The sequence below is a fragment of the Azospirillum sp. B510 genome (assembly GCF_000010725.1).
Lineage (GTDB): Bacteria > Pseudomonadota > Alphaproteobacteria > Azospirillales > Azospirillaceae > Azospirillum > Azospirillum lipoferum_B.
The window spans coordinates 567,501-682,843 of record NC_013855.1 but is presented as its reverse complement, the minus strand read 5'-3'; the positions used below and the strand labels follow the sequence as shown (position 1 = coordinate 682,843).

The window sequence follows — 115,343 nt, the reverse complement described above, 5'->3', positions numbered from 1 at the left end:
ACCACCAGCGAGTCCAACAAGGCGTCGATGCAGCTGTTGAGCGAGCGTTACCAGTCCCAGACCGGCGTGAACATCGACGAGGAGATCGCCCAGCTCCAACAGCTCCAGACCTCCTACCAGGCTTCGGCACGGGTCATGCAAGTGGCTAATTCGATGTTTGACGCGCTGGAGGCTGTGGTCCGATGAGCTCGATAACGGGAGTCAGCAGCTACTCGAAATATCTGAGCCTTGTCCGGAACCTGTCCGGGGGCCAGAACGACATCAACCGGCTGTCCGAACAGCTGACCACGGGCAAGAAGTCGACCGATCTCAACGCCTATGGTCCGGAGGTGCAGAAGCTCCTGGACCTGCGGGCGGAGATGGCGAACAAGAACAACTACATCCAGAACATCAACACCGCGGCGCCGCGCGTGCAGGCGACGGACAAGGTGCTGACGTCGATGGAGTCGATCATCTCCAGCTGGACCTCCAGCACGACCTTCCCCTTCCAGCCCGGCCCCGCCAGCGTCACCTCGCCGATCAACAGCAATCCCGACGGGATGAAGGTGTCGATCGATTCCAACAAGTCGACTCTGACGATCGGCGCCAACTACACGGTCACCGCCGTTCCGTCGCAGCAGGGCCCCAACGGCACCTTCGACGTGACGGTGACCGACGGGCTGGGCGGCAAGACCACCCGCGCCATCAATCTGGGCACCACCCCGCCCAACGACGGCAAGGGCTACAACTTCACCATGGCCGGCGGGCCGGGAGAGGGGGCGATCCTGAAGCTGAGCTTCGATACGCTGAAGGCGTCGTCGAGCAGCAGCTTCACCGTCTCCTTCCCGCAGGCCGATCAGGTGAAGGGCCGCGCCGAAGGCGCCATGCGCGACATCCAGTCCCTGCTCAACCAGCGTTTCGGCGACCGTTACCTGTTCTCGGGCTCGCGCTTCGCGACGGAGCCGGTCACCGACCTGATGGCGACGACCCAGACCAGCAAGATCACGCTGAATGGCGCCGTGGTGAACGCCGACGATTATTTCGAGGTGACGGTTTCCGGCAAGACCTTCGGCTATCAGATCCAGGCCAGCGATCCGAAGACGCTGACCTTCGTCGCCCAGACCCTGACCAGCCAGATCAACGCGGCGAGCCCGCCGCTGCCGATGACGGTGTCGACCTCCAACGGCATCATTTCGCTGATCGGCCAGCAGCCGGGGCAGAAGTTCGACCTGTCGGCCCGCGTCGTCAACTCCGCCACGGTGGAGAACAGCGTCACCTCGCCGACGACCACGCAGACGCCGACGACCACCCTGCCGCAGGTCGACAGCTTCACCCTGAACGGCGCCGCGGTGGACATCGGCGATACCTTCGAATTCACCGTCGCGGTCGGCGATCCCAACGACCCCTACAACCAGAACTACTACACGAAGAACCCGACCGAGCCGAAGGACCTGCCCCCCTATCAGACCTATACCGTGCGCTACACGGTCAGCGACACCGACTATGCCGCCGGCGTCACCAATGTCGGGCAGGTGGCCGACAAGCTGCGCCAGACCTTCGGCACCTTGAACCCGGCGCCGCCGGTCACCATCAACGCCGCCGGCAGCGGTCCGGGCATCGCGCTGACCAGCACGGCCAACGCCGATCCGAACCACCCCAACCGCAGCACCCTGTTCTCGACCAGCGCCAAGGTGACGAACGGGTCGTTGCAAAACACCATGTCCGTCGCCACGCTGCCGCCCCAGCAGGACAGCCAGGTCAACTCCCCCTATACCGATCCACCCGACCTGCCCTTCTATGACGCCGAATATCTCACCAAGGGCAAGAACGCCGACGCCTACCGCAAGTCGCAGGTGACCATCGACGACAATCTGAACCTGACCTATGGCGTCAGCGCCGATGAAAAGGGCTTCCAGAGTCTGGTCAAGGCGATGCAGATGGTGCGGACGGCGGCGTCCAATCCCGGAAAATGGACCGAATACAGCACCAAGGCGCGCGAATTGCTGACCCAGGCGACCGATCAGATCCGCTCGATCCATGCCAAGGTCGCGTCCGACAGCGCCACGCTGGACAACACCAAGAGCGCCCACACCGATTCCATCGCCACCCTGACCGACCGTGTCGCCAAGATCGAAGGCATCGACGAGACCGAGGTCGCGGCCCGGCTGAGCAGCGCCATGAACATCCAGCAGGCGACCTATACCGTCGCCGGCCAGACACAGAAGCTGTCGCTGCTGAATTACCTGGCGTGACGCCAACCGGGAGCCGGGGGTGCCGGAAAAGCCCCCACGGCTCCCGACGCATGATCGATCGGAACGGAACAACGCGATCCGTGCCCAGTGCCGAAGACGGGATGTCCGCCATCCGGATGCGGGCCCGCCGGTCTTTGATGGCGGACCGATCAGGTCAGGTCTTGTTTTCCTTGATCTCGGCAAGGAAGCGCTGAACCGTCACGCTCAGCCCCTCGGCCATCCGGGACAGGTCGCTGACGGATTTCCGGACGGTGTGCGCGCCCTCCCCGGTGTCGCCGGACGCCTGACTGACCAGACCGATGGCCTTGGTCACCTCGTTGCTGCCGCTCGCCGCGTTCTGCACGCTGGAGGCGATCTCGTGGGTCGCCGCATTCTGCTGACTGACGGCGCCGGCGATCGCCGTCGATATCTCGCCAACCTGGCCGAGTGTCCGCGCGATCCCCTCGATGGCGGTGACCGCGGCGCGGGTCGCCTGCTGAATCTGGGTCACCTGTTCGCCGATCTCCTCGGTGGCCTTGCCCGTCTGCCCGGCCAGGGACTTCACCTCGCTCGCCACCACGGCGAAGCCCGTGCCGGCCTCGCCGGCACGGGCCGCCTCGATGGTGGCGTTCAAGGCCAGCAGGTTGGTTTGCGAGGCGATCGAGTTGATCAGCTGGACGACGTCACCGATGCGTTGGGCGGCATCGCTGAGGGTGCGCACAGTTCCCTCGGTCGCCCTCGCCTCGGCCATCGCCTGTTCCGATACCTTGACCGACTCGTCGACACGGCGCGTGATCTCGCCGATGGATGTGGCCAACTCCTCCGACGCGGCGGCCACGGTCTGGACACTCGAAGAGGTTTCCTCGGCCGCGGCGGCGACGGCACTGGCCTGCCGGCTGGCTTCATCCGCCCCGGCGATCATGGTCGTGGCGATTTCCTCGACCTTCCTCGCGTCGGTCGCAAGGCCGCCGACCTGTTGTGCCACCGCCTTTTCGAAAGCCGCGGTTATGGCGTCCATGAGGAGAGCGCGATAGGTGTTAGGTAAACAACGCTAAAGTAGAATGAATAGAGAATATGATCTTCAGGCGACACGGCGTTGGCGCTCGAGATTGAGCGGCCGTCGTCCAACTGGGGCGGATGCAACCCGCTCCCACAGGAAATCGCCTGACAGGCTGATATGCTCCCAGCTGCCGGTGATGTGTGGGCCAGCAGTTCATCGGAAACCGCCTTTCTCTTTGCGCGACGGTGCGCGATGGCGTCGGGCATGTAGGTGGAATTCCAATAGACGATGGCGGCGATGAGAAGATTGAGTCCCGAAGCCCGGTATTCCTGGGCTTCCGCACCACGGTCGGCAATCCGGCCCTGCCGGAATGTGCAGATCGCTTGGGCCAGGGCGTGACGCTGCTCACCCTTGTTCAGCCCGGCATGGCAACGCCGTCTCAGCGCCACCCTCTGTGCCAATGAGAGTGAGACACCGTGCCCCCTGAAGTTTAAGCTTGAGGGGGTAGGAAACTGATTTCGTGGTTATGCCCAACAAGATGCCCCTGTCCGCCCCTGTATCGGAGGCGGTTCCCGACGCCGGTGAGACGCCGCGGGTTGTTGCCGCGCCTGTGGCAGTCCCCCCGGAGATGTCGGCGCGCCCCAAACGTCGCACTTTCACGGCGGCGGAGAAGCTGCGGATCCTCGCCGAGACGGATCGGGCGGCGGACACCGGTGGGATCGCCGCGATCCTGCGGCGGGAAGGTCTGTATTCGTCGGCCCTGACCGACTGGCGCCGGCAACGCGATGCCGGTGCCTTCGAGGCGCTGAAGCCGCTCAAGCGCGGGCCGAAGGCGGCTCCCGCCAACCCGCTGGAGGCGGAGTTGGCCAAGGCCCGCCAGGACATCGCCCGCCTCCAGCGCCGCCTGGAGCGGGCCGAGGCGGTCATCGACGTCCAAAAAAAATTCTCGGACCTGCTGGGGATGGCCTTGCCTCCCGCCGACAGCGACGAGACGCCGCGATGAGCGCGATCGCCTCGGGCACGCCAGTCCGCAAACGACGAACGACATCTACAAGCACCTGTTCAACTTCGAGTATCGCAAGCTTTATCTGCGCAACCATAAGGAGTTGGCAGACAAGCTGGATCCCCTTCGGCGCCGAGCGCTGACCGAAGGAGCAGTAAAATGGCTCTGACCGCCGTCCACGTCAATCCGCCGGCAGACGCCTACCTCGGCGGTTTGCGGGCTGTGATCGCTTCCATCTCCCCTGCTCTCCTCGACCGGGATCGCTGGGGGTTCCAGACGCTAAAAGAGGCTTATGGCATTGACGAGACATCACACCTTTATAGTAGAAGCGACTCGAGGGCAAAGGGGATTTCCATCCGGCCGAGCGCAGATCAAATCTTATCCGACGTTTTTCTGCGTGGAATTGGTTATGATTTCACCATCGTTCCTGAACCCTTTCGGACTGAACTGAAGGCTTTCTTTGCTTGGCGACTAGCCCGGCCCCAGCATCGTTCCCGTGAGCCACACTGCCGTACGGTTCGGCTCATTGCCTTCTGCCATCAGCTTTCTGCCAATCCCACGGCCTTGCCCCGGCTGATTGACTACGGACATCCTATAGAGTTTGGAGCGGGAAATGGAAGCTCTCCGCTTCGGAATATTATGGAACTTTGGTTGAACGAAGTTGAGTTTAGCACGACAATTGACACTCCGGAAATCATTGCACGTGATGAAAGCGGTTCTCGCGTTATCATTCGACATAACTACCGCTGCCAAAACAGCATGTCCGCCAACGAGCTGACCTTTATCTTGGTGCTGCTGCGGGAGCGGATGAAGCTTCTGGAGCGGCGTGATCTTATTCTTATGCGGGATCTCTACCCCGAAGAGGAGATTGCCGAGGCCCCGCGAAGAGAATCCTACATTCATTTTTACGGATTCCGGTTGGATTGGCTACGCCATGCCGCTCGCCATTTCATTCTCAGCAAGATCAATCACCAGGAACTTCGCCCAACATCATTGCCGGGGTTCATTTCACGCCTTCAATTGCTTGAAACCTGCTTACGCGAAGAGCATGCCGATCCTCAAATCGAGCACGTTACCGAGTCCTTTATTAGGGAGCGCTTCCTGAATTAGGGGAATACCCGCAAGTGCGTCGGCAAGAACTGGTACGCCGACGTCTGCAATCTCGTTCGCTACGCCTCCTGTTACTTGGCCGACCGCGGTTGGCCAAACCTCATGCTGGACAAGCGCGATCTCCGCCGTGTCGAAGGCATGTGGCCTGGAGGACGTGGCTATCAGTTAAAGGTGACGGAGCGCACCATACCCGATGATATTATCGAGCAGATGTTCCAGAAGCTCGACAGTCTCGACCCCGTCCTGAAGCGCCTTCTCATTCTTGGCCGCTACACCGGCATGCGGAGTGCAGATCTTCACGCCCTCGACTTCGACTGCCTGAGAGCCTGACCCGAAAAGAATTGAGTGATTTCAGTCTCTTGTGATTCGATCGATGTTGCGAAGCATGACGAATGACAAGACAATGTGGACTGAAATCACCCGAGCGCAGTATCAGCGAAAAGGATTGAGGTATTCAAGCGACACGACGGACGCGGAGTGGGCGGTGCTCGAACCACTCCTCCCGGCGGCTCGACGCTTGGGACGGCCGCGAACGGTCAACGTGCGCGAGATCGTGAACGGCATCCTCTTTCTGGCGACCTCCGGGTGCCAGTGGCGGCAACTGCCGAAGGATTTCCCGCCGATGACGACGGTCCAGCGCTATTTCTACCGCTGGCGCGACGATGGGACCTGGGAGACGATCAATCACGCCTTGGTGGCGATGGTTCGGGAAAGCATGGGACGGGAGGCCAGCCCGACAGCGGGGGTGATCGACAGCCAGTCGGTCAAGACGACGGAAGCAGGTGGCCCCCGTGGCTACGACGCGGGCAAGTGCATCAAGGGGCGCAAGCGGCATGTGTTGACCGACACCAATGGCTTGCTGGTCGCCGCCATCGTTCATGCCGCCGACATCCAGGACCGTGATGGCGCCCCGGCGCTCCTCGCCTCCGTTCGCACGCTCTTCCCCTGGCTTCGCCACGTCTTCGCGGACGGCGGCTACGCTGGACCCAAGCTGGAAACCGCTTTGGCTCAGATCGGGACATGGACTCTGGAGATCGTCAAGCGGTCCGACGCCGCCAAAGGCTTTGAACTGCTGCCTCGGCGGTGGGTCGTTGAGCGTACAATCGCTTGGCTTAACCGCAATCGCCGCCTCGCCAAGGACTTCGAGGCCACCGTCGAGAGTGCCGTCGCATGGGTCTTCATCGCCAGCGTCAAACTGCTCTCAAGACGGGTGGCTCGAACATAGACACAGCTTTGCCGATTCCGAGTCGGACTCTGAGAGTCGGACTCGGAATCGGCATAGCTGTGTCCATGTCCTGGCTACCCGCCTTGAGAGCAGTTTGACACTTGCGATGAAGAACCAGGCGATGGTGCGCTCGACGACCCAGCGCCGGGGCAGCAGTTCAAAGCCTTTGGCGGCGTCGGACCGCTTGACGATCTCCAGGGTCCATGTCCCGATCCGGGCCAATATAACCATCCCGACCTGCGCGAACACATCCGGCAGGTCCGCGAGACCAAGGGGGCTGGAGGCGCAACCGCACGGGCCATGAACCGAACCGAGAGCAGCAAGGACCGCATCATCGACGGGCTGCGCACCAAGATCGAGCGGCTGGAGGAGGAACTGACGGCCATCCGTGGCGATGCCAAGCAACTCCGCGGTGCCCTGGAACGGGCGCTGGGAGAGGCGCAATACTGGAAGGAACAGGCGGCCAGGCTGGGGCAAGGTCGATCATAACGGTTTCGGGAAAGGTCCTAACTATGCAAAAGAGCTTTAAAGAGCATTTAGCAGCATCCGGCGCGGTCAGACAGATCGACGGCAGCAACCTGTACAGACGTCGGAGCAGTTCAAGCCTATGGTATTGGAATCATGCGCAAAGTTTCCGGGCGTCTGCATTGGTTCTATGGCAAGCCTATGGGGCCGTGGATCGAACCCTCACTGGGGAAGCTCTCGGCCTTGGAGATGGACACCAATTGTCAGCCTCCCTGCCGCGCGTGTTTGCGCTACTCTGCGGGCAATCCATTGAGCTGCTCCTGAAGGCGACAGCGAAGGCGCCGAACCTCAAAATCATGACTCACCACCGCCTCAACGAACTGCGAGAGCATATAGGGGTGGATGTAAACGAGCATCAGTCCGCCTTATTGGATGCTCTGACTGAGTATATTTATTGGCATGGTCGATATCCGACCACAAAAGAGGAAAAACAGAAGAAAAGACCCTGGAAGTCTGGCAAAATTCCCTTGATAAATTAAGCAAAATAAAAATAAAATCAGGAAATCTTTCCAATTTCCACACCAAAGAGCGAGAGATAAATAGAGAAAATTATGATGTATTATGGTCATTGCTCGCCCCATATCTCTGGGTCGCCCACGAGAAAGCACCCGAGTCCATGTATCTCGGGCAATGAGGTCGCGCATAGGCGATAGAACCACTCCAATCGCTCAGGGGCGCTCATTCAGTCCCCTACCAAACACGTCGTGGACATGTCCGTCATGATATGATGATAGGAAACCTGCGACTCTCAGCCAAACCACTACGGATAAATGGAAAATATATGAACCTTATTTTCCAGTGTCTTAACCGCGATCCCGCTCCGTCACCCCATTCCTAAAACTAGATATTGTGGGTAGGTCGAAGACTGGATCCAATTCGGTCGCATCCTTGCCTAGGAAGTTCTCCGCAGGCTCGCGCTCAGCACCCAGCGCCTGTGCACGAGAACAACCAAAAAGGGACTCTTGCTACGCGGCGCCCAACCCTCTAAACGTAATCTACGTCGCGTGGTGAGAAAACCCTCGGCTCACGCGCCACCGTAAGGTGGTTGAGTAAACCGCTTCAGCGGGGAAGTAGATGTCCGGTGTCGTGAGGTCCCGGACCGCGACAATGAAAATGGTCCCTGCATCAGCGGGGACTTTTTCATTTTATGGTATTGTCCTTTGGCAGATGCGGCGATCCTGCGCAAGGCGCTCGACGACGCACGCCCGCTGTTCGTCCGCGGTTCCGACCGGTGGCAGACACTTCCGTGGTAAGGCCGGGGCGGCATGTCCGTCCCGGCCCTTTTTCCTTTGCGGTCAGGGCAGGTCCCGGTCGCGGCATCCCGTCGCATAAAAGAGAAAGGCGGCCCCGCGGTATCGCCGCCGGGCCGCCCATGAGTAGGTTCGGGAGGAAACGCAACCAAAGTTGCAAGCAAAGGTATATTATTGAGATGGTTAACGACGGATGAAAGAGCGCCGGGAATCGACCCCTACCACTTTTTTGCGAAAGATCGCCTCCCGCCACCTCGCCCCTATGGCGCGGTCTCCGGCTTTCCGCCGAAAGGGCGGGGTGGCGCGACCCCGCCCCGACGCGCTATGACAGTCGCCCTTTCGCATCGCCACCAGCCCGCAGGGTCCCTGCCCCATGCTGTCCATCAGCCAGCGCATCGCCGACGAACTCTCGGTCCGCGAGTCCCAGGTCGCCTCCGCCATCGCCATGCTCGACGAGGGATCGACCGTTCCCTTCATCGCACGCTACCGCAAGGAGGCGACCGGCGGCCTGGACGACACCCAGCTCCGCACCCTGGAGGAGCGTCTGGGCTACCTGCGCGAGCTGGAGGACCGCCGCGCCAGCATCCTGTCGACCATCCAGGACCAGGGCAAGCTGACGCCGGAACTGGAGTTGCGGATCAAGCAGGCCGACACCAAGACCCGGCTTGAGGATCTCTATCTCCCCTACAAGCAGAAGCGCCGCACCAAGGCCCAGATCGCCCGCGAAGCCGGGCTGGAGCCGCTGGCCGACGCGCTGCTGGCCGACCCGAGGACGCAGCCGGACGCCGAGGCGGCCGCCTTCGTCAACGCCGACAAGGGCGTCGCCGACGTCAAGGCGGCCCTGGACGGCGCCCGCCATATCCTGGTGGAGCGTTTCGGCGAGGATGCCGAGCTGGTCGGCCGCCTGCGCACGGCGATGGCCGACAAGGGCGTCGTCACTTCCAAGGTGATCGAGGAGAAGAAGGCGGAGGGCGCCAAATTCTCCGACTATTTCGACTTCTCGGAAAACTGGTCGAAGCTGCCGTCCCACCGGGCGCTGGCCCTGTTCCGCGGCCGGGCCCAGGGCGTGCTCGACATCCGCCTGGATCTGCCGGTCGAGGAGGGCCAGCCCCATCCGGCGGAAGGAACCATCGCCGCCCATACCGGCATCCGCGACCAGGGCCGCCCGGCCGACAAATGGCTGTCCGACGTGGCGCGCTGGACCTGGAAGCTGAAGATCGGCCCGCACATCGAGACCGACCTGATGGGAAGCTTGCGCGAACGGGCGGAGGACGAGGCGATCCGCGTCTTCGCCCGCAACCTGCATGATCTGCTGCTGGCGGCCCCCGCCGGCCCGCGCACCACCATCGGGCTCGACCCCGGCATCCGCACCGGCGTCAAGGTGGCGGTGGTCGACGCCACCGGCAAGCTGGTGGAAACGACGACCATCTATCCGCACCCGCCGCGCAATGACTGGGATGGTTCCCTCGCCGTGCTGGCGGCGCTGGCGGCTCGACACAGGGTGGAGCTGATCTCCATCGGCAACGGCACCGCCTCGCGCGAGACAGACAAGCTGGCCGCCGATCTGATGAAGCGCCATCCCGAGCTTTCCCTCACCAAGCTGGTGGTGAGCGAGGCCGGCGCCTCGGTCTATTCCGCCTCGGAAACCGCGGCGCACGAATTCCCCAACCTCGACGTCAGCCTGCGTGGTGCGGTTTCCATCGCCCGCCGCCTGCAGGACCCGCTGGCCGAGCTGGTGAAGATCGAGCCGAAGTCGATCGGCGTCGGGCAGTACCAGCATGACGTCGCCGGCGGCAAGCTGGCGCGCTCGCTGGATGCGGTGGTCGAGGATTGCGTGAACGCCGTCGGCGTCGATCTGAATACCGCGTCGATCCCGCTGCTGACCCGCGTGTCGGGCCTGAACGAGACCATCGCCCGCAACATCGTCGAGCATCGCGACCGCAACGGCGCCTTCCGCTCGCGCAAGCAGCTGCTCGACGTCGCGCGGCTCGGCCCGAAGACCTTCGAACAGGCCGCCGGCTTCCTGCGCATCCGCGACGGCGAAAATCCGCTCGACGGTTCCGCCGTCCACCCGGAAGCCTATCCGGTGGTCCAGCGCATCGTGAAGACGACCGGCCGCGATCTCGGCAGCGTCATCGGCGACGCCCGCTTCCTGCGCGGCCTGAGCGCGGAGGCGTTCACCGACGAGCGCTTCGGCGTGCCGACCGTCGAGGACATCATCAAGGAGTTGGAGAAGCCCGGCCGCGACCCCCGTCCGGAATTCAAGACCGCCACCTTCAAGGAAGGGGTGGAGGAGCTGAAGCATCTTCAGCCGGGGATGATGCTGGAGGGCGTGGTGACCAACGTCACCGCCTTCGGCGCCTTCGTCGACATCGGCGTCCACCAGGACGGGCTGGTGCACATCTCCCAGCTCGCCAACAGCTTCGTCAAGGATCCCCACACGGTGGTGAAGGCCGGCGACGTGGTGAAGGTGAAGGTGCTGGAGGTCGACATCCCGCGCAAGCGCGTCGCGCTGACCATGCGCATGGGCGAGGAGGCGCCGCGTCCGCCCCGCCGCGAAGAGCGCCGGGAGGACATGCGGGGACCGGCGCGTCCGCCGCAGCAGCAGGACCGTCGTCCGGCGGCCCCCGCGCCGAAGGCGGCTCCGAAGCCGGCCAAGGCGCCGGAGCCCGTCAACAACGCCTTCGCCGAGGCGTTCGCCCGGGCGCAGGCGGGCAAGAAGAAGTAAGGGCCGGGGGGCCGTGGCTCCCCATCCGGTCCCTCTCCCACCAGGAATGGGGAGGGGTCAGGGCGGGGGCACGGCGTCCGACATCAGGCGGACACCCAGCCCGCCGATGGCGGCGGCGGCGACACGGTCGACCCAGCTGAGCTGCGTCAACAGCCCGAACGGCACCGCCGTCCGCCTGCGCTGGCGCTCGTCCGGCGGCTCCCCTTGCCTGGCCGCCTCACCGAAGGCGTCTGGACAGGCGCAACCACACGGGTAGACTGCCCGCCCAGCACACAATCGGGAGGGGGATGCTCATGCCTGGGGTTGTCCGCGGTTCCATCTGGTCCGGTCGCCTCGGCGGCCTCGCCATGGCCGCCTGTCTGCTCGGCTCCCTGCCGGCGCTGGCGCTCGACGGCATCGTCGAGAAGAAGCTGTTCGAGATGCCGTCCTACACCACCACCGGCGGCGGGACGATCAAGAATGTCCGTATCGGCTGGGAAAGCTACGGCAAGCTGAACGAGGCCAAGGACAACGCCATCCTCATCACCCATTTCTTCAGTGGCAGCAGCCATGCCGCCGGGAAATACAAGGCCGATGACGCCGCCCCCGGCTATTGGGACAGCATCATCGGTCCCGGCAAGCCGCTGGACACCGACAAATACTTCATCCTCAGCTCCGACACGCTGGTGAACCTGTCGCCGAAGGATCCCAACGTCATCACCACCGGCCCGGCCAGCATCAACCCGGACACCGGCAAGCCCTATGGCATGAGCTTCCCCATCGTCACCATCCAGGACTTCGTCAATGTCCAGAAGGCACTGGTCGACAGCCTGGGCATCAAGACGCTGCAAGCGGTGATGGGCGGCTCGATGGGCTCGCTCCAGGCCTTCGAATGGGGGGCCGACCATCCGGAAATGGTGAAGCGCGTCATCGCCGCCATCGGCGGGCCGGAGGCCGACCCCTTCCTGATCGGCTGGCTGAATCTGTGGGCGGCGCCGATCAAGCTCGATCCCAACTGGAACAACGGCGATTATTACGGCAAGGCGGAGCCGAAAGCCGGCCTGACCGAGGCGCTGAAGCTGGTCACCCTGCAAGCCCGCCATTGGAAATGGGCCGACGCCGCCTTCGGCCGGAAATGGGCGGAGGAAGGCAAGGATCCGAAGGCTTCGATGGCGAACCAGTACGCCATCGAAGCCTGGCTGGACAAGGCGGCCGCCGGCCGCGCCGCGGTCAGCGACGCCAACCATTTCCTCTATCTGGTGAAGGCCAACCAGACCTTCGTCACCGGCAACGGCGCCTCGCTGGAGGATGGGCTGGCGAAGATCAAGGCCCCGGTGCTGCTGATCCCGTCGGCCGACGACCTCGTCTTCCCGCCCGACCGCAACATGCGCCCGCTGAAGGACCGGCTGGAGAAGCAGGGCAATCCGGTGGATTACACCGAATCGATCACCTCGACCCTCGGCCATCTCGACGGCGTGGCGAACATCGCCAAGGCCGGCGACACCATCGCGCAGTTCCTGGCGAAGTGAAGCTTGCGGGGGGGATGCCCTTGCCGCCCCCTATTCCGTCACCGGGCCGCCGCGGAAATTCAGCAGGCTCGGCGCCTTGTCGATGATCTCTTCCAGGATCAGCGACGCCGTCTCCAGATCGCGCTCCAACTCCGGCCCAAGCTTGCCGGCATAGTTGGGGCGCTTCAGCTTTTCGGCGGCGTCGTGCAGGCTGCGCAGTTCCGCGACGAAGATCTCGCGGGCGCCCATCGGCAGAATCGGATTGGCCGACAGGACGAAGAAGAAGCGCATGCTGGCGCGCACCAGCAGGGCGAGCATCACCATGTCGAGCTTTTCGAACTGGTCGCGCAGATCGTCGGAACGCGCATCGACCAGATTGCGCATGCGCTGCTCGATCAGGATGACCAGGGCCTGGAACTCGCCGACCTTGTCGCGGAAATCGCGATAGGCGCCGAAGCTGTGCTTGCTGGCCTCATGCTCGGCCAATTGGGCCAGCTTGGACGCCTCGCGGCACTGGCGCTCCAGCGCGCCCAGCAGTTCCTTGACCTCGGCTCTGGTATATTGGCGCTTGCTCATCGGGATCGGCGGTGGTTCGGGACGGCGGGTTAGTCGATGCGGCAAGCTATAGCACAACCCGCAGGCTGCAACCTATGCCGCTTGCGGCGTCCTGATCCGACTCCGCGTCTCCGCCGCCTGCAATGGCCCGCCGTCAATGGTCCGCCTTCACCGGGCCACCCGGCCGGCGCACCAGCGGCATGAACAGCAGCGCGCCGAAAAACACCGCGGCCATCAGCAGCATGGCGTCGTTGAAGGTCAGGATCAGCGCCTCGCGCTGGACCAGCCCGACCAGCCGGGCCATCGCCGCGGCGGTCGGATCGGCGACCAGACCGTCGAAACGCTGGCTCAGGCCATCGACCATGTCCTGAACCTCCGGCCGGGCGAGGTTCAGATTGTCGCCGAGCCGGTTCAGATGCAGGGCGTTGCGGTCGGTCAGCACCGTGTTGATCGCGGCCAGACCGATGGCGCCGCCCAGGTTGCGCATCAGGTTGTAGAGGCCGGACGCGTTCTTCAGCTTGTCGGGCGGCAGGGTGCCGAGCGCCACGCTGTTGATCGGGATGAAGCACAGCATCAGCGACATGCCGCGCACCGCCTGCGGCAGGAACAGCTCCCAGAAGCCGGTGTCGGCGGTGAAGTGGCTGTTCAACCAGACGCCGGTCCCGAACAGGATCAGCCCGAGCGCCAGCATGACGCGCAGATCCATCCGCTTGGATAACGCACCGGCGATGGGGGCCGACATGAACTGGAAGGCGCCGGTCACGAACATGATCTCGCCGATCTGTAGGCTGTTGAAGCCGCGCACGCGGGCGAGGAACAGCGGTTGCAGATAGACCGACCCGTAAAGCCCGATGCCGAGGATGAAACTGTAGAGCGACCCGATGGCGAAGTTGCGGTCGGCGAAGGCGCGCAGCTCGACGATCGGGTTGCGGTAGGACAGCACCCGCCAGAAGAAGCCGACGGCGGAAACCGCCGCCACCACGGCCAGCGCGAAGATCGCCTCGTCGTCGAACCAATCGTTGCGCGGCCCCTCCTCCACCACATATTCCAGGCTGCCCAGGAAGGCGGCCATCAGCGTCAGCCCCAGGAAATCGAAGCCCTTGCGCAGCTCCGGATTCGGCCGGTCGACATCGACCAGGAACCAGACCAGCGAGGTCACCAGGATGCCGGGGACGACATTGGCCAGGAACAACCAGTGCCAGGACATGTGCTGGGTCAGATAGCCGCCCAGCGTCGGACCGATGGTCGGCGCCATGGTGGCGACCAGCCCCATCATCACCGACACCCCGGCCCGCTTCTCCGGCGGGAAGATCATGAAGCTGGTGGCGAAGACCGTCGGGATCATGGCGCCGCCGATGAAGCCCTGGAGCGCCCGCCAGACGATCATCGATTCGATGCCGCCGGCGAAGGCGCAGGCGACGCTGGTCAGGGTGAAACCGGCGGCGGCCAGGGTGAACAGAACGCGGGTCGACAGGATCCGCGACAGGATGCCCGACAGCGGGATCATCACGACCTCCGCGATCAGGTAGGAGGTCTGCACCCACGAGATCTCGTCGGCGCTGGCCGCCAGGCCCGCCTGGATTTCCGACAGGGAACTGGAGACGATCTGGATGTCGAGGATCGCCATGAACATGCCGACGACCATCGCGAAGAAGCCGGCGATGTCGCGGGGCGTGAGCGGGCGCATGCCCTGGGCCGGTGTCGCCATGGAACCGCTGCCTTCCGTCAAGGCCGGGTTGCCGCGCCCAAGGGCGCTTTCGGCCAGGATAGTCCGTCTTTGAAAGTATTGGCGGGAACGCCGCCCCGAAGGGGGGAGGAAGGGGCGGCGCCCCCGCCGGACGGTGCCCGCCTACTTGGCGGCGACCGCCTGCTTGTCGGTCAGGGCGCCGAACACGCCACCGGCCATATGCGGCTTATCGTCGGCGCCGCGGGTGTCGACCTCGGCCACCACCGACAGGCCGGGGCGCAGCAGGCCGGACAGCGCGTTGTCGCGTGGCAGGGCGATGCGGACCGGCACCCGCTGCACGATCTTGGTGAAGTTGCCGGTCGCGTTTTCCGGTGGCAACAGCGAGAATTTGGACCCCGACGCCGGCGCGAAGCTTGCGACCATGCCGTCGAGGCGACGGTCGGGGAAGGCGTCGACCGAGATGCTGACATGCTGGCCGGGGCGCATGCGCGACAGCTGGGTCTCCTTGAAATTGGCGACCACATAGACATCCGGCAGCGGCACCAGCGACAGCAATTGCACGCCCGGACGGGCATATTGCCCGACCTGGACGCCGCGGTTGCCGACCACGCCGTCGACCGGCGCATGGATGATCGTGTTGTCCAGATCGTTGCGCGCGGTCTGCAAGGTCGCCTGGGACTGGGCCAGATGGGCCTCCGTCTCGGTCCGGGTGGCGCGCAGGACGTTGATCTGCTCGTTCTCCGACGCCAGCGCCGCCCGCGACTTCAGCACCTGGGCCACCGCCTTGCGCAGGTCGGCGTCGGCGGTTTCCAGCTTCTGGCGGCTGGTCCAGCTGTCACTGGCCAGCGACCGGCTGCGGTCATATTCCTGCTGCGCCCGACGCTGTTCGGCCTCGGCGCTCGCCAGGGTGGCCGCCGCCTGGTCGATCATCGTGCGCTGAAGCTCCAGCTTGCTGTCCAGCGTGCCCAGCGCCGCCTTCTGCGCGGTCACCGCGGCCTCGGTCTCCGCCAGCTTGGCGCGGAAATCCTGATCGTCCAGGATCGCCAGCACGTCGCCCGCCCGCACCAGCTGGTTTTCCGCGACCTTCACGTCGCGGACATAGGCGGAGATCTTCGGGCTGACGACGGTGATGTCGCTTTGAACATAGGCGTTGTCGGTCGATTCCAGGAACCGGCCCTCCGTCCACCATTGCTCACCGGCGATGGCGCCACCCGCCAGAACGGCCAGCGCAACGCCCGACAGCACGATCTTCCGCACGCCATTCGCCATTGTCCCTATCCCCGATCCGGAACGGTCCGACACATGTCCCGATCGGCCACCGTTGCCGGCGCCGTCACGAGAAGAGAACTGAACCGTTCAGTTTAGTCTTGCCGGAAGATGGAGGATGGCCTATCTGTTGTCAAGACCGAACTGAACGGTTTAGTTTTCGGAAATGGGTGACGGGGAGCTTGTCGGGCGATGCGGAACGCGGTACGGGCCAGGAACATGGATGCAGGCGAGACACGCATGACCACGTTGGTTGCCCCCACCCCCGAAGCGGGATCGAAGCCGGCCCAGATCATGGACGCCGCCGGCGCCCTGTTCCTCGAGCATGGCTACAGCGCCGTCAGTATGGACGCGATCGCCAAGAAGGCGAATGTTTCCAAGGCGACGCTGTACGCCCATTTCGGCAGCAAGGAGGAACTGTTCCGGGCGATGATCGCCTGCGAGTGCGCCAATTCGGTCATGATAAGCGTGTGGGACGAGGCGACGAAACTGCCGGTGGCCGATGGGCTGCGCCTGTTCGGCCGGACCTTCGTCCGCTTCATCACATCGCCGAAGGCGCTAGGGCTCTACCGCATGGTGCTGGGTGAGGTGCATCGCCTGCCCGAGCTGGCGCAGGCCTTCCATGAGAGCGGTCCGGCCCTGACCTTCCAGCGCGCCCATCAGTTCATGGCTCAGGCGGCAGGCAATGGCGAACTGGCGATCACCGATTTCGAACTCGCCACCCATCAGTTCTTCGGCCTTTTGAAGGCCAACATGCACATGAAGCTGTTGCTGTGCCTGAGCGAGCGGCCGAGCGACGCTGATCTGGAACGATTCGTCGACGCCGCCGTAGAGCTGTTCGTCAAAGGCTATGCGCCGGAGCGACGGTGAGAAAAGGGCCGCGATAGAAGGCCTTAGCGATCCTCAATTGGCGCAGGCGGCAACCAAGGCCACTATAAACGGGAATCCTGATATAGAATCCACCCCTTCGGCTTGTCACCGGCCAAGGCTTCGTATAGCGTTCCGACGACATACCAGCGTAATGGTGCGTGGCGGATTTGCGGATGGATTTCGAGGCGACCTTCATCGCGCAGGTCATTACCGCTGTCGGATTCACCGTCGGTCTGTGCATTGTGGTGGCCTCGGGCCGCTATCCCCGTCATATCCGCTATTCTCTACGGGCCTATTCCTGCGGGAAAATCCTGGTCGGCACCGCCTTCCTCATAGCGGCCCTGCGCGCGGGTGATTGGCCCGAGTTGCTGATCCCGCTTGCGAACGGGGTGGGGATCGCCGGATTGGCCATGAACTACTCCAGCGTGCGCCATCTTCAGAACAGACCGATCTGGTGCTTCACGCCGATGGCGGCGGGTGTCGCCGTCGGTCTGCTGACTCTGCTGCTGCTGCTCGCCGGTGGCGGCCTCACCTCCGTCCGCACACTGGTCAGCCTGGCGGCCGTCGGGGTGATGGCGGTGATCGCCTTCGAAGTGGTGGTGCGTTTCGAGGGGCGCGGTGTTCCCCATTATGTCACCGGACTGCTTTGCGTCGTCCTTTCCATCGTCTATCTGGCCCGCATGGTCGTCGGGATCACGCGGGGCGATGAAGCGACCGGTTATTTGATGATCGATGACCGGATGGAGCGGATCGCCTTCCTGCTGACACTGCTGGGCACCGTCATCGGCGCGATCAACTACGTCCTGATGGCGAGCGACGAGTTCAACCGCGAACTGTCCAAGCTCGCCCATACCGACGGCCTGACCGGTTCCCTCAACCGCCGCCGGCTGTTCGAACTGGGAGAGGTCGAATTCCGTCGGTCCCGTCGGCATGGCCGGGCTCTCACCGTGCTGACTCTCGACATCGACCGTTTCAAGTCGATCAACGACCGTGCCGGCCATCCCTTCGGCGACCGGGTGATCCAGGCGGTGGCCGACTGCTGCGCCGGACAGATCCGGCACGAGGATGTCATGGGCCGGATCGGCGGAGAGGAATTCGCGATCCTGCTGCCGGGGATCGGGGAGGAGGCCGGACGGCTGCTGGCCGAACGGCTGCGCGCGACCATCGAACGGCAGTTGGCCCCGCTCGGCACGGAAGGCGGCGTGACGGTGACCTGTAGCATCGGCGGCGTCAGCCTGACACGGGAGCATGGCGAATTCTCCGACCTGATCGCCCAATCCGACTGCGCGCTCTACGATGCCAAGAACGCGGGGCGCAATCAGGTCCGGTTCTTCGCTCCCGCGCTCGTCGAGGCGGTTGCCGTCTGACAGGCGGAACGAGAGGTGCCGGTTCGAAAAAGCGGCGGCGACACCGGCCGGCTTTACCCACGGGGCCGCTTGCCGCATTATCCGCGCCGGTCCCTTCCGGCCCCCGTCTTCTCCGGCAACTTATCGGCACAAGGTCGTGGTTCTTTCCCATCTCGGCTCCGGCGGCCTGGAGCCGCAACGCTCGCAGCTCACGCTCGGCGCCAAATTCAGGCTCATCAACTGGGGATTGGTCCTGCTGATCTGCACGATCACCGGGGTCGGCGTCGGGCTTCTCTATTCGGCCGCCGGGGGCCACTGGAAGCCCTGGGCCCAGCCGCAGCTGGTGCGCGCCATTCCCGGCCTGGTCCTGATGCTCGGCATCGCGCTGATCGACATCCGCCACCTGATGAAGTCGGCCTATGTCATCTTCTTCATGGTGCTCTGCCTGCTGATCGCGGTGGAGATGATGGGCCGCATCGGCATGGGCGCCCAGCGCTGGATCGATCTCGGCTTCTTCCAGCTGCAACCGTCGGAGCTGATGAAACCGGCGCTGACGCTGGCGCTCGCCCGCTATTTCCACGGGGTGACGCTGGATCAGATCGGCCGGCCGCTTCTGCTGATCCCGCCGCTTCTGCTGGTCTTCACGCCCGTCGCCTTCGTGCTGCTGCAACCGAATCTCGGCACCTCGCTGCTGCTGATCATGGGCAGCGGCGCCATCTTCTTCGCCGCCGGGGTGCGGGTGTGGAAATTCCTGCTGGTGATCGGCGGCGGGCTCAGCGCCATTCCCATCGCCTGGGAATTCCTGCACGACTACCAGAAGCAGCGCGTCTACACCTTCCTCGACCCGGAGACCGATCCGCTCGGCGCCGGCTACAACATCCTGCAATCGAAGATCGCGCTGGGGTCCGGCGGACTGTTCGGCAAGGGCTTCATGTCCGGCTCGCAGAGCCAGCTGATGTTCCTGCCGGAAAAGCACACCGACTTCATCTTCGTCGTCCTGGCCGAGGAGTTCGGCATGGTCGGCGCCGCCACCCTGCTGGCGCTCTATGTGCTGCTGTTCATCTATGGCTGGGTGATCGCGCTGAACAGCCGCAGCCAGTTCGGCCGGCTGGTCGCGGTCGGCATGACCGCGCAGTTCTTCCTCTATGTCTTCGTCAATGTGGCGATGGTGATGGGGCTGATCCCGGTCGTCGGCATCCCGCTGCCGCTGGTGTCCTATGGCGGGTCGGCGATGATGACGCTGATGATCGGTGTCGGCCTGCTGCTCAGCATGTCGGTCCATCGCGACGTCCGCATCCCCAAGAGCGGCGTCACCGACGTCTGACGGCGTTTCTTCCCCGCCGCGATGATCGGCCCGTCCTGATCGGCCCGTCCTGATCGGAGAGGGTACGTCCCCCGCGCCGTTGTCCGCCTGCCCCACCCTCGCGATATCGGGGTGGGGGCCTACCGAAATCGCGGTCGGGTCCGGGCGCGGAACGGGAGGAACGGCCATGCCGAAAGACGCCACGAAACAGGGCGGACGACTGAGGCTTCTCACTGGCGCGGGCCTTGCCGCGCTTCTGGCGGGCGCCTTGGCCGCCGGTGGCCGACCCGCCCTGGCCGATGCGCTGTTCAGCCATATCGGCGGCAGCTTCAGCGAAAGCTCGGGAGCCTTCGACAGCTCGCGCTGGCAGCGGTCGGACGGCTGGAAGGCGGGCGCGCATATGGGCTGCGGCTGGAACCGCGCCAATGTAACTTTCGGGAAAGGCCGCCTCGCCCTGATGGTGGACGACACGCCCGCCGGCGGCGACCGCTATTCCTGCGGCGAATATTCGACCCACCGCTTCTATGGCCATGGCGCCTATACGGTATCGCTGAAGGCGGTGAAGGCCGACGGGGTGATGACCACGGTCTCCCATTACACCGGACCGCCCTTCGGTGATCCATGGGACGAGATCACGCTGGGGATCGCCGGCAAGGACACCACCAAGCTGGAGATCAGCTACGTCGCCAACGGCACCGGCCATCGCGACATGGTGATCGATCTCGGCTTCGACGCCGCCAAGGATTTCCACAGCTATGGCTTCGACTGGAAGCCGGACGGCATCGTCTGGACCGTCGACGGCGAACCGGTGCATCGCGTGTCCGGCAAACCGGAGGAGCTGCCGCGCATGCCGGGCCGGCTGATGCTGCGCTTCTGGAACGCCGCCGGCGACACCCAGTGGCTGCACCGCTTCACCTACCCCGACCATCCCCTGACGGCCGAGGTCACCGCCGTCACCTTCCGCGAGGCCCGGACCAATCTCAGCACCAATCTGGGTGATTAAGGAGCGGGGCTCACTCCAGCGCTTCGGCGCCCAGGTAGGATTCGACGACGCGGGGGTCGGCGACGACCTCCGCCGGGACGCCGTCGGCGATCTTCTCGCCATGATCCAGCACGACGACACGGTCGGAGAGCGCCATCACCGCGCGCATCACATGCTCGATCATCAGGATCGTCAGCCCCTCGCGCCGGTTCAGGTCGCGCAGGACCTCGACCATGCGGTCGACCTCGGTGGGGCGGAGTCCCGCCAGCACCTCGTCCAGCAGCAGCAGGGTTGGACGGGTGGCCAGCGCGCGGGCGACCTCCAGCCGCTTGCGGTCGGGCAAGGTCAGGCTACGGGCCGGGCGGTTGGCCTGATCGGCGAGCTCCAGCCGCTCCAGCACGACGCGGGCCTGGATCCGCGCCGCCTCCACCGAACGCTCGCGGGCCAGCGCGCCGACGACGACATTGTCCTCCACCGTCAGCTGGCCGAAGGGCTTGACGATCTGGAAGGTGCGGCCGATCCCGGCGGCACAGACCAGATTGGGCTTCAGCCCGGTCAGGTTGCGGCCCTTCAGCGTCACCCGCCCCTCGTCGGGCGGGAAAACCCCGGCGATCAGGTTGAAGGTGGTGGTCTTGCCGGCGCCGTTCGGGCCGATCAGGGCGAGAATGCACCCCTCGGGGACCGAGAAACCGACCTCCGACACCGCCTTCAGTCCGCGGAACCGCTTCGACAGGCGCTCGATCTCAAGCAAGGCGGTCATCTCAGGCGCCCTCCCCCGGCTGACGGACAAGACGCAGGCGGCGGGCCAGCCAGGGCCACACCCCCTCTGGCCGGAACACCACGATCGCCACCAGCGCCGCGCCATAGAACAGCTGTTTCAGGCCGGGCAGGTCCAGCCCGCCGGCCTCGATCAGGAAGGTCAGCGCCTCGCCCAGCGGGGTCAGGATGAAGGCCCCGAGGATCGGGCCGACCAGGGTGCCGATGCCGCCGACGATGGCCGGCAGGATGATCTCGATGGAGCGGCCCATGGAGAAGACCTGCTCCGGGAACAAATTGTTGAAGTAGAAGGCCTGGAACACTCCGCCCAGCGCCGTCAGGGCCGACGACACCGCCACCGCCGCCATCCGGGCGCGGAACAGGTCGACGCCCGACGCCTCCGCCGCATCCGGCTCCTCGCGAACCGCCAGCCATTGATAGCCAAGGCGGCTGTGCAGCAGGGCGCGCGACAGCAAAAGCGCCCCGACGACCAGCGCCAGCGCCACGTAATAGAACAGCACCGGCGAGCCGCGCAGGTTCAGCGGATCGCTCGCCCCCGCCTCCACCGGCAGGAAGAAGCCGCCGGAGCCGCCGACCCAGGTGATGTGGTCGAAGCCGATGCGCGCCACCTCGGCGAAGGCGATGGTCAGCAGGGCGAAATGCACGCCCTTCACCCCGAAGCGGAAGCCGAGGAAACCGATGACGCAGCCGGCCGCCACCGCGACCAGCATCGCCAGAAGCATGCCGGCCCAGGGACCGATGCCGAAATGGACGAACAGGGCGGCGCTGACATAGGCGCCCAGCCCGACATACAGCGCATGGCCCAGCGACAGCAGGCCGGAAAAGCCCATCATCACGTTCCAGGCCTGCCCGACATAGGCGAACCACAGCACGGTGGTCAGCACCGACAGCAGATAACGGTCGGCGACGAAGGGCGCCACCGCCAGACCCAGCGCCGCCAGCGCCAGCAGCGCCAGCCCGCGCCCGGTCACGCCCGAGGACGACAATGCCGAGAGCCCGCTCATGACCGTTTCCCCAACAGCCCTTGCGGGCGCAGCAGCAGCACCACGATCAGAACCCCGTAGCTGAACAGGGATTTCAGGGAGGGCGTCAGCAGGAAGCCGGCCAGCGCCTCCGACATGCCGATCAGCACACCGCCCAGCAGCGCGCCGGGCAGGCTGCCAAGCCCGCCGACAATGACGATGATGAAGCTGAGCAGCGTGTATTCCGGCGCCAGTTGCGGCCGGGCGTCGACCAGCAGCGTCATCAGCGCGCCCGCCACCCCGACCACCGCGGCGCCGATGCCGAAGGTCAGCGCATAGAGCCCGTCGATGTTCAGCCCGACGACGCGGGCGCCCAGCGGATTGTCGGCGCAGGCGCGGATCGCCTTGCCGGTGCGGCTGAAGCGGAAGAAGGCGAACAGCGCCGCCGCCACGACGATGGCCGCCGCCCCGGCGCGCAGCCGCACCGCATCCAGCAGCATCGGCCCGATCTCCACCGTGTCGAAGCTGTAGGGCACCTGGACGTTGCGGGCGTCCGGTCCGAACAGCATCAGCATGGCGTTGACCAGGACGGTGGCGACACCCAGCAGCAGGATGAACTGCATGTGCTCCGGCCGCTCGACGAACTTGTTGACCAGCCCGCGCTGGAGCAGCCAGCCGCAGGCGAACAGCAGAGCCGCCATGATCGGCGCCGACAGCAGCGGGTCCAGCCCGATCCAGCCGCCCAGCAGCACGGCGCCATACATGCCGGCGACCATCATTTCGCCATGGGCGAAGTTGACGACCCGCACCACGCCGAAGATGACCGAAAGCCCTAGGGCCGCCAGCCCATAGACCAGGCCGGTCAGCAGGCCGGAGGCCGCGATGTTGAGGTAATAGTCGATCGGCATGGGCGGCGGATTGTCCGAACGGTTGGGCTCTGCGGGTTAGCAGTCCCCGGAGGCCCAGGCAAGGCCGAATGCCGCCGGCGGCGCGATTCGTCCTTTGCCGTCATGGCCCGCCGGCCAGCCGGGGCCTATCATGCTGGGCCGCGATGCGCTCCGCCATCTCGTCCAGCCGGCGGTCGAGCGCCGTCGTCAGGCAGGAGCGCGCGGCGGCGGCGACCGCCGGATCGCCCTCAGTCCCGCTGCGGACCCAGCACAGGGCGGCGATCCGCTCATGGAAGCGCCGCTCGTCCTGGATCAGTTCATAGGCCGCGGCGGAGCGGGCGGCCGGATCGGCGATGCCGCCCAGGAAGCGGTCCTGCATGGCGCGGGCACGGCCATCGATCAGGGCGAGATCCGGAACGTCGCAGATCATCCGCCGCAGCGGCGCCGTGACCGTGGCGCAGCGCGGGTCGGGGATCGGGGCCGGCGGTGGCTCCGGCGGCGCGATGACGGCGACAGGCACCGAAGGGACAGGGCGCGGCGGGGACGGCGGGGCCGTCGCGACCGGCGGCAAGGGCGCAGCCACCGGCACCGCTTTCGCCGGCCGCTGCGTGGCGACATTGGCGGCGACATTGACGGCGATGGTGTCGGCGATGGTGTTGGCGCCCAGCGACTCCCGCACCACCCGCACCGGGGTGCCGACCTCCGTGGCGGCGAAGACGGTTTCTATGTCCGCGGGCAGCATGCGGAAGCAGCCGCCGCTCGCCCGTGTCCCGATCGACTCCGGGTCGTTGGTGCCATGGATGGCGATGGCCGGCCAGCCGAGATCGAGCGCGAATTTTCCCAACGGGTTGTGCGGTCCCGGCGGCACCGCCCGCGGCAGGGCCGGGTTGTCCCGTCGCTGGTTGGCGGTCGGCCGCCAGGTGGGATCGCGGCGCTTGCGCCGGATGCTGCTGCCGCCGACGGGAATCGGAACCCCCGGACGGCCGATGGCGACCGGAAAGCTGCGGGTCGCGCCATCGGACCCGGTCAGGTAAAGGCGGCGGTCGGCGAGGCTTATGGCGATCGAGGGCGAATCGGAGGCGACCGCGCCAGACTGGCCCGCGCCGGCGTCTGCGGCGCCGGTGAGGGCGAGCAAGCCCCAGAAAAGACACCGTACCAGGAGGACGGTGAAGGCTGTTGTCGGTCGGGAGGCGCCGACGCGGCCGCGTCCTCCCCCCATGATCGTGGAGCCGTGCATGCGGAAAGTTGACCGCGTGTCCCCTAAAACAGGGTAAACAGCATGGGACGACGGTCTCCGGGAAAATGGCGGCCGCCCCGACAGCGAGGACGTGCATCATGGACCAGATCGAGCAGACATTGGCCGTCGCGACGGAACATCACCGCGCCGGCCGCACCGCGGAGGCCGAACGGCTGTACCGCGACGTGCTGGATGCCTCGCCCGGCCATCCCGACGCCCTGCATCTGTTGGGGGTCATCGCCCTGCAATCCGGACGGCCGGAGGAGGCCGCGGACCGGATCGCCCAGGCCGTGGCCGGCGATGACGGCTCCGCCCTGTTCCACGCCAATCTGGGCCATGCCCTGCACGCCTCCGGCCGCCACCGCGAGGCGGCGCTGAGCTTCGCCCGCGCGGTGACCCTGCTGACCAACGAGGGCGAAGGCTGGGGCAATGTCGGCGCCCTGGCCAACCTGATCCGCCGCTATGACGACGAGATCCGCGCCGCCGCCGCCGCGGAGGTCGATGCCCGCTATTCCATGGGCGACGTGATGCGGCGCCAGTCGCTGCTGTTCCTGCTGAGCGGCGACATCGCCCATTACCGGACCCTGGTGACCACCGCGCTGGAGGATCCGCTGCGCTTCTCCGTGCCGTCCATGCATTACGCCTATTGGGGCATCGCCATGCGGCTGTTCCAGGGCGATGCGCGGACGGGGGACGTCGGCGCCTTCACCCGGGACGAGTTCCGGCGCTTCTACCGCCTGCTGGTGGAGGAGACGGCGCGCCGCTACGGCCTGGACGCCCACATTCGACGCTCCACCCCCCGCACCGCGGTCGGTCGGGTGGCGCTGATCACCAACCAGATGCTGGGCGAGGGGCACCAGCCGACGGCCGACGCCTTCGATTACGCCCGCCGGCTCCAGGACGACCATGGCCGCCAGGTGCTGATCGTCAACCCCAACGCCATGGCGGTGGAGGGTGAGAACGGCTTCGTTCCCGAATACAGCTACAATGTCACCGAGGAGTATGTGGGCGAGCAGACCATCACCGCCCACGGCGCCATGGTGCGCATGGTCTCCTTCCCGCAGCCGCGCTTCGACGAGGAGAAGCTGACCGCCATCGTCGATGCGGTGGAGCGCTTCGACCCCGACGTGATCATCGCCTTCGGCGGGTCGAACACGGTGGCCGACCTGTTCGCCCGCAGCCGGCCCGTGGTGTTCCTGCCGACCTCCAGCGGCCTGCCGCCGTCGCTCGCCACGCTCCTGCTCGGCTATGCGCCGGAGGACAGCGCGGACGGCTGGCCGGAGGAGGCGCGGGCACGGTTCCGCCCCTTCTCCTTCGGCTGGTCCCTGCCCGATGCCGGCCCGGCCCGCAGCCGCGCCGATTTCGGCCTGCCGGCGGATGGCCCTCTCTATGTCGTCGTCGGCAACCGGCTGGATCAGGAGGTCGGTCCTGACTTCATCGACACGCTCGACCGCCTTCTCGACCACGTTCCGGACGGGCGGATCGCCTTCGCCGGCGCGGTGTCGGAGCTGCCCGGCCGGATCGCGGCCGCCCGCAACGCGGCGCGGATGCTGGCGCTGGGCGATGTCGATGGCATTCGCGGGCTCTATGGCGTCGCCACCGTCTATCTGAACCCGCCGCGCCAGGGTGGCGGCGGCAGCGCCGCCTTCGCGCTGGCCGATGGGCTGCCGGTGGTGACCTATGCCCAGGGCGACGTCGCCGGCGTCGTCGGCGCGGCGATGACCGTCGCCGACGAGACCGCCTTCGTCGAACGCGCCGCGGCGCTTGGGCAGGACAGCGCCGCGCGGGCGCAAGCGTCGCAGGCGGCCCGCACCCGCTTCGCCGACACGGCCGACCGGGCGCGGTCGGTGGAAAAGCTGCTGGACTATGCGCTGGAGGCGCAGGGACTGTTCTGAGACAGCGTCAACGCGGCTTCCAAACGGCACCGCCCGGCCCGGCATGAGGAGACTCTTCATGCGGGAGCCGGGCGGTGGCGGTTCAGCCGACAGGCTGCGGTGGCCTTGTCAGCCCGTCACTCATCGTAGGTTCCCGCCCCGATGATGTAGCGTCCGTCGCGGGTGACGTAGGAATGCTTGTGCTCGACCTTGTTGGTCTGGCGGTTCAGCCAGACATAGTCGATGACGGCGTTCGGCTTGTCCTTGGTCTCCGAGATCATCGCCTGGACGATGGGCTTGCCTTCCGCATCCTTCAACTGGGCGGCGTCGGAGCCGGCCAGCTTCGGGTTGGCGCCGGAGGCGACGTAACGGCCGTCGGTGTCGAAGACGAACACATACAGCTCGCCGCGGCGGAAGCTGCCCTTGGGATCCTGGAAGGCCTTGGTCGCCTCGTCCGGCCCCCTGGCCTTCAGATAGGCGACGGCCTCGGCGACCAGCGACTTGGCCTGTTCCGGCGTGGCGTGATCGGCGGCGACGGCGGGAACGGTCAGCAGGGCCGCCGCGACGGCGACCAGGGATGCGGTTCCGCGAATGGTTCTGCGAATCATGGATGACCACCTTGGATGGTAAAATTTGGTAGAAAAAGACCTATGATCCGGCAGGGGGTCAGTCCTCATGCACGGTTTCCAGCCAGGAGCGGATCGACCACAAAGCCTCCTGTCCCAGAGCATCCCCGAACTTCGGCATATAGGTCACACCGTTGCGGATCGAGCCGTTGGTGACCCGCTCCTTGAACCACTCGTCGCCGGCGTCGCCCTTCTCCAGATAGCGCAGGTCGGGAGCGATGCCGCCGGACACCGCGCCCAGCCCATGGCAGCGGGCGCAGTTCTGGTTGAAGGCCGACGCGCCGATCTCGATGGCGCGCTGATTGCCGCGGAAGGGATTGCTGTCCCGCCATTTGTCCCCCAGCTTTTCCAGCCCGGTGGTGTCGACCGGCTGCGGAACGACATCGCCATGGGCGAAAACCAGACCGGGAAGCGCTACGGCACCGATCAAACCAATCGCGGCCGCAAGCCGAACAATCCATGCATTCATGAGAAAGACGTTCCCTCTGTTTCTAGCCGACCGGCGGCTTTTGCTTCGCATGGTCTGAATTTATCAGCAGATGGACACACGAATAATTGGACTATGGTAGCAGATTGCCGGATATGTGCCGAATATGACTGCCTGAATCACCGAAACGGGATGGGGCGGACGGGATCACTCCGGCCCGCCCCATCCCGTTCGGCCAAGTCCGCGGTCAGGCCTTCGGCAGCTTAAAGACCCAGAGCGAGCCGCCCTGGTTGATATCCTTCACCAGCTTGGCGACATCGCCGCCCCACAGCGGCACCGCGCCACCCCAGCCGGAGACGACGGCGACATATTGTTCGCCATCCATCTTCCAGGTGACCGGGCTGCCGACCACGCCGGAGCCGGTCTGGAACTTCCACACCTCCTGGCCGGACTTGGCGTCGAAGGCCTTCAGATAGCCTTCCGGCGTGCCGGTGAAGACGAGGTTGCCGGCGGTGGTCAGCACGCCGCCCCACAGCGGCGCCGGGTTCTTGTATTCCCAGACGATCTTGCCGGTCTTCGGATCGACGGCGCGGAGCGCGCCGATGTAATCGTCATACAGCGGCTTGATGGTGAAGCCGGCGCCGAGATAGGCCGCCCCCTTCTTGTAGGTGATCGGCTCGTTCCAGATGTCCATGCCCCACTCGTTGGCCGGGACATAGAACAGCTCGGTCTGCGGGTTGTAGGCCATCGGCATCCAGTTCTTGGCGCCGAGGAAGGCGGGAGCCGCGAAGACCGATTTACCCTTGCCTTCGCCGCCGCCCTCGGTCGGGGCGCCGGGGCGGTTGTCGTCGTTGTAGATCGGACGGCCGCTCTCGATGTCGATGCCCTTGGCCCAGGTGATCTTGGTGACGAAGGGCGAGGCGTTGATCAGCTTACCGGTGTTGCGGTCGATGACATAGAAGAAGCCGTTGCGGTCGGCCTTGCCGCCGGCCTTGATGACCTTGCCGTCCTTGTTCAGGTCGAAGGACACGAACTCGTTCACGCCGTCGAAGTCCCAGCCGTCATGCGGCGTGGTCTGGTAATGCCACTTGATCTCGCCATTGTCCGGATTGATGGCGAGGGTCGAGGAGGTATAGAGGTTGTCGCCCGGACGCAGATGCGAGTTCCACGGCGCCGGGTTGCCAGTGCCGAAGAACAGCGTCTTGGTCTCCGGATCATAGGTGCCGCCAAGCCAGGTGGCGCCGCCGCCGGTCTTGTACATGTCGCCCGGCCAGCTGGCGTTGGTCTTGCCGGTGACGGTCGAGTCCTTGCCGTTCAGCGTGCCCATGTTGCCTTCGATGGTCGGGCGCTGCCAGACCAGTTCGCCGGTTTCGGCATCGCGGGCCTCCACCATGCCGACCACGCCGAACTCGCCACCGGAATTGCCGGTGATGATCTTGCCATCGATGATCAGCGGGGCGGCGGTGTTGGAATAGCCTTCCTTGTATTCCTGAAGCTTCTTGTTCCACACCACCTTGCCGGTCTCGCGGTTCAGCGCGACGAGGCGGGCGTCCAGCGTGGCGAAATAGATCTTGTCCTTGTAGATCGCGGCACCGCGGTTGACCACGTCGCAGCAGGGCATGATGCCGTCGGGCAGACGGTGGTTGTATTCCCACTTCTTGTGACCGGTGCGGGCATCGACCGCATAGAGGCGGGAATAGGAGCCGGTGACGTAGATGGTGCCGTCATAGATGATGGGCTGGGCTTCCTGCCCGCGCTGCTTCTCGCCACCAAAGGAGAAGGACCAGACCGGCACCAGCTTCTTCACGGTGTCGGCATTCAGGTCGGTCAGCGGGCTGAAGCGCTGGGCCTGCGGCCCCATGCCATAGGTCAGGACCGCTTCGGTGTTGGTGGCGCTCTTCAGCAGATCGTCGCTGGACGGGCCATCTGCGGCCAGGACGCCGGTGGCGCCGAACGCGGTCAGCGAGGCTGCCAGGGCGAGACGTGTTACCAGGCGCTTCATGTGCGGTTGCCTCCCATTACTGATGATGACGGCACCGCCCGGACAAGACCCGTCCGTTGCCGCCGGACGGGCGGGTCCGGCGGCGGGAAACGGGATCGGGGCGGTTCTTTCGAGCTCTTGGCGGTCGAAGAGACCGCATCGCTGACGATATCGGCAGTGTAGGCGGATGATCTGCCGGGTAAATTGTCTGATAGTAGCAGGCGCAAGCGTCACGCCGCCGACGGATCAATTGACCCGCGGCAGGCTGGCCTGCTCGATCTTGGGCCAGAGATGGGCGACCGAGCGGCGATACTCTTCCCGCAACACGTCAAGCACTTGGAACCGCTCGGGAATCGGCAGCTCCAGCGCCTCCGCCATATCCAGGCCGGACGAGACGGCGTGGCGCAAGCCGCCGTCCAGCCAGGTCAGCCAATCGCGAGTCTGGGCAACACAGGCCTTGTCGGCGCGGATGTGCCCATGGTTGGGAACCAGCAGCCGGATGTCGAGCGCATCGACGGCGTCCAGTTCCTTCAGCCAGTCGGCGACGGTGGCGTGGGGTGTCGTCGGGGTTCGGTCGCAGAAGACCACCCCGCCGGCGAACAGCACGCCGGTGGTCTCGTCCAGGATCATCAGGTCGGCGGCGGTGTGCCCGCTCAGCGGGATCAGCCGCAGGCGGTGGTCGCCGAATCTGACGGTCGAGCCATGGACAGCCTCGGTCGGCACCGTCACCTCGGTCCCGCGCATCCAGTCGCCGACCAGCCGGTACATGTTCTCGGCGATGCCGCTTCCTTCCTCCTGGATGCCGGCGATGGTGCCGGGCAGCGCGGCGATCGGCACGTCGGCGAAAGCCTGGGAGCCCAGCCAATAGTCGGGATGCAGATTGCTGATGAAGACCTTCCGCACCGGCTTGTCGGTGACCTTGCGGATGGCGGCGCGCATCTCCTCGCCATAGCGGCGGGAGGGACCGGTCTGGATGACGATCACCCCGTCGGCGGTGACGATGAAGCCGGAATTCAGGATGTTGCCGCCGTTGGCGCGGGTGAAATGCTTGGTCGATCCCTCGAAGACATAGGTATCGGGGGCGATCCGCCTCGGCTTCAGGTCGTAGGTCAGCCGCCCCATGGTTTGCGTCGTGGTTTGCGCCGTGGTTTGCGTCCCGGCCTGGGCCATGGTCTGGGTCACGGCCGGCGGGGCCGCAAGGAAGGTCAGTATGGCGGCGACGCCGACGGTCAGCGCCAGCCGGCGCAATAGCGGCATCCTCATTGCCCGACACTCCAAGGCTGATCGACGGGCTTCAGCGACATCGCCGGCCTCATCGCCGGCAGGGCGCCGGCCGGCGGCATCGGGATGGTCGCCCGGATATCGCCCCCCTGGTTGTCCCGGCCGCGCAGCACCAGCGCGCTGGCGTCGGGCGGCGGACGCAGGTCCAGCGAATAGACCGGGTTTTCCGACACCGGCTCCAGACTGTCGATCCGCGCCAGGGCGGAGGAGGCGCCGCTTGGCGTCTGAGCCTCCACCTCCAGCGTCTCGATGAAATAGGCGGGGATGCCGTCGACGAGGCCGGTGTCGTTGGGGTGGCGGATGCGCAGGCGCAGCCGCGCCACCCCGTCACTGTCCGACGGCCACAGCCGGGCCTGCACCTCGCCGACATGGTCGGCCCAATCCTTCTGGGCGTAGGACGCCGGCGGCGCGCTGCAACCGCCGCCGGCCGCATCGACCAGCACGCCGGAGACATGCCACACCCCGTCGGCGGTCCGCGCGGCCCCGCGTACGGCGGTGGCCTGCTGAATCTTGATCCGGGTGGCGATGTAGGGCGCGGCTGTGCCGGGATGATAGCGCAGCACCAGCGGAAAGGGGTTGAGATCGGCGATGGCCACCATCTCCACCACCCGCCCCAGCGCCGTGGCATCGACGGAGAGCGGCACCGCGCGCGTGTCCTCCGCCGACGCGGGGGCGGTGACCTTGACCGCGTTGTCGAACACGACCGGCGCCCCGGCGAAATACTGGTCGCGCAGCGTCTCCCACATCACGGACTTCAGCGGATCGGCGGGGGACGGCGCGGCGAGGGCGGGGACAGCCAGCAGCATCATTGCCGCGCCAACATGCCCGCCGAGAAGACACCCACCGAGCAACGCCTGTCGCATGACCATCTCCCGAACAGCTGTTTTCCCCTCTGCCCCCAGCGGGGAAATTCTCGATCGTCCTCACTCCACCAGCGGCGGCGAGCTATGGGTGACGCCATAGGCGGCGAAGATCCTTCCCATCGTCCCATCCTCGGTCAGGGCCGCCACCGCATCGCCGACGCTGTAGGCGAGATCGCGGGAATTCTCCTTGGTCGCCATGCCGATGCTCCAGTTGGACGTCATCATGCCCGGCAAGGCCACGGTGGTGACCGGGAACCGCTCCGCCTGCGGCCCCAGCGCCGCCTGCACCTGGCTGAGCGGCGCCAGCACCGCGGCGGCCTCGCCCGAGGTCAGCTTGCCGATGGCGGCTTCGGGCGTCGGGCAATGGATGATGCGGCCGCGCAGCCGGCCCCCTTGCAGGCTAAGCAGGAAGAAGTCGGGAACGCTGTCGATCTCCACCGCGATGGGTTCGTCCGGCAGGGTCGCCAGCACGGCGGACCGCACCCGCTGCGGGTCGCGGGCGAGCGCGAACACCTCCTGATGATAGGGGCCGAACAGCACCGCTTCCGGATTCATCAGGCCGAAGCGCTTGTCATAGGGGATGTGCATCATGATGTCGGCAAGCTCGCCGCCGAACAGGCTGCCGCGCCACACCGCGACGCGCAGGTCGTCCGACACGGTTTCCCCGGGAATCTGCTCGTAGATGTCGGGCTTGACGCCCAGCTTCTCCGCGATCGCCCGCGCAAGATCGACATCGATGCCGACCAGCCTGCCATCGCGTTGGAAGGAGAAGGGCGGAAAGTCGCGATAGACCGCGACACGCAGCCGGCCACGCTCCATCACCTCGTCCAGCGGCCGGGCGGAGGAGGCGGTCGGAACGGTCAATGTGGACGCCATCGCCCCGGCCGCACAGCTGGCGGCGAGTCCGGACAGGAAGCGGCGGCGGGAGATGGGCGCCATGGCAGGTTCCGGCAATGGTGGAGGCTTCATGAAACGGGTGGCCAGGATAGCAATCCATCAGCAACACGAATAATTGGACTTTCGTACAGGTTGGCCGTCCAACCAACGGATCATGCGGTCCGGCCCCATTCCCCCTTTTCCCCCCTCCCCCTGTCCATGCTTCCATAGTCGCATTCCGCAACGGAAATTCACCGGATAGGCTGCACACCAAACTGTTGGCACCCCAACGGAAGAACCAACGGCAGAAATGGCCGGAACCCGATGACCACGCTCCGCCTGCCCCGTCTTCTCCGCGGCCTCTCGCTGGCGGCGCTCGGCGCCGCCTTGCTGGCCTGCACCGGCGCCTCCGCCCAGTCGGTGACGGAGATCCGCATCGGCTTCCTGTCGCAAACGCCGGAACCGCCGCCCTCCGTCGCCAATCCAGACGAGCCGGCGGCGGATGACGGACTAGCCGGGGCCACGCTCGCCATCGCCGACAACAACACGACCGGCAAGTTCCTCAAGCAATCCTTCGTGCTCGACAGCGTCGCGGTGGCGCCGGACGGCGATGCCGCCGCCGCCCTGCGCGACCTGGCCGGACGCGGCGACCGCTTCATCATCATCGACGCGCCCGGCGCCACGGTGGAGGCGCTGTCGAAGCTGCCGGAGGCGCGCACCCTGCTGCTGCTGAACGCCACCGCGCCGGATGATGTCCTGCGCGGCGCCGCCTGCACCCCGAACCTCCTGCATGTGGCGCCCAGCCGGGCGATGCTGGCCGACGCGCTCGGCCAATATCTGGTGAAGAAGCGCTGGCCGCGCTGGTTCCTGGTCACCGGCCGCCGCCCGGAGGACAAGCTTTATGCCGACGCCGTCCGCCGCGCCGCCAAGCGTTTCGGCGCCCAGATCGTCGCCGAGAAGAGCTGGACCGCCGAGAGCGACGTCAACCGCACCGCGGAATCGGAAATCCCGGTCTTCACCCAGACCAAGGCCTATGACGTGCTGATCGTCGCCGACGAGGTCGGGGAGTTCGGCGACTATCTCTCCTACCGCACCGCCGATCCGCGTCCGGTCGCCGGCACCCAGGGCCTCGTTCCCACCGTCTGGCACCGCACCCACGAACAATGGGGGGCGGCACAGCTGCAATCCCGCTTCAAGACCTCGGCCAAGCGGCCGATGACCGCGCGCGACCACAATGACTGGACCGCCGTCCGTGTCGTGGGGGAGGCCGCGGCGCGCGCGCGAACCGCCGACCCCGACCGCCTGATCACCGTCATCCAGTCGCCCGACTTCACGATGTCCGCCTTCCGCGGCGCTCCGCTCAGCCTGCGGCCATGGGACGGCCAGCTGCGCCAGCCGGTGCTGCTCGCCGCCGACCGCTCGCTGGTGTCGGTGTCGCCGCAGGAGGGATTCCTGCATCCACGCACCGAATTGGACAGCCTGGGCTACGACCAACCGGAAACGCTCTGCAAGACGCGAGGAAAAACCACGCCATGACCGCCGCCCGCCTCACCGGTATTTCCGTCGCCGCCCTGGCCGCCACGCTTCTGGCATCGGTGGCCTCGGCCCAGACCATCTATGTGTCCAACGAGAAGGACAACACGCTGTCGGTGATCGACGGCAAGACGATGACGGTCACCGACACCATCAAGGTCGGCAAGCGCCCGCGCGGCATCACCCTGTCGAAGGACGGCACCCAGCTGTTCATCTGCGCCAGCGACGACCATGCGGTGCAGGTGCTCGATCTCGCCAGCAAGAAGATCGTCCACAATCTGCCGTCCGGCGAGGATCCGGAACAGTTCGCCCTCAGCCCCGACGGCAAGAGCCTGTTCATCGCCAACGAGGACAGCAACATCGTCACCGTGGTCGACGTGCCGACCCGCAAGGTCGCCTTCCAGGTCGATGTCGGGGTCGAGCCGGAGGGGATGGACGTCAGCCCGGACGGCCGCTGGGGCGTCAACACCTCCGAGACGACCAGCATGGTCCACTGGATCGACATGGAGAAGCGCGCGGTCGTCGACAACACGCTGGTCGGCCCCCGCCCACGCTATGCCCAATTCACCAAGGACGGCGCGCAATTGTGGGTGTCGTCCGAGATCGGCGGCACCGTCAGCGTCATCGACACCGCCAGCCGACAGGTGAGGAAGGTCGTCGATTTCCACATCAAGGGCGTCGCCAAGGACCGCATCCAGCCGGTGGGCGTCAAGCTGACCGATGACGGCCGCTATGCCTTCGTGGCGCTCGGCCCGGCTAACCATGTCGCGGTGGTGGACGCCAAGACCTTCGAGGTGAAGGATTATCTGCTGGTCGGCCGCCGCGTCTGGCAACTGGCCCTGACGCCGGACCAGAAGACGCTCTACACCACCAATGGGGTCAGCGGCGACGTGTCGGTGATCGATGTCGACAGTCTGAAGGTGACCAAGACGGTCAAGGTCGGCCGCTATCCCTGGGGCGTCGCGGTCAAGGGGTGAGTCACGGGGGGGCTGGGAGGCTTTGGGGCGGAAAGGAACGGTGGAATGACGGTGCCGGCACTGGAGGTCGAGGGGCTGCGCCACAGCTATGGCGGCAACCGCCCGGCGCTGGAGGATGTCGGCTTCCGCGTGATGCCCGGCGCCTTCACCTGCCTGCTCGGCCCCAATGGGGCGGGGAAGAGCACGCTGTTCGCGCTCGCCACCGGCCTGCTGCGGCCGACCGCCGGGCGGGTGCGCATCCATGGTCACGACATGGTGCGGGCGCCGGGAAAGGCGCTGGCCCGGCTGGGCGTGGTGTTCCAGCAGCCGACCCTCGACCTCGACCTGACGGTGTCGCAGAATCTGCGCTATTTCGCCGCCCTGCACGGCGTCGGCCGCCAGGAGGCCGACCGGCGGATCGAGACGGAACTGACCCGCCTGTCCCTGTTCGAGCGGCGGGGGGAAAAGATCCGCGCCCTGAACGGCGGCCATCGCCGGCGGGTGGAGATCGCCCGCGCCCTGCTTCACCGCCCTACCCTGATGCTGCTGGACGAGCCCACCGTCGGGCTGGACATTCCGGCCCGCCGCACCCTGATCGGCCATGTCCATGCCCTGTGCGCCGAGGACGGCATCGCCGTGCTGTGGGCGACCCACCTGATCGACGAGATCGACCCCGCCACCGACCATGTGGTGGTCCTTCACCGCGGCCGGGTGCGCGCCAGCGGACCGGTCGCCGCGGTCAATGCCGAAACCGGCTGCGCCACCGTGGCGGAGAGTTTCGACCGGCTGACCGCCGGCCGTCCGGCCGCCGATGCGGAGGCCGCGGCATGAATGGCGGGCACCTGAAGGTATGGTGGACCGCTTTCTGCGGCATCGTCGCGCGCGAGGTGCTGCGCTTCATCCATCAGCGCGAACGCTTCCTCGGCGCGCTGGTGCGGCCGCTGGTGTGGCTGTTCGTCTTCGCCGCCGGGTTCCGCGCGGCGCTCGGCATCGCCATCATCCCGCCTTACGAGACCTACATCCCTTACGAGGTCTACATCGTGCCGGGGCTGATCGGCATGATCCAGCTGTTCAACGGCATGCAGGGCTCGCTGTCGATGGTCTATGACCGCGAGATGGGCAGCATGCGCATCCTGCTGACCAGTCCGCTGCCCCGCGCCTTCCTGCTGGTCGCGCGGCTGTTGGGCGGGGTGGTGGTGTCGGTTCTCCAGGTGGCGGCCTTCCTGCTGATCGTCAGGCTCTATGGCATCGATCTTCCGGTCTGGGCGCCTTTGACCGTGCTCCCGGCCCTGCTGCTCAACGGGCTGATGCTGGGGGCGCTCGGCATGGTCCTGGCTTCCACCATCCGCCAGTTGGAGAATTTCGCCGGGGTGATGAATTTCGTCGTCTTTCCCCTCTTCTTCCTGTCCTCCGCCCTCTATCCGCTCTACCGCATGGAGGAGGCGGGCCCGCTGTTGTGGTGGCTGTGCAGCGTCAATCCCTTCACCCATGGGGTGGAATTGATCCGTTTCGCGCTCCATGGGCAAATCGACGGGCTGGCGCTGGCCGCGGTGACCGGCGCCACCCTGCTGTTCGCCGCGCTGGCGGTGCGCGGCTATTCACCGGCGCGCGGCATGGGATCGCGGGGACCCTCGGCGGCGGGGTGAGGCGCGGCAATCCCGCGCTCGCGCTCCAGCAGGTCCCGCTTGCGCTCTATACCCCAACGATAGCCGGACAGGCCGCCGTCGGAGCGCACCACCCGATGACAGGGAATCGCGACGGCAAGCGGGTTGGCGCCGCAGGCCCGCGCCACCGCCCGCACCGCCGCCGGCTCGCCGATGGCGGTGGCGATCTCGGCATAGCTGGCGGTCCGGCCGGCCGGAATGGCGCGCAACGCCTGCCACACGCGCTGCTGAAAGGCGGTGCCGCCGATGTCCAGCGGCAGCGTCAGCCCGGTCCCCGGCGCCTCGACGAACCCCACCACCTGCGCCACCGTCGCCTCGAAGGCGGCATCGCCGCCGATCAGCTCGGCTTTGGGAAAGCGGTCCTGTAGATCGCGCAGCAGGATATCGGGATCATCGCCGAGCAGGATCGCACACACCCCGCGCTCCGTCGCCGCCACCAGAATCGAACCGAGCGCGCAGCCGCCGACCGCGAAGCGGATCGTCTGGCCCACCCCGCCCTTGCGGTAGCTGGTGGGCGTCATTCCCAGCCGCGCCCCGGCGGTTTCATAGAAGCGTCCGGAGGAGCCATAGCCGGCCTCATAGATCGCCTCGGTCACGCTGCCGGCCTGCCGCAACGCGTCGGCGACGCGGGCGGCGCGCTGGGCTTCAACATAGGCGCGCGGGGTGACCCCGGTCACCTGCTTGAAGATGCGGTGGAAGTGGTGCGGGCTCATCCCCGCCGCAGCGGCGAGATCCTCCAATCGCGGGGCGTCCTCCGCCTCTTCGATCAGACGGCAAGCGCGGGCGACGGCCTCGGCCCGCCGATCACCCTGGCTCGGCCCGTCGGGCCGGCAGCGTTTGCAGGGGCGGAAGCCCGCCCGCTCCGCCTCGGCGTTGGTAGCATAGAAGACGACATTCGCCGGCCGCGCCGGCCGCGCGGCGCAGCTTGGCCGGCAATAGACGCCGGTGCTGCGAACCGCGTAGACGAACAGCCCATCGGCGGCGGGATCGCGGCGGCGCAACGCCTCCCAGCGATCCCGTTCGGCCTCGATGATGTTGGACTCCGTGATGTCGTCGCGTGCGCTTGCCATCTCTCCCTCTCCTTGCATGAACCTTAACAGGTTCCATGGCGCGATGAGGGTGCACTCTGACCCGCTTGACCGGCCGTCACACTCCGCCGCTTGCTTTCAAATTCGATCCTCCCCGGCGGAAAGGACAGATCGAGCCCCTCGGATGGCATATCGATACCGGGATATGGTTGGATCACCGGTGGTTTCGGCTTGCCGGAGCGGCCGCGGTGACGGGCATCACGGCCCGCCGCTTTCCCCGGCCGCCCCTGGCTCTCCCGCGTCGGGCTCCGCCAAGTCGGGCTCCGCCATGTCGGGCCCCGCCATGTCAGGCGATGTCGTAGACGAAGCGGTCCTCGCCATCGACGGCGACATGGACGCGGGTGATCGGCTCGCCGTCGCCCATGCGGGCGAGGATGCGCGACGACATCTCCGGCAGAAGCGTGCGGTTCAGGATGGTCTCGATGTTGCGGGCGCCGCTGGAGACCTCCCGGCAACGGTCGACGATGCCCTGGACCAGATCGTCGGAATAGGAGAAGGCCGCCTTGTAATTCCGCGCCACCCGCCGGGCGATGCGGTTCAGTTGCAGCACGACGATCTTCTTCAGATTCTCGTCGGACAGCTGGAAATAGGGAATGACGGTGCAGCGGCCGAGAAAGGCCGGCTTGAAGCTCTTCTGCAACTCCGGATGCAGCGCCTCCAGCAGCCCGTCGGCGTCCGGCGCGGTCTCCGGGTCGGCGCACAGCTTGTGGATCAGGTCGGTGCCGGCGTTCGACGTCATGATGATGACGGTGTTCTTGAAGTCGATGTCGCGGCCTTCGCCGTCCTTGATCGTGCCCTTGTCGAACAGCTGGAAGAAGATGTCCTGCACGCCGGGATGGGCCTTCTCCAGCTCGTCCAGCAGCACGACGCTGTAGGGCCGGCGCCGCACCGCCTCGGTCAGCACGCCGCCCTCGCCGAAGCCGACATAGCCGGGAGGAGAGCCCAGCAGAAGCGAGACCTTATGCTCCTCCTTGTATTCGGTCATGTTGATGGTGGTGACGTTCTGCTCGCCGCCATAGATCAGCTCGGCCAGCGTCAGCGCCGTCTCGGTCTTGCCGACGCCGGACGTGCCGACCATCAGGAAGACGCCGATCGGCTTGCGCGGGTCGGTCAGCTTGGCCCGGCTGGTCCACATCGCCTGGGCGATGGCGTCCAGCGCATGGTCCTGGCCGATGATCCGCTCCTTCATGCGGTCGGCCAGCGACAGGATGGTCCTGATCTCGTTCGACACCATGCGGCCGACCGGGACGCCGGTCCAGTTGGCGACCACCTCGGCCACCGCCTGCCCGTCCACCGCCACCTTGACCAGCGGATCCTCGCCCTGCACCGCCGAAAGCTCGGCGGTCAGCGCCGAAAGCCGGGCGGTCAGCGCCTCGGCGTCGAGCGGCTCGGCGTCGAGCGGCTCGGCGCCAGGCGGCTCGGCCGTGGCGGCGCCCTCGGCGCCCCGCGCCTGCGCCTTCGCCCGCTCGTGCGCGGCGACCAGCTGATCGCGCGTGCCGTTGATCGTCTTGACCAGCTCCAGCTCCCTGGTCCAGCGCGCCTCCAGCGCCGCCAGATCGGCCTCGGTGGCGGCGATCCTGTCCTTCAGCGCCGCCACCTGCTCGGCATGGTCGATGCCGATGGCCTGCTCGCGCTCCAGGATCGCCAGCTCGGTCCCGGTCAGCTGGATGGTGCGGCGGCGGTCCTCGATGGCCGGCGGGGTGGCGGTCTGGCTCATCGCCACGCGGGCGCAGGCGGTGTCGAGCAGGCTGACCGCCTTGTCGGGAAGCTGGCGCGCCGGGATGTAGCGGCTCGACAGCCGGACCGCTTCGATCAGCCCCTCGGTCACGATGCGGACCTTGTGGTGCTTCTCCAGCGTCGCGGTCAGGCCCCGCATCATGTCGACGGCGACCGGCTCAGCCGGCTCCTCCACCTTCACCACCTGGAAGCGGCGGGTCAGCGCCGGGTCCTTCTCGAAATATTTCTTGTACTCGGCCCAGGTGGTGGCGGCGACGGTGCGCATCTCGCCACGCGCCAGCGCCGGCTTCAGCAGGTTGGCGGCGTCGTTCTGCCCGGCCTGCCCGCCGGCGCCGATCAGGGTGTGCGCCTCGTCGATGAACAGGATGATCGGCTGGCTCGACCCCTTCACCTCGTCGATCACGCCCTTCAGCCGGTTCTCGAACTCGCCCTTCATGCCGGCGCCGGCCTGGAGCAGCCCGAGGTCGAGCGACAGCAGGCGGACGTTGCGCAGGTCGGGCGGCACGTCGCCCGCGGCGATGCGCAGCGCGAAGCCCTCCACCACCGCCGTCTTGCCGACGCCGGCCTCGCCGGTCAGGATCGGGTTGTTCTGGCGGCGGCGGGTCAGCACGTCGATGATCTGGCGGATCTCGGCGTCGCGGCCGAGCACCGGGTCGATCCCGCCGGCCTTCGCCCGCTCGGTCAGGTCGATGGTGTACTGGTCGAGGTTGGGGGTCGCCCCGCCGGCCTTCGCGGCACCGCCCGCGGCGCCACCGCCTCCGGCCGCGGCCGCGGCGGCCGCGGCGCCGGTCCGCGCCTCCGCCGTGTCGGCGACGATCCCGGGCAGGTCGCGGCGCAGCGCCTCGGCGCTGATCCTGGCGAACTGGCCCGACATGTCGCGGGCCTGGGCCGACAGCGAGTCGTCCGACAGCAGCGCGGCCAGCAGATGGCCGGAGCGGATCGCCCCCTCGCCATATTGCAGGGAGGCCAGGACCCAGGCCTCGCGCATCAGCTGGACGAGGGCGGGCGAAAGGGCCGGCGCCCGGCTGTTGCCGGTCTTCAGCTTGTCCAGAACCCGCGTCAGGTCGGCCGACAGACGCCCGGCGTCGATCTCGTAGACACGCAGGATGGCGCAAACGTCACCGTCGGCGGCGCCGATCAGCTGGAGAAGCCAGTGCTCGATCTCGCAATTGTAATGCGTGCGCGACAGCGTCTGACCCGCAGCAGCCTCCAGAGACCGCCGGCAAACCGGATGCAGACGCGAAATCAGGCCCTGAAGATCGACAGACACCATGGATTCATTCCTTCTCGCCTCGTTGATCGTCTCAACCGACTGGGTCGCTCCACTCGTATCCGGTGTCGTCTCCCCATCGGGAGGGTTCGGGTGCCGAATTGGCGCGCCCGCGTTTATCCGACCGGAACAATGCCGAGGCCGATGGCGATGGCGATGGCGATGAGCGGCGCACGCCATCCGTCACCGTCCCGGTCCCCTCCGATGCCATGCCGTACGGCTCATAGCCGGTGTCGTCACCGAAGCGGCTCGGCGATTCCTCGGCAACCGAACTCGGCCTCGTCCTGTTCAGGGTGTCGAGGAAGCGGTGTGCCCCCTCCGGCGAGCCGGGCGGAAGATCGGCCGGGCTGCGCCTCTGCATCTCCCCCAGGATCGAGCGTCCGGTGGAGCTCTCGGACAGACGGTCGAGCGAGGATTCAGGCAGGGTCGACCAGCCGGCGCTCCGGAACCGGGTTACGGCGCGGCGCTGCTCCCAAATCTCCGACTGCGAACGCTGGAAGGACGACAGGATCGGATCGCTCCTGTCGCTGGCGACCGCAGCCTCGGTCGGGGCGTCCATGCTGGCGCGGTTCCAATAGGCCGAGCGGTAGTTGTACTGAATGGGGCGGTCGCCCCCCCACACCGAGATGCGGTCCGCCTGCTGTCCGAGGGGCCGCGACCGCCAACGCGACTTGACGGCGCCGGCCAGCTTGCCGGGAGCCTTGACGATATCGTCCGACAGCTTGGCCAGTTTTCCCGGCACCGCGGCGACCTTCTCGAGCCCGCTTTTTCCTGCGTCGCGAAGGTTGTAATAGGCCAGCCATTTCAGTTTCTGACGCCCGATGTCGCTGGTGAGCAGATGGCGTCCCTGGAAGGCGTCGGTTATCCCGTATTTATAGGTGCTTCTTGCAAACCTTTTGCCATAGAAGCTGGCATCCTGCGACTGCTTTCTCGTGGCGCGCCAATATCGTGGCAGGTTATCGACCGGAGACGTCAGAATCTCGCCAATGGTTGGTTCATCATATTGCCTGCGTCTCAGCGCACGAATGTTTGATTGCTTCTCATAGGCCTCGCGCAGTTTCTTCGTTTTTTCGCCGGCCTGACGGGATGCATCGTTGAAAAGGTCACCGGTGCGCTCGAAGAAGCCGGCACGGGTCTGGGAAGCCTCGTCGAAGAAGCCCTGCGCCTCCATGTCCTGGCGCAGGCGGCTGAACTCCGACAATTGTTCGCTCAGGTCCGAACTGCTTGACGAGGAACTCAGCCGCAGTTGTTCGCTCATGTGCGAGCCGCTGGACGACGAACTCAACCGCCTGGACAGCCGGTCGAGAGTCTCCGGCGGAAGATCGAGCCTGTCGCCGCCGGCGAACAGCCGCTGCGACAAGCGCTGGCGGGCCTCGTTGCTCGCGTCGCCAAGCGATTCCCGCATCCAAGGCGCCAGTTGACCATCGTTCATCAGATACTGGTCGGCATTCCGCTTGATGGCGTTGCCGATGGACGGCCGGATCGCCGGGAGCTGGCCATCGGCCGTCCTGCCAAAGCGCCCGCGCCACGCGTCGGTATAGTCCTTGAAGGACTTCCGGACATCCGCCGGCATGCCGCGGATCGCCTTCTCCAGCGACTTCAGGACGCCCTTGTCGCCATTTCCGGCGAAACGGCCGGACAGGCCCTCCAGCGGCGCATCATAGAGATCGTCGGTCTTGGGAAACAGCTTGCGGTAGGTGAGCCGCGGATTCTTGATCGCCAGCTCGATGCGGGTGCGCAGGGGCAGCCGATTGCTCCTGGTCATCGTCTTCGCCGACCATTTCTGGCCGGCGCGCGTGGCGTCGTCCATCGTGGTGTCGGCCAGCGTTTCCGCGAGATCCTTCACCCCGAAGCGCGCCACCTCATCGGGAGTCATGTCCGCCCGATTGCGCCAGCCCGAGGTGAAAAGCGCGCTGATCTCGTTGTCGAGCGACGTTTTCGCGGTTGTGGTGCCGGCTTTGCTGGCCACCGTCTTGGCGCCGCCGACACCCAGCTTGCCGGCGGCCGAACGCGCCAGCCCGGCGAGAGCCGCGAAACCCACGCCGATCTCCACCGGAATGAAGCCGGTGGTCACCACGCCGCCGTGGATCGTCAGACTGCCCATCACCGCCGCCGGGAAGCCATGGACAAGCACGGTTGGCGCCCCGGTCGCGATGGCGTCGGGCGGCCCGTTGCACAGGCAGGGATTGCCCACCATCGCCTGCGGCATCCCACCGACAATCACGTTCACGGCGCCCGGCGGCATGACCGGGCCCCCGACATGGGGGATGATGCCCGTGAACATCGGGCAAACATGCATATCGCCGACGCGCGCGGCGGGGCCACCGATCACCATGACGATCCTCCTCCGGTTTCGGTCTGGCCGGTTCAGTTGATGGTGACGAAGGGCGCCAGGGTCGAGGCGTTGACGGCGGCCATCGTGTCGACCGACACCGCCAGGGTCTCGCAGATCACCCCCATGCTGCTGATGTTCGTGGCCATGGTGGACACGTCGAGCGCGGCGATGATCTGGGTGCTGAGCGAGGTCAGGACGATCACGCCGCCGGACGCCAGGCTCACCGCTCCGTCGCCGTTCAGCGCGATGCTGTCGGCGGACAGGGTTATGCCGCTCTCGGTCATGCTGATGGTCGTGTCGCCGACCGTGAAGGTGATGGAATTCGGGGTGATCTCGATTCCGGCCGTCTTGGCGGCGTCGGTGTCGGCCGCGCAGCCCAGACTGACCGACTTCGTCGCCACGGCGTTGAGGCTGTCGCTGCCGATGGTGACGGTCGGGGCGGCGGCCTCCACCTGTCCTTGCGAACTCAGCACCACCCGGGCCCCGCCACTGACCAGCACGGTGCCGGCGGCGGCGGCCGGCGGCGCGCTGTCGGGCCCCTGCCCGACCGCCTCGGTGATCGGTACGGTGTCGTCGTCCTTGCCCGACCTGCCCGTTCCGTTCCTCATCCCGGCCCGCCTCTCGTCCCGACACTCGTCCCGACGCTCGTCCCGACGCTCGTCCATGCGCCGCTTCCGGCGGTCCTTGCCGGTCCCTTCGTCGCCATTGGCCGTGATGGCGATCATGCCGGCGCTTTGCAGGATGCGCTCCCCGGCCCGAAGATGAACCGAGTTGTCGGAACCAAGCTCGAGGAAACTGGTCTTGCCGCCACGCGTGAAGACGCTGCCCCCCGCCTCGCCCGACAGGCTGCTCCTGGTGGCTCCGCTGTGTTGGGCAAGCGTCTCCACCCCTTCGGCCGCCGCCGCCCAGGCGGCGTTGCGCGACAGGTCGCGCAGGCGCTCCAAGGCGATGGCCGCCTCCTGCAAGGCCCGCATCATGTCGGACGTCGATGCCGAGGGGTCGGCGGTACCCGCCTGGAAACGGTCGAGCGCCTGCAAAGCGTCGGCGGTCGCCCGTCTGTCCAGCTCCATCCGCTGAAGCTTCAGCCGCGCCCTCTCATACTGGAAGGCGGTGCTGAGGACGCCGGAATAGTGCATCACCTCGGCGGCGATGATGAAGGGCAGCGCATTGTCCCCGCTGGGAAAGACGGGGGCCAAGGTGTCCATGGCGGCCAGCGCCTGGGAGACCAGCATGCTGTCGCGGGCGTCGGATGAATCGGACGAGGACAGCACCGTGTCGCTGGCCTCGACGAAGGTGTCGTAGCTTCCCTGGAGGCTGGGTGGGAACCGCGTGACCGGCGCGTCGGTCCGACGCTTGCCGCGCGCCTGCTCGAAGGTCCGGCGGGTGGAGTCGGCGTCGGTCCGCGCCCGCGCCGCCCGCGCCCCGGCCTCGGCCCAGGACAGCTTGGCATCGACGAACATCTCGGCGGCATTGATCTCGGCGGCGAGCGAGCCCGTCGCGCCGACCCGGCGCGGAGGAACCGCCGCCAGCAGCGCCTCGCCCGCCGCGCCATACGCCGTCTTGGCGGCCGCGATCTCCGCCGACTTCGGCACCACCGTGTCGGGCACGAGGTCGATGGCGGCGCGCAGCAAGCGTTGGCCCGCCTGCCGGTAGGTCTCGATCACATCCGGGGGAAAGACGCCGTCCGGCAGGTTCGACGGCATCCGACGGGCATCCAGCGCCTCGCGATGGGCGGCGCGCAGGGTCTCGTGATCGATGGCGGCCTGGTCCGCCAGCGCCTCCATCACCCCGGCGGCGGCTTCGGCGTAGGCGTAGGCGGCCTCCCGCTCCGCCAGGAAGACGGTGGCGTCGGCACCTTTGACCCGACGGTAGTCGTCCATGACCGCCATCCGGGAAGCGCCCTCTGATTCCAATTGCGCCAGCATGGCCGTCTGCCGCTGGATGATGCCCTGCGCTTGCGCCTGCCCGTCCAGCCCGGCGGCGGCGGCCTTGGCCGCGTCCACCGCGGTGCCGGTGGTGACGTCGGCGCTGTCGATCGCCGTCTGCAACGCCACCAGGGCCTCGGTGTAAAGCGGATAGGTCACCGGGCTGCCGGGGTCGTCGAACAGGGCGAGTTCCTCCGACGTCAGTCCGGCGGCCTCCTCTTCGCGCGTTCCGGTGACGGTCGCGGCGGCGTCGCGCGCCGCCTCAAAGGCGAGGCGCGCCTCTTCCAGCGCCTCGCGGGCCTTGTCGGTCTTCGCCTGCTGGTCCGACTGGATCGTCTGGAATTCGTTCAGTCCCTGGGTGACGTCGGCGGCCATTCCCTCCACCCCCAGCACATGCAGATCGGGCTTGGCGCCACGCGCCGCGCTGGAAAAGGGCGAGGCGCCGGCCAACACGGAATTCTTGCGGCCCGACAGATGGACATAGTCGCCGGACACCGCCGCGAAGGGCGCCACCACGTTCATGCCATAGGCCGGATAGGCATGCAGGCTGGCCTTGGTCTGCATCACGATGCCGGAATCGGGATAGTCGGGCGCCCCCATGCGGATCGAGCTGTCCTTGTGCGGCGTCGACAGACGGATCCGTTCGCCGTCCGCCTCGTCCTCGAAGGCGATCTGGTTGCCGCCACCGGTGCGGATGACATTGCTGGTGTTGTTGCTCTGGTCGATCGGACTGACCAGCCGGGCGTTCGGCACCACCCCCGCGATCACCGGCCGGTCAGGGTCGCCGTTGAGAAAGGCCAGGACCACCTCGGTTCCGGGCCGCAACGGCAAATGCACGCCATAGCCCTGGCCACCATGCGGCTGGGCCATGCGCACGCGGGCGAAGGGCGCCGGGTTCTCCGCCGGATCGTCGATCAGAAGCCGGACCTTGTAACGGCCCTGTTCATCCAGCTTGGCATAGGTCGGGTCGCTTTCCGGTTCGATGACGCCGGCGAGCAACCCGTCCATCCGGGGCTTGGGCGTGCGGCGTTCCGGCCGGACATTGCGGCCGGACAGGGCGGCGGTGAAGCGCACGATCATGCGGTCCTCGCCCTGGCCGCCGCCGAGCGGCCGGGTGTAATCGCACTCCACCAAGGTGACCGCCAGCCACAGACCATCCATGCCGGGATGTCCGTCGATCTGGATCAGGGTGCCCGCGTCGATCACCGCCTCGGCGCACACACCGGTGAACAGCCGCTCCGCCGCCGTCAGCGCGTCGGAACGGGCCTTCAGCAGCAGGGCGGCCTCGTCGAGGCTCTCGAAATTGGCCGCATATTCCACGATCTGGGTGCCGTCGCCCCCGTCCAGCGTGATGGCGCGCGACCAGTCGGCGTCCGGCGTGTCGGCGTTATAGTCGCGCAGCACATAACGGCTCGGCAACCGGGTGCGGCGCGAGCGGATCTCCGTGATGCCGAGCTTCTCCCCGGCGCCGTTGAAGGGCAGCACCGGCACGGCGCCGCGCTTCCACAGAGGATCGCCATCGGTGAAGACCAGAATGTCGCGCCCTTCGGCATGCTCGAAGAAGAATCCGATTCCCCAATGCTCGGCCAGCCTGGTCAGGAAATCGAGGTCGCTCTCGTTGAACTGCAAAGCGAAGCTGCGCTTGGGGTAATTACCGGTCAGCCGGAAGACGAAATCGAGATCGCGCTGGAATCCGGCCCGCGTCAGCACGGCCGCGAGTGTGTCGGGAACGCTGGAATCGGCGTGCAGATGCATGCCGGACTGATGGGCCAGCTTGGCGACGCGCGGCTGGACGCGCAGCTCGTAGATCATCGACGCGCCGCTGGCGCGGGCGGCGTCGGTGATCTCCGTCACGATGCCGTACAGCGTGCGGCGGCCCGGCACCGCGCCGCCGGCCGGGGCCGCGCCCTGCCGCATCACGATGTTCAGCTCCTCGGCGTGGGGGGTCTCCACCACGATCTCGATCGCGCGGCCCAGCAGAAGATCGGCGTTGATCGAGCCGAGATTGGGCGTGGCCAGGGTCAGCATCAGATCGGTCAGACGCGACAGCCCGCTGACCTCGGTGAAACGCGTCACCTCGATCGCCGGATCGTCGAGGATCCCCTCGGCGAACACGGTGACCGTCGTTGGTTGCGGGAGCACGGCAAGGTCCACCATCGCAAATCCCCTGATGCCCTGGTTTGGAGAATGGCTGCTCCTGTGTGGCCGTCGCCGAGCCAAAGTTCCGGCGGCGACGAAATGACCGGATGACGGGAACCAATCGGCGCGATCGATCCACAGAAAGACGGCGCGCCCCGCAACCGCGGCGGAACGCCGATCTGCGGTCGTCAGGCGTTCGTCATGGGGGAGAATATCGCGGCATGCGGCTGCTACTGATGCTCGACGGGCGCCCGCCCCAGGGACTTGCCGGAGAGGCCGTGTTCGGTATGGCCGGCGGCACCATCGGACGGGCCAGCTCGTGCGACTGGGTGCTGCGGGATCCGGCGCGCCTGATCTCCGCCCGGCATGCCGTGGTGACGTTCGAGAATGGACGCTTCTTCCTGGTGGATACCAGTTCCAACGGCATCCTTTACAACAATGTGCGGCCGGTCGGTCGCAGCAACCGGGTTCAGCTGTCCTCCGGCGACCGGCTGGCCATCGGCCCCTTCCGGATCCTCGCCCGGTTGGAGGATGACGGAACGGCCGAGCTGCCCGAAACGGCACTGGCAGCCTGGAGCCCCACCGCGGCCGATCCCGGCCTGGGGGATGCTCCCGGTCCGGGAAGCATCCAGAGGATCGATCCGCTGGAAGCGCTGTCACCCCCATCCGACGATCCGGCCCCGGCAACCGGCGGCGCCATTCCGGACGATTTCGACCCGCTGGCCGACATCCTGAGGGCCGAAACGCCGCTGCCCCGACGGCAGGCCGTGCTCCAGCCCCTCGCCGTTCCCCCGGCCCGGCCTGGGAACACGGTCCCGGCCCCGCCGAATCCCCACCCCCTCCCGCAGGCGGTCACGCCGGCCGCCCCATCGCCGGCAGACGGCCTTGCCGGTGCCGAACGCCTCATCCCGTCCCCCGACGGGATCGGCTTTGGCGGACGGGCGATCCTCCCGGAAGCCCGGCGGGCGGCCCCCGTCACCGTCCTGGACGCCGTCCAGGCATCGGCCCTTGCCGGCTTCTGGCGCGGGTTGAATGTCGGACCTCCGCCCGACGCCCGCCAAGCGGCGATGGCGGAGGCGCTGGGAATGGCACTGGCCGCCGTGCTCGACCACGGAGCGGGCGGCGACTGGCGGCTGGCGCTGCGCGATGGAGACCCGGTGGCGCTGCGGCGGATCGTCGGCCCGCGGGAGCGGACCGATTCTTCAACTCCCACCATTCTGCCCACGGGACGGACGTGACCCTCATGGCCTCCATCACACCTTCGAGATCGGCGCTGCTCCTGTTCCTGCTGATGACGGCGGCCTGCGGCTCGACCAAACCGCCGCCGCCAACCCGGATCACCGCGACCATCGCCGCATCGGACCAGATCAATCCCAACGCGCTCGGGCAACCATCGCCACTGGTCGTGCGCGTGTACGAGTTGAAGAACCTCGACCAGTTCATCGCCGCCGACTTCTTCACGCTCTACGACAGCGACCAGCTGGCGCTGGCACAGTCGCTGGTGGCAAGGCGGGAGCTGTCGGTCAAACCGGGAGAGACGGTCAAGGTCGAAGGCGGGGCCAGCGGCAGCGAGGCCACGAAGTTCGTCGGCGTTTTCGCAGCCTATCGCGAAGGGCAGGCCGCCACCTGGCGGGCCAGCGTCCCGATCGTGGCCAGTGCGGTCAACCTGCCGCTGTTCAAGCTCGACGTCAATTCGGTGAGCCTGAAGGAAGACCCGCCTCCGATGCCTGAAACCGGTGGGACCTGGTGGTGGCCGTTCTGACGCCGGTCGATTGAACGAGCCGATCGACCGCGCCGATCGAACAGAAGGATAAAACCCATGTGGACCAGCAAGCCGATCTGGCTCGAAGCGATGTTCATCCGGCCTCAACATTTCCAGCAGGCCGACCGCCACACCGCATGGCACATCGACAGCCGGGTGCGAGCCGCCGCCCCGCATGCCTGGGGCTGGGCCGCGCTGGCGATCGACCGGACCCTGCTGCGCCAGGGGCAGTTCGCGCTGACCGACGGACGCGGCATCCTGCCCGACGGCACCCCCTTCGACCTCTCGCCGGCCGGCGCCCTGCCTCCGGCGCGGGAGGTTCCGGGCGATCTCGCCGAGCGGCTGGTCCATCTGGCCCTGCCGGCTCCCCAACGCGGGCAATCGGAGGTCGCGCTGGACAACCGCGCCGGCCGTTACCGTGCCACGGAGGTCGAGGTGGACGATACCGCCAGCCCCAACGGCGTCACCGCCGCGATCAAGGTCGGCGCCCCCGCTTTCCGCCTGGTCTTCGAAGGCGAGAGCATGGACGGGCTGATCGGCCTCGGTTGCGCCCGCGTTGAAAGGGTCCGCGAAAGCCGGGAGGTGGTTCTGTCGGCCCAATACATACCGCCGACCCTCGCCGTCGATGTCGACCGCCGGCTGACCGAGATGCTCGGGGAGGTGGTATCCCTGCTGCAAAGCCGGGGAAACGCGCTGGCGGAGCGGTTGAATCCCGACAACTGGCAAAGCAATGCCGGCTTTCTCGATTTCGCCCTGCTGCAAACGGTGAACCGCCACGAGCCGTTGCTGGCGGGCATGGCCGGGGCGGATGGGCTGCACCCGCTCGATCTGCACCGGGCCCTCCTCGAACTGGCCGGCGACCTCGCCACCTTCAAAACGGGGCGGCACCGGCCGCCGCCCTTTCCACGCTACCGCCACCAGGATCTGGAAAGCAGTTTCACGCCGCTGATGGCGGAGATCCGCAGCGCCCTGACCATGGTCACCGATCAGCCGGTGGTGGCCATTCCCTTGGAGGCCAGGCGTTTCGGCATTCACATCGGGCAGCCCGCCGACCGGACCCTGTTCCGCGACGCGCAGTTCGTGCTGGCGGTGAACGCCGCGGTGCCGCCCGACACCATCCGGAACCTGTTTCCCTCGCACGTCAAGGTCGGCCCGGTGGAAGACATCCGAAGTCTGGTGAATCTCCAGCTGCCCGGCATCGGCCTGACGCCGCTGGCGGTCGCTCCGCGCCAGTTGCCCTTCCATCGCGGCTTCACCTATTTCGAGCTGGACCGCAACGCCGCCTCCTGGCCCAAGCTCCTCAGTTCCGCCGCCATCGCACTGCATGTCAGCGGTGACTTCCCGGCTCTCGAGATGGAGTTCTGGGCCATTCGGAACGCCGCGTCATGAGCCAGTTCATCGACGAGGACGACGCCCCGACCACACCGCGGCCGATCCAGGTTCCACCGCCGCCGCGTCCGGCGGTGCCGGGCCGACCGCAGCCCCCAACGCCGGCATCGCCACGCATCGCCGCGCCACAGCGTCCGGCCGCCCCCCAGGCGCTCCTCCAACGGCGGCCTCCGGCGGCCGACCCGACGGCGATGCCCGCGCGCGGCCGTGACGGCGGCACCAACGCGTTGCTGACGGCGGCCGGACCGCTGCTGACGATGGTCACGCAAGTCGCCTTTTCCAGCGAGCATGCCGACGCCGACGCCTTGCAGCGCGGATTCCTGGCCGCCTTCACCCGCTTCGAAACCGAAGCCGCCGCCGCCGGATATCGCGAAGACACCGTGACCACGGCGAAATACGTGCTGGCCGCCCTGGTGGACGAGATGGTGCTCGATACCGGATGGGGTTTCGAAAGCGTGTGGGGAAGCCGCAGCCTGCTGTCCCTCCTGTTCAGGGAGACCTGGGGGGGTGAGAAGGTGTTCACCATCCTCGACCGGCTGAAGGCCGAACCGGACCGCAACATCGACGCGCTGGAACTGATCGGCCGCTGCCTGGCGTTCGGTTTCCAGGGCAAATACCGGCGGCTGGACGGTGGCCTCTACCAGCTCGAGGATCTGCGAAGCGAGCTTGACCGCTTGTGCCGCAGCCTGCGTCCCGCCGTCGACCCGCGGCTCGCCTCCACCGTGGCTCCGGTGAAAGCCGCGACCCGGCTGCGCCGGTTCCTGCCGGGCTGGGTGGTGTTCGTCCTGGTCGCGGTGCTGCTCGCCGGCGCCTTCCTGTCCGCGAAGGGCAAGCTGAACCAGAGGGCCGAAGCCGCCCTCGCCAGCCTCGCCCGCGTGGCCGGCGCCGGAACCGCCGCCGGAGCCGCCGCCGTGCCCGCCCGCGCACCGGCCTTCCTTCCGGCCGCCCCGAATCCCAGCCCGCTGACCGCCCGATGATCTATTTCTACGAATTCTTCACGAGATACATCGGCTGGCGCTGGCTGGTCCGCATCCTGGTGATCGTCCTTCTGGTCGGCGCCTACTGGTTTCTGGCGCCGCTGCTGGAGATCGACGGCGCCCACCCGTTGGCCGAGCCGTGGGCGCGCATCGGGCTTCCGCTGGGACTGGTGGCGCTCTATCTGGTGATCCGCCTCTATCCGAGCGCAAGGCTGAGCTGGGAGAAGCGCCAGCTTGCGCGGCGCGGGATCACCGCCACCGACAGCATGAACAGCATGGCGGTGCTGGAACGGCTGGCCGTGATGGAGCGGTTCGAGGCGGTGGCCGAGGCGCTCGGGCCGCAGGCCCAGCCCGGCGCCACCTCGGCCGATGCCTACACCACCCCCTGGTATCTGATGCTGGGTCCGCAGGGCGGCGGCCGGACCACGCTGCTTGGCCGCGCCGAACTGGATTTCCCGCTGCACCAGCCCGCCGCCGGGGGTGACGACCAGCCCTGCGACATCTGGGTGTCGCGGAACGCCGTGGTGGTCGATGCGGCCGGGCGGCTGGCCCTTCAGGATTCCGCGCCGGAGCAGGACGAGGCGGGATGGCGGACCCTTTTGCAGATGCTGACCCGCCAACGTCCAAGACGGCCGGTCAACGCCGTCCTGCTGGCCGTGCCGGTGGACGCGCTGCTGGCCGACGACGGCCGGCGGCGCCAACTGGCGGAGACGCTGCGCCGTCGGGTCCAGGAGGCATCGAGCCAGTTCGGCATCCGCATGCCGGTGTATCTGATCATCACCCGCTGCGACCTCGTCGCCGGATTTTCCGAGTTCTTCGAAACCCGCGACGTTGACGAGCGCGAGCAGATCTGGGGGTTCTCCCTGCCGCTGGAGCGCACGGCGGCGGGCGAGGCCGTGATCCGCCGGATCGAAACGGAAGCGGCGCTGCTGAGCGAGCGGATCGATGCACAGGTCCCGCCCCGCCTGCAACACGAACGCGACGCCGCCCGTCGCCGTCTGATCGCCAATTTCGCCGTCCAGTTCCGCCTCGCGCAGCAGGCGCTGGCACGCTTCGCCGCGGAATTCCTGCGCGGCGATCACGCGGGCGCCGCGCCGCCGCTGCGCGGCGTCTTCCTGACCAGCGCCACGCGGGAGGGGTTCGATCCGGCTCTGCTGTTCGGACTGGTGGCGGAACCCTTCACCCTCGATCCGGCGCGGGTGCCGGCACCGCTGCACCCCGAGCGCAGCTTCTTCATGGCGAACCTGTTCGCCGGCGCCATCCTCCCCGAAGCCAACCTCGCGGGCACCAATCGGGCGGTCGAAGCCGGGCTGGCCAGCCGGCACATGCTTCAGTATGGCGCCGCCGGCCTGATCCTGGCGGTGGCGGGCGGACTATGGGCGCAGGCCTACGAGCGTCACATGGGACGTCTGGACCTGCTCGACGGCGCGGTCCAGAAGGTGGCCCTGGCGCTCGGGCAGGCGCGCAACCAACCGGATCTGACGGTGGTCTTCGCGCCCCTGGCCGATCTTCAGACCGCCTCCACCGGCTATCGGACCGCAGGGGCGCTGCCCACCCTGTTCGACCTCGGGATGACGCCGGATGCGGCGATCGCCCGCGACCTCGACACGATCCAAAGCGCCTTGCTTCGCCGCGAGTTCCAGCCGCGCGCCGCCGAGCTGGCCCGCCAATCCCTGGCCGCGGCGCTGAGCGCCAACGATCAGCGCGCGGTGCATCATGCTTTGCGCGTCTATCTGATGCTGTGCACGCCGGCCCGGGCCGACGCGGCGCTCCTGCGAGGCTGGGCCGCGCAGATCGGCCAGGCGAAATTCGCCCTGTTTCCCGAGCAGAACCAAATTTTCCAACATCACATGGCGGATCTTCTCGAGGTTGGGCTCGATCCGCTCGCCCCGGAGGAGGTGACGGTCGGACAGGCCCGCCGGATGCTGCTGCGGTCGACACCCGCGGCGCAGGTCTACGAGGAACTGAAACGGGTGGCGGGCACCGCCGGACTGCGCGACTTCCGCCTGCCGCCGGCGACCCTGCCCCCCTCCGGCGCCGCGGCGGCGGGTGTCGTCAGCATGGGATCGGACGTGCTGGAAACGGCGACGGTCATTCCCGGCTTCTACACAAGCGAAGGCTTCTATCAGGTCTTCCTGAAACAGCTTCCCAACCTCAGCAACGGATCGGTCGAGGATGACTGGATGTTCGACGCCTCCAGCATCATGGCCGTGTCGGCCACCAATGCCGACCTGATCAACCAGGTGACCGACCTCTATGTCCGCGATTATGTCGGAGCATGGCAGAAGCTGCTGAAATCGATCGAGTTCTATGGATTCATGTCGCTGACCGAGGCGACGCAGACGCTGGACTATCTGTCGGCCGCCGACAGCCCGATCCGCAACATCCTGGTTTCGCTTCGCAACAACGTCGACCTGCCGGTGCCCGCCCCGCCGCAGCCGGCGGCCGGCGCCGCGACCGCTCCGCCGGTGCGCCGCGCCGGTCTGACGGATCGCCTGCTGAACGCCGGAAGCACCCTCGCGGCGGCGCAGCTCCAACCCGAACCGGCCGCCGCTCCGCCGGCACCGCCGCCGCTGCCGCCTCAATTGACCGGCGCCAATTGGCCGGGCGCGCGTATCGCCGCCCCCTTCCGCTCCCTGACCGATCTGGTCGTCGAAAACGGCTCGCGGACCGCTGGAATCGAAGGGGTGCTGGGGGTGGTGTCCAGTCTCGCCGCCACCGCCAAATCGGTCGTGCTGTCCAGTGATCCGCCACGGGCCGCCTACCAGATGGCGCTGGCCCGCCTCGGTGTCCGGCCGGGACAACAGGCCGACGCCATCACCCTCGTCCGTATGGCCGCCGACCGCCAGCCCGAACCGGTGCGGCAATGGCTGACCCGCCTCGCCGGGGAAACCTGGGCCGCCGTGATGAACGAGGCGCGGGCGTCGGTCGCCCAGTCCTGGGAGCAGGAGGTCATGCCGGAATGGCGGCGCAGCATGCGCGACCGCTATCCGCTGTTCCGCGAGGGCGGCGCCGAGATTCCCCTGAAGGACTTCTCCACCTTCTTCGGTCCGACCGGGATCATCGACAAGTTCGTGCAGGACCGGCTGGCCGCCTTCATCGACATGTCGGGCGCCCGCTGGACAAACCGGCAGGTGGATGGCGAGTCGATCGAGCTGTCGCCCGCTGCCCTGCGTCAATTGCAGCAGGCGGCGGTTATCCGCCAGGCGTTCTTCGCACAGGGTAGCGGCACGGCGCCGTCGGTGCGCTTCAGCCTTCGCCCGACCATGCTGGACAGCCGGGCCACCCAGCTGCAACTGGTCAGCGGTGGCGAGACCATCACCTATCGTCACGAACCGCCGCGTGCACGCAAGCTGCAATGGCCGGGGGAGGCCGGGTTTGGCCCGCTGCGGATCAGCGTCACCGATGTCGAGAACCGGAGCTGGTCGCTGGAGAAGGACGGCATATGGTCGCTCTACCGCCTGCTCGACGAGGCGCGCATCCGCCCGGCGGCGAGCGGTGACCGTTACCAGATGGACCTCACACTGAACGGTCTGACCGCCAGCTTCGAATTGATCGCCGAAACCGCCGGCCCCAACCCGCTGGACCCCCGGCTGCTGCGCGATCTTCGTCTGCCGGAGCATCTGCAATGACATCCCCTGAACCCCCCGCACTGTCCTTACCCTCCCTGTGGCCGAGCGCCGGCCTGACCCGTCAGGGGGTCGGCCGCTCGGTCAACGAGGATGCGATCCTGTCGCGGCCGGACCTCGGGCTATGGGCGGTGGCGGACGGAATCGGCGGGCAGGCCGCCGGGGATGTCGCCAGCCGCGCGGTCATCGGCGCGCTGGCCGGAGCGCTGGAGTCCGCCGGTCCGCAACAGTCGCTGGACGCCGCCGCCGCCGTTGTCCGGGGGGCGCTGACGACCGTCAACCGCGAGCTGCTGGACAAGGCGGCCCAGCTCGGAACCCGGTCGGTCATCGCCACCACCATCGCCATGCTGCTGGTGCGCGGCGATGAGGCCCTGTGCCTGTGGGCCGGCGACAGCCGGATCTATCTGCTGCGCGACGTCCATCTCTATCGGCTGACCCGCGACCATACGGTGGCCGCCGACCGGATGATGGCCGGACTGCCGCCCTCTCCCGATCCAAGGGCGGCCCAGAGCCTGACCCGCGCGGTCGGCGCGCGGGACGCGTTGACGCTCGATCTGGCGGTGTTGGGGACCAGACCGGGCGACCTGTTCCTCGTCTGCACCGACGGCGTGTGGCAGGCCATTCCGCCCGAGGGACTGGCCGGGAGCTTCGAGGCCGACCCGGACGCCACCGTCCGCCTGCTGGCCGAACGGGCTCTGGCCGGCGGAACGCGCGACGACCTTTCAGCCGTCGTGACGCGGGTCTGCCCATGAACGCGTCCCCACCCCCCTCCATCACCCCAGCCGCCGAGCCCGTCGGCATCCTGGCCGACGGCGAGGAGGACCTCACCCTTTTCGCCTTCGACGACGCGACCACGCGCGAAACAGGTCCGGCCGCGATCTCCCCGATGGCCGCCCCTCCGGATGCCGCATCATCCGCCGCCCCGCCCCCGGCGCCGCTGGCCGGCCGTTACCTGATCGGCGATCTCATCGGACGGGGCGGCTTGTGCGATGTCTTCGCGGCCAGCGACACCCTGGCCGTCCCCTATGCTCCGGCGCTGGTGGTCAAGCGGCTCCGGGTGGAGCACCGGAGCAACGCGGAGGCCGTGCGCGAGTTGAAGGCCCAGGCGGAGCTTCTCGCCCGGCTGTCGCACCCCAACATCGTCCGCTTCGTCGCCGCCGGACACGAGCAGGGCGACCCCTGGCTGGTGATGGAACGCATCACCGGCGCTTCACTCGGCCAGCGGCTGCGCCAGTCGGCCGGTTCCGGGCTGGGGGGAGAGGCGGTCGCAACGCTGCTGTCCGACCTGATCGCGGCGTTGCGCCACATCCATGGAAAGGGACTGGTCCATGGCGATCTGAAGCCGGGAAACATCCTGATCGGGGACGACGGTCACGCCTTCCTGCTTGACCCACTGCCACCCGCCCAAAGCGAAGCCCAGCCGATCACGCCGCTGTACGCCAGCCCGGAACGCGCGGCCGGCCGCCAGCCGGCCATCGCCGACGATGTCTATGCCCTGGCGCTCGTCGCCTACGAGGCGATGACGGGACGGCACCCGTTCGGCCGCATCCCACCGGCCGAGGCGCTGACGGCCCGGCGACGCCTTCCCGCCCGCCCGGCGGAGCTGGACCGCGCCCAGTGGCGCTTCCTCTCCCGTCTGTTGACCGGCAACACCCGCTGGACCACGGCGGTGACCGAATTCACGCGGCTGACCCGTCCGGCCCGGCAGCGGGCCGACCGCCGGGACAAGCGTTGGAGCCGCCTCCCGATCGCCGCCCTCCTGCTGCTGGCCGTGCTGGGCGGCGCCAGCGCGATAAAACTTCTCTTCTAAGGAACCAACCGGCCGCAGCTGACACTCAAGGATACGAAGACGATCCAATGATGTCATCCCGAACACTTACGGAGAAAAGACCATGGCGACCGGTGCCTATATGAAAGTGATCGGCAAGAACCAGGGCGCGATCAGCGACCGTGCCTTTTCGGCCGAGAGCGTCGGCAGCACGATCTTTCAGGAAGCGCATCAGGATTGTATTTACGTCCTGGCCTCCAGCATGGAAGTCGCCGTGCCGACCGATCCGCAATCCGGCCAGCCGACCGGCGTGCGTGGTCACAAGCCCTTCACCATCACCAAATATTTCGACCGCGCCTCGCCGCTGCTCTGGCAGGCCGCCTGCACCGGCGAGGTGCTGGAAATCTCGCTCAGCTTCTACCGAACCTCCGCGCGCGGCGGGCTGGAGCAGTATTACAGCATCAAGTTCACCGACGCCGTGATCGTGGACATGAAGGGCTATTTCCAGAATATCCTGATGGACGAGTTCAAGGGCCTCGGCCATCACGAGGATGTGTCCTTCGTCTACCGCGCGGTGGAATGGACGCATGAGATGGCCGGAACCACGGGCTCCGACGACTGGCGGCGGCCGACCTACAGCTGATCCGGCGCTTCGAACACCACCCTTCGACGATGGCGCTCGAAGCCTTTCTTCTATGCGGAGAAGGGCTTCTTGCGCGTGAGGCCTCGGGAACGGACCAACCCGGAAAACAGGGAGCGTACGATGGAGTTTCAAAAGGAGCAGGCCGGCGGCGCGCTGATCATGCGCCCGATCGGCCGCATCACCAGCGGCAATGCCAATGATTTCGAACTGCTCCTCAACAACCAGCTCGACGCGGGAAACACCCGCATCATTCTCGATCTGTCGAAGCTGGAGACGATCAGCAGCGCCGGCCTGCGGGTGGTGCTGATCATCGGCAAGCGGCTGGGTGCGAAGCAAGGCCGCCTGGTGCTGTCGGCGATGCGTCCGGCGGTCCTGGAAGTGTTCCAGATCAGCGGCTTCCTGGCGCTGTTCCAGGTCTACCCCAACAACAGCCAGGCGACGATGGCGCTGGAACAGGGCCGGTAGTCCTACCACGGGCCCCGGGTTCCGTCGGGAGCGGCGCCGCGTGGACCGAGCGCAAAGGTCACCGTCCGCTCGCCCCTGGTCCCGTCCCCGACCCAACTCGACCAGCCGAGCCGGATTTCGCCCACCTCCAGGCGGAAGGGCGGCACCGCCGCCTCCGCCAGGGACAGCATGATATCGACCTCGCAGGGCAGCGGCAGGAGGAGATGGATCAAGGCGCAAAGCGCCTTGTGCGCATCGCCGTCGGGCAGGAAGCGGGGAAACGCCTCCCGATCGAGAGGCCCGACATGAACACGGATCTTTCCGGCGCCATCCTCCATCCGGTCTCCGATGATGAAGTCGCGTCCAAGACAGCACAGACCGGTGCCCAGCCCGTTGCGCTGCCAATCGGGCAGGACGACGGTACGCTGGACCAGTTCCTCCACCACCATCGGCAAGCCGTCGAAATAGCCGCTCAACACCTGCCCGATGATGTTGGCCGAACGGTTGCGCAGACGCAGCAGGCCGACATAACGCAGCAGACGGCCGGGATCGATGCGCGGCGCGAGCTGCGCCTGGGCATTGCCGATCCCCCCCAGGGCAAACAGCCTCGCGGCCAGAACCGCGGCCCCGTCATGCTGGCCGCCGGCATAGGCCCGATACTTCTGCCAACTACGGAACATCAGCGACAGGAGCCGGTGGTTGAACAGATCCAGGAAGTCGCGCAGCCGCGTGTCATCGGCGGCAGCCCACAGGATCCGCTCGGTATAACCCGCCGGCAAGGGGGATGATGAGCCGTAGAGGCCGAGAAAGGCGCAGGCCAGCGTCGCCCGGCGGTCGGGAGCGAAGGCCTGCGTCCCGTCATCGGGTTTCCGCGCGACATCCACCAAATCCAGCCCGCTGATGTCCGAAGCGGGAAAGCCGAGGCTGGGCGTTCCACGGAAACGGATCGCCTCGGATGCCGCCGGCCCCAGTTCTCCGACCGGGGCGGAGCGCGGATCGGACGCCCGTTGAAGCTGCATCACCAGCTGGAAGAAGGACCAGCCCTGCGGAGGAGGGGAGCTCACGGCGCGGCCCCGCCGCCGACCCGGACCGGCCAGTCGCATCGCCAGTTGCTGTCGCCGCCGCACAGGCGGAGCTTGTGGAAGCTGTTGATGTTGGACGCCTCGCCGAAAAAGGCGTTCAGCACCGAGCCCAGCAGAAAAGCCTCCCCCGAACCGCCCAGCCTGGCCTCGTCAACGATCAGCGAGATCTCGGTGCCACGCAGAAGATAGCCGGCGGGCATCCTCAAATCCGAGGGCTTCGCCTCGATGCCGCGCAACGCCTCCAGCCGCAGTTCGAGGCGCCGCCGCGCCCTCTGGTCCTGGAGGGCGACGAAATCCAGGCTCCCAATCAGCGTGCGCAGGGCGGCGATATCGGTCAGGCTGCCCGCGCTCACCGCCAGATTGGCGATCAATCGCCACAGCAGTTGGACGTCGAGCGGCGGAAGCGCCTGCGGGCTGACCGGCGAGATATTGCGGAAACGGGCATAGGTGGGAGAGGTGGCGGTAGCCCGATTGACGCCCCCCACCGGCACCATCTCGGCCAGCGTCGCGTTGCTGCAGGTCATGGCGACGGAGACGATTTCCGGCCGGCGCTCCACCGCGTGCCGGGTCTCGTCGACCAGGGCGAGAAAGGTGTCGATGCCATCCCGCGCCACCGCCGGCTTGCGCCGGACATGGTAATAGGTCGAGGAACGCCGGCCATCGTCAATGGCATGCAGGAAGGATTCGAAGGCCGAATAATCCACCCGCTCACCACGGTCGCGGACCCAGCCGGTGACATGGTCGATGGAGAAGATGCCGTAATGCTGCGGTCGCGCGGCCGCCGGCAGCAGCCGGTATTCGGTCTTGGCCTGCGAGATGTCCAGCGGCGTGGCCTCCAGGGGAAACAGGTTGACGACCGGCACGCAGTTGATGCGCAGATTGGCCGTGACCAGCCTCGCCGTTTCGTCCGCCGGACCGTCGAGTTCGAACCTGATGGTCCAGTCGCCGCGCGGCTGCGGTCCGGCTTGGGCCAGCCCGACCAGATCGAAGAACAGGAATTTTTCCGGGAACAGCAGATATTCCTGAAGCAGGATATGCCCGTGGAAACTCTGCGGCGACTGCGGCAGCAGCTGCTCCCCCCTGGTGAAGCCGACCGGACGGAGGGCGGAGGCGGGCAAGTGAAGGGTGCGGCCGTCCGGCAGCGACACCGACACACGGCGCAGCCGGCGGGTCAACCGGTAGAGCAGTTGGCGGCCGACACCGCTGTCCCGCTCGAAATTCAGATGGAAGCGCAGGGGATCGAGGCGCAGCGTGTCCAGGCGTGCCCCATTGATCGGGGTCAGCACGGCGCTGAGCCGGCTCTGGTCCCCCATCGATTCCATCGATGCCTGGGCAAGACGGACCGGATGGATGTCGCCCGCATGCGGATTGCGGAAGACGCAAGATGTTCCATCGACCGGCTCGGACTGGAAGGCGCATCCTGGAGGAAGGCTTTGCGTCTCGCTGACCGCACCGGCCTGAGGTTCCAGCTCGAGGATGGTCATCGCCGGGAAGGGCCGCAGCAGGTTCGGCCAGAGCAGCGACACCAGCGAATGCGAAAGTTCCGGCAGTTCATCGTCCAGCTTCTGGCGGATGCGGGCGGTCAGGAAACAAAACGCCTCGATCAGCCGCTCGACGTCGGGATCGCTGGCGTCCCGCGCCAGGAAGGGGGCCAGGGTCGGATTCTCCTGCGCGAACTCCGCACCGAGATCACGCAGGTAGGCCAGTTCATCCTGATAATAGCGGGAAAAGCTCATGGCGCGTCCTTCAGCGTTTGACCCGGACGAAACCGTCGTCGCTCAAGGTCGTCTCGAAGCCGATCCGTTCGCCGTCCTGACCCCGGAGGCGGGCGGAAATCTGGAAACGCAGACTCAAGGGGTTGTGCGGATCATGGTCTGGACGGACAAGAACCTGGACCAGCCTCGGCTCGAAGCGGTCGATCTGCGCCTTGATCGCACGGGCGATCACCGGCATCGATTCCGGCCCCTTGATGAGCGCGTCGTTGAAGTCGGGAAGACCATAGTCGGGGCGCGTCATGCAGCTTCCCTGGCGCGCGTTGAACACGGCGCTGAGGTTGGCCAGAATCGATGCGGACAGCTGGACGGGATCCATCCGCACCGGCGGCACGGTCCGTCCGTCCTCCAGGCGCTCGAACAGGGTTCTGGCGTAAAGCGGCATGGCGGGGTCCATGGGAAAGCCCCTCTCCCGCCCCGGCGGGGACGGGAGAGGGTGGGTGACGACGGGATCAGACCTTGTCGAGCTTGCCGGTCAGATTCAGGGTGAAATCCGCCCCCATATGCTTGAAGTGCGGCTGGACCTTCAGGTTGACGCGATACCAGCCGACATCCCCCTCGACCTCCTCCACCACGATCTTGGCGCGGCGCAGCGGACGGCGGCTGCGGACCTCGGCGGTCGGATTGTCCTGGTCGGAGACATAATCGCGGATCCAGTTGTTCAACTCGGTTTCCAGCTCTCCGCGCTGCTTCCAGCTTCCGATGTTCTCGCGCTGGAGCACTTTGATGTAGTGGGCAAGCCGGTTGATGATGAAGAGATACGGAAGCTGGGTGCCAAGCTTGTAGTTCAGTTCAGCCTCCTTGCCTTCCTTGGAACTGCCGAAGCTCTTGGGCTTCTGCACCGAGTTGGCCGAGAAGAAGGCGGCGTTGTCGCTGCCCTTGCGCATGGTCAGGGCGATGAAGCCCTGTTCCGCCAATTCATACTCGCGGCGGTCGGAGATCAGGATCTCCGTCGGAATCTTGGTTTCGGTCTGCCCCATCGCGTCGAAGCGGTGAAGCGGCAGATCCTCGACCACGCCACCGCTCTGCGGCCCGATGATATTCGGACACCAGCGGTATTTGGCGAAGCTTTCCGACAGGCGGGTCGCGAAGGCGAAGGCGGCGTTGCCCCAGCAGTAATCCTTGGAATCGGTGGACGCCGATTCCTGGTAGTTGAAGGATTTGATGGGGGTGCTCTGGGGGCCGTAGGGCAGGCGCAGCAGGAAGCGCGGCAGGGTCAGGCCGAAATAGCGGGAATCCTCGGACTCCCGGAAGGAGTTCCACTTGGCGTAGCTCGGGCTGTCGAAGATCGACTGGAGATCCTTCAGATTCGGCAGCGCCTCATAGCTGTCATTGCCGAAGAACTGCGGACCGGCGGCACCGATCACCGGCGTGTGGGACATGGCGCCGACAGCGGCCATGTTCTGCATCAGCTTCACGTCCGCGGCGTTGGGGCTGTATTCGAAGTTGGTGATCACCGCGCCGATCGGCTGGCCGCCGAACTGGCCGTACTCCGACACATAGACCTGCTTGTAGAGGCCGGACTTGGCGATCTCGGGCGCGTCCTCGAAATCCTCGCGAAGCTCGTCCTTGGTGGCGGACAGCACCTCGATCTTGATGTTCTCGCGGAAGTCGGTGCGGTCGACCAGAAACTTCAGGCCGCGCCATGCCGTTTCCAGCTTCTGGAAACCGTCGTCATGCAGGATCGTGTCGATCTGCCGGCCGAGCTTGGCGTCGATCTCCGCGATCATCTGATCGACGATGGCGTTGTTCACCTTCTCGTCCTTGCGGGTCGGCTTCATCAGCTCCGACACGAAGGCTTCGATGCCGCGCTTGGCAAGGTCATAGCCCTCGTCAACCGGGCGCAGACGGGTCTGTTCCATGATCTGGTCGAGCAGCGACGGTTCGTCCGTCGTGGTCGGGGCCGCCGTGGATTGTCGTTCGGTATCGGTCGCCATGGGACTCTCTCAAAACAAGGGGCGGGGCAGCGTGGCGAAAGGGGGATCAGCCGGTCGCGCCGGGTCCGTCGGGCAGCAGGCCGAGTTCGGACAGAAGCCGGCCGCGCGCGCCGCTATCCTCCAGCGTCGCCTGGATGGTCTTGCGGAAGGCCGGCACATTGCCAAGCGGCCCCTTCAACGCCAGCAGAGCGCTGCGCAGTTCCAGCAGGGCCTTCATTTCCGGCACCTGTTCGACGATGCGCTCCGGCTCGAAGTCACGGACGGACTCGAACTTCAGATGAACCGGAAGCGGCTCCGCCGCGTCCTCCTCCAGCTTGTTGGGCACCTGGGTCGACAGCGCCAGTTGATGGCTGCGCATCACGTCCTGGAAATTGTCCTTGTTGACGCCGGCAAGCGGGCGCTCCTCGATCGGGGTGTCGTCGGACCGTTGCGTGAAGTCGCCGATGACCAGCATCTTCAGCGGCAACTCCACGTCCTGCTTGGTGTCGCCGGTCGCCGGGCGGAACCGGATGTTGATGCGCTCCTTCGGAGCGACGGATGAATCGAGAGCCATGGATCTGTTCCCTTTCTTGACTTACGTGACGTCGATGAAGTCCAAGGCCCGGTCCATGGCCAGCCAGCCAAGCCGGGCCTGTACCGCCGCGATGCGGTCGGCGCGGGTCCTTCCGCCTTCCGCCGTCGCCGGCAGGGCGCGGTAACATTCAAGGACCAGCGCGCACAGATCGGCGCAGAGGACCGGCTCCCAATCCTCCAGCCCGCGCCGTTCGGCCAGCGCCTCCAGCTTGCCGGCGATGTCCAGCGCGGCCCGCGTGAAGCCGGCCTCAAGACACAGACGGGCGAGCGCCAGATCCCCGAGGAAGGCGCCGCGTCCGGCCCGCTCCACCGGACGGGAGGCGCTGAACAGGGCCACCCCCTCCTTCGCGCGCCCCTGGGCCACGGCATCCCGTGCCTCGCGCAGCGCCTTGGCCCAGGGATGATCGACCACCCCGCCCCCAGCCGTCCCGCCTGGCGCCGCCAGAATGTCGGAGGCCACCCATCCGCGGGTCACATCGTCGAGGAACGGCGACCCATCGGCATAGCGCAGGTCGCCCAGTCCGGGCAGACGACGCAGAAGAGTGGCCAGAGCGCCGCGCAGCGCATGGGCCGACGGCGTGAATTTCCCGCCCGCCCCCTCCAGCGCCAGAGCGGCCAGCCGCTGCCCTTCGAACCAATAGGGAAAGGTGTCGAGGCTCTCCTCGATGTCGTGGAACAGGTCGACGAACCGGCCGGCGCCCAACCACTCCCGGCAACGCTCGATCCTCTCGGCGGAGGGTGACCGCAGCGGCGTCGTTCCCGCCGGTGCTGGGGGAAGACCGTTCACAGGCAGCCAGACCGCGGCCCGCATCAGCTCGACCGCGCGAGGATCGGACGGATCGGCCCGACGCACGGCGTTGGCGAGCGTCCGCAGGCCGGCGGCGGTCTGGTCGATCGCCCGGTCGATCTGCGCCGGGGTCGCCCCCGCCGACACCGCCGCCGGCACTGGTGCGGGTGCGGGTAATGGTGGTGGCGATGCCGGCGGAACCGGCGGCGCTTCGCTGGAGGCAGGCTGGACGGATGCGGTCTGACCGGACGTCGAAGACGTCGGGGGAGAAGGCGCCGGCGGTGCAAGGTCGACCGCCGGGGGGGCAAGCAGCGCCGACGCCTCCGTGGCCCGTGCGCCAAGCCGGCGGATCGCCTCCCCCAACTCCGGCCGGCTGTTCTCCAGACGGCTGAGCAGCGCCTCGTTCAGGCGGCCCAGCGCATCGGCGCTGGCCAGCACGGCGGCGGCGTTGCCGGGGGTGGCCGGATGCTCCGCCACCACGGGGCCGAGCCGTTCCCCCAACCAGTTCACCGCGTTGACCCGCGCGGCCTCCCGCTTCTTCGGCGGATGGAGATCGTCCCAGAACGCCTCAACCATGCCCGCCAGGATCATCAGCCCGTCGGCCAGACCGGCATAGGATTCGGTGCGCAGCAGGCCATAGGCGAGATAGGAGCCGACCAGCAGATCCTTCGACTTGGTTTCGGTGATGGTCAGCGCATGGCGCACCACCTCCCTCCAGTCGACCGCGTTCGGTCCGCCGCTGTCGAGTTTGGCCACCTCGGACTGGAGCCTGTCGAATTCCGGCTCATAGCGGGCGCTGGGAAGCGCCGGGCCGGAAACAGGTCTGGCCCCAAGCGATGCGCGGTCAGACATCGCGCCACTCCCGCGGCGGATGCGCCTTGAAACGCTGGACTGTCTTGCGCCCGATGAGGATCATGGTGTCTCTTGCGTCGCCCGTTGGTCAATTGGTGGAGCCTTCGCGTCAGAAGGTTCCCAAGGGAGAGCCCCGGTTGGTCGATTTCCCGACGAAATCCCTCGACGGTGGCGGGCCGGCCAAACCGACGGTGCGGCGTCCGCGCCTGCGGGTTCTTCCCGACCTGCGGCAGGAGGAGCCGGCGGAATGCGCGGCCGTGGTTCTGGCGCTGGCTCTGTGGTGGTTCGGACGCCGGGAATCGGTGGCCCGGCTGCGCCGGCTCTGCCAGGTGTCGCGGCACGGGGCCTCCGCCCTCGATCTGGCCCGCGCGGCGGAAAGCTGCGGTCTGACCGTGCTGCCAGTGCGGGTTTCGGCGGCCGGCGCCCTGGCTTTGCCGCCGCCGGTGGTGGCGCTCGTCGAGGACTCGCACTTCGTCCTGATCACCAGGGCCAGCCATTGCGGCGTCTCCATCGCCGATCCGGCCACCGGTCCGCGCCGGCTCGACCGTGAGGAATTTTCCCGCCTTTTCTCCGGCGTGGCGCTCGCCCTGACGCCCGGCCCGGAATTCCGCCCTGGTGGAGAGCCCGTCTGGCGGTTCGATGCCACGCTGTGGAAACGTCACGCCCTGTTCATCGCGGCCACCGTCCCATTTCAGGCGGGAGCGGTCGTTCTGACCGCCTTGTCCCTGTCGGGGGCGGCCGCCGACGACGGCACCCTGCTGAAAGCGGCGGGAGGCGCGGCGGTGCTTTGGGGCGTCGCCGGCGGCTTGGACGGTCTGCTCGGGGACCGATGGCAACGGCGCGACGCGGTCCGGCTCGGCGCCACCCGGCTGGGCCGCCGTCTTGCCATGGCGGTGGAGACATGGTCACGCCATCATCCGGCCGCCCTTGCCGCGGGCATCGGCGAAGCGTCGTCCGAGTCCGCGGAGGCGATCGCCGACACCCGCCGGACAGGCCGGCTCGCCCTGGCCTGCTTCGGCGTGCTCCTGACCGCCCTCCAGACCCCCGCGCCCGATGGGCCGGCGCTCGCCGGGTTGGCGGCGGCGGTGCTGTCTGGAGGGGCACTGATCCGTCATGCCATCGCCCTGGCGGCGGCGCCCCACCGCAACGGCAAGGCGGCGGCGGAGCGCGACCACCGGCAGCTTCTGCTCAATGCGCTTCCCCGGCTCGGCATCGATGGAGCCGGGCAGGCGGAACGCCTGCTCGACCGCGTCGCCACGCTCGCCGTGACGGCCGACCGGCACGCAGGGGCGGCGTGGCGCTGGGAGACCGCCGGACGATGTCTGACCGTCGCACTGGCCGGCGCGGGGACATTGGCAGGTTTGGCGCTGGGAGCGGTTCCGACCGCGGGGTTGCCGGCATTCCTGGCCGCCCTGCCCTTGCTGGCCGGCTGGCTGATCGAACCGCCCCGGCGCCGGCGCTTCCGGCCTGCCGATGCGACGCCGGAAGCGCCGCAGGAGGGGCCAACCGATACCAACGCCCCGCGATGGGGCGTCCTGTCCGTCGAGAGCCTGTCCTACGCCCGTCCCGGCAGCGGCTTCACAATGCAGGACATCGATCTGAGGATGGCGGGCGGCGAGCGGATCGCGCTGGTCGGAGCGTCGGGCAGCGGCAAGACCACGTTCCTCGAACTGCTCGCCGGATTGCTAGCGCCGACCGAAGGTCACGTGACTCTGGATGGCTCGCCGGTTCCGGATCTGCCGATCGAGCGCCGCGCCGGCCTGATCGGTTATGTGGCCCAGGACATCCGCTTCCTCGACGCCTCGGTCCGCAGCAATCTGGCCGGTCTGGACGACGGGGTTCCCGAAGACAGCCTGACCGACGCCGCGCAGCGGGTCGGCGTGCATGAACGGATCGCCCGCCGCCGCACCGGCTACCAGACGTCTTTGGCCAGGGACGGCGATTGCTTCAGCGCGGGTGAGCGCACCCTGCTCGATCTTGCCCGCGTTCTCGCTCTCCGCCCCACCCTGCTCCTGCTGGACCAACCGACCGCGACCCTCGCTTCGGCGACCGCGCGGACGGCTTGGGAGGCCGTGCTCGCTTGCGGGGCCAGCGTGGTCGTATCGACGCACAGCCCGGAGGTTGCCGCGGACTGCGACCGCTGCGTTCTGCTCGACCGGGGACGGATCACCGCGATCGGTCCACACGAGGAGCTGATACGGACCGTGCCGCTCTATCGCACGCTGATGGGGCAAGGATGACGCGGCCATGATGCAATTGGACCTGACGGCCGGCCGCGCATTGTGGATGGTTCGGCAGTGCGCTGATCTCTCCGCCGGAATTCCCGTCGGTAACCGCAAGGTTCGGGTGCCGCTGGGCCGCATCGCCTGTGGGATTATGCCATCGGTGGACGGGACGACCCTCGCACCGGGGGTGGAACTGACGGCCCGCCTCGCCGGGGGCTCGCCCGACCCTGTCCGGCTCGTCGGCACGGAAGCGGCGGCGGCCCTTACCCCCGAGGCGGCGGACGGATGGGCGACGGCGTTCGGCAGCGCCCTGGCCGCGCTGGTGACGATGGCGCCGCGTGCCGACAAGGCGCTGGCGCCGGGCCAAAGGCGCAGATTGGAGGCCCCGGACGTTCTGGTCAGCCGCCGCGGGGTATGCTGGCTGGAGCCCGACATCCCCGGATTGGCGGGGTTCGGTGTCGGGATGGCGCGCGGCCCGCTGGCGATCACGCCCGACGCCTGGGCGCAGGCGACGGTCGGTGGAACGGCGAGAGCTGCCGCCGCCCGTTTCCTCTGGGCGAACGGGGCGCTCCTGGACGCGCTGCTGGCGACCCAGGAGGCCTGGGTGGCCGCCCTGCCGATGCTGGCGGCCTTGGCGGAGGTGGACCGGCATCAGGCCGAGCGCAACCGGCGGACACGCGCCGATGTTCTGCTGCGGGCGGCCGAACGGCAGGCACTGGCTCTGCCCTTGCCGGCCACGCCCCCTTCGGGCGACGAGCCGGCCTTGACGGTCATGGCGGCCATCGCCCATCGGCTGGGGCTGCCCCTGAAAGCACCGCAACGGCGGCGGCGGAGCATCTCCGATCAACCCTACACGCCATGGGAGGTGGCGGCCGCGTCGCATTTCCGAATGCGACGGGTGGCCAAGGGAGAACGGCTCCGTCCTTCCGGCAAGGCTCCTCTGGTGGCGATCCACGATGGCATGCCCCGTCTGGTCACGCGGATGCGCGACATGCCGGCGGATGACGGCGTCCTGCTGGTTCCCGTCCGTCCGCTCCCCGGCGTGCAAGCGACGCCGCTCGCCCTGCTGCGCGCCGGGACGAAGGGCGGGGTGGCGCTGCGGCTGGCTCTGCTCGACCGCCTGTTGCGCCTGCCGACGGCGCGGCTTCAGGCTCACGACGGCGACCGCTGGGTCGGCTGGATGAAAAGGCTGGAAGGGCTGGGCGGACAGCCGGCCGTCGCCGGCGCTCTCGGCGTCGCCGCGATACTGCTGGCGGCCAGTCTCGCCACGCTCGCCGCTCTGGTCGGCTGGCGGGCCGCCATGCTGACCGTCGGGTTGGCGGCGTTGACGGCGCCGCGCTGGCGGCGGGCGGCGCAAACGGGCCTGCCGGGGAAGGATGACGGAGATGACCTCGCCGTCGACGATCCCGCCACCCTGGCCATGCTGGAGCGGCTGCCGAAAATCCAGACGATGGCCGCGGCACCCTGGCTGCTGCTGACATGGTATCGGAACCGCCAGGGTGGGCACGGCCTCGGTGCCCTGCCCTGCCCGACCTTGCGCAACGCCGCGTCCGCCGCGGCGCTGGGGGCGGCTCCACTGCTCGGCGCGGCGCTGGCCGGCGGGCCGGGCGCCTGGACCGGAGCCGGCGCGATGACGCTCGGCACCCTGACCGGAGGCATGGTGTTGGGGCATGGGCTGGCGATGGCCGGGGCCCTGCGGCGCGACACGGTGCCCGGTGTTCCCGGAGGCGTGTTCGACCTCGACGGAAAAGGGCCGCCGGAATACTGCGATCCCGGTGGCCTGACCGGTCACGTCGCGGTAGTCGATCTGGCGGCAAGGCTGGTTGACGAGGAACGCTGGCTGTTCACCGGCCTGTCACTGACCGTGGCACCCGGCGAGTTCATCGCTCTTGCCGGTCCGCCCGGATGCGGCAAGAGCACCCTGCTGGCTCTGCTGCGCGGCCTGCGCCGCCCAACCGCCGGCGCGGTGTTTCTCGACGGCCATGATCTGAGCACCCTGGACCCGGCGATCCTCGCCCGCGACATCGCGGTCGTCGGACAGCGTGACCGGCTCCGCCCCAGCACGATCCGCAACATGCTGACCGGCCAGCGTGCCGTCGACGACGACGCCTTGTGGAGCGGGCTGAAAGCGGTGGGCATGCGCGACACGATCGCCGCGCTGCCCGCCGGCCTCGACACGCGGCTGGCGCTTGGTCACGGCGCACTCTCTCATGGGGAGGCGCAAAGGCTGCTGTTGGCGCGCGCCTTCCTGGCTCCGGCAGCCATCCTGCTGCTGGACGAACCGACATCGATGCTGGACGCCGCCGCCGAAGCGATAGTGGCTGAAACACTGCGCCGCCTGCCGGTAACCCGGATCGTCGCGACCCATCGGCCGGCATTGATCCGGGCGGCGGACCGGATCATCGACCTCGGCGCGCATTCCTCAAGAATGGCATGAGGTGGTCCTGCCGGTATCGCCCGCGTGGCCGTATGAACGCAGCGGTCGGAAGCCTTCCGACCACATATCAGACGAACTCATCCAGCGCGGCATCCCACCGGATCACAATGGGGTGGGTGAAGAACAGGCTGCTGCCGTCCAGCAGGACGAGACAGCCCTCGATATCGGGGGAACCGGCGATCTCCACCTGATTGGAACCCGCCTGCCGCTGAACACCCGCGATGAGACGAAGCACCCACGCGCCCTCGGAGGACGGGCCGACACGCCCCAGATCCACCTCCTTGACGGAGAAGGCGGCATGCAGGGATCCGGCACCATGCGAAAACCGCAGTCTTCCCTCCTCCCCCTCCACCGGCCGGACACCGGTCTCCGGCGACCGGCCGGCGCCATCGGCGCGTCCGCTCCCCGAGAGCGGCGAAGGCGACGCATCGGCCTCGTCCAACCCGGCGGTCGGGTCATAATCGTCGGGTGACGGACTGAAACCGCCTAGGGCAACGCCAAGTTCAGCCTCGTCCATCCGGGTCATCTGACGAAACGCTTCGCGCACGCTGCCCATGGCACGGGCCAGGGGACCGCGTGCCGAATCCGCCGCGATGGCGTCGAAGATACGGGTGGTCGCTTCCGGGCTTGGTTCGCATTGCTGGATGGCATCCGCCAGATCGAGAAATTCCACATCCAGACGGATCGCTTCGATCAGAAGCACACGCGCGCGGTGATGCTGGGCCAAAGCCCACAACAACCGCAGCCGTTCCTCCCGGTTCAAATCACCGTCGATGAGCCTGTCGATGCCTGCAGCAAGTTCATCAGACATGCTTCACGCTCCGTCCACGTCCGCCGACGAACCGTCCAACATCGGTTGGATGTGGGGTTGGATGCCCGGACGGGAAACATCTCACCTTCCTCATTTCGTGGCCTCGGCATCGGAGAAAGTTCCCGCCAATCGAAGACGCAGATGGGCCCGGGCGCGGGAAACCCGGCTGCGCACCGTGCCCACCGGAATCCCCAGGATCTGGGCGGCATCCTGATAGGAAACCCCTTCCATGCAGACAAGAACAAGCACCTCACGCATCTCGCGGTCCAGCAGCAAAAGCTCGCGATCGAGGAATTTGATGGTTGAACGCCGTTCGGCCGCCGCCGCCGGGGTGTCGACACTGCTTTCGACGCTGTCCAGAACCTCGTCGGATACGAACTCGTACCTTTTGTTCAGCGATCGGGTCGAAAAATTCCGGATGAGATTCATGGCGATTCCAAACAGCCAGGTCGTCGCGCTGGCCTCGCCGCGGAAATTGTGAAGCGACCGCCAAGCCTCGATGAATGTCTGCTGCGCGATGTCCTCCGCATCGCTGGGGTTTTTTATGTGTTTACGGATGAAATGGAACAGGCGGCGATGCTGTGCCAGGATCAATGTTCGGAATTCATGTTCGTCCATGGCACGGCTCTCCTGTTGAAAGGAGCGGGGTGTGGAGGGGATGCGGCATATTTCCGGCATGAGCGCCCCTTCCGGAAACGGCAGCGCGCGCGACGGATCCGCGCTGCGCGGCAGCCGGCTGAATTCGAGCGGTGCCAGGCGGGAATAACCGACCATTTCGCTTTCCAAGCCAATCGCGCATGGTTGCTCTGGCCCTATGCTCTTTGCGATTGCAGCATTTTCTTTCCTCTTTGGAATTGTCTCCAGAACTCGCAGTCATGGCGCTACGGCAACTTCCAGTTTCTTAAATTTCGAGGAGAATTTGTTTGGCTGATCGACTTGTCTTCTGCGCCAGGCAGCGTAACAATGCTTCCGATCGTGGATCTGATCGAAAATGCTTTATCGTTGAATAATACGATCGAATGTGCGAACCGTTATCCTAAAGGATCATCGGTGCAGTTTCTTCAAAGCCGTGTGGAGGGGTTGGGTATGGTCATGGCCCCGGACGAAGACGGTCCCCCCTTGCCGGATCCGCCGGCGCAAGATGGTCCGTTGCATGAATCCCTGGAGTTCCCAACGCCGCCGGCCGGTTCCCCACTGTCAGGGCGTCGAACCGTTTTTCCGCCCCGGATGCTGTCGGATCCGACCGTTCTGAGAGCTTTGCGTTTCATCGAGAACAACCGGACTGGCCCGCTGACGGTCACGGCCATCGCGGAACAGGCGGGAGTGAGCCTGCACCATTTCCAGCGCCGCTTCGCGGCCGTGATGGGTGAGACGATCGGCAACCATATCCGGCGTCTGCGGCTGGAGGGCGCGGCCACCCGGTTGATGTTCAGTCCCGAAACGATCCTGTCGATCGCCGTTTCGTCCGGCTATGGCAGTGCCGAGGCCTTCGCCCATGCCTTCCAACGCCAATTCCAAGTGTCTCCCACCGATTACCGGGCGCAGGCGAGGGCCGCGATCCCGCCGGTGGGACAGGAGGATCACGAGCGTGCCCTTGCCGTCTCGACCGGCTGGCGGGAAAGCACGGACCTGCTGGTGGTGCGCTTCTACGGTTCCCACGCGGGAGTTGCCGACTATTGGAGGCTTTTCGCGCAACAACTCGCGGCGGCCGGTCTCGACCCCCACGCGCAGCGGGCCGTCGGCATGTCCCTCGACAATCCCAAGATCACGGAGCGCGGATTTATCCGCTACGACTGCGCGATCGAGGCGCCGCGTGTCTTGCCGGCGCCACTCAAACAGGCACCGTTCTGGCGCATGACGCTTGCGCCGACGCGGGTGGCGAGGCTACGTCACGAGGAGTCCTATGACTCCGTCTTTTCCGCCTACCGGGCTCTGACCGGGGCCTGGCTCCCGTCGAGACAGGAACAGTTTGGCGAGGGTCCGGCGCTGGAACGTTACGATTTTCCCCCTTACACCATGCCGTCGGGCAGACCGGTCCCGATCACCATCGAACTCACCATCGTTTGACGCCGCGCCGTCGGCGCGCTGATCCGGCCCCGCTTCCTCACGGATCCCATCCCTCACAGTTCCCAATTCCTCACAGGTCGATGTGATCCGGAACCTGGAGATTGGGCGGAAGGCCGATCGGCGACGGGGAGATGCGCAAGGGCGCGGCAGCCTGGGAAGGAAAGAGAACCCTTGCATGCTCCCGCGCCGTCCGGGAGCGTTGGACGGTGCGGAGACGCTCCCGATTCCGGAGACCGCTCAGCTCTTGGCGATCTCGCCCAGCACATCCTTGGCGAGGCTGCGGATGTGCCGTTCCATGGCGGCCCTGGCCTCAGCCGGATCTCCGGTTTCCAGCGCGGCGATGACGTCGAGATGCTCGTCGCAGTCGGGACGGATGCGCGACGGCAGGCCGGACAGCTCGAACAGGCGCGTCGTCACCCGCAGGTCGCGGATGATCTGCGCCAGCACCGCGTTGCCGGACGCCTCGGCGATCAGGGTGTGCAGTTCCTCGTCGGCGGCCCAATGGTCCTCGAAACGGATCTTGGGCTCGTCGCGCAGCCGCAGCATCTCGGCCTTCATCCCCTGTAGCCGGACCGGATCGATCCGCGACGCGGCGGCGGCGATGGCCTCCCCCTCCAGGATCTCGCGCAGGCGCATGCTCTGGAAATATTCGCGGTTGGAGACCTCGCGCACCCGGTAGGGACGGTTGAACTCTTTACGGATCAGCCCTTCGCTCGCCAGACGCACCAGCGCCTCGCGGATCGGCGTGCGCGAAATGCTGAGCGCCGTGGCCAGCCGGTCTTCGACGATCACCTCGCCGCTGGGGATGCGGCGGTCGAGAATCATCCCCAGGATGGTGCGATAGGCCATGCCCGCCAGATTCACGCCGGCGACGGCCGGCGTCGCGGCTTTCGGGTCTTCCGCTTTTGGAGCGTCCATGTCCATGCTCATACCAAATCCTGCCACCTGACGCTGATCTTTCCCTAACAAAGCAGACGAACCGTCGTCCTGCAAAGATTCTGATCGGCCTGACCGGCGGGATGGGGGGTGAGGCCGCGCCCGGGCAAGGATCAGTGCTGCAAAATCTTGGCGAGGAACTGGGCGGCGCGCTCCGACCGCTGGGTCTCGAAGAACTCGGTCTTGCCGCAGTCTTCGATGATGCTGCCATGGTCCATGAAGATCACCCGGTGGGCGACCTTGCGGGCGAAGCCCATCTCGTGGGTGACGCAAACCATCGTCATGCCCTCGTTCGCCAACTCGACCATCACGTCGAGCACCTCGTTGATCATCTCGGGATCGAGCGCCGAGGTCGGTTCGTCGAACAGGATGGCGATGGGATCCATCGCCAGGGCGCGGGCGATGGCGACGCGCTGCTGCTGGCCGCCGGACAGTTGGCCGGGGAACTTGTGGGCCTGGGTGGCCAGCCCGACCCGCGCCAGCAGCGCCTCGCCCTTGGCCTCGGCCTCTTCCGTCCGCCGGCCCAGAACCTTGCGCTGCGACAGGGTCAGGTTCTGCATGATGGTCAAATGGGGGAACAGCTCGAAATTCTGGAACACCATGCCGACGCGGGCGCGCAACGCCGACATGTCGGTGCCCCGCGCGCCGACCTCGATGCCGTCCACCCGGATGCGGCCCGACTGGAAGGGCTCCAGCCCGTTGACACACTTGATCAGCGTCGACTTGCCCGATCCGGAGGGGCCGCAGACCACCACCACCTCGCCCTTCCGCACGGTGGCCGTGCAGTCCTTCAGAACCTGGAAGGTGCCGTAGCTCTTGCTGACATTCTCGATGGCGATCATGAGGAATTCTCTTGGCGATGGGCGGCGCCGCTGCGGCGTCCGGCCGTGGATGAGGGACGTTGGACGGATGAGGGCGCTCAGCCGAACCGGTCGATCAGGAAGGGCGTCGGGTCGATGTCGGTGCGGCCGTCGAGCAGCAGGTCGGCGGTCATGCGGGCGACGACCGGCGCCAGGGTGAAGCCGTTCGAGGTCACCGTGTTGAAGAAGCCCGGCAGTCCCGGCACCGGGCCGAGGATCGGCGCGCCGTCGATGTTGATGTTCATCGCCGCCCAGGCACGGACCACATGCAGCCCGGCGATCTGCGGCAGCACATGGCGGGCGACCCACAGATTGCCCTCGATGCTGGAGCGCGACACCATGTTGAAACGGCGAGCCGGGTCGAAGACGGCGGTCCAGGCGCCGCCGATGATCAGCCCGCCGGTGACCGCCTGCTTCAGGCTGAGATGGCGGTCGGCATGGGCGACGAGCTGGCTGACCAGCTTGGGCGCCGGCTCGGTCACGATCATCTGCAACGGCGCGCTGTGCACCGGCACGTCGATGCCGACCAGCCGCCCGGTCTCGCGCGCCCATGGGCCGCTGGCGTTGACGATCCGCCCGGCGCGGATGCGGCAGCGCGAGGTCTCCACCCGCCAGCCGCCGCCCTCCACCGCGGGGACCGCGGCGATGCCCGTGACGTTGACCCCGCGCAGGAAACGGGCGCCCTGGCGGCGCGCCTGCTCCAGAACGGCGTAGGTCGCGCGCAACGGATTGATCTTGCCCTCCTGCGGCGCGTATTCGGCGCCGATCAACTCCTCCGACAGGGCGGGAGCGAGGCGGCGCAGTTCGGCGGCGTCGACGATGGCGTTCTCGACGCCGTATTGCCGCTCCAGCGCCGCTTTGGCCCGCAGGAACTCCATGCCGGCCGGGCTGTCGGCCACCATCAGGCCGCCGGTGACGGCCAGTTCGAAATCGGCATCGCAGGCTCGCTCCAGCTCCCGCCACAGCGCGACGGAGCGCGGGCCGAGCGTCAGCGTCGCCGCCGCCGGTCCGCCGCCCGCCTCGGCCCTGGCCCCGAAGTCGAAGGAGAGGAGCTGGACGTGCAGGCTGCCGGCATTCGCCCCGGAGGCCTGGAGGTTGACGTCGCCGCGCTCCACCACCAGCACGTCGCGACCGGCCTGGGTCAGATAATAGGCGAGGCAGGAGCCGACCACGCCGCCGCCGACGATCAGGATCTCGGCCTCCTGGTCGGGCAGCGGTCCGTCCTCCAGCGGGCGGGCGAGGTTGGGAGTGATGGCGCGTTGGTGGCCTCCCCATTCCGGTTTCTCGAAGGCGAAGGCCCCGGCCGGCGTCGGTTTGGCCGGCAGGCGCGGGGCGAGATACTGGTCGGCGGTCCGCAACCGGCCGGTGGCCTGCTCCAGCAGCAGGGCGGCGGTCGCGGCGCAGTACCGGCCCTGGCAGCGGCCCATGCCGAGCCGGGTGGTGCGCTTCAGCGCCGCCAGACTGTCATGACCGGCGGCGATCTCGGCACGGACCCGACCGAAGGTGACCTCCTCGCAGCGGCACAGCATCGCCTCGTCGGGCACGGCGTCGAGCCGAACCGGCGGCGCGCGGTAGATCGACCAGAGCGCCGCCTGGAAATCCTCGGCCCGCCGCAGATCGTCCAGCGCCCGCCGGCCTTCCCCCGGATCGCTGTCGGGCAGGCCAAGCTGGGCGGCGGCGGCGATCCCGGCCAGCGTTCCGCGCGCCTGCGCAACCTTCGACCCGCCGAGATCGACGCCGTCGCCGACCGCGAAGACTCCCGGCAGGCTGGTCGCCCCGTCCACCGCGGTCTCGGTGGCGAGATAGCCGAGATGGCGATCGACCAGCCGGTGAGCGCAGCCGAGCGCGCGGGCGATCTCGGTCGAGGGGATGAAGCCGTAGCCCAGGCACAGCGCATCGGCGGCGACGGTGAGGGACTCATCCAGCCGGGGAGCGCCGTCGGCGTCGAGCGGGGCGTGGCGCACATGCTCCAGCCGGCCGTCCCCCTCGGCCGAGATGATGCCGTGTCCCCACAGCACCGGCACCCCGGCGCGCCGCAGCCTCAGCAGAGTGCGGGCGCCGTCGCCGATCAGGCCGGGGGCGGCGCGCAGCGCGGCCAGCATCTGCCGCCATTGGACGGGTGACGGACGCGGCGCGCTTTCCAGCACGGCGGCCACCTCGACGCCGCCCTCCACCAGTTCGCAGGCCAGTTGCAGGTTGAGCGGGCCGTTGCCGGCGATCACCACCCGGCGGCCGGGCGCCACGCGATAGGCGCGCGCCAGGGTCTGGCCGGCACCGGTCGTCATCACACCGGGCAGCGTCCAGCCCGCGAAGGGCGCCGGCCGCTCATAGGCGCCGCCGGCGAGCACCAGCCGGCGCGGCCGGTAGACGATCTCGCGCCCGGCGACGACCGCGACGACCTCGTCGGGGGCATGGGCGCCATGCTGGCTCATCTGCGCAACCTCCAGAACGACGCCCGCCGCGCCATCGCCGCCGAGGCCAATCCGGCCGGCTATTTCCTTTGACCCCGGCCGATGCCGGGACCGCCCCTTGAAGGAGCAAGGAGAGTTTCATGCCGCAGTTCGATACCGTGATCCGCCATGGCACGCTGGCCACCGCCTCCGAAATGTTCGCCGCCGACCTCGGCGTGATCGGTGGCCGCATCGCCGCCATCGGCACCGGGCTGGGGCCGGGTGCCCGCGAGATCGACGCGGCCGGCAAGCTGGTGCTGCCCGGCGGCGTCGACGGTCATTGCCACCTCGACCAGCCGACCAGCGACGGCTCGCAGTCGGCCGACGATTTCGAGACCGGCACGCGTTCCGCGGCCTGTGGCGGCACCACGACGGTGATTCCCTTCGCCTGCCAGTTCAAGGGCCAGTCGCTGCGCGACGCGGTGACCGACTATCACCGCAGGGCCGACGGCAAGGCGGTGATCGACTACGCCTTCCACCTCATCGTCAGCGACCCGACCGACCAGCTTCTCGGCCAGGATCTGCCGGCGCTGATCCATGACGGCTACACGTCGTTCAAGATCTACATGACCTACGACGACATGAAGCTGAACGACCGGCAGGTGCTGGAACTGCTCAGCGTCGCCCGGCGCGACGGCGCCATGGCGATGATCCATGCCGAGAACGCCGACTTCATCGGCTGGCTTACCGACAAGCTGCTGGCCGCCGGTCATAGCGCGCCGCGCCATCACGCCGATTCCCGGCCGATGCTGGTCGAACGCGAGGCGACCCACCGCGCCATCGCCATGGCCGAGCTGGCCGACGTGCCGATCCTGATCGTCCATGTCTCGGGCCGCGAAGCCATCGAGCAGATCCATTGGGCGCAGGGCCGCGGCATGCGCATCTACGCCGAGACCTGTCCGCAATACATGGTGCTGACCGAGCATGACCTGCACGGCCACGGCATGGAGGGGGCGAAGTGCATCTGCTCCCCGCCGCCGCGCGACAAGGCCAACCAGGCGGTGATCTGGGACGCTCTGGCCGGCGGAATTTTCCACATCGTGTCGTCCGACCATGCGCCCTTCCGCTACCAGGACCCCAAGGGCAAGATGCTGCACGGCGCGAACACGCCCTTCAACTGGATCCCCAACGGCGTGCCGGGCATCGAGACGCGGTTGCCGATCCTGTTCTCCGAAGGGGTGAAGAAGGGCCGCATCAGCCTACAGCGCTTCGTCGAACTGTCGTCGACCAACCCCGCCAAGATGTATGGCCTGCACCCGCGCAAGGGTAGCCTCGCCATCGGTGCCGACGCCGACATCGTGATCTACGACCCCGACCGCAAGGTGACCATCACCAACGCCCTGCTGCATCACAATGTCGACTACACGCCCTATGAGGGGCTGGAGGTGACCGGCTGGCCGGAGACGGTACTGTCGCGCGGCGAGGTGGTGGTGGAGAAGGGCGCCTGCGTGGCCCGGCCCGGCCGCGGCGCCTTCCTGCGTTGCGACACGCCGGATCTGGCGCGGCCGAAGGTCGTCACCGGTTGAAACGACCTGTCCCCCACCCCGAACCCGAGACGCAAGGATCACACAGCATGGACGCCCTGACCATCACCGCCGGCCCTTTCACCTTCGGCGCCCGTTTCGAGACGGCCGCCGCCCCGAAGACCTGCGCCAAGTTCCGCAGCCTGCTGCCCTATGAGGGACAGATCGTCCATGTCCGCTGGAGCGGCGAAGGCGTGTGGATCCCGCTGGGCGAAACCGATTTCGGCCTTGGCTACGAGAACCACACCAGCCACCCGGCGCCGGGCCAGTTCATCCTCTATCCCGGCGGCATCAGCGAGACCGAGATCCTGCTGGCCTATGGCGGCGTCCAGTTCTCGAGCAAGATGGGCCAACTCGCCGGCAACCACTTCATCACCATCACCGAGGGGCTGGAGAATCTGGCGGAACTCGGCAAGCGCACCCTATGGCAGGGCGCGCAGCCCATCCGCTTCGACCTGGCCCGCTGATGCCGAGGAGGCGGCCACTCCAGCCCCTCCACCGGGGTTAACGGAATGACGGCCAGGTTCCGTTGATCGGCCACAACAGCTTTGCTCAGCGGAGCCATGTCCGTCATGACGGGTCGTCTTTTCCGGACTGATCAAGGCGGCGCGCGCCTTCGGTCTCCGCCGCCGGCACATCGTCCGCCACGTCATCCCGCCCGAGGCGCCCCCCGGCCTGATCGGTGGCATGACGGTCTGGGTGATCGCGATGATCAACGCCTCGGCGATGGCGGGCGCGGTCGGCGGCGCCGGGGGCTTGGATAAGCGGAAACAGGCAAGTCGCGTCACTCATGGCTTCAATGGCCAACACATTGGCTTGCAGGCGATTCAGGGCCGGTTCGGGCAAACTGCGCGCGGCGTTCGAACGGAACTTCGCGATCACCGCCGCCTCATCCATTGGACGCTCCCGACAACCGAGCGGATGAGACAGCCGCGGCCCCTCGAACCAGCGCCCACGCGCCAGAACCCGCACCTGCCCGGCGGGCCGGCGCTTCTCCCCGCTCATCACCCCGTCGATCCCGTGATCGACGATCGCGGTCACACGGGCGGCCAGCGCGGCACGGGCATCATCGGCAAGCGCATCACGACCATACCAGTCCACAGGCGGCAGCTCCAACGCGACGCAGGCAAGACAGAAGGGCAGACTGAACTGCGCATCGACCATGTCGCGGGGAGCCGCATCCATGAAGTCGCGCGCCATGCCGGCCGAGGTCAGCACCTCGATCGCCTCGATCTCGCCGGCCGCCAGTCCATGGGCGCCGCGCAGGGTCTCGAAGGACTCCAGCGCCGTATGCATCCAGCGGCAGGCCGGATAGGGTTTGAAACTGGCATGGCGCGTCCACCAGATCTCTCCCAACCCGTCGCAGAGGATGTCCGGATCGAAACGGTCCGAGCCGATCATCCGCCAGAAGCCGGTCGGCCCGTCGAGCACATCCGTGGCGCCGACCAGACCCGCCTTGGCGTAGCCGACGGCCCGCAGGCCGGCCTCGGCGGCCGGAGCGTTGAAGTCCTTGAAGGAGACCAGCGGGCGGGATTCCCAATTGTAGCGCCGCAGACTGGGCAGCGGCGCCAGCGTGCCGGCGAAACCAAAGGCGTTGGCGAGATCGTCGGCGCCAAACCCGAGAAGGCGCCCATAGACGGCCGCCGCCGCCAGCGACTGGTGCTGGCAAACGCCGTACACCTGCCGGAACCGCTCATAGCTTGGCTGGATCGACAGGATGATCCTGGCGTTGATCTCATAGGCGGCGGCAAGCGCCGCGAGCAGCGCAGTCCCGTCGGCGCCGGACACCGCAATGCCGCTCAACGCGGCGGCGACCAGCGTCGCTCCCGGATGTCCCATCCCCTTGCCGTCGACCTCGAAGCCGTCGTCATGGTCGAGCGCGTTCATCGCCACGGAATTGACGAAGGCCGCCCCGGCCGGCGCGAGCGAGAGGCCGGTGCCCAGCACCGGGCAAGGGCCGTCGGCGCATTCAGCTCTTAGGGCGGCCAGCATGCGCCGGGTCAGGTCAGTGCCCGCACCGGCGAGTCCGCAACCGAGCGTGTCGAGCAGATGCAGCCTGATCTTGGCGACAATGTCGGGCGGGATGTCCGAAAGTCGCAGACCCGCCGCGAACCCGGCCAGGCGCCGCGTCAGCGAGGTCGGGGTCATGACGACCGCGTCAACGCTTCGTAGAGGGTGCAAAGCCGCTCGGTCACCGGCCGTCCGGCTCCGCCAAAGGGACGTCCGTCCAATCGCGATACCGGCGTGATGCCGCCGAAGGTGCCGGTGACGAAGGCCTCCTCGCTGGCATAGGCCTCGGCCAGGGTGAAATCGGCCTGCCGCAGCGGAATCCCGTGTGCCGCGCAAAGGTCGAGCACCTTCTGCCGGGTGATCCCGTTGAAGCAGTAGCGCCCGGTCGAGGTCAGCACCGTCCCGCCCGACACGAAGAACAGGTTGGTGGAGTTGCAACTCGACACGAAGCCGTGTGGGTCGAGCATCAGCGCCTCCTGCGCGCCGGCGGCGATAGCGGGAAGCAGGGCCTGGATGAGGTTGAGCCGGCTGTGCGAATTGAGCCGCATGTCGAACATGTCCGGCGGGCTGCAACGCACCGGCGTGGTGGCGAGCGCCAGCCCGTCGCGCTTCACCTGCGGGTCGGGCAGCTTGTGCTCGGCGACGATGGCGATGGTCGGGCGGCCCAGCGCGTTGCGCGGATCCTGATGGATGGTCGTCTTCTCGCCGCGCGTGACCATCAGGCGGATATGGACGCCGTCGGTCATGCCGTTGGCGTCGATGGTCTGTTGCAGCGCCTCGCGCACTCCATCGCGCGACAGGCCGATGTCGAGCGCGATGGCCTTCGCCCCCGCCTCCAGCCGCCCGAGATGATCGTCGAGGAAGACGAAGCGCCCATCGACATAGCGGATGCCTTCCCATACCCCGTCGCCCAGCCCGAAGCCGGCGTCGAAGATGGAAACGGTGGCTTGCGCGCGCGGAACCAGCCGGCCGTTCAGCCAGATCAGCACCCCGTCGTTGCGGTGGTCGTCCTGCGGCGTCTGCGCGCCTTTGCCGGTGAGTCGCATGGGAGAACCGTCAGAATCGGAAAGCGGTGAAACGGTCGAGGAAACGCCGCGTGCGTTCCTCGCGCGGGGATTTCAGCACCTGGTCGGGCGGGCCGTCCTCCAGGATGCGGCCTTCGTGCAGGAACAGGATGCGGGTGGCGAAGTGATAGGCGAAGCCCAGCTCATGCGTCACCAGCAGCATGGTCCGCCCGTCCTCCGACAGGTCGTTGATGACGCCGAGCACCTCCCCCACCAGCTCCGGATCGAGCGACGAGGTCGGCTCGTCGAACAGCAACACCTCCGGGTCCATCGCCAGGGCACGGGCGATGGCGACACGCTGCTGCTGGCCGCCGGACAGGCGGGCCGGATGGGCGTCGGCCTTCCCGCCGAGACCGACCCGCTCCAGATGCCGCTGCGCCGTCGCCCGCGCCTCTGCCTTCGAGCGGCCGAGCACCGACAGCGGCCCTTCCATCACATTCTCCAGCGCGGTCATGTGGGGGAACAGGTTGAACTGCTGGAAGACCATGCCGACACGCGCCCGCAGGCGGTTCAGCTCGGCCTCGCGATACCGGGTGCCGCCGTTGGCCGCCGGCCTGCCCACCGCCTCCCCGTCGAGGATCAGGCGGCCCCTGGTCGGCATCTCCAACACGTTCAGGCAGCGCAGGAGCGTGCTCTTGCCGGATCCGCTGGAACCGAGGATCGCGATGCGTTCGCCCCGGCGAACCGAAAGGTCGATGCCCTTCAGCACCTCGGTGGAGCCGAAGCTCTTGTGCAGGTCCTCGACCCGCAACACGACGTCGTCGGCCGTCGTCATGCCCGGCCCGCCGCGAAGCGCCGTTCCAGCGCATAGGATGCCAGCGTGAAGGGATAGATCAGCAGGAAATAGATCATGGCCACGACGGTGAAGGTTTCCATGGGAATGTAGTTCTGGCTGCTGAACAGCCGCGCCGTATACATCAGCTCATGCACGGTGATGATCGAGGCGACCGAGGTGTTCTTCGCGAGTTCGACCGCGCGGTTGGTGAAGGCCGGGACCATGCGCCGCACCGCCAGGGGCAGGATGATGCGGCGCAGCAGCCGCACCCGCCCCATGCCGAGCGCCCGGCCCGCCTCCCACTGCCCGGCCGGAACCGACTGGATGCCGCCGCGGTAGATCTCGGCGTAATAGGCCGAGGCGTTCAGGCTCAGGGCCAGCGCGGCGGCGGCGAAGGCCGGCAGCTGGATGCCGCTCAGCACCGGCAGCGCGTAGTAGAACCAGATGAGCTGGACCAGGACCGGCGTGTTGCGGAACAGCTCGACGAATCCGCGCGCCGGCCAGGCGACCCAGCGACGCGGCGAGATACGGGCGAGCCCCACGAGCAGGCCGCCGGACAGGCCGGCGGCAAGCGCCACCGCCCACAGCGCCAGCGTCAGGCCACAGGCTTCCAAAAGCAGGTCGATGTTGGCGAAGACCTCGCCGAACTGAAGCTCCGGCATCGTGATCGTCGGCATCGTCATCGCGCTCCCGCCCGGCGGCCGCGCGCCTCCAGCCACTCGGCGAGCTGGCTGGCGGAGAACAGGACGATGAAGAAAAGTCCGGCGACCACCGTGTAGACCTCAAGAGGGCGGTAGGTCTGGGTGACGATCACCATGGCGCTGTAGATCGTCTCGTGGAAAGCCAGCGCCGCGGCCAGCGTCGTGGTCTTCACCAGTTCGAAGCTGCGTTCGACGAAGGGCGCCGCCATCCGGCGGGCGGCCTGGGGCAGGATGATCCGCCGCATCAGCCGCGCCCGCCCCATGCCGAGCGCCCGGCCGGCCTCCCACTGGCCCCGTTCGACCGACAGGATGCCGCCACGGAACACCTCTGCGAAGAAGGCGGCGGACTGGATGCCCAGCGCCGCCAGGGCGGCGGCGAAAGGCGGCAGGGTCAGCCCGAACGCCATCGGCAGGCCGTAGAAGAACCAGAAGAAATGCACCAGCGGCGGGGTGTTGCGGTAGAATTCGGTGAAGGCCAGCGCCGGCCAGGACAGCGACCGCCGGCCCGACAGGCGCATCGCCGCCAGCACGCCGCCGATCGCCACGCCGGCCACTATGCCGCAGAACGACAACAGCAACGTCTGCCCCAGCCCGGCCAGCAGGATGTCGGCGTTGCGGGCGACGGCGAAGAAATCCCAGACATAGCCCATGAGGCGTTCCCGCGCTCCCGTTCCCGCGCTTGAAGGCCGCCCCCGGACCGGCCGGGGGCGGATGACCGGTTCAGCTGCGGGACCATTGCTCGCGCAAGAGCGCCGGAGCGTCCTTGGGGTCGATCCCGCGGAAGGCGAGGAACTCCTCGTAAATCTTCTGGATCCGGCCCGATTCATAAAGCGACTGGATGGCGACGCCAACCCAGTCGCGCCACGACTTGTCCACGTCGCGACGCACGCCGGCACTGGTCGAGGCGGCACGGATCGGGTCGGGCAACAGCACGGTTCCGCGCTTCACACGGCTGCGCAGCATGACCAGCGCCGGATGGAACAGCGAGACCGCGTCGACGCGGCCGGAGACGAAAGCGGCCCCCACCTCGTCGATGTTGGGAAAACGCTCCAGCTTCGCATTGGTCAGGCGGACGGTCAGTTCACGGTCCGGCGAGGTGCCGAGCACGACGCCGATGCGCACATCGGGCTTGTCGAGGTCGTTCCAGCTCTTCGCGGCCAGACCGTCGCGGGCCAGGACGCCCAGCGCATAGTAGAACATCGGCTGGACCGGGAAATCGACGGCGAGCGCACGCTGGGGAGTGGCGTCCATGGCGAACAGCACGTCGAACTGGCCCGCCTGGAGCCCGGCGACCGCGGTTCCCCAGGTCGTCTCGACGGCGACCGGCTTGACGCCAAGCTCCTCGGCCAGGGCGACACCGGCGCCCCAGCCGATGCCCTTCCATTCTCCCGACCGCTGGTCCTTGAAGAACCACGGCTCGCCGGGCGGCGCGCCGATCCGCAGTTCGCCACGGTTGCGAACCTGCTGGAGGGTATCGGCAGGCTGTTGAGCCGCCGCCGGCCCCGAGGCGGCCGCGACGAGCGAGGCCCCAGCCCCCGCGCCGGTCAGCATGATCGCACCGAGCGCACCGCGCCGCTGAATCCTGATTTCGTCCATGTGCTGCACTCCCTTTTTCCAAGTGTTATCAATGACATTGTTGTTTCGCAACATAAAACCGTATGTGTCTTGTCATTTTAGAAAATAAACAATTTTATATTGTTCTATTTGCCGCCGCGAAAGCGCCGGACCGTCAGGCAAGGTCGATGGCCGTGGCCCCTTCAGTTCTCCTTTGTCCGCGACCTTGTCGCCCCCTGAAGCAAGACAGTTCCCAAGCGATCTGAACTTTGAACGGGCAGCGCAGGCCATCGCCGCGCCGCAGCGGTCAGCCGGAACATCCCCATTATTAACCTTTATGAACTGTAATATTTTATTTATTTGTCGATCTTGACAGTAGATAAAAAGCCGCCTTACCTTTTGCCCGCCAGCGCGCAATCCAGCACCGGCGATCCGGCCCGCCAATCCGCCATTTCCCTCGAAAACCGGAGACCGACCTTGACCGCCCGCCTCTCCCGCCGCGCCGCCCTGACCGGCCTCGCCCTCGCCACGGCGGCCCTCGGCCTGCCGACTGTCCCCCGCGCTGCCGAAAAGGTCGGCGAAATCCGCCTCGACTACGCCTATTACAACCCGGTCAGCCTGATCCTGAAGGAAAAGGGCTTCCTGGAGGAGGAGCTGAAGAAGGACGGCATCGCGGTCCGCTGGGTGCTCAGCCTGGGCTCCAACAAGGCGCTGGAATTCCTCAACGCCGGCAGTCTCGATTTCGGTTCCACCGCCGGGGCGGCGGCGTTGATCGCGCGGATCAACGGCAACCCGATCAAGTCGGTCTACGTCTATTCCAAGCCGGAATGGACGGCGCTGGTCACCGGCCCGAACAGCCCGATCACTTCCGTCGCCGACCTGAAAGGCAAGCGGATCGCCGTCACCCGCGGCACCGATCCGCACATCTTCCTGGTTCGCGCCCTGGCCGAAGCCAAGTTGACCGACAAGGACGTGAAGCTGGTGCTGCTCCAGCATCAGGACGGCCGGCTGGCGCTGGAAAAGGGCGACGTCGATGCCTGGGCCGGGCTCGACCCGCTGATGGCGCAGGCCGAACTCGACAACGGCGCCAGACTGTTCCACCGCAACGCCGCCGCCAACAGTTGGGGCGTGCTGAATGTCCGAGAGAGCTTCGCCAAGGATCACCCGGAATTGGTCGGCCGCGTGCTGCGCGCCTACGAAAAGGCCCGCGCCCACGCGCTCGCCAACCCGCAGGAGCTGAAAGCCACCATCGCGGCCGCCGCCAAGCTGTCGGAGGCGGTGGCGACCCGCCAGCTCGAACGGACCGACCTCAGCCATTCTCTCATCGGCGAGGCACAGGCCGCGACCATCCTGGAGGCCGGGTTGGCCTTGCAGCAGGCCGGCGTCCTGGCGGCCGACGTCGATGTGAAGGCCAACGTCGCCGCGCTGATCGACCCGTCCTTCGCCAAAGCCGCCATCCCGTAAGGAGGATCGCCGGTGAGCCTTTCCGAACCGGCGATCGCCGCCGACACGGCCTTCCGGGCGGCGGGTCCGTCCGTGCGGGAAAAGCTGCGTCTTGAGCTGGACAAATGGCTGCTTGGACTGGCCTTGCCGCTGGCTCTGGCGCTCGGCTGGGAGTTGGCCGTCGCCAGGGGATGGGGCAACGGACGATTGTTGCCACCGCCCAGCCGTATCCTGTCCACCCTGTGGGTGCTGGCGAAATCGGGCGATCTGAGCGTCCATATCCTGGCCACGCTGGGGCGGGTCGGGCTCGGGTTCCTGTCCGGCGTGCTGGCGGGAACCCTGCTGGGGGCGCTGACCGGCTATCTGACGGTGGCGCGACGGCTGTTCGATCCCACCTTGCAGGCGCTGCGGGCGATCCCCTCCATCGCCTGGGTGCCGCTGTTCATCCTGTGGTTCGGCATCTTCGAGACATCGAAGATCATCCTGATCGCGGTCGGAGTCTTCTTCCCGATCTATCTGGCGCTGTCGGGCGCCATCCAGGGCGTGGATCGCAAGCTGGTCGAGGTCGGGCGCATCTTCCGCATGTCGGGGGTCGAGCTGGTGTGGCGCATCCTGCTGCCGGCGACCCTGCCCAGCTACCTGCTGGCGCTGCGGGCCGGGCTGGGGCTCGGCTGGATGTTCGTCGTCGCCGCCGAGTTCATGGGCGCCAGCGAGGGGCTGGGGTTTCTGCTGACCGATGGGCAGATGACCGGCCAGCCGCAGACCATTCTCGCGTCCATCCTCGCCTTCGCGGTGCTTGGCAAGCTGTCCGACGGGTTGCTGGCCGCCCTGTCGCGCCCCCTGCTGCGCTGGCAGGATTCCTTCAAGCCGGACGTCTGACGCCATGCTGCGCATCGATACCCTCAGCAAGCGCTATCCCAACGGCCTGCTGGCGCTCGACCGCCTGAGCCTGGAGGTGGCTCCCGGCGAAATCCTCGGCATCGTCGGCGGATCGGGCTGCGGCAAGAGCACGCTGCTGCGCCTGATCAGCGGCCTGGAACGGCCGAGCGGCGGATCGGTAAGGCTGAACGGCGAACCCGTCGAAGGCCCGCGCGACGAGATCGGCTTCGTCTTCCAGGAGCCGCGCCTGATGCCCTGGCTGTCGATCCGCGACAATGTCGGCTTCGGCATTCGCCACCTGCCGCGGGCGGAGCGGGAGGCCCGCGTGGACGAGGCCTTGCGCCGGGTCGGCCTCGGTGAGTTCGCCAAGGCCTGGCCGCGGGAGCTGTCCGGCGGCATGGCGCAGCGCGCGGCGTTGGCCCGCGCGCTGGTCGGCCGACCGTCGGTCCTGCTGCTCGACGAGCCCTTCTCGGCGCTCGACGCCCTGACACGCTATGATTTGCAGGATCATCTGCTCGACCTCTGGGGCTACGACCGTCCGACGATGATCCTGGTCACCCATGACATCGAAGAGGCGCTGGTGTTGTCCGACCGTGTGGTGGTGATGCGGCCGCGCCCCGGCCGGATCCTTGGCGTGACCCGACCGACCCTGGACCGCCCGCGCGAACGCACCGACCCGCTGTTCGAGGAGTGGAAGCACCGGCTGTTGCGCGACCTCGGCCGCGCCACCCGCCCGCACGGCAATGGCGACGAGGCGTTCCCAGCCGCCGCGATCTGATCGACCACGTCACCTCGGACGATTGATCGTCACGGGGAAGGGGACCAATACGGCCGCTGATGCACAGCGCCGGCCTTAGGCTATAGACGGAGACCACGGACATGGTAAGGCAACTGCACCTCGGCGCCTTCATGCGGCCGGTGTCGATCCATACCGGGGCCTGGCGCTATCCCGGCGCCTTCCCCGACGCGAACTTCAACTTCGCCCACCTCAAGCGCTTCATCCGCGCCCTGGAGGCGGCGAAGTTCGACGCCTTCTTCATGGCCGACCATCTGGCGCTGCTCAACATGCCGATCGAGGCGCTGAAGCGCAGCCACACCGCGACCTCGTTCGAGCCGTTCACCCTGCTGTCGGCATTGGCGGCTTCAACTGAGCGGATCGGACTGGTCGCCACCGCCTCCACCACCTTCGAAGAACCCTTCCACATCGCCCGCCGCTTCGCCTCGCTCGACCACATCTCCGGTGGGCGGGCGGGCTGGAACATCGTCACCACCGCCAACCCGGACGCCGCCTTGAATTTCGGCCGGACCGAGCATATGGAGCATGCCGAGCGCTACCGTCGCGCCCGTGAATTCTATGATGTGGTCACCGGCCTGTGGGACAGCTGGGCCGACGACGCCTTCGTCCGCGACCAGGAGAGCGGGCTGTTCTTCGACCCGGACAAGCTGCATGTCCTCGACCACAAGGGAGATCATTTTTCGGTACGCGGCCCGCTGCACATCGCGCGGCCGGTCCAGGGCTGGCCGGTGATCGTCCAGGCCGGCGCCTCGGACGCGGGACGTCAGCTGGCGGCGGAAACGGCGGAGGTGGTGTTCACCGTCTCCTCCACGCTGGCCGACGGACAGCGGATCTACGCCGACATCAAGGGCCGGGCGGAACGGGCCGGGCGGTCCAGCGACAGTGTCAAGATCCTGCCGGGCGCCCTGGTGGTGGTCGGCGAGACGGTGGAGGAGGCGAAGGCCAAGCGCGCCCGGCTAGACAGTCTGGTTCATGAGGCGAGCGCCTTCGCCTCGCTGTCGATCGCGCTCGGCACCGACGTCTCCGCTTTCGATCCGGACGGCCCGCTGCCGGAGGTTCCGGAAACCAACGCCAGCCGCAGCGGGCGCCAGCGCGCCATCGACCTCGCCCAGCGCGAAGGGCTGACCGTCCGCCAACTGGCGCAGCGCCTGGGCGGCTATGCCGGCTTCGCCTTCGTCGGCACACCGGTCTCGATCGCCGATGAGATGCAGCAATGGCTGGAGGAGGAGGGGTCGGATGGCTTCAACATCATGTTCCCCTTCCTGCCGGAAGGGCTCGACGATTTCACCCGTCTGGTGGTTCCCGAACTCCAGCGCCGCGGTATCTTCCGCCGGGAGTATGAGGGAACCACCCTGCGCGATCATCTCGGGCTGAAGCGGCCGGAGAACCGCTTCTTCGCCCGGCGGAGTTAGGCCGGGACACGGACCGCCGCGGCGGGAACGGGGAACTGCGCCAGTTCGGCCAGGTGTGGAATTGGCTGGAGGCGATAATTTTACAATATCTTATGTTTATATGAAATATATCACGTAGAGATTTTCCTTTGCTGATTGACAAACCTACTTTTCTAATAGGAAATTTGACACCTTCCCAGCCCGTCACCAACGAAATCACACAGGGACCAGTCCACCATGGCCATTCGCCAGCCCGCCAAGGTCGGCAAGCTGCTCGCCGGAGAACAGCCGAGCGGGGATGATCTGGACGTGTTGAAGGCGCAAGGTGTGCGCAGCGTCGTCAACCTGCGGGAGGACGGCGAGCGCGACAGGCCGTCGATCCCGGCGGAGGAAGGCCGGCAAGCGGAGGCCCTCGGCTTGTCCTTCGTCCATCTTCCGGTCACCGTCCCGGAACTTTCTCCGGAGCTGGTCGAACAGTTCCGCCGGACGGTCGATGCCCTGCCCGGCCCGGTCTATGTCCACTGCGGATTGGGACAGCGGGCGGTCACGCTGGCGCTGATCGTGGACGCCCAGGATACGGGGGCCAGCGCCGAAGACGCGATCCGTGACGCGGAGCGCCAGGGCTTCGAAATCACGCCCGAGGTCAAGACTTTCATTCGGACGCAGCTCGACCGCGATTGACGGCCGGCCGCCAGGAACCATCGGAATTCGAAGGGAAGCAGCCTATGAAACGGCTCATTGGAATGCTGGTCGGCGCCGCCGCCCTGATCGGGCTTGCGACACCGTTCGCCGCCGCAGCGGCGGAGAAACAGGTCCGCATCGGCTATCAGAAATACGGCACCCTGATCATCCTGAAGGAACAGGGCCTGCTGGAGAAGAGGCTGGAGCCGCTGGGCTACAACGTGGTCTGGACCGAGTTCCCCGGCGGTCCGCAGTTGCTGGAAGCGCTGAATGTCGGCGCGCTCGATTTCGGCACCACCGGCGAGGCGCCGCCGATCTTCGCGCAGGCGGCCGGCGCTCCCCTGCTCTATGTCGGCTACGAGCCGGCCTCGCCCAAGGGGGAGGCGCTCCTGGTGCCAAAGGACAGCACGATCCGGTCCGTCGCCCAGTTGAAAGGCCGCAAGGTCGCGCTGAACAAGGGCTCCAACGTTCACTACCTGCTGGTCAAGGCGCTGGAAAGGGCCGGGCTGTCGGTCGCCGATATCGAGCCGGTCTATCTGCCGCCGGCCGACGCCCGCGCCGCCTTCGAGCGGGGTGCGGTGGACGCCTGGGCGATCTGGGATCCGTTCTACGCCGCGGCCTCCGTCGCCACCGGCGCGCGCACGCTGACGGATGGAACCGGAACCGACGGAACCGGAACCGACGGAACCGGACCCGACGGCGCCGGGAGCGACGGGGCGGGGCTGGTCAAGAACCATCAGTTCTTCCTCGCCGCCAAGCCGTTCGCCGCCGCCAACCAGCCGGCGATCGACGCCATCCTTGCCGGGTTGGCGGAGATCGACGACTGGGCGGGCAAGAACGTCAGGGCGGTCGCCGAACAGCTCGGCCCCAAGGTCGGCATTCCGGTTCCCGTGCTGGAGATCGCCGCCAGCCGTCAGGGCTATGGTCTGCGTCCGATCGACGCCGAGGTGATCGCCGAACAGCAGCGCATCGCCGACACCTTCTTCGCGCTGAAGCTGATCCCCAAGAAGATCGACGTGTCCACCGCCGTCCCCGGGAGCAAGTCATGACCACCAATTCCGAAGCCGCCTCGGAAGCCAACATTCTGTGGTTCATTCCGACCCACGGCGACGGCCGCCATCTCGGCACTTCGGTCGGCGCGCGCGAGACCGACCGGCACTATCTGCGCCAGATCGCGCAGGCCGCCGACAGCCTGGGCTATTACGGGGTGCTGCTGCCGACCGGCCGGTCCTGCGAGGACAGTTGGGTGGTCGCCTCCTCCCTGGTCCCGGTGACCGAACGGCTGCGTTTCCTGGTCGCCGTCCGGCCGGGGCTGCAATCGCCGACGCTGGCCGCCCGCATGGCGGCCACGCTCGACCGCCTCTCCGACGGGCGTCTGCTGATCAACGTCGTCACCGGCGGCGACCCGGTGGAGAACAAGGGCGACGGCATCTTCCTGTCGCACGGCGAACGCTACGAGGTGACGCGCGAGTTCCTCGATGTCTGGAAAGGGCTGTTCGGGAACGAGCCGGTCGATTACCAGGGCAAGCACATCCGGATCGAGGACGGCCGCCTGTTCTACCCGCCGGTTCAGGCTGGCGGACCACCCCTCTTCTTCGGCGGATCGTCCGACGCCGCCAACGCGGTCGCCGCGACCTATGTGGACAAGTACCTGACCTGGGGAGAGCCGCCGGCGCAGGTCGCGGCGAAGCTCGCCGACGTCCGCTGTCAAGCGGAGGCAAGAGGTCGGAAGGTTACCTTCGGGATTCGTCTGCACGTCATCGTGCGCGAGACCACCGAACAGGCGTGGAAGGCGGCCGACGACCTGATCCGTCATGTCGACGATACCACCATCGCGGCGGCCCAGGCGGTCTATGCCCGCATGGATTCGGTCGGGCAGCGGCGGATGTCCGAACTGCACGGTGGACGCCGCGACAAGCTGGAGGTCGCCCCCAATCTGTGGGCCGGCGTCGGGCTGGTGCGCGGCGGCGCCGGCACCGCCCTGGTCGGCGACCCGGAGACGGTGGCGGCCCGCATGCGCGAATACATCGACCTCGGCATCGACACCTTCATCCTGTCCGGCTATCCGCATCTGGAAGAGGCCTACCGCTTCGCGGAGCTGGTCTTCCCGCTGCTGCCGCTGGCCACCACGACCGGCCGTCCGCGAAGCAGGGTCGCAAATGGCGGTCCGTTCGGGGAAAGCATCGCCAACAACCTGCCGCCAGCGCTTCGGCAATCCGCACAGTGAGGGGCAGCGCGAGGTCGGATGCAGGTTTCCGGCCCGAACTGCCACAACGGATCGGGTGGAGACTGGCGCCCTGGCCTCCGCGCCACTGCTTCCGCTCGCTCCTTGGGAAGCGGCGGCACGGTTCAACTGGCTGCCGACACGGGTGTCCGAGATGGAACGGATCTCCGTGCCGAGCCTCCTCCGGATTGGAGGACAGCTCAGTTGAGCTCCTGCTGGGAACGGAAGGTGGACATGACGACGACACGGCGCTTTTTCATGGACGAGTTCAAGCGGGGACATGTCGAACACCCCATGCACCGTCACGGTTACGGTCTTCGTGCCCAGCGTCCCCGAGCCTTCCGGGTCCGCACCAGCGACAGCAACCACGCCCTGCCGATCGCTTGAATCCGCCCAGCTTGCCGGTCACCCGCAAGTTCGCCTGAAGTCCATCGCTTCCAGGCAAAGCCTGCCTTCAGGCCGAATTCCGCACCAAAGTCGTGTGGAGATCGCTGGCGGAAGGATAACGCGTCATCCATGTGAAAGTTGTCATAACAGCGCTGCGAAATCTACACTCTCACCTGCATAAGATAGCGAGCAATTAGCATTAGCTGCACTGCAACATTCCAAGACAAGCCATGCCGAAACGGCGGGTGTCGATGGGAGATTCCGGTGCGATGTTTACGGTACAAAAAGCGGCGGTCGAATGACACCGCCCGACCACAGGGTTTCGAGAAGGCCATATTATGCAGACCAAGCATTCCGTCGCCCGCAGTGCGACAGCCGCCATCATCGCACTGGCTGCCCTGGTCGCCGCCGCCGCCGCCGGTGCCTCGTCCTCCGCCGAGCGCGCAGCGGTCCCGATGGCGTCCATCGACTTCCAGGCCATCACCGATACGGCCAATCGCGACCCGCTTCTCTTCAACTGATCCGGCCTGATCGCGCCGTCCGCCGACATGGAGATCGAGGTACGGCGTCGCCATGTCGATCCGTCGGATCAGGTGGTGGCGCGTTCAACGATGCCAAAGCCGACGTCGACGACCTTCCGGGCGACCGGATGGCCGGCCAAGCGGGTCAGCAGGGCTTCGGCGGCCAAGCGGCCGATGGCGAAGCGATCAATGCGCACGGTGCTCAGCGGCGGTGACATGTAGGCGGCGAAATCCAGGTCGCCGAAGCCGACCACGGCGATATCCCCCGGCACCGCCAGGCCGCGGGCCTGGGCCTCAAGCACCACGCCGTGCGCCATCGCATCGGAACTGCACTGGATGGCGCCCCGCCGGAACCCATTCGCAAGCAGTTCACCCAGGGCTTCCCGTCCCATGGCCATGGTGCTGGGAGCCGGTGTGGAAATGCAGGCGACGTCGCTGATCCCATGGCCGGCCAGGGTCGCGATGAATTCCCTGCTGCGCAGCGTCGCACGCTCATCGTCGGCGCCGATCGTGGCAAACTGCCGGTATCCCTTGCCATACAGATAGTTGGCGACCCCTTGGCCAACCGCCTTGTGCGAGAAGCCGACGGCCATGTCCACCGCCTTGTGCGACAGGTCCCAGGTTTCGACAATCGGGATCTTGGCGGCCCGTAACTGCCGGCGCGTCTGCGCCAGATGGCTGGTGCCGGTGAGATAAAGGGCGTCCGGCCGTCGGCTGAGGATAGCCTGGAGCAGACCGCCCTCGCGCTCGGTGGGGTAGCCGGACAGCCCCAGCAGCATCTGGTAGCCGTCCAGGGCCAGCCGGTCGGTAAATGCCTGGATCGCCCCCGAGAACAGCACGTGCGTGAGTGTCGGCACGACCGCCGCGACCACCTTGGTCCGGCTCGACGCCAGCCCGCCAGCCAGCAGGTTGGGGACATAGCCGGTTTCCACAATCGCCTTTTGAACGACCTCCTTGAGTTCCGAGGTCACCGTTTCCGGGTGATTGATCACGCGGGAGACCGTCATCCTTGAAACGCCGGCCAGCGTCGCCACCGTCTCCAGCGTCGCCCGTCCGCTGGACGGTCGCGCGGTGCGGCCTCCGGCAGCCTTTGCCGGCGTGGCTCCCTTCTTGGTCCTCTGATGGCGAGGGCGGAGAGTTGGTGTGTCGGACACGGCGCGGACCCCAAACGTTGAGTTTTAGATACGGCCAGCGACGGTGAGACGCAAGGACGTCCGCTGGGGCCGACGGGGCCGGCCGGCGGCAAAGAAGCCCGCCGGACCATTTGATTGTTGGCTTAACGGAAAAAACGGTGGCAAAGCGCCGCAGCCTCTTGCGTCGCATTTTCATTGAAGCTAACAATCGCAGCGCTATTGTGAGCGGTAACAAAAAACGCCAGGCATTTATCGCTCTTAAGAGAGCGCTCACAACAGATAATTTCTGGCTATGGATGGGAAACACCAAATAACCGGCGGCAGCATGTCATTGAAAATGGAGGCGCCATATGAGTGTCCAAACAGTTATGAGTGACCCCGCTGCCGCCATCGCGGCAACGGCAACAAAAACGCGTGTCCGCTGGACGATCGTTGTGATGCTGTTCGTCGTGACAGCCCTCAACTATGCCGACCGAGCGGTGCTGGCCATCGGCGGCCCAGTGCTTTCCAAGGAACTTGGCATCAACGCCGCCCAGATGGGCTTCATCTTCTCGGCCTTTGGCTGGTCCTATGTGATCGGCCAGTTGCCGGGCGGCTGGCTGCTCGATCGTTTTGGTTCGAAGTGGGTGTATGCGGGAAGCATCTTCACCTGGTCGCTGTTCACGCTGTTCCAGGGTTTTGTCGGCTTCCTGACCGGCGCCACGGCGGTCGCGGCGCTGTTCGCGCTTCGCTTCGCCGTCGGCTTGGCGGAAGCGCCCTCGTTCCCCGGCAACAGCCGCGTGGTCGCCGCCTGGTTCCCCGGCCATGAACGGGCTACGGCCTCCGCCATCTTCAACTCGGCCCAATACTTCGCCACGGTGATCTTCGCCCCGGTGATGGGTTGGCTCACCCACTCCTTCGGCTGGCCATGGGCTTTCGGGTTCATGGGAATTCTGGGCCTGATCGTCGCCTGCCTCTGGCTGAAGGCCGTCCACAGCCCGGTGGAGCACCCGAAGATCAACCAGGCCGAGGTGGATTACATCGCCGCGGGCGGCGGTCTGGTCAATATGGACAATGCCGACAAGAAGACGGCCAGCGCTGCCGATGGGGCCAAGTGGGACTACATCCGCCAGCTCTTCGCCAGCCGCATGATGGTCGGCATCTTCCTCGGCCAGTTCTGCATCAACGCGATCACCTACTTCTTCATCACCTGGTTCCCGGTCTACCTGGTGCAGGCCCGCGGCATGTCGGTGCTGAACGCCGGCTTCATCGCCTCGATCCCGGCCATCTGCGGCTTCGCCGGCGGCCTCCTCGGTGGCGTGGTGTCGGACGCCATGCTGCGCAAGGGCTTCTCGCTGACGTCGGCGCGCAAGACGCCGATCGTGCTGGGCATGCTGCTGTCGATGAGCATGATCGCCTGCAACTACACGGACGTGCAGTGGGTGGTGGTCGGTTTCATGGCGCTGGCCTTCTTCGGCAAGGGCGTCGGCGCCCTCGGCTGGGCCGTCATGTCGGACTGCGCGCCCAAGGAGATCACCGGCCTGTCGGGCGGCGTCTTCAACATGTGCGGCAACATCTCGTCGATCAGCACGCCGCTCATCATCGGCTACATCATCCAGACGACGGGCTCGTTCAACGGCGCCCTGGTCTTCGTCGGTGCCAACGCGCTGATCGCCGCGGTCAGCTATCTGGTCGTCGTCGGCGAGATCAAGCGCATGGAACTGAAAAAGTGATCGGTCCCCGGGGCCGCCGCGCGGCAGCCCACCTTCCCCCGTTGAAGACGCAGTCCAAGAGGATTTTCCGATGCACATCGGCGAACAACTGATCAACCCGACTGACAAGCGCCTGCGCCTGTCCGCACAGCTTGGCGCCAAGGGCATCGTCATCGACACCCGCCCCAACAGCGCGGTGATCGGCGAGGACGGGCTGTGGGATGCCACGAAGGTGGCGGCACAGCGCCGGTGGATCGAGGGTTATGGCTTGCGCTTGGAAGGTATGGCGCTCGATGTCGGTTCCATCCTGCTCGACAGCCTGCGCGCGCCTGAAAGGGCCGCGGCCAAGGCCAGGGAACTCCGCCACAACATCCAGGCCGCCGCCGAGGGCGGGGTGGACATGGTGAAATACACGGTCGCCATGGTCGGCATCACCCGCACGGGAGAGGTGGAGGGACGCGGCGGCATGCGCTGCTCGACCTTCAAGGCCGACGAGTACAAGGCGGAGAATGACGCCCGCTTCTCCTACTGGGGCACCGTGCTGCCGGATGACGAGGCGTCCCGTGCGGATGGCGCTGCCGAAACCTGCGGCCAAGTGATGGCGTCGCAGGCCGGCGGCATCTCCGAAGCCGATGGCTGGCGCGCCATCGAATATCTGGTGGAAGCGCTCCTCCCCACCGCCGAGCGGGCTGGCGTCAAGCTTGCCTGCCACCCGCACGACCCGGCCTACCCGCCCGGCGGCCTGAACGGCGTGCACCATGTGCTCGGTTCGCTGGACGGCCTGAAGCGCTTCGTCAATCTGGCGCCGGAAAGCCCGTCGCTCGGTTTCAACTTCTGCCAGGGCACCATCGCCGAGATGTCGCGCAGCCCAACCGAAACGGTGGTCGAGGCCATCCGCACCTTCGGCCCGCAGAACCGCATCTTCATGGTCCATTTCCGCAACATCAAGGGCGGCTACCTGGACTTCCGCGAGGCGATGCCGGACGAGGGCTCCGTCGACATGGCGGCCTGCATCCGTGCCTACCGCGAGGTCGGTTACAAGGGCGTCCTCTGCCCCGACCACGTCCCCTTCTCCGACGTCGACCCGGATCGCGAACGCTTCTTCGCCTTCTGCCTGGGATACACGCAGGCCCTCCTTCAGGCCGCCTGACCCGGTTGCCGTCAACCAGAAACCCAAAGGATTGGAAACATCATGAGCAAGCTTGGCTTTATCGGATTGGGGATCATGGGCACGCCGATGGCGGGTCATCTTCAGGCGGCCGGCCATAGGCTGTACGTCCACACCGTCGGCGGGGTGCCGGAGGTGCTGGTCGCCGGTGGCGCAGTGGTCTGCGGCTCCGGCAAGGAGGTGGCGGAACAGGCCGAGATCGTCTTCATCATGGTCCCCGACACCCCCGATGTCGAGAAGGTGCTGTTCGGCGTCGGCGGCGTCGCCGAGGGCCTGGGCGCCGGAAAGGGCGCCGGCAAGATCGTGGTGGACATGTCCTCCATCTCGCCGGTCGCCACCAAGGACTTCGCCCAGCGCGTCAACGAGCTGGGCTGCGACTATCTCGACGCTCCGGTGTCGGGCGGCGAGGTCGGCGCCAAGGCGGCCTCGCTCACCATCATGGTCGGCGGCCCCGACAAGGCCTTCGAGACCGTCAAGCCGCTGTTCGAGCTGATGGGCAAGAACATCACCCTGGTCGGCGGCAACGGTGACGGACAGACCACCAAGGTCGCCAACCAGATCATCGTCGCCCTCACCATCGAGGCGGTCGGCGAGGCCCTGCTGCTCGCCGCCAAGGCCGGCGCCGATCCGGCCAAGGTCCGCCAGGCGCTGATGGGCGGCTTCGCCAACTCCCGCATCCTGGAGGTCCATGGCGAGCGCATGGTCAAGCGCAGCTTCGACCCCGGTTTCCGCATCGAGCTGCACCAGAAGGACCTGAACCTGGCGCTGGCCACCGCCCGTTCCCTCGGCGTCAGCCTGCCCAACACCGCCACCGCCCAGGAGCTGTTCAACGCCTGCGCCGCCAACGGCGGACGCGCCTGGGACCATTCCGCCATGGTCCGCGCGCTGGAGATGCTCGCCAACTTCGAGATCGGCCAGACGGTCTGACGACAACGGGGCGATGGGCAAGGGGGACACCCCCTTGCCCATCGCCCCGTCCCCCGGGACCCACTGCGGTGGATGACCAATGTCAACGGGTTCCGCGCGATCCTGAGCGACGCGCGCTGAACCAGGAGGTGAAGCGATGAACGTTCCGGAAAACGCCTTCAAGCGGGCGATCGAGGCCGGCCGGTTGCAGATCGGCCTGTGGTCGATCCTGTCGAGCCATGTGACGGTGGAGATCATCGCCGGCTCCGGCTTCGACTGGCTGGTGCTCGACACCGAGCATGCGCCCAACGAGCTGCCGATGGTCTACAGCCAGCTCCAGGCCGCCGCCGCCGGCGGCCGGGCGCATCCGGTGGTGCGCGTGCCGTGGAACGACATGGTGACGCTGAAGCGTTACCTGGACATCGGCGTGCAGTCCTTCCTGATCCCCTACGTGGAGAGCGCCGAGGAGGCCGCCGACGCGGTGTCCTACACCCGCTATCCGCCGCACGGCGTGCGCGGCTATTCCGCCGCACCGCGGGCGAGCGGCTTCGGCCGGATCAAGGACTACCCGCAGCGATGCGAGGCCGAACTGGCGGTGCTGGTCCAGGTCGAAAGCCGCAAGGGGCTGGACAACATCGAGGAGATCGCCGCGGTCGAGGGCGTGACCGGCCTGTTCATCGGCCCCGGCGACCTGGCGGCGGCGCTCGGCCATGTCGGCAACCCAAAGCACCCCGAGGTCCAGGCGGCCATCGAGGACGCCATCGCCCGCATCCGCGCCTGCGGCAAGCCAGCCGGCATCCTGTCCGCCGACGAGACCCTGGCCAAGCGCTACATCGAGCGCGGCGCCACCTTCGTCGCCGTCGGATCCGACCTCGGTATCCTCGCCCGAACCTCCGAACAACTCGCCGCAAAGTTCAAAGCCAATCTCTGACACCGCGCGACCACCGGCAAACCCAGGCGGCACATCCGAGGGCCTGTTTCATGTCCGACACTCCGCTCTACATCAAGGTGCATGGCGACGACAACGTCGCCATCATCGTCAACGCGCCGGGACTGGCGGAAGGGACTGAGTTCCCCTGCGGCCTGACCTTGCGCGACTTCGTTCCGCAAGGTCATAAGGTGGCGCTCGCCGATCTGGCCGAGGGCGCGCCGATCCGCCGCTACGGGGAGGTGATCGGCCATGCCGCGCGCGCCATCGCCAGGGGCAGCTGGATCGAGGAGTCGCTCGTGACGCTGCCCAACGCGCCGGCGCTGGCCAGCCTGCCGCTCGCCACCAACGTGCCGCCGGCGCAGCCACCGCTGGACGGCTACAGCTTTGAAGGCTTCCGCAACCCGGACGGCTCGGTGGGCACCAAGAATCTGCTGGGCATCAGCATGAGCGTGCAATGCGTGGCCGGCGTTCTGGATGCCGCGGTCAACCGCATCAGGACGGAACTGCTGCCCCGCTTCCCGAACGTCGATGATGTCGTCGCCATCGGGCATACCTACGGCTGCGGCGTGGCGATCAACGCTCCCGAAGCGGTGGTGCCGATCCGCACCCTGAAGAACCTCGCCCGCAACCCCAACCTGGGTGGGCAGGTCATGGTGGTCGGCCTGGGCTGCGAGAAGCTCCAGCCGGAACGCCTGCTGCCGGCCGGCGCCAACGGCGAAACCAGCATCATGACGCTTCAGGACGAGCGTCATGTCGGCTTCGGCGCCATGGTCGCCTCGATCATGGAGATGGCCGAGACGCGTCTGGCGGAGTTGAACAAGCGCAAGCGCGTGACCTGTCCGGCCTCCGACCTTGTGGTCGGCATGCAATGCGGCGGCAGCGACGCCTTCTCCGGGGTCACCGCCAACCCGGCGGTGGGCTATGCCTCGGATCTGCTGGTGCGCGCCGGCGCCACCGTGATGTTTTCCGAAGTCACCGAGGTCCGCGACGCCATCCACCTGCTGACGCCGCGCGCCATTGACGAGGAGGTCGGACGGGCCCTGGTGCGCGAGATGGACTGGTATGACCGCTACCTGTCGGCGGGCCGGACCGACCGCAGCGCCAACCCCTCGCCGGGCAACAAGAAGGGTGGGCTGGCGAATGTGGTGGAAAAGGCGCTGGGCTCCATCGCCAAGTCCGGAAGCAGCCCGATCGTCGGCGTTCTGTCGCCCGGCGAGCGGGCGGAGCGCAAGGGGCTGATCTACGCCGCAACCCCCGCCAGTGACTTCGTCTGCGGCACGCTGCAACTCGCCTCGGGCTGCACCATGGAGGTGTTCACCACCGGCCGCGGGACGCCCTATGGCCTCGCCATGGTGCCGGTCATCAAGGTCGCGACCCGGACCGCGCTGGCCGAGCGCTGGCACGATCTGATCGACGTGGACGCCGGACGCATCGCCACCGGACACGCCAGCATCGAGGACATTGGCTGGGAGATCTTCCGCCTGATCCTGGATGTGGCCAGCGGCCGCAAAACGACCTGGGCCGACCATTGGGGCCTGCGCAACGCGCTGACGCTCTTCAACCCGGCACCGGTGACCTGATCGGGCCGGGCCTTCCCTGCGATCGATGATTTCCTCCACATTGATCCGCGCGCATTTCGGCATCGCCGGGGCGCGCCCGTCGGCCGACCGGAAAAATCCGCAAGAAGTTCATCTCGAGAGCTTATCGCCAAACCGGTGGCGTCAGCTGCGATGACCGCTCCCCCCAACAACCAAAGCGGAGCGCGGCTTTCAGCGCCGCCCCCTGGAGACCCACCATGGCTGCTCAATCATCGTCGCCCAAGATTACCGAAATGCTGGTCGTGCCGGTCGCCGGCCATGACTCGATGCTGCTGAACCTGTCGGGAGCCCATGCCCCGTTCTTCACCCGCAACATTCTCATCCTGAAGGACAGCGCCGGGCACACCGGCGTCGGTGAGGTGCCGGGCGGCGAGAAGATCCGCCAGACCCTGGAGGACGCCCGCGCCCTGGTGATCGGCCAGCCGATCGGCGCCTTCAACAACATTCTGAACCTGGCGCGCCGGGCGTTCGCCGACCGCGATTCCGGCGGCCGCGGCTTGCAGACCTTCGACCTGCGCATCGCCATTCACGCCGTAACGGCGTTGGAAGCGGCGCTGCTCGATCTGCTCGGCCAGTTCCTGGAGGTCCCGGTTGCCGCCTTGCTCGGCGAGGGGCAGCAACGCGACGCGGTCGAGATGCTGGGTTACCTTTTCTATGTCGGTGACCGGACCAGGACCGATCTGCCCTACCGCAGCGAACCCGATGCCGATAACGATTGGTTCCGCCTGCGCCACGAGGTGGCCCTGACCCCGGAGGCGGTGGTCCGGCTGGCCGAGGCGGCGCATGACCGCTACGGCTTCAACGACTTCAAGCTGAAGGGCGGCGTGCTGGCCGGCGAGGAGGAGATCGAGGCGGTGACGGCGCTGGCCAAGCGCTTTCCCCAGGCCCGCATCACCCTCGATCCCAACGGCGCCTGGTCAGTGGAGGAGGCGATCCGGTTGTGCAAGGGCAAGGGTGACGTGCTCGCCTATGCCGAGGACCCGTGCGGCGCGGAAAAAGGCTATTCCGGCCGCGAAGTGATGGCCGAATTCCGCCGCGCCACCGGCCTGCCGACGGCGACCAACATGATCGCCACCGACTGGCGCCAGATGGGCCACGCCATCCAGTTGCAGTCGGTCGACATCCCGCTGGCCGATCCGCATTTCTGGACCATGCAAGGCTCCGTCCGGGTCGCCCAGATGTGCCACGAATGGGGACTGACCTGGGGTTCGCACTCCAACAACCACTTCGACATCTCGCTGGCGATGTTCACCCACGTCGCCGCGGCGGCGCCGGGCAACATCACCGCGATCGATACCCACTGGATCTGGCAGGATGGCCAGCGCCTCACCAAGGAGCCGTTCCAGATCAAGGGCGGTCTGGTCGCGGTGCCGCGGAAACCGGGCCTGGGCGTCGAGGTCGACATGGACGAGCTGGCCAAGGCCCACGACCTCTACAAGCGGTACGGCCTGGGGGCCCGCGATGACGCCATCGCCATGCAGTACCTGATCGCCGGCTGGACCTTCGACAACAAGCGCCCCTGCCTGGTGCGCTGAGCGCGGCGGGGCGGCGTGATCTCCGGGCCGCCGCCCCCGCCCCTCGCCCGCAATGACAAGACATCACGAGAAGAACGTGAGATGAGCAAGCTTGGCTTTATCGGATTGGGGATCATGGGCACGCCGATGGCGGGGCATCTTCAGGCGGCCGGCCATAGGCTGGCGAGATATTGCGATCCACGATCGGAATGATGGACGAGGCCGCTGCCCTTGGTCGGCCGGCGGTCGTGCAGCGCCTGCTCCAAAGCATCCAGGACGAAGTCGGCGTGGGCGGTGCGCGACAAGCGCCACATGGGCTGCTCGGCACCGGCATCGTGATCGCCAGCGTCCTGCTGATCCTGTTCCGCGAGACCCGGCGGGCCGGTCAAAAGGCCCGCTCATGCCCAAGCAGCATACCCTTGATAAACACCATCTAAAATTGCATTCTTTTCAAGAATATGCAATCAATTCGGTGCACTCACGAAGGCCGTCCCAACGAAGAGAAGTGGCTAAAAATTCCGTTGGAATAATTGGAAAATTTATGAAAATCTTTCCTCATTTTAACCAGCTTTGAAATAATCGATTGGATAAGGATTTCCTACTAACTGGCCGGTGGTTATAAAAACTATATGAGCTGCAACGGAAGTTGAGCACAGCCGCAGAAAACGAGGGCCGTAGCATGAAAATCCGTACAAAAATTTTGTGTGCAAACATCCTGATTGCTGTGTTCCCCATCTGCATGGCCGCCGTCCTTGCGTGGAACGCCGTGGATGAACTGCGGCAACGCCACCAGACGGAAAACTCGCTGTCGGCATTCGAGGCAACACTGCAAATTGGTCCGTTGCTGGCCGCAGAACGGTCACGCTGGGCGGTTGTCTTCGACAATGACAAGCCGCTGGACATCGCGGCCGCTCAGCCTCTGGAGACTGCCATCTCAGCCAGCGACGCCGCCCTGGACAAGGCCCGTCGGCAAATCGAGGCCGCCCACCTGTCCGCCTCTCCTATCATCACCGCGGCCAACCAGCTGAAGGCCGCGCGGACAATTGCCCGGCAGGCGGCGGAGCAGGCGAAGCCCGGCCGTCCGGCGACAATCGCCACGGCCACCGTAGATGCCATCATTGCGGCCAATCAGAATGTCGGCAAGGCCATCGACGATGCCTACCGCTCCACCATCGTCAGCGGTCCCGACCTGTTCGGCCACGCCAACTTGGCGCGGCTGGCTCAGGACATGCGCGACGTCAACGGTACCCGCTCCGCCGCCGTCGGACTGTTCGTCGCCGGCCTACCCTTCGGGCCGGATCGGCTGCAAGCCGCGACCGAGATGACCGGCAGGATAGCCGGGCTCTGGCAGATGATGCAGCAGGCGGTGCTCAACCTCGGCAACCCACCGGAGTTGACCAGGGCGCTGGATCATGTGCGCACGACCATCATGTCGGAGGGCGAACAGCGCTTCCAAAGCGTGATCGATGCCGCTCGCAAGGGCATGCCGTCTCCGGTAACGCTGGCCGATTGGCGTCCCTGGGCGACGCCAATGCTGAACAACAGTCTGGTAATGCGGGATGCGGCCCTCGTTGTCGCCCATTCGAGCAACCAGGACAGTATCGCCAAGGCTTGGACCAATCTGATTCTCGCCGGGGTCATTCTGGGCGTGGTCTGCATCACGTTCGGCATCGTGCTGATCATGCTGTCGGCCCAAGTCACGCGGCGTCTAAGCACCCTGACGTCCACCGTCGTCCGGCTGGCCGACGGCAACCTCGACGTCGACATCGCTCATTCCAAGCTGCCTGACGAGATCGGTGCAATGGCACGGGCGATCCAGGTGCTGAAGGAAAGCGCCATCGAGCGCGTCCGTCTCGAATCCGAACAGGAGGCTCAGCGTGCCGCCCGCGAAACGCGCACCGCCGCGGTCGAACGGATGGTGCGGGACTTCGACCGCACCGTGTCGGCCATCCTTAACAGCGTGTCCGGGGCTTCCGCCCAGTTGAACGAAACCGCCAAATCCATGGCGGCGCTGGCGGAGGAGACCAGCAGTCAGGCCTCCGCCTCCACTTCCGCGGCGGAGCAGACCTCGATGAACGTTCAAACCGTGGCCTCCGCGACGGAGGAGATGACCGCGTCGATCCGGGAGATCAGTGAACAGGTCTCTCGTTCCAACGGCGTCGCCGCCCAGGCGGTACGCGAGGCTCAGGACACCACCGGCTCGGTCCGCAACCTGGCCGAGGAGGTCGCGCGCATCGGCGAAGTCGTCAAGCTGATCCAGGACATCGCCAGCCAGACCAACCTGCTGGCGCTGAACGCCACCATCGAAGCGGCGCGGGCGGGGGAGGCCGGCAAGGGCTTCGCCGTCGTGGCAAGCGAGGTGAAGCAGTTGGCCAACCAGACGGCCAAAGCGACGGAGGACATCTCCGCCCAAATCAACAGCGTGCAGAACGCGACGCGCGGCACGGTGCATGCTATCGAGGAGATCGGCGGCACCATCGGCACGATGAACGAGATCGCCGCGACCATCGCCGCCGCCATTGAGGAGCAGAGCGCCACCACGGCCGAGATTTCGCGCAACGTCCAACAGGCGGCCCAAGGCACCGGCCAGGTCAGCGGCAACATCGCGCAGGTGCACGAGGCCGCCGGCCAAACCGGTCGGGCGGCATCTCAGGTGCTGGACGCCTCCACCAGCGTGTCGCGTCAGGCGGCGGACCTGCGCCGCGAGGTGGAAACCTTCCTGACCGGCATCCGCGCCGCTTGACGGGGTTCGGCAGTTCTCGCGCCACGTCCGGAGCCGCAAACTGTCCCGTAGAATGAAGCGGGTGACCTTCCCCCGGTAAAAAGCTTCTCCCGCACTTTGCGTGGAACAGGCGGCAAGGAGGCCCCCCTTATCGTGGCGGCATCGCCGCTCTCTCCAGGGAAACGAGATAACGCTCCTCCCATTGACGGCATGTTTCCAGCTCTCCCAGCAGCCAGTCACGGAATAGGCGGACCTTCGGCAGGTCGAAGGACGATTTCAGCGTGACGAAGCCGTGCCCCTGCGCCTTGAGCGGACGGGTGGGAAAGGGGATGACCAGCTTGCCGGACTCAAGCTCCTGGCGAGCGAGCAGCAGGCTGTCCAGGCACACCCCCATCCCGTTCACCGCGGCGTTGATGGCCATGAAGGACCGGTCGAAGCGAAGGCCGCGCTCCATGTCCAATTGTACGCCGCGGTGCCGGCGCGCCCAGTCGCGCCAGCCGACAATGTTGACTTCCGAATGGATCAGCATATGGCGGCTCAGATCCTGTGGCCGCCGGATTGGGTTCAGGCCACTGGCGAGGCCGGGGGAGCACATCGGCACTATGCTGTCCTCCGGAAACTGCGCCATCACGCAGCCAGCCGGGGGCGGACCCGGATTGTAGCGGATGTCGATGTCGACCGCCCCCGTCGTCAGGTCGATGGGAGAGACTGAGGCCTGGAGCCGGATATCGATGGCCGGATGCAACTCCTTCACGCGGTTCAGGCGCGGCATCAACCATTGCGTGGCGAAGCTCGGCATCGAGCGCACGGTCAGGATCGTGGTTCCGGCCCCGGCGGTGGTGGCGTTGCGCGTGGCGGCATCGATACGGGCGAAGGCGGCGATGATCTCCGTGGCATAGGCCCGGCCGGCGTCGGTCAGCGTCACCGAACGGTGCACGCGGTGGAACAGCGGAAAGCCCAGCTGCTCCTCCAGAATCTTCACCTGATGGCTGATCGCCGATGGCGTCAGACCGAGATCCTGCGCCGCAGTCGCGAAGGATTGCAATCTCGCGGCAGCCTCGAAAGCCTGGAGCGCCTTGATCGAAACCCGTCTTTGCATTGCAGCGATCTAATGAACTCAGTTCATGTGAAGACGATCTTATTCGTTTGTCGGATTCATCTCAAGACCGTAGCATCCTCGCAACGATCCGGTTAGCAAACCATCAGCTGATCAAGCGGAAATCCACCATAACCCACGCGAAGACAACGGTCCGTCGCGGCTCCTCCGGGACCGCCCTGGCGGAGCCTTGTCCGAGGCAAGCTTCAGAAGGAAGGAGCGACCATGCTGCTGTCCAACAAAGTCTGTGTGATCACCGGCGCCGCGTCGCGCCGCGGCATCGGCCGGGCTACCGCCAAGCTTTTCGCACTGCATGGCGCACGTGCGATCATCCTCGACCTGGACGGTTCCCAGGCGGCCGAGGCGGCTGCCGAACTGGGAGAGGCCCATCGCGGCCTCGCCTGCGACGTGACCGACCGGGAGGCCTGCTTCACCGCTGCCGCCCGCGTGGTGGAGGAGTTCGGCCGCATCGACGTGCTGGTCAACAATGCCGGCATCACCCAGCCGCTGAAGCTTATGGACATCGGCCCGAAGAACTACGAGGCGGTGACCGACGTCAGCCTGCGCGGCACCCTGTACATGAGCCAATCCGTCATTCCCCACATGCGCGAGCGCAAGTCCGGCTCCATCGTCTGCATCTCGTCGGTATCGGCGCAACGTGGGGGCGGCATTTTCGGCGGCCCGCATTACAGCGCCGCCAAGGCCGGCGTGCTGGGCCTCGCCAAGGCGATGGCGCGCGAACTCGGGCCGGACAACGTCCGCGTCAATTCGGTCACCCCCGGCCTGATCCAGACCGACATCACCGGGGACAAGCTGACCCCGGAGCTGCGGCTGGAGATCCTCAAGGGCATCCCGCTGAACCGCCTGGGCGATGCCGAGGACGTGGCCCGCTCCTGCCTGTTCCTGGCGTCGGAGTTGTCGTCCTATGTCACCGGGGCCACGCTCGACGTCAACGGCGGCATGCTGATCCACTGATCCCGAACGGACGGAGACCCCCCGTGGACCCCGCGATCGATACCACCCCGCTCGGCCACAATGTGCCGCTGAGCGAACGCGCCTACCGCATCCGCCGCAACGCCCTGCTGATGGGCGAGGTGCAGGGCCAGGGCTATATCGGCCAGGCGCTGGACATCGCCGACGTGCTGGCCGTGTCCTACTTCCACGCCATGCGCTACCGGCCCGACGACCCGCATTGGGAAGGGCGCGACCGCTTCCTGCTGTCGAACGGCCATTACGCCATCGCGCTGTACGCCGCCTTGATCGAGGCCGGCATCGTCCCGGCCGACGAGCTGGAGACCTACGGCAGCGATGACAGCCGCCTGCCGATGTCGGGCATGGCCGCCTACACGCCGGGCATGGAGATGTCGGGCGGATCGCTCGGCCTCGGGCTCGGCATCGCCGTCGGCATCGGGCTGGGGCTGAAGCGCAAGCAGTCCGACAACCGCGTCTACACGCTGTTCTCCGACGGCGAGCTGGACGAGGGGTCGGTGTGGGAGGCCATCCTGTCGGCCGCCCACTACAAGCTGGACAACCTGATCGCCATCGTCGACGTCAACAACCAGCAGGCCGACGGCCCATCGACCCAGGTGATGGCCTTCGAGCCGCTGGCCGACAAGCTGGAGGCCTTCGGCTGGTTCGTCCAGCGGATCGACGGTAACGATCTGGACGCTGTGGTCGCCGCCTTCGACGCCGCCAAGTCGTACCGCGAGCCGAAGCCGCGGATGATCATCTGCGACACCAGGATGGGCAAAGGCGTGCCCTTCCTCGAAGCCCGCGAAAAGAATCACTTCATCCGCGTGGACGCACACGAATGGCAGCTGGCGCTCGACGCGCTCGACGCCGGGAGGAGCGCATGAGCACCGCCACCACCAACACCACCGCCAAGCCGCGCCTGAAGACGTCCGCCATGATCGCCTCGATCGCGGCGGAGGGGCAGCGCACCAAGCCGGCGCCCTTTGGTCATGCGCTGGTCGAGCTGGCGAAGCAGCGGCCGGAGATCGTCGGCATGACCGCCGACCTCGCCAAATACACCGACCTGCACATCTTCGCCCAGGCCAATCCCGACCGCTTCTATCAAATGGGAATGGCCGAACAGCTGCTGATGGGAGCGGCGTCGGGGTTGGCGCATGAGGGTTTCATGCCCTTCGTCACCACCTATGCGGTCTTCGCCTCGCGCCGGGCCTACGACTTCGTTCACCAGACGATCGCGGAGGAGAACCGCAACGTCAAGATCGTCTGCGCCCTGCCCGGCCTGACCTCCGGTTACGGCCCCAGCCATCAGGCCGCTGAGGACCTGGCGCTGATGCGCGCCATGCCGAACATGGTGGTGATCGATCCCTGCGACGCGCACGAGATCGAACAGGTGGTGCCGGCGATGGCGGCCCATCAGGGTCCGGTCTACATGCGCCTGCTGCGTGGCAACGTGCCGCTGGTTCTGGACGAGTACGGCTACAAGTTCGAACTCGGCAAGGCGAAGCTGCTGCGCGACGGCGCCGACGTGCTGATCGTGTCGTCGGGCATCATGACGATGCGGGCGCTGGAAGTGGCGAAGGTGCTGGAGGCCGAAAGGATCGACGTCGGCGTCCTGCACGTCCCCACCATCAAGCCGCTCGACACCGAGACCATCCTGTCCGAGGCCGGGCGGACCGGCCGCATGATGGTGGTGGCGGAGAACCACACCGTAATCGGCGGGCTGGGCGAGGCGGTGGCCGGCACGCTGCTGCGCGCCGGGGTCGCCCCGGCATTCCGCCAAATCGGCCTGCCGGACGAGTTCCTGAAGGCCGGCGCCCTGCCCACCCTGCACGACCTCTACGGCATCTCCACCGACGCGATGGTCGCCAGCATCAAGAGCTGGCAATAGAGGTCGGCAGATGGATGGCGGCGGAGCGGGCCACCCGCTCCCCGTCTCCGTTCCCCGCTCCCGGTCCTGGTCCTGGTCCTGGTCGCCAAAAAGCCAAATCATAGAACATCCGGAGAGGAAACCATGCTCAAGATGCCGCCCTTCCGCACGACCTCCTTCCGTCCGAGCCGCCGCACCGTCCTGGCCGCCGCCGCCGCGATGCCGCTGGTGACCATCCTGAAGCACCCGGCCGACGCCGCCGAGTTCCAGTTCAAGTACGCCACCGGACAGGATCCGACCCATCCCGTCAATATCCGCGCCCAGGAAGCGATCAACCGCATCCGCGAGGCGACATCGGGCCGGCTGGACATCAAACTGTTCCCGGCCAACCAGCTGGGCAGCGACACCGACCTGCTGGGGCAGGTGCGCAACGGCGGCGTCGAGATCTTCAACTTGTCCTCGCTGATCCTCGCCACCTTCGTGCCGCTGTCCGGTATCACCAGCATGGGCTTCGCCTTCAAGGACTATGGCGCCGTCTGGCAGGCGATGGACGGCGCGCTGGGCAAGCATGTCCGCGACGAGATAGCCAAGACGCCGATCTTCACGCTCAGCAAGATCTGGGACAACGGTTTCCGCCACGTCACCTCGTCCACCCGGGTGATCAGGACGCCGGAAGACATCAAGGGCTTCAAGATGCGGGTGCCGCCGGCGCCGGCGCTGACCTCGCTGTTCAAGGCGATCGGCGCCGCCCCGGCACCGATCAACTTCAACGAACTCTATTCGGCGCTACAGACCACCGTGGTCGAGGGCCAGGAGAACCCGCTGGCGATCATCGCCACCACGCGCCTTTACGAGGTGCAGAAGTCCTGCAGCCTGACCGCCCATGTCTGGGACGGCTATTGGGTGCTGGGTAACAAGCGCGCCTTCGCCAGACTTCCGGCCGACATCCAGGGCATCGTCAGCCGCGAGCTGGACCGCTCGGCTGACGACCAGCGCGCCGACATCGCGGCGCTGGCTGAATCACTGAAGACCGATCTGGCCGCCAAGGGGCTGTCCTTCCACGGCGTCGACCGCGAGCCGTTCCGCCAAGCGCTGTCCACCACCAACTTCTACGCGGAGTGGAAGGGGAAGTACGGCACCGTCGCCTGGGAGCTGCTGGAGACGGTGACCGGCAAGCTGGGCTGAGGCCGGCTGTCGCCGAAATGCCGCCGACCCGACCCGGCCGGACCCGCCGACCCGCCCGCCGCCCTGGCGGACGCCGGACCGGGCCGACCGGCCCCCCAAACCGATCGTCGGTGCGAACCGACCCTCCACCCGAAGGGCTGGCCTCCATGAACACTCCCGTCACTGCGGCGACCGCGTCCATCCATGGCGCCGGACAGCCGTCCAGCAGCCATGCCCGCTGGCTCGATCAGCTCGACCGGGGCGTCGGGCTGCTCGTCGAGTTTCCGGCGGCGCTGCTGGTGCTCGCTGAGGTCGGCGTGCTGCTGGTCGGCGTCATCTGGCGCTATCTCCTCCACAGCCCGATCATCTGGTCGGACGAACTGGCCTCCATCCTGTTCCTGTGGCTCGCCATGTTCGGTTCGGTCGTCGCGTTGCGCCGGGGCGAGCATATGCGGATGACGGCGCTGGTCGGCATGCTGGGACCGCGCGCCCAGGCCTTCCTGGACGTGCTCGCCATGACGGCGGCGCTGGCCTTCCTGCTGCTGATGACCGAACCCGCCTATGAATTCGCATCGGAAGAGGTGTGGGTCACCACCCCCGCGCTCGACATCGCCAATTCCTGGCGCGCCGCGGCGCTGCCGGTCGGCATCGCCTTGATGATCTCGGTCGCCCTGCTGCGGCTGGCCCGGCGCGGCCGCGCCATCGACGTGCTGTGGGCGGCGCTGGCGGTAACGGCGACGATCGGTGCGGCAATGCTGGCCGGTCCGGTCTTCGCCGGGCTCGGCAACCTGAACCTGCTGCTGTTCTTCGTGCTCGGCGTCGGGGTGATGGTGTTCCTCGGCCTGCCAATCGCCTTTTCCTTCGGGCTCGCCACCTTCGGTTATCTGTCGCTCGCCACCTCCACCCCGGCCATCGTCATGGTCGGCCGGATGGACGAAGGGATGAGCCACCTGATCCTGCTGTCGGTACCGCTGTTCGTCTTCCTGGGCCAGTTGATCGAGATGACCGGCATGGCGCGCGCCATGGTCGGCTTCCTCGCCAGCCTCCTGGGCCACGTGCGCGGCGGCCTGTCCTATGTCCTGCTCGGCGCCATGTATCTGGTCTCCGGCATCTCCGGGTCGAAGGCGGCGGACATGGCGGCGGTCGCCCCGGTGCTGTTCCCCGAGATGAAGGCGCGCGGGGCCAAGCCTGGCGATCTGGTCGCCCTGCTGTCCGCCACCGGCGCCCAGACCGAAACCATCCCGCCGTCGCTGGTGCTGATCACCATCGGGTCGGTCACCGGTGTGTCGATCGCCGCTCTGTTCACCGGCGGCCTGCTGCCGGGCATCGTGCTGGGCGCGGCGCTGGCGGCCCTGGTCTGGTGGCGCTACCGACATGAGGATCTGTCCCACGTCCGCCGCGCCAGCCGGGGCGAGATCGCCAAGGCATTCCTGATCGCGCTGCCGGCCATCGCCCTGCCCTTCGTCATCCGCGCCGCGGTGATCGAGGGTGTCGCCACCGCGACCGAAGTGTCGACCATCGGCATCGTCTATGCCGTCGTTGCCGGCCTGCTGATCTACCGCCAGTTCGACTGGCGCCGCATCTACCCGATGCTGGTCGAAACCGCGGCCCTATCCGGCGCCATTCTGCTGATCATCGGAGCGGCCACCGGCATGGCCTGGGCGCTGACCCAGTCCGGCTTCTCCAACACCCTGGCGACGGTAATGCGCGAGCTGCCGGGCGGCGTGCCGGTGTTCATTGCGGTTTCCATCGTCGCCTTCATCATCCTGGGCAGTGTCCTGGAGGGCATCCCCGCCATCGTGCTGTTCGGTCCGCTGCTGTTCCCCATCGCCCGCGAGATCGGCGTGCATGAGGTCCATTACGCGATGATCGTCATCCTGGCGATGGGCATCGGCCTGTTCGCCCCGCCCTTCGGTGTCGGCTATTACGCGGCCTGCGCGATCAGCCGCATCAGCCCTGACGAAGGCATGAAGCCCATCCTGGGATATCTGGCAGCCCTGGCCGTCGGGCTGATCATCGTCGCGGCGGTGCCGTGGGTGTCGATCGGCTTCCTCGGCTGACCGGGTCCGGCGCGGGCGATCTGCCCGCGCCGCCTTTTTCCAGCCTTCCATTCCCTTTTGAGGACACCAGGACAATGACGACCGTTGGGTTCATCGGGCTTGGTTCCATGGGGATGCCCATGGCGCACAATCTGCTGGCACAGGGCTTCGCCGTGCAGGGGTTCGACGTCCGGCGCGAGAACGTCGAAGCCCTGGCGGCATGCGGCGCCCGGCCGGCCACCGGGGCGGCGGATGCGGCCGCCGGAGCCGACGCGCTGGTGCTGATGGTGGTGAACGCCGCCCAGGCCGAGCAGGTCCTGTTCGCCGAAGACGCGCTGGAGGCCTTGCCGGCGGCGGCGGCGGTGATCCTGATGGCGACCTGTCCGCCAAGTGCCGTAGCCGCGCTCGCGGCGCGGGTGGAGGCGGCCGGCCGCGGCTTCGTCGACGCGCCTGTTTCGGGCGGCGTGGTCGGAGCGGTCGCCGGCAGCCTGTCGATCATGGCGGCGGCACCGGCCGCGGTGGTGGAGCGGGTGCGCCCGGTGCTGACGGCGATGGGAAGCAAGGTCTATCATGTCGGCGAAGAGCCGGGACAGGGTGCCACGGTGAAAACCGTCAACCAGCTGCTGTGCGGCGTCCACATCGCCGTGGTGGCCGAAGCCTTCGCGCTCGCGGCCAAGGTCGGCGTCGACTTGGAGGTCCTGCTGGAGATCATGAGCGGTTCCGCGGCGTCCAGCTGGATGCTGAAGGACCGCGGGCCACGCATGCTGCAAGCCGATCCCGAGGCTACCAGCGCGGTCGACATCTTCGTGAAGGATCTCGGCATCGTGCTGGAAGCCGGCCGCGACGCCAAGGCCGCCCTGCCCCTGGCCGCCGTTGCCCACCAGATGTTCCTTGCCACTTCGGGCCGGGGCGAGGGCGGGATGGACGACAGCCAAGTCATCCGCAGCTATCATGTGGTGAACGGGACCAGTCAACGGTCATTCTTGGAAAAATGACCCCTTTGCAGGTCGCAGTGACGCGGCAGCCGGTCAAGCAAGGTACGACCTTCGAAGATGCGGGTAATTAGATCATCAAGCGTTTGATCGGACGCATATCCTGCGTGCATGATGCAATTCCAGCATTCATCTGGTGTATAGAGGTCGCAGATTGATCCGACGGCTTTGCACAGCTCTTCGATGGTTCGGGCCTCGATCCAGATTTCAGGCGCGAAGCTCTAGCAAGCTCACCGCATGCATACACAGGCAACGCCTACCGGCGCGTTTCTGATCTGCCAACGGCGAAAGGCCCCGTCTCATATTGAGCGCGGGGCCTTTCGATTTTGAGTGTGAAGATGCAAGCGGCTTGTTTTTGGAAAGATTGTCTCTTGTGCCTGAGCGACCTGGCGGCGACCTACTCTCCCACGTCTTAAGACGCAGTACCATTGGCGCGGAGGCTTTTCACGGCCGAGTTCGGGATGGGATCGGGTGTTTGACACCTCGCCATGACCACCAGGTCACCGAGGCACAAGACCGACGCTCCTTCCAACAAGGCATATGCTTGAACGTGCAAGTGATTGAGAGGATGTATCGAACCGGCTTGTTTGCGTCAAGCAGGCTTGCTGCTGCGCATGGCGCGGTTGTGTGGGGTTGGGATCAAGCCGATCGAGCGATTAGTAAGGCTTAGCTTCAGGCGTCGCCGCCCTTCCACATGCCTCCTATCGACGTGATGGTCTGTCACGGCTCTCAAGGGAGCTCTGGTTTAGAGGTGGGTTTCCCGCTTAGATGCTTTCAGCGGTTATCCCGTCCATACTTAGCTACCCGGCCATGCCACTGGCGTGACAACCGGTGCACCAGAGGTATGTCCATCCCGGTCCTCTCGTACTAGGGACAGATCCTCGCAAAACTCCGACACCCACGGCAGATAGGGACCGAACTGTCTCACGACGTTCTAAACCCAGCTCACGTACCACTTTAATCGGCGAACAGCCGAACCCTTGGGACCTGCTCCAGCCCCAGGATGTGATGAGCCGACATCGAGGTGCCAAACGACTCCGTCGATATGGACTCTTGGGAGTCATCAGCCTGTTATCCCCGGCGTACCTTTTATCCGTTGAGCGATGGCCCGTCCACGTGGAGCCACCGGATCACTATGGCCGACTTTCGTCTCTGCTCGACTTGTCAGTCTTGCAGTCAGGCGGGCTTATGCCATTGCACTCGACGAGCGATTTCCGACCGCTCTGAGCCCACCATCGCGCGCCTCCGTTACACTTTGGGAGGCGACCGCCCCAGTCAAACTACCCGCCATGCAGGGTCCCGGACCCGGATCACGGGCCACGGTTAGATGCCAGAGACTTCAAGGGTGGTATTTCAAGGTTGGCTCCACCCGGGCTGGCGCCCAGGCTTCCAAGCCTCCCACCTATCCTACACATGAAGTCCCTAGCACCACTGCAAAGCTGTAGTAAAGGTGCACGGGGTCTTTCCGTCTGACCGCGGGAACTCCGCATCTTCACGGAGAGTTCAATTTCGCTGAGTTGGTGTTGGAGACAGCGGGGAAGTCGTTACGCCATTCGTGCAGGTCGGAACTTACCCGACAAGGAATTTCGCTACCTTAGGACCGTTATAGTTACGGCCGCCGTTTACCGGGGCTTCAATTCAAGGCTTGCACCTCTCCTCTTAACCTTCCGGCACCGGGCAGGCGTCAGACCCTATACGTCGCCTTGTGTGGCTTCGCAGAGCCCTGTGTTTTTAGTAAACAGTCGCTACCCCCTGGTCTGTGCCCCCCGCCCTGGCTTGCGCCAAAACGGGGCCCTCTTCTTCCGAAGTTACGAGGGCAATTTGCCGAGTTCCTTCAACACCATTCTCTCAAGCGCCTGGGTATACTCTACCAGTCCACCTGTGTCGGTTTGGGGTACGGTCTGTATGGCGGGGCTGTTTCCTGGAACAGGTCCACAGCACGATCAATCCGATAAGATCGTACACGCTTTCCCATCCGTCACCTCCGCCAGGCCCACGAATATTAACGTGGTTCCCATCGACTACGCCTTTCGGCCTCGCCTTAGGGGCCGGCTCACCCTGCGTGGATTAACCTTGCGCAGGAACCCTTGGACTTTCGGCGACAGTGTTTCTCACACTGTTTGTCGCTACTCATGTCAGCATTCTCACTTCCGATACCTCCAGGCGGCCTCACGGACACCCTTCGCAGGCTTACGGAACGCTCCGCTACCACGTATCTTGCGATACATCCGCAGCTTCGGTACACGGCTTGAGCCCCGATACATTTTCGGCGCAGGCCGGCTTAACTAGACCAGTGAGCTATTACGCTTTCTTTAAAGGATGGCTGCTTCTAAGCCAACCTCCTGGTTGTCATGGCCTTCCCACATCCTTTCCCACTTAGCCGTGATTTGGGGACCTTAGCTGGCGGTCTGGGCTGTTTCCCTCTCGACGATGGACCTTAGCACCCACCGTCTGTCTGCCGCGCTCTGCTCACGGGTATTCGGAGTTTGGTTAGGTTTGGTAAGGCTCGCGCCCCCCTAGCCCATCCAGTGCTCTACCCCCCGCGGCAATACGCGACGCGCTACCTAAATAGCTTTCGCGGAGAACCAGCTATTTCCTGATTTGATTGGCCTTTCACCCCTAGCCACAGGTCATCTCCGACTTTTTCAACAGGCGTGAGTTCGGTCCTCCAGTGCGTGTTACCGCACCTTCAACCTGCCCATGGCTAGATCATCAGGTTTCGGGTCTAAAGCATGCAACTCGGGCGCCCTGTTCAGACTCGCTTTCGCTGCGCCTCCACCTACCGGCTTAAGCTCGCTGCATACTCTAAGTCGCTGACCCATTATACAAAAGGTACGCCGTCACCCCATGAAGAGGCTCCGACTGCTTGTAGGCATCCGGTTTCAGGAACTGTTTCACTCCCCTTGTCGGGGTGCTTTTCACCTTTCCCTCACGGTACTGGTGCACTATCGGTCACTGAGGAGTACTTAGGCTTGGAGGGTGGTCCCCCCATGTTCAGACAGGGTTTCACGTGCCCCGCCCTACTCGTGCATCTCGTCCGGTTTATCCATACGGGACTATCACCCACTGTGGTCCGACTTTCCAGACGGTTCCGGTTATGTAGACAAGATGGCTGGCCTGGTCCGCGTTCGCTCGCCACTACTAGCGGAGTCTCGGTTGATGTCCTTTCCTCCGGCTACTTAGATGTTTCAGTTCGCCGGGTTCGCTTCCCATGC

The 115,343-nt window shown here is 66.7% G+C and carries 91 protein-coding genes, 2 rRNA genes and 7 pseudogenes (2 of these 100 cut by a window edge); 57 read left to right on the top strand and 43 right to left on the bottom strand.

Going from position 1 to position 115,343, the window contains the following annotated elements; all coding sequences use genetic code 11:
• Both flgK and AZL_RS18290 read left to right on the top strand, forming a co-directional pair.
• A protein-coding gene (flgK, locus tag AZL_RS18295) for a flagellar hook-associated protein FlgK (RefSeq protein ID WP_012975976.1) crosses the window boundary here: on the top strand, positions 1-186 show its 3' portion. It extends 1,224 nt beyond the left edge of the window; only the last 186 of its 1,410 coding nucleotides appear in the window; its start codon lies beyond the left edge, outside the window; the stop codon is at positions 184-186.
• Entirely contained in the window at positions 183-2,231 is a 2,049-nt protein-coding gene (locus tag AZL_RS18290) for a hypothetical protein (RefSeq protein ID WP_012975975.1), read from the top strand. The genes flgK and AZL_RS18290 overlap by 4 nt, the downstream gene beginning before the upstream one ends.
• A gap of 154 nt (positions 2,232-2,385) precedes the next feature.
• Here AZL_RS18290 and AZL_RS18285 read toward each other — a convergent pair whose 3' ends face one another.
• Positions 2,386-3,228 carry a methyl-accepting chemotaxis protein gene (locus AZL_RS18285; protein ID WP_012975974.1) on the bottom strand — a complete coding sequence of 281 codons (843 nt, stop codon included), beginning with the start codon at positions 3,226-3,228 and terminating at the stop codon, positions 2,386-2,388.
• Positions 3,229-3,291: 63 nt separating this feature from the next.
• Positions 3,292-3,653: pseudogene (locus AZL_RS34440) on the bottom strand (Tn3 family transposase); the annotation flags it as partial.
• A gap of 77 nt (positions 3,654-3,730) precedes the next feature.
• Here AZL_RS34440 and AZL_RS18280 point away from each other — a divergent pair.
• From AZL_RS18280 to AZL_RS18270, 4 genes and pseudogenes are all read left to right on the top strand, one after another.
• Positions 3,731-4,242: pseudogene (locus tag AZL_RS18280) on the top strand (IS3 family transposase); the annotation flags it as partial.
• Positions 4,243-4,372: 130 nt separating this feature from the next.
• Complete coding sequence (locus AZL_RS35635; protein ID WP_148219475.1) at positions 4,373-5,323, top strand: hypothetical protein; 951 nt, start codon at positions 4,373-4,375, stop codon at positions 5,321-5,323.
• Between the two features lie 102 nt (positions 5,324-5,425).
• The gene (locus tag AZL_RS34435; RefSeq protein ID WP_012975971.1) at positions 5,426-5,653 is read left to right on the top strand and encodes a hypothetical protein; all 228 of its coding nucleotides are present in this window, start codon (positions 5,426-5,428) and stop codon (positions 5,651-5,653) included.
• 73 nt (positions 5,654-5,726) lie between these two features.
• On the top strand, positions 5,727-6,548 hold the full coding sequence (locus AZL_RS18270; RefSeq protein WP_012976163.1) for an IS5-like element ISAli1 family transposase: 822 nt from the start codon (positions 5,727-5,729) through the stop codon (positions 6,546-6,548).
• Here the strand turns inward: AZL_RS18270 and AZL_RS37045 are convergent.
• Positions 6,525-6,770, bottom strand: a pseudogene (locus AZL_RS37045) (transposase); the annotation flags it as partial. The gene AZL_RS18270 and the pseudogene AZL_RS37045 sit on opposite strands and share 24 nt — an antisense overlap.
• 78 nt (positions 6,771-6,848) lie before the next feature.
• Here AZL_RS37045 and AZL_RS18265 point away from each other — a divergent pair.
• The 4 genes from AZL_RS18265 to AZL_RS18255 all read left to right on the top strand — a co-directional run bounded on the left by AZL_RS18265 (position 6,849) and on the right by AZL_RS18255 (position 12,559).
• The gene (locus AZL_RS18265; protein ID WP_012975970.1) at positions 6,849-7,037 is read left to right on the top strand and encodes a hypothetical protein; all 189 of its coding nucleotides are present in this window, start codon (positions 6,849-6,851) and stop codon (positions 7,035-7,037) included.
• Between the two features lie 23 nt (positions 7,038-7,060).
• Positions 7,061-7,552 (top strand): hypothetical protein, encoded by a 492-nt coding sequence (locus AZL_RS35630; protein WP_148219474.1) that lies wholly within the window; start codon positions 7,061-7,063, stop codon positions 7,550-7,552.
• 1,144 nt (positions 7,553-8,696) lie between these two features.
• On the top strand, positions 8,697-11,051 hold the full coding sequence (locus tag AZL_RS18260) for a Tex family protein (protein ID WP_012975969.1): 2,355 nt from the start codon (positions 8,697-8,699) through the stop codon (positions 11,049-11,051).
• Positions 11,052-11,344: 293 nt separating this feature from the next.
• Positions 11,345-12,559, top strand: a complete 1,215-nt coding sequence (locus AZL_RS18255; protein ID WP_042444600.1) for an E22 family MetX-like putative esterase — start codon at positions 11,345-11,347, stop codon at positions 12,557-12,559.
• A 30-nt stretch (positions 12,560-12,589) separates the two neighbouring features.
• On the opposite strand, the gene AZL_RS18250 is transcribed toward AZL_RS18255, so the two are convergent.
• The 3 genes from AZL_RS18250 to AZL_RS18240 form a co-directional block, all read right to left on the bottom strand.
• Entirely contained in the window at positions 12,590-13,114 is a 525-nt protein-coding gene (locus AZL_RS18250) for a hypothetical protein (protein ID WP_012975967.1), read from the bottom strand.
• 133 nt (positions 13,115-13,247) lie between these two features.
• Positions 13,248-14,801, bottom strand: coding sequence for a DHA2 family efflux MFS transporter permease subunit (locus AZL_RS18245; RefSeq protein WP_012975966.1), 1,554 nt, complete (start codon positions 14,799-14,801; stop codon positions 13,248-13,250).
• A 141-nt stretch (positions 14,802-14,942) separates the two neighbouring features.
• Positions 14,943-16,049, bottom strand: coding sequence for an HlyD family secretion protein (locus tag AZL_RS18240; protein ID WP_042444201.1), 1,107 nt, complete (start codon positions 16,047-16,049; stop codon positions 14,943-14,945).
• A gap of 237 nt (positions 16,050-16,286) precedes the next feature.
• Between AZL_RS18240 and AZL_RS18235 the strand changes: the two genes are divergently transcribed.
• The 4 genes from AZL_RS18235 to AZL_RS18220 all read left to right on the top strand — a co-directional run bounded on the left by AZL_RS18235 (position 16,287) and on the right by AZL_RS18220 (position 20,568).
• The gene (locus AZL_RS18235; RefSeq protein WP_247894410.1) at positions 16,287-16,916 is read left to right on the top strand and encodes a TetR/AcrR family transcriptional regulator; all 630 of its coding nucleotides are present in this window, start codon (positions 16,287-16,289) and stop codon (positions 16,914-16,916) included.
• Between the two features lie 173 nt (positions 16,917-17,089).
• Complete coding sequence (locus AZL_RS18230) at positions 17,090-18,283, top strand: GGDEF domain-containing protein (protein WP_042444199.1); 1,194 nt, start codon at positions 17,090-17,092, stop codon at positions 18,281-18,283.
• A 136-nt stretch (positions 18,284-18,419) separates the two neighbouring features.
• Positions 18,420-19,586: a rod shape-determining protein RodA gene (gene rodA, locus AZL_RS18225; RefSeq protein ID WP_012975962.1), complete on the top strand. Its 1,167-nt coding sequence runs from the start codon at positions 18,420-18,422 to the stop codon at positions 19,584-19,586.
• 166 nt (positions 19,587-19,752) lie between these two features.
• On the top strand, positions 19,753-20,568 hold the full coding sequence (locus tag AZL_RS18220; protein WP_012975961.1) for a family 16 glycosylhydrolase: 816 nt from the start codon (positions 19,753-19,755) through the stop codon (positions 20,566-20,568).
• Positions 20,569-20,578: 10 nt separating this feature from the next.
• Here the strand turns inward: AZL_RS18220 and AZL_RS18215 are convergent, their stop codons facing one another.
• The 4 genes from AZL_RS18215 to AZL_RS18200 all read right to left on the bottom strand — a co-directional run bounded on the left by AZL_RS18215 (position 20,579) and on the right by AZL_RS18200 (position 24,308).
• Positions 20,579-21,307: an ABC transporter ATP-binding protein gene (locus AZL_RS18215; protein WP_012975960.1), complete on the bottom strand. Its 729-nt coding sequence runs from the start codon at positions 21,305-21,307 to the stop codon at positions 20,579-20,581.
• Position 21,308: 1 nt separating this feature from the next.
• Positions 21,309-22,328 (bottom strand): branched-chain amino acid ABC transporter permease, encoded by a 1,020-nt coding sequence (locus tag AZL_RS18210; RefSeq protein WP_012975959.1) that lies wholly within the window; start codon positions 22,326-22,328, stop codon positions 21,309-21,311.
• Entirely contained in the window at positions 22,325-23,194 is an 870-nt protein-coding gene (locus AZL_RS18205; RefSeq protein WP_012975958.1) for a branched-chain amino acid ABC transporter permease, read from the bottom strand. Before AZL_RS18205 ends, AZL_RS18210 begins: the two co-directional genes overlap by 4 nt.
• Before the next feature lie 100 nt (positions 23,195-23,294).
• Entirely contained in the window at positions 23,295-24,308 is a 1,014-nt protein-coding gene (locus AZL_RS18200) for a L,D-transpeptidase (RefSeq protein ID WP_042444196.1), read from the bottom strand.
• 200 nt (positions 24,309-24,508) lie between these two features.
• Here AZL_RS18200 and AZL_RS18195 point away from each other — a divergent pair, with 200 nt between their 5' ends.
• On the top strand, positions 24,509-26,305 hold the full coding sequence (locus AZL_RS18195) for a tetratricopeptide repeat protein (protein WP_042444194.1): 1,797 nt from the start codon (positions 24,509-24,511) through the stop codon (positions 26,303-26,305).
• 116 nt (positions 26,306-26,421) lie between these two features.
• On the opposite strand, the gene AZL_RS18190 is transcribed toward AZL_RS18195, so the two are convergent.
• From AZL_RS18190 to AZL_RS18165, 6 genes are all read right to left on the bottom strand, one after another.
• Entirely contained in the window at positions 26,422-26,892 is a 471-nt protein-coding gene (locus AZL_RS18190) for a cache domain-containing protein (protein WP_012975955.1), read from the bottom strand.
• Between the two features lie 58 nt (positions 26,893-26,950).
• Positions 26,951-27,379 carry a cytochrome c-550 PedF gene (pedF, locus tag AZL_RS18185; RefSeq protein WP_042444192.1) on the bottom strand — a complete coding sequence of 143 codons (429 nt, stop codon included), beginning with the start codon at positions 27,377-27,379 and terminating at the stop codon, positions 26,951-26,953.
• A 205-nt stretch (positions 27,380-27,584) separates the two neighbouring features.
• Positions 27,585-29,339 (bottom strand): methanol/ethanol family PQQ-dependent dehydrogenase, encoded by a 1,755-nt coding sequence (locus AZL_RS18180; protein ID WP_012975953.1) that lies wholly within the window; start codon positions 29,337-29,339, stop codon positions 27,585-27,587.
• A 225-nt stretch (positions 29,340-29,564) separates the two neighbouring features.
• Entirely contained in the window at positions 29,565-30,581 is a 1,017-nt protein-coding gene (locus tag AZL_RS18175) for a quinoprotein relay system zinc metallohydrolase 1 (protein WP_012975952.1), read from the bottom strand.
• On the bottom strand, positions 30,578-31,408 hold the full coding sequence (locus AZL_RS18170; protein WP_247894409.1) for a quinoprotein dehydrogenase-associated SoxYZ-like carrier: 831 nt from the start codon (positions 31,406-31,408) through the stop codon (positions 30,578-30,580). Before AZL_RS18170 ends, AZL_RS18175 begins: the two co-directional genes overlap by 4 nt.
• Before the next feature lie 114 nt (positions 31,409-31,522).
• Positions 31,523-32,401 carry a transporter substrate-binding domain-containing protein gene (locus AZL_RS18165; RefSeq protein ID WP_148219472.1) on the bottom strand — a complete coding sequence of 293 codons (879 nt, stop codon included), beginning with the start codon at positions 32,399-32,401 and terminating at the stop codon, positions 31,523-31,525.
• A gap of 261 nt (positions 32,402-32,662) precedes the next feature.
• On the opposite strand from AZL_RS18165, the gene AZL_RS18160 reads away from it, so the two are divergent.
• Genes AZL_RS18160 through AZL_RS18145 form a run of 4 tightly spaced genes read left to right on the top strand, consistent with a single transcriptional unit; the run spans position 32,663 to position 36,473 of the window.
• Positions 32,663-33,874: an ABC transporter substrate-binding protein gene (locus AZL_RS18160; RefSeq protein ID WP_012975949.1), complete on the top strand. Its 1,212-nt coding sequence runs from the start codon at positions 32,663-32,665 to the stop codon at positions 33,872-33,874.
• Complete coding sequence (locus AZL_RS18155; RefSeq protein ID WP_012975948.1) at positions 33,871-34,848, top strand: YVTN family beta-propeller repeat protein; 978 nt, start codon at positions 33,871-33,873, stop codon at positions 34,846-34,848. The genes AZL_RS18160 and AZL_RS18155 overlap by 4 nt, the downstream gene beginning before the upstream one ends.
• Before the next feature lie 45 nt (positions 34,849-34,893).
• Positions 34,894-35,658: an ABC transporter ATP-binding protein gene (locus AZL_RS18150; RefSeq protein ID WP_012975947.1), complete on the top strand. Its 765-nt coding sequence runs from the start codon at positions 34,894-34,896 to the stop codon at positions 35,656-35,658.
• Positions 35,655-36,473, top strand: coding sequence for an ABC transporter permease (locus tag AZL_RS18145; RefSeq protein ID WP_012975946.1), 819 nt, complete (start codon positions 35,655-35,657; stop codon positions 36,471-36,473). The genes AZL_RS18150 and AZL_RS18145 overlap by 4 nt, the downstream gene beginning before the upstream one ends.
• Here AZL_RS18145 and ada read toward each other — a convergent pair.
• The 4 genes from ada to AZL_RS33500 form a co-directional block, all read right to left on the bottom strand.
• Positions 36,422-37,561: a bifunctional DNA-binding transcriptional regulator/O6-methylguanine-DNA methyltransferase Ada gene (gene ada / locus AZL_RS18140; protein WP_042444190.1), complete on the bottom strand. Its 1,140-nt coding sequence runs from the start codon at positions 37,559-37,561 to the stop codon at positions 36,422-36,424. The two genes, AZL_RS18145 and ada, sit on opposite strands and share 52 nt — an antisense overlap.
• Before the next feature lie 304 nt (positions 37,562-37,865).
• Positions 37,866-40,589, bottom strand: a complete 2,724-nt coding sequence (tssH, locus tag AZL_RS18135) for a type VI secretion system ATPase TssH (protein WP_012975944.1) — start codon at positions 40,587-40,589, stop codon at positions 37,866-37,868.
• Positions 40,590-40,620: 31 nt separating this feature from the next.
• The gene (locus tag AZL_RS37645; protein WP_012975943.1) at positions 40,621-42,921 is read right to left on the bottom strand and encodes a PAAR domain-containing protein; all 2,301 of its coding nucleotides are present in this window, start codon (positions 42,919-42,921) and stop codon (positions 40,621-40,623) included.
• A 32-nt stretch (positions 42,922-42,953) separates the two neighbouring features.
• Positions 42,954-47,003, bottom strand: a complete 4,050-nt coding sequence (locus AZL_RS33500; protein ID WP_052293705.1) for a type VI secretion system Vgr family protein — start codon at positions 47,001-47,003, stop codon at positions 42,954-42,956.
• A gap of 203 nt (positions 47,004-47,206) precedes the next feature.
• Between AZL_RS33500 and tagH the strand changes: the two genes are divergently transcribed.
• The 9 genes from tagH to AZL_RS18080 all read left to right on the top strand — a co-directional run bounded on the left by tagH (position 47,207) and on the right by AZL_RS18080 (position 57,618).
• Complete coding sequence (gene tagH / locus AZL_RS18120; protein WP_012975941.1) at positions 47,207-48,223, top strand: type VI secretion system-associated FHA domain protein TagH; 1,017 nt, start codon at positions 47,207-47,209, stop codon at positions 48,221-48,223.
• A 5-nt stretch (positions 48,224-48,228) separates the two neighbouring features.
• Positions 48,229-48,747 carry a type VI secretion system lipoprotein TssJ gene (gene tssJ / locus AZL_RS18115; RefSeq protein ID WP_042444188.1) on the top strand — a complete coding sequence of 173 codons (519 nt, stop codon included), beginning with the start codon at positions 48,229-48,231 and terminating at the stop codon, positions 48,745-48,747.
• 57 nt (positions 48,748-48,804) lie between these two features.
• Positions 48,805-50,136 carry a type VI secretion system baseplate subunit TssK gene (gene tssK, locus AZL_RS18110; protein WP_012975939.1) on the top strand — a complete coding sequence of 444 codons (1,332 nt, stop codon included), beginning with the start codon at positions 48,805-48,807 and terminating at the stop codon, positions 50,134-50,136.
• On the top strand, positions 50,133-51,113 hold the full coding sequence (icmH, locus tag AZL_RS18105; protein ID WP_012975938.1) for a type IVB secretion system protein IcmH/DotU: 981 nt from the start codon (positions 50,133-50,135) through the stop codon (positions 51,111-51,113). Before tssK ends, icmH begins: the two co-directional genes overlap by 4 nt.
• Complete coding sequence (gene tssM, locus AZL_RS18100) at positions 51,110-54,745, top strand: type VI secretion system membrane subunit TssM (RefSeq protein WP_012975937.1); 3,636 nt, start codon at positions 51,110-51,112, stop codon at positions 54,743-54,745. Before icmH ends, tssM begins: the two co-directional genes overlap by 4 nt.
• On the top strand, positions 54,742-55,494 hold the full coding sequence (locus AZL_RS18095; RefSeq protein WP_012975936.1) for a PP2C family protein-serine/threonine phosphatase: 753 nt from the start codon (positions 54,742-54,744) through the stop codon (positions 55,492-55,494). The genes tssM and AZL_RS18095 overlap by 4 nt, the downstream gene beginning before the upstream one ends.
• The gene (locus tag AZL_RS18090; protein ID WP_012975935.1) at positions 55,491-56,552 is read left to right on the top strand and encodes a serine/threonine-protein kinase; all 1,062 of its coding nucleotides are present in this window, start codon (positions 55,491-55,493) and stop codon (positions 56,550-56,552) included. The genes AZL_RS18095 and AZL_RS18090 overlap by 4 nt, the downstream gene beginning before the upstream one ends.
• An 82-nt stretch (positions 56,553-56,634) precedes the next feature.
• Complete coding sequence (locus tag AZL_RS18085; protein ID WP_012975934.1) at positions 56,635-57,153, top strand: Hcp family type VI secretion system effector; 519 nt, start codon at positions 56,635-56,637, stop codon at positions 57,151-57,153.
• 120 nt (positions 57,154-57,273) lie between these two features.
• Positions 57,274-57,618: an STAS domain-containing protein gene (locus AZL_RS18080; RefSeq protein ID WP_012975933.1), complete on the top strand. Its 345-nt coding sequence runs from the start codon at positions 57,274-57,276 to the stop codon at positions 57,616-57,618.
• A gap of 2 nt (positions 57,619-57,620) precedes the next feature.
• Here the strand turns inward: AZL_RS18080 and tssG are convergent, their stop codons facing one another.
• The 6 genes from tssG to tssA are packed head-to-tail and all read right to left on the bottom strand — an operon-like array spanning position 57,621 to position 64,600.
• Positions 57,621-58,661, bottom strand: a complete 1,041-nt coding sequence (gene tssG, locus AZL_RS18075) for a type VI secretion system baseplate subunit TssG (protein ID WP_158305992.1) — start codon at positions 58,659-58,661, stop codon at positions 57,621-57,623.
• Positions 58,658-60,415, bottom strand: coding sequence for a type VI secretion system baseplate subunit TssF (gene tssF, locus AZL_RS18070; protein ID WP_012975931.1), 1,758 nt, complete (start codon positions 60,413-60,415; stop codon positions 58,658-58,660). Before tssF ends, tssG begins: the two co-directional genes overlap by 4 nt.
• A 10-nt stretch (positions 60,416-60,425) precedes the next feature.
• Complete coding sequence (gene tssE, locus AZL_RS18065) at positions 60,426-60,848, bottom strand: type VI secretion system baseplate subunit TssE (RefSeq protein ID WP_012975930.1); 423 nt, start codon at positions 60,846-60,848, stop codon at positions 60,426-60,428.
• Positions 60,849-60,903: 55 nt separating this feature from the next.
• Positions 60,904-62,388, bottom strand: coding sequence for a type VI secretion system contractile sheath large subunit (gene tssC / locus AZL_RS18060; protein ID WP_012975929.1), 1,485 nt, complete (start codon positions 62,386-62,388; stop codon positions 60,904-60,906).
• Between the two features lie 46 nt (positions 62,389-62,434).
• Entirely contained in the window at positions 62,435-62,941 is a 507-nt protein-coding gene (gene tssB / locus AZL_RS18055; RefSeq protein ID WP_012975928.1) for a type VI secretion system contractile sheath small subunit, read from the bottom strand.
• A 21-nt stretch (positions 62,942-62,962) separates the two neighbouring features.
• Positions 62,963-64,600, bottom strand: coding sequence for a type VI secretion system protein TssA (gene tssA, locus AZL_RS18050; protein WP_012975927.1), 1,638 nt, complete (start codon positions 64,598-64,600; stop codon positions 62,963-62,965).
• 137 nt (positions 64,601-64,737) lie between these two features.
• Between tssA and AZL_RS18045 the strand changes: the two genes are divergently transcribed.
• Both AZL_RS18045 and AZL_RS18040 read left to right on the top strand, forming a co-directional pair.
• A complete protein-coding gene (locus AZL_RS18045; protein ID WP_042444186.1) occupies positions 64,738-66,840 on the top strand; it encodes an ATP-binding cassette domain-containing protein in 2,103 nt (700 codons plus the stop codon).
• 136 nt (positions 66,841-66,976) lie between these two features.
• Complete coding sequence (locus tag AZL_RS18040) at positions 66,977-69,262, top strand: ATP-binding cassette domain-containing protein (RefSeq protein ID WP_371304239.1); 2,286 nt, start codon at positions 66,977-66,979, stop codon at positions 69,260-69,262.
• Positions 69,263-69,329: 67 nt separating this feature from the next.
• On the opposite strand, the gene AZL_RS18035 is transcribed toward AZL_RS18040, so the two are convergent.
• On the bottom strand, positions 69,330-70,073 hold the full coding sequence (locus tag AZL_RS18035; protein WP_012975924.1) for a hypothetical protein: 744 nt from the start codon (positions 70,071-70,073) through the stop codon (positions 69,330-69,332).
• A 90-nt stretch (positions 70,074-70,163) separates the two neighbouring features.
• Positions 70,164-70,847: an RNA polymerase sigma factor gene (locus AZL_RS18030; RefSeq protein WP_012975923.1), complete on the bottom strand. Its 684-nt coding sequence runs from the start codon at positions 70,845-70,847 to the stop codon at positions 70,164-70,166.
• Positions 70,848-71,048: 201 nt separating this feature from the next.
• Here AZL_RS18030 and AZL_RS18025 point away from each other — a divergent pair, with 201 nt between their 5' ends.
• Complete coding sequence (locus AZL_RS18025; RefSeq protein ID WP_158305991.1) at positions 71,049-72,140, top strand: AraC family transcriptional regulator; 1,092 nt, start codon at positions 71,049-71,051, stop codon at positions 72,138-72,140.
• A gap of 237 nt (positions 72,141-72,377) precedes the next feature.
• Here AZL_RS18025 and AZL_RS18020 read toward each other — a convergent pair whose 3' ends face one another.
• From AZL_RS18020 to AZL_RS18010, 3 genes are all read right to left on the bottom strand, one after another.
• Positions 72,378-73,070, bottom strand: coding sequence for a GntR family transcriptional regulator (locus tag AZL_RS18020; RefSeq protein ID WP_012975921.1), 693 nt, complete (start codon positions 73,068-73,070; stop codon positions 72,378-72,380).
• Between the two features lie 119 nt (positions 73,071-73,189).
• Positions 73,190-73,918 carry an amino acid ABC transporter ATP-binding protein gene (locus tag AZL_RS18015; RefSeq protein ID WP_012975920.1) on the bottom strand — a complete coding sequence of 243 codons (729 nt, stop codon included), beginning with the start codon at positions 73,916-73,918 and terminating at the stop codon, positions 73,190-73,192.
• A 77-nt stretch (positions 73,919-73,995) separates the two neighbouring features.
• Complete coding sequence (locus tag AZL_RS18010; RefSeq protein WP_012975919.1) at positions 73,996-76,368, bottom strand: FAD-dependent oxidoreductase; 2,373 nt, start codon at positions 76,366-76,368, stop codon at positions 73,996-73,998.
• Between the two features lie 119 nt (positions 76,369-76,487).
• On the opposite strand from AZL_RS18010, the gene hydA reads away from it, so the two are divergent.
• The 3 genes and pseudogenes from hydA to AZL_RS36360 form a co-directional block, all read left to right on the top strand.
• Entirely contained in the window at positions 76,488-77,912 is a 1,425-nt protein-coding gene (gene hydA / locus AZL_RS18005) for a dihydropyrimidinase (protein WP_012975918.1), read from the top strand.
• Positions 77,913-77,959: 47 nt separating this feature from the next.
• Positions 77,960-78,376, top strand: coding sequence for a DUF3830 family protein (locus AZL_RS18000; RefSeq protein WP_012975917.1), 417 nt, complete (start codon positions 77,960-77,962; stop codon positions 78,374-78,376).
• A 124-nt stretch (positions 78,377-78,500) separates the two neighbouring features.
• Positions 78,501-78,668, top strand: a pseudogene (locus AZL_RS36360) (ABC transporter permease subunit); the annotation flags it as partial.
• Between the two features lie 84 nt (positions 78,669-78,752).
• On the opposite strand, the pseudogene AZL_RS37035 reads toward AZL_RS36360, so the two are convergent.
• The 7 genes and pseudogenes from AZL_RS37035 to AZL_RS35620 form a co-directional block, all read right to left on the bottom strand.
• Positions 78,753-80,057, bottom strand: a pseudogene (locus tag AZL_RS37035) (MmgE/PrpD family protein); the annotation flags it as partial.
• On the bottom strand, positions 80,054-80,965 hold the full coding sequence (locus AZL_RS17990) for an aminotransferase class IV (protein ID WP_012975915.1): 912 nt from the start codon (positions 80,963-80,965) through the stop codon (positions 80,054-80,056). The gene AZL_RS17990 and the pseudogene AZL_RS37035, both read right to left, overlap by 4 nt.
• A gap of 10 nt (positions 80,966-80,975) precedes the next feature.
• On the bottom strand, positions 80,976-81,758 hold the full coding sequence (locus AZL_RS17985; RefSeq protein WP_012975914.1) for an amino acid ABC transporter ATP-binding protein: 783 nt from the start codon (positions 81,756-81,758) through the stop codon (positions 80,976-80,978).
• Positions 81,755-82,435, bottom strand: a complete 681-nt coding sequence (locus tag AZL_RS17980) for an amino acid ABC transporter permease (protein WP_247894408.1) — start codon at positions 82,433-82,435, stop codon at positions 81,755-81,757. The genes AZL_RS17985 and AZL_RS17980 overlap by 4 nt, the downstream gene beginning before the upstream one ends.
• Positions 82,436-82,437: 2 nt before the next feature.
• Entirely contained in the window at positions 82,438-83,109 is a 672-nt protein-coding gene (locus tag AZL_RS17975; protein ID WP_012975912.1) for an amino acid ABC transporter permease, read from the bottom strand.
• Between the two features lie 70 nt (positions 83,110-83,179).
• The gene (locus AZL_RS17970; RefSeq protein WP_247894407.1) at positions 83,180-84,055 is read right to left on the bottom strand and encodes a transporter substrate-binding domain-containing protein; all 876 of its coding nucleotides are present in this window, start codon (positions 84,053-84,055) and stop codon (positions 83,180-83,182) included.
• Positions 84,056-84,127: 72 nt separating this feature from the next.
• Positions 84,128-84,457 (bottom strand): hypothetical protein, encoded by a 330-nt coding sequence (locus AZL_RS35620; RefSeq protein ID WP_148219468.1) that lies wholly within the window; start codon positions 84,455-84,457, stop codon positions 84,128-84,130.
• Between the two features lie 33 nt (positions 84,458-84,490).
• On the opposite strand from AZL_RS35620, the gene AZL_RS17965 reads away from it, so the two are divergent.
• The 9 genes from AZL_RS17965 to AZL_RS17930 all read left to right on the top strand — a co-directional run bounded on the left by AZL_RS17965 (position 84,491) and on the right by AZL_RS17930 (position 92,335).
• Positions 84,491-85,477: an aliphatic sulfonate ABC transporter substrate-binding protein gene (locus AZL_RS17965; RefSeq protein WP_012975910.1), complete on the top strand. Its 987-nt coding sequence runs from the start codon at positions 84,491-84,493 to the stop codon at positions 85,475-85,477.
• 72 nt (positions 85,478-85,549) lie between these two features.
• Complete coding sequence (locus tag AZL_RS17960) at positions 85,550-86,335, top strand: ABC transporter permease (RefSeq protein ID WP_042444572.1); 786 nt, start codon at positions 85,550-85,552, stop codon at positions 86,333-86,335.
• Between the two features lie 4 nt (positions 86,336-86,339).
• Positions 86,340-87,113: an ABC transporter ATP-binding protein gene (locus AZL_RS17955; RefSeq protein ID WP_012975908.1), complete on the top strand. Its 774-nt coding sequence runs from the start codon at positions 86,340-86,342 to the stop codon at positions 87,111-87,113.
• 101 nt (positions 87,114-87,214) lie between these two features.
• The gene (locus tag AZL_RS17950) at positions 87,215-88,543 is read left to right on the top strand and encodes an LLM class flavin-dependent oxidoreductase (protein WP_012975907.1); all 1,329 of its coding nucleotides are present in this window, start codon (positions 87,215-87,217) and stop codon (positions 88,541-88,543) included.
• A 216-nt stretch (positions 88,544-88,759) separates the two neighbouring features.
• A complete protein-coding gene (locus AZL_RS17945) occupies positions 88,760-89,203 on the top strand; it encodes a beta-lactamase hydrolase domain-containing protein (protein WP_012975906.1) in 444 nt (147 codons plus the stop codon).
• A gap of 44 nt (positions 89,204-89,247) precedes the next feature.
• Positions 89,248-90,252: a sulfonate ABC transporter substrate-binding protein gene (locus AZL_RS17940; RefSeq protein WP_012975905.1), complete on the top strand. Its 1,005-nt coding sequence runs from the start codon at positions 89,248-89,250 to the stop codon at positions 90,250-90,252.
• Positions 90,249-91,430 (top strand): FMNH2-dependent alkanesulfonate monooxygenase, encoded by a 1,182-nt coding sequence (ssuD, locus tag AZL_RS17935; RefSeq protein ID WP_012975904.1) that lies wholly within the window; start codon positions 90,249-90,251, stop codon positions 91,428-91,430. The genes AZL_RS17940 and ssuD overlap by 4 nt, the downstream gene beginning before the upstream one ends.
• A gap of 231 nt (positions 91,431-91,661) precedes the next feature.
• Entirely contained in the window at positions 91,662-91,814 is a 153-nt protein-coding gene (locus tag AZL_RS36355; protein WP_158305990.1) for a hypothetical protein, read from the top strand.
• Between the two features lie 338 nt (positions 91,815-92,152).
• Positions 92,153-92,335 (top strand): hypothetical protein, encoded by a 183-nt coding sequence (locus AZL_RS17930; protein ID WP_042444184.1) that lies wholly within the window; start codon positions 92,153-92,155, stop codon positions 92,333-92,335.
• A gap of 68 nt (positions 92,336-92,403) precedes the next feature.
• Here the strand turns inward: AZL_RS17930 and AZL_RS17925 are convergent, their stop codons facing one another.
• On the bottom strand, positions 92,404-93,369 hold the full coding sequence (locus AZL_RS17925; RefSeq protein WP_247894406.1) for a LacI family DNA-binding transcriptional regulator: 966 nt from the start codon (positions 93,367-93,369) through the stop codon (positions 92,404-92,406).
• 467 nt (positions 93,370-93,836) lie between these two features.
• Between AZL_RS17925 and AZL_RS17920 the strand changes: the two genes are divergently transcribed.
• From AZL_RS17920 to AZL_RS37640, 7 genes and pseudogenes are all read left to right on the top strand, one after another.
• A complete protein-coding gene (locus AZL_RS17920; RefSeq protein ID WP_042444182.1) occupies positions 93,837-95,180 on the top strand; it encodes an MFS transporter in 1,344 nt (447 codons plus the stop codon).
• 70 nt (positions 95,181-95,250) lie between these two features.
• Positions 95,251-96,309: a mannonate dehydratase gene (locus tag AZL_RS17915; protein WP_012975901.1), complete on the top strand. Its 1,059-nt coding sequence runs from the start codon at positions 95,251-95,253 to the stop codon at positions 96,307-96,309.
• Between the two features lie 42 nt (positions 96,310-96,351).
• Positions 96,352-97,254 (top strand): 2-hydroxy-3-oxopropionate reductase, encoded by a 903-nt coding sequence (gene glxR, locus AZL_RS17910; protein ID WP_012975900.1) that lies wholly within the window; start codon positions 96,352-96,354, stop codon positions 97,252-97,254.
• Positions 97,255-97,390: 136 nt separating this feature from the next.
• The gene (locus tag AZL_RS17905) at positions 97,391-98,164 is read left to right on the top strand and encodes an HpcH/HpaI aldolase family protein (protein WP_012975899.1); all 774 of its coding nucleotides are present in this window, start codon (positions 97,391-97,393) and stop codon (positions 98,162-98,164) included.
• Positions 98,165-98,214: 50 nt separating this feature from the next.
• Positions 98,215-99,744, top strand: coding sequence for a galactarate dehydratase (gene garD, locus AZL_RS17900; protein ID WP_012975898.1), 1,530 nt, complete (start codon positions 98,215-98,217; stop codon positions 99,742-99,744).
• Positions 99,745-99,959: 215 nt separating this feature from the next.
• Positions 99,960-101,297: a glucarate dehydratase gene (gene gudD, locus AZL_RS17895; RefSeq protein WP_012975897.1), complete on the top strand. Its 1,338-nt coding sequence runs from the start codon at positions 99,960-99,962 to the stop codon at positions 101,295-101,297.
• Between the two features lie 81 nt (positions 101,298-101,378).
• A pseudogene (locus AZL_RS37640) lies at positions 101,379-101,459 on the top strand (NAD(P)-binding domain-containing protein); the annotation flags it as partial.
• Here the strand turns inward: AZL_RS37640 and AZL_RS37635 are convergent.
• Positions 101,459-101,587: pseudogene (locus AZL_RS37635) on the bottom strand (IS3 family transposase); the annotation flags it as partial. The pseudogenes AZL_RS37640 and AZL_RS37635 sit on opposite strands and share 1 nt — an antisense overlap.
• 368 nt (positions 101,588-101,955) lie before the next feature.
• Here AZL_RS37635 and AZL_RS17885 point away from each other — a divergent pair.
• A complete protein-coding gene (locus AZL_RS17885) occupies positions 101,956-104,019 on the top strand; it encodes a methyl-accepting chemotaxis protein (protein WP_012975895.1) in 2,064 nt (687 codons plus the stop codon).
• 127 nt (positions 104,020-104,146) lie between these two features.
• Here the strand turns inward: AZL_RS17885 and AZL_RS17880 are convergent, their stop codons facing one another.
• Complete coding sequence (locus tag AZL_RS17880; protein WP_012975894.1) at positions 104,147-105,097, bottom strand: LysR substrate-binding domain-containing protein; 951 nt, start codon at positions 105,095-105,097, stop codon at positions 104,147-104,149.
• A 222-nt stretch (positions 105,098-105,319) separates the two neighbouring features.
• Here AZL_RS17880 and AZL_RS17875 point away from each other — a divergent pair, with 222 nt between their 5' ends.
• The 6 genes from AZL_RS17875 (at position 105,320) to AZL_RS17850 (ending at position 112,131) form a co-directional block, all read left to right on the top strand.
• Positions 105,320-106,069, top strand: a complete 750-nt coding sequence (locus AZL_RS17875) for an SDR family NAD(P)-dependent oxidoreductase (RefSeq protein ID WP_012975893.1) — start codon at positions 105,320-105,322, stop codon at positions 106,067-106,069.
• Positions 106,070-106,104: 35 nt separating this feature from the next.
• On the top strand, positions 106,105-106,950 hold the full coding sequence (locus tag AZL_RS17870) for a transketolase (RefSeq protein WP_042444567.1): 846 nt from the start codon (positions 106,105-106,107) through the stop codon (positions 106,948-106,950).
• A complete protein-coding gene (locus AZL_RS17865) occupies positions 106,905-107,954 on the top strand; it encodes a transketolase family protein (RefSeq protein ID WP_012975891.1) in 1,050 nt (349 codons plus the stop codon). The genes AZL_RS17870 and AZL_RS17865 overlap by 46 nt, the downstream gene beginning before the upstream one ends.
• 123 nt (positions 107,955-108,077) lie before the next feature.
• Positions 108,078-109,118, top strand: coding sequence for a TRAP transporter substrate-binding protein (locus AZL_RS17860; RefSeq protein WP_012975890.1), 1,041 nt, complete (start codon positions 108,078-108,080; stop codon positions 109,116-109,118).
• 146 nt (positions 109,119-109,264) lie between these two features.
• Positions 109,265-111,157, top strand: coding sequence for a TRAP transporter large permease subunit (locus AZL_RS17855; RefSeq protein ID WP_012975889.1), 1,893 nt, complete (start codon positions 109,265-109,267; stop codon positions 111,155-111,157).
• A gap of 74 nt (positions 111,158-111,231) precedes the next feature.
• On the top strand, positions 111,232-112,131 hold the full coding sequence (locus tag AZL_RS17850) for an NAD(P)-dependent oxidoreductase (protein WP_012975888.1): 900 nt from the start codon (positions 111,232-111,234) through the stop codon (positions 112,129-112,131).
• A 381-nt stretch (positions 112,132-112,512) separates the two neighbouring features.
• Here the strand turns inward: AZL_RS17850 and rrf are convergent.
• Positions 112,513-112,628: ribosomal RNA gene (gene rrf, locus AZL_RS17845) — 5S ribosomal RNA — on the bottom strand.
• Between the two features lie 135 nt (positions 112,629-112,763).
• A 23S ribosomal RNA gene (locus AZL_RS17840) occupies positions 112,764-115,343 on the bottom strand; it runs 164 nt beyond the window's last position.

Coding starts and splice junctions, on each gene's coding strand:
- AZL_RS18290 (WP_012975975.1), top strand. CDS start 183: ATGAGCTCGATAACGGGAGTCAGCAGCTACTCGAAATATCTGAGCCTT.
- AZL_RS18285 (WP_012975974.1), bottom strand. CDS start 3,228: ATGGACGCCATAACCGCGGCTTTCGAAAAGGCGGTGGCACAACAGGTC.
- AZL_RS35635 (WP_148219475.1), top strand. CDS start 4,373: ATGGCTCTGACCGCCGTCCACGTCAATCCGCCGGCAGACGCCTACCTC.
- AZL_RS34435 (WP_012975971.1), top strand. CDS start 5,426: ATGCTGGACAAGCGCGATCTCCGCCGTGTCGAAGGCATGTGGCCTGGA.
- AZL_RS18270 (WP_012976163.1), top strand. CDS start 5,727: ATGTGGACTGAAATCACCCGAGCGCAGTATCAGCGAAAAGGATTGAGG.
- AZL_RS18265 (WP_012975970.1), top strand. CDS start 6,849: ATGAACCGAACCGAGAGCAGCAAGGACCGCATCATCGACGGGCTGCGC.
- AZL_RS35630 (WP_148219474.1), top strand. CDS start 7,061: ATGCAAAAGAGCTTTAAAGAGCATTTAGCAGCATCCGGCGCGGTCAGA.
- AZL_RS18260 (WP_012975969.1), top strand. CDS start 8,697: ATGCTGTCCATCAGCCAGCGCATCGCCGACGAACTCTCGGTCCGCGAG.
- AZL_RS18255 (WP_042444600.1), top strand. CDS start 11,345: ATGCCTGGGGTTGTCCGCGGTTCCATCTGGTCCGGTCGCCTCGGCGGC.
- AZL_RS18250 (WP_012975967.1), bottom strand. CDS start 13,114: ATGAGCAAGCGCCAATATACCAGAGCCGAGGTCAAGGAACTGCTGGGC.
- AZL_RS18245 (WP_012975966.1), bottom strand. CDS start 14,801: ATGGCGACACCGGCCCAGGGCATGCGCCCGCTCACGCCCCGCGACATC.
- AZL_RS18240 (WP_042444201.1), bottom strand. CDS start 16,049: ATGGCGAATGGCGTGCGGAAGATCGTGCTGTCGGGCGTTGCGCTGGCC.
- AZL_RS18235 (WP_247894410.1), top strand. CDS start 16,287: ATGACCACGTTGGTTGCCCCCACCCCCGAAGCGGGATCGAAGCCGGCC.
- AZL_RS18230 (WP_042444199.1), top strand. CDS start 17,090: ATGGATTTCGAGGCGACCTTCATCGCGCAGGTCATTACCGCTGTCGGA.
- AZL_RS18220 (WP_012975961.1), top strand. CDS start 19,753: ATGCCGAAAGACGCCACGAAACAGGGCGGACGACTGAGGCTTCTCACT.
- AZL_RS18215 (WP_012975960.1), bottom strand. CDS start 21,307: ATGACCGCCTTGCTTGAGATCGAGCGCCTGTCGAAGCGGTTCCGCGGA.
- AZL_RS18210 (WP_012975959.1), bottom strand. CDS start 22,328: ATGAGCGGGCTCTCGGCATTGTCGTCCTCGGGCGTGACCGGGCGCGGG.
- AZL_RS18205 (WP_012975958.1), bottom strand. CDS start 23,194: ATGCCGATCGACTATTACCTCAACATCGCGGCCTCCGGCCTGCTGACC.
- AZL_RS18195 (WP_042444194.1), top strand. CDS start 24,509: ATGGACCAGATCGAGCAGACATTGGCCGTCGCGACGGAACATCACCGC.
- AZL_RS18190 (WP_012975955.1), bottom strand. CDS start 26,892: ATGATTCGCAGAACCATTCGCGGAACCGCATCCCTGGTCGCCGTCGCG.
- pedF (WP_042444192.1), bottom strand. CDS start 27,379: ATGAATGCATGGATTGTTCGGCTTGCGGCCGCGATTGGTTTGATCGGT.
- AZL_RS18180 (WP_012975953.1), bottom strand. CDS start 29,339: ATGAAGCGCCTGGTAACACGTCTCGCCCTGGCAGCCTCGCTGACCGCG.
- AZL_RS18175 (WP_012975952.1), bottom strand. CDS start 30,581: ATGAGGATGCCGCTATTGCGCCGGCTGGCGCTGACCGTCGGCGTCGCC.
- AZL_RS18170 (WP_247894409.1), bottom strand. CDS start 31,408: ATGATGCTGCTGGCTGTCCCCGCCCTCGCCGCGCCGTCCCCCGCCGAT.
- AZL_RS18165 (WP_148219472.1), bottom strand. CDS start 32,401: ATGGCGCCCATCTCCCGCCGCCGCTTCCTGTCCGGACTCGCCGCCAGC.
- AZL_RS18160 (WP_012975949.1), top strand. CDS start 32,663: ATGACCACGCTCCGCCTGCCCCGTCTTCTCCGCGGCCTCTCGCTGGCG.
- AZL_RS18155 (WP_012975948.1), top strand. CDS start 33,871: ATGACCGCCGCCCGCCTCACCGGTATTTCCGTCGCCGCCCTGGCCGCC.
- AZL_RS18150 (WP_012975947.1), top strand. CDS start 34,894: ATGACGGTGCCGGCACTGGAGGTCGAGGGGCTGCGCCACAGCTATGGC.
- AZL_RS18145 (WP_012975946.1), top strand. CDS start 35,655: ATGAATGGCGGGCACCTGAAGGTATGGTGGACCGCTTTCTGCGGCATC.
- ada (WP_042444190.1), bottom strand. CDS start 37,561: ATGGCAAGCGCACGCGACGACATCACGGAGTCCAACATCATCGAGGCC.
- tssH (WP_012975944.1), bottom strand. CDS start 40,589: ATGGTGTCTGTCGATCTTCAGGGCCTGATTTCGCGTCTGCATCCGGTT.
- AZL_RS37645 (WP_012975943.1), bottom strand. CDS start 42,921: ATGGTGATCGGTGGCCCCGCCGCGCGCGTCGGCGATATGCATGTTTGC.
- AZL_RS33500 (WP_052293705.1), bottom strand. CDS start 47,003: ATGGTGGACCTTGCCGTGCTCCCGCAACCAACGACGGTCACCGTGTTC.
- tagH (WP_012975941.1), top strand. CDS start 47,207: ATGCGGCTGCTACTGATGCTCGACGGGCGCCCGCCCCAGGGACTTGCC.
- tssJ (WP_042444188.1), top strand. CDS start 48,229: ATGGCCTCCATCACACCTTCGAGATCGGCGCTGCTCCTGTTCCTGCTG.
- tssK (WP_012975939.1), top strand. CDS start 48,805: ATGTGGACCAGCAAGCCGATCTGGCTCGAAGCGATGTTCATCCGGCCT.
- icmH (WP_012975938.1), top strand. CDS start 50,133: ATGAGCCAGTTCATCGACGAGGACGACGCCCCGACCACACCGCGGCCG.
- tssM (WP_012975937.1), top strand. CDS start 51,110: ATGATCTATTTCTACGAATTCTTCACGAGATACATCGGCTGGCGCTGG.
- AZL_RS18095 (WP_012975936.1), top strand. CDS start 54,742: ATGACATCCCCTGAACCCCCCGCACTGTCCTTACCCTCCCTGTGGCCG.
- AZL_RS18090 (WP_012975935.1), top strand. CDS start 55,491: ATGAACGCGTCCCCACCCCCCTCCATCACCCCAGCCGCCGAGCCCGTC.
- AZL_RS18085 (WP_012975934.1), top strand. CDS start 56,635: ATGGCGACCGGTGCCTATATGAAAGTGATCGGCAAGAACCAGGGCGCG.
- AZL_RS18080 (WP_012975933.1), top strand. CDS start 57,274: ATGGAGTTTCAAAAGGAGCAGGCCGGCGGCGCGCTGATCATGCGCCCG.
- tssF (WP_012975931.1), bottom strand. CDS start 60,415: ATGAGCTTTTCCCGCTATTATCAGGATGAACTGGCCTACCTGCGTGAT.
- tssE (WP_012975930.1), bottom strand. CDS start 60,848: ATGGACCCCGCCATGCCGCTTTACGCCAGAACCCTGTTCGAGCGCCTG.
- tssC (WP_012975929.1), bottom strand. CDS start 62,388: ATGGCGACCGATACCGAACGACAATCCACGGCGGCCCCGACCACGACG.
- tssB (WP_012975928.1), bottom strand. CDS start 62,941: ATGGCTCTCGATTCATCCGTCGCTCCGAAGGAGCGCATCAACATCCGG.
- tssA (WP_012975927.1), bottom strand. CDS start 64,600: ATGTCTGACCGCGCATCGCTTGGGGCCAGACCTGTTTCCGGCCCGGCG.
- AZL_RS18040 (WP_371304239.1), top strand. CDS start 66,977: ATGCCATCGGTGGACGGGACGACCCTCGCACCGGGGGTGGAACTGACG.
- AZL_RS18035 (WP_012975924.1), bottom strand. CDS start 70,073: ATGTCTGATGAACTTGCTGCAGGCATCGACAGGCTCATCGACGGTGAT.
- AZL_RS18030 (WP_012975923.1), bottom strand. CDS start 70,847: ATGGTCGGTTATTCCCGCCTGGCACCGCTCGAATTCAGCCGGCTGCCG.
- AZL_RS18020 (WP_012975921.1), bottom strand. CDS start 73,070: ATGAGCATGGACATGGACGCTCCAAAAGCGGAAGACCCGAAAGCCGCG.
- AZL_RS18015 (WP_012975920.1), bottom strand. CDS start 73,918: ATGATCGCCATCGAGAATGTCAGCAAGAGCTACGGCACCTTCCAGGTT.
- AZL_RS18010 (WP_012975919.1), bottom strand. CDS start 76,368: ATGAGCCAGCATGGCGCCCATGCCCCCGACGAGGTCGTCGCGGTCGTC.
- hydA (WP_012975918.1), top strand. CDS start 76,488: ATGCCGCAGTTCGATACCGTGATCCGCCATGGCACGCTGGCCACCGCC.
- AZL_RS18000 (WP_012975917.1), top strand. CDS start 77,960: ATGGACGCCCTGACCATCACCGCCGGCCCTTTCACCTTCGGCGCCCGT.
- AZL_RS17990 (WP_012975915.1), bottom strand. CDS start 80,965: ATGCGACTCACCGGCAAAGGCGCGCAGACGCCGCAGGACGACCACCGC.
- AZL_RS17985 (WP_012975914.1), bottom strand. CDS start 81,758: ATGACGACGGCCGACGACGTCGTGTTGCGGGTCGAGGACCTGCACAAG.
- AZL_RS17980 (WP_247894408.1), bottom strand. CDS start 82,435: ATGCCGACGATCACGATGCCGGAGCTTCAGTTCGGCGAGGTCTTCGCC.
- AZL_RS17975 (WP_012975912.1), bottom strand. CDS start 83,109: ATGGGCTATGTCTGGGATTTCTTCGCCGTCGCCCGCAACGCCGACATC.
- AZL_RS17970 (WP_247894407.1), bottom strand. CDS start 84,055: ATGGACGAAATCAGGATTCAGCGGCGCGGTGCGCTCGGTGCGATCATG.
- AZL_RS17955 (WP_012975908.1), top strand. CDS start 86,340: ATGCTGCGCATCGATACCCTCAGCAAGCGCTATCCCAACGGCCTGCTG.
- AZL_RS17950 (WP_012975907.1), top strand. CDS start 87,215: ATGGTAAGGCAACTGCACCTCGGCGCCTTCATGCGGCCGGTGTCGATC.
- AZL_RS17945 (WP_012975906.1), top strand. CDS start 88,760: ATGGCCATTCGCCAGCCCGCCAAGGTCGGCAAGCTGCTCGCCGGAGAA.
- AZL_RS17940 (WP_012975905.1), top strand. CDS start 89,248: ATGAAACGGCTCATTGGAATGCTGGTCGGCGCCGCCGCCCTGATCGGG.
- ssuD (WP_012975904.1), top strand. CDS start 90,249: ATGACCACCAATTCCGAAGCCGCCTCGGAAGCCAACATTCTGTGGTTC.
- AZL_RS36355 (WP_158305990.1), top strand. CDS start 91,662: ATGACGACGACACGGCGCTTTTTCATGGACGAGTTCAAGCGGGGACAT.
- AZL_RS17930 (WP_042444184.1), top strand. CDS start 92,153: ATGCAGACCAAGCATTCCGTCGCCCGCAGTGCGACAGCCGCCATCATC.
- AZL_RS17920 (WP_042444182.1), top strand. CDS start 93,837: ATGAGTGACCCCGCTGCCGCCATCGCGGCAACGGCAACAAAAACGCGT.
- AZL_RS17915 (WP_012975901.1), top strand. CDS start 95,251: ATGCACATCGGCGAACAACTGATCAACCCGACTGACAAGCGCCTGCGC.
- glxR (WP_012975900.1), top strand. CDS start 96,352: ATGAGCAAGCTTGGCTTTATCGGATTGGGGATCATGGGCACGCCGATG.
- AZL_RS17905 (WP_012975899.1), top strand. CDS start 97,391: ATGAACGTTCCGGAAAACGCCTTCAAGCGGGCGATCGAGGCCGGCCGG.
- garD (WP_012975898.1), top strand. CDS start 98,215: ATGTCCGACACTCCGCTCTACATCAAGGTGCATGGCGACGACAACGTC.
- gudD (WP_012975897.1), top strand. CDS start 99,960: ATGGCTGCTCAATCATCGTCGCCCAAGATTACCGAAATGCTGGTCGTG.
- AZL_RS17885 (WP_012975895.1), top strand. CDS start 101,956: ATGAAAATCCGTACAAAAATTTTGTGTGCAAACATCCTGATTGCTGTG.
- AZL_RS17880 (WP_012975894.1), bottom strand. CDS start 105,097: ATGCAAAGACGGGTTTCGATCAAGGCGCTCCAGGCTTTCGAGGCTGCC.
- AZL_RS17875 (WP_012975893.1), top strand. CDS start 105,320: ATGCTGCTGTCCAACAAAGTCTGTGTGATCACCGGCGCCGCGTCGCGC.
- AZL_RS17865 (WP_012975891.1), top strand. CDS start 106,905: ATGGCAGCTGGCGCTCGACGCGCTCGACGCCGGGAGGAGCGCATGAGC.
- AZL_RS17860 (WP_012975890.1), top strand. CDS start 108,078: ATGCTCAAGATGCCGCCCTTCCGCACGACCTCCTTCCGTCCGAGCCGC.
- AZL_RS17855 (WP_012975889.1), top strand. CDS start 109,265: ATGAACACTCCCGTCACTGCGGCGACCGCGTCCATCCATGGCGCCGGA.
- AZL_RS17850 (WP_012975888.1), top strand. CDS start 111,232: ATGACGACCGTTGGGTTCATCGGGCTTGGTTCCATGGGGATGCCCATG.